Source organism: Galbibacter marinus (assembly GCF_000300875.1).
Taxonomy (GTDB): domain Bacteria; phylum Bacteroidota; class Bacteroidia; order Flavobacteriales; family Flavobacteriaceae; genus Galbibacter; species Galbibacter marinus.
This window is the reverse complement of sequence record NZ_AMSG01000002.1, coordinates 57,672-173,014: the sequence shown is the minus strand read 5'-3', so window position 1 is coordinate 173,014 and position 115,343 is coordinate 57,672. Positions and strand designations below refer to the sequence as shown.

Annotated in this window: 102 protein-coding genes (2 of these 102 cut by a window edge); 49 read left to right on the top strand and 53 right to left on the bottom strand. The window is 37.6% G+C overall.

Annotated elements, in window-relative coordinates; all coding sequences use genetic code 11:
* Positions 1 to 201, top strand: partial view of a phospho-sugar mutase gene (locus I215_RS02555; RefSeq protein ID WP_008990385.1) — the 3' end only. The gene continues 1,518 nt to the left of window position 1, outside the view; only the last 201 of its 1,719 coding nucleotides appear in the window; its start codon lies off the left edge, out of view; the stop codon is at positions 199 to 201.
* Positions 202 to 341: 140 nt separating this feature from the next.
* A complete protein-coding gene (locus I215_RS02550) occupies positions 342 to 2,165 on the top strand; it encodes an ABC transporter ATP-binding protein (RefSeq protein ID WP_008990384.1) in 1,824 nt (607 codons plus the stop codon).
* Positions 2,166 to 2,189: 24 nt separating this feature from the next.
* On the opposite strand, the gene I215_RS02545 is transcribed toward I215_RS02550, so the two are convergent.
* The gene (locus tag I215_RS02545; RefSeq protein ID WP_008990383.1) at positions 2,190 to 3,071 is read right to left on the bottom strand and encodes a DMT family transporter; all 882 of its coding nucleotides are present in this window, start codon (positions 3,069 to 3,071) and stop codon (positions 2,190 to 2,192) included.
* Position 3,072: 1 nt separating this feature from the next.
* Positions 3,073 to 4,617, bottom strand: a complete 1,545-nt coding sequence (locus tag I215_RS02540) for a hypothetical protein (RefSeq protein ID WP_008990382.1) — start codon at positions 4,615 to 4,617, stop codon at positions 3,073 to 3,075.
* A 154-nt stretch (positions 4,618 to 4,771) separates the two neighbouring features.
* Between I215_RS02540 and I215_RS02535 the strand changes: the two genes are divergently transcribed.
* From I215_RS02535 to leuB, 4 genes are read left to right on the top strand one after another with little or no spacing between them, the layout of a single operon-like run.
* Complete coding sequence (locus I215_RS02535) at positions 4,772 to 5,944, top strand: 2-isopropylmalate synthase (protein WP_008990381.1); 1,173 nt, start codon at positions 4,772 to 4,774, stop codon at positions 5,942 to 5,944.
* Positions 5,945 to 5,952: 8 nt separating this feature from the next.
* Positions 5,953 to 7,350 carry a 3-isopropylmalate dehydratase large subunit gene (gene leuC / locus I215_RS02530; protein ID WP_008990380.1) on the top strand — a complete coding sequence of 466 codons (1,398 nt, stop codon included), beginning with the start codon at positions 5,953 to 5,955 and terminating at the stop codon, positions 7,348 to 7,350.
* Positions 7,351 to 7,384: 34 nt separating this feature from the next.
* Positions 7,385 to 7,975 carry a 3-isopropylmalate dehydratase small subunit gene (gene leuD / locus I215_RS02525; RefSeq protein ID WP_008990379.1) on the top strand — a complete coding sequence of 197 codons (591 nt, stop codon included), beginning with the start codon at positions 7,385 to 7,387 and terminating at the stop codon, positions 7,973 to 7,975.
* Positions 7,976 to 7,985: 10 nt separating this feature from the next.
* The gene (leuB, locus tag I215_RS02520) at positions 7,986 to 9,104 is read left to right on the top strand and encodes a 3-isopropylmalate dehydrogenase (protein WP_008990378.1); all 1,119 of its coding nucleotides are present in this window, start codon (positions 7,986 to 7,988) and stop codon (positions 9,102 to 9,104) included.
* A gap of 78 nt (positions 9,105 to 9,182) precedes the next feature.
* Here leuB and I215_RS02515 read toward each other — a convergent pair whose 3' ends face one another.
* Both I215_RS02515 and I215_RS02510 read right to left on the bottom strand, forming a co-directional pair.
* Positions 9,183 to 9,554 (bottom strand): hypothetical protein, encoded by a 372-nt coding sequence (locus tag I215_RS02515; RefSeq protein WP_008990377.1) that lies wholly within the window; start codon positions 9,552 to 9,554, stop codon positions 9,183 to 9,185.
* 71 nt (positions 9,555 to 9,625) lie between these two features.
* Positions 9,626 to 10,312 (bottom strand): ArsR/SmtB family transcription factor, encoded by a 687-nt coding sequence (locus tag I215_RS02510; protein ID WP_008990376.1) that lies wholly within the window; start codon positions 10,310 to 10,312, stop codon positions 9,626 to 9,628.
* 71 nt (positions 10,313 to 10,383) lie between these two features.
* Between I215_RS02510 and I215_RS02505 the strand changes: the two genes are divergently transcribed.
* A complete protein-coding gene (locus tag I215_RS02505) occupies positions 10,384 to 10,797 on the top strand; it encodes an amino acid-binding ACT domain-containing protein (protein WP_008990375.1) in 414 nt (137 codons plus the stop codon).
* A gap of 20 nt (positions 10,798 to 10,817) precedes the next feature.
* Positions 10,818 to 11,291: an OsmC family protein gene (locus tag I215_RS02500; RefSeq protein WP_008990374.1), complete on the top strand. Its 474-nt coding sequence runs from the start codon at positions 10,818 to 10,820 to the stop codon at positions 11,289 to 11,291.
* 87 nt (positions 11,292 to 11,378) lie between these two features.
* Here I215_RS02500 and I215_RS02495 read toward each other — a convergent pair whose 3' ends face one another.
* Complete coding sequence (locus tag I215_RS02495) at positions 11,379 to 12,839, bottom strand: Gfo/Idh/MocA family protein (protein ID WP_008990373.1); 1,461 nt, start codon at positions 12,837 to 12,839, stop codon at positions 11,379 to 11,381.
* 312 nt (positions 12,840 to 13,151) lie between these two features.
* Positions 13,152 to 14,300 carry a cysteine desulfurase family protein gene (locus I215_RS02490; RefSeq protein ID WP_008990372.1) on the bottom strand — a complete coding sequence of 383 codons (1,149 nt, stop codon included), beginning with the start codon at positions 14,298 to 14,300 and terminating at the stop codon, positions 13,152 to 13,154.
* Positions 14,301 to 14,392: 92 nt separating this feature from the next.
* Here I215_RS02490 and I215_RS02485 point away from each other — a divergent pair, with 92 nt between their 5' ends.
* Complete coding sequence (locus I215_RS02485) at positions 14,393 to 15,307, top strand: hypothetical protein (RefSeq protein WP_008990371.1); 915 nt, start codon at positions 14,393 to 14,395, stop codon at positions 15,305 to 15,307.
* 90 nt (positions 15,308 to 15,397) lie between these two features.
* The gene (locus tag I215_RS02480) at positions 15,398 to 16,240 is read left to right on the top strand and encodes a bifunctional helix-turn-helix domain-containing protein/methylated-DNA--[protein]-cysteine S-methyltransferase (protein WP_008990370.1); all 843 of its coding nucleotides are present in this window, start codon (positions 15,398 to 15,400) and stop codon (positions 16,238 to 16,240) included.
* Between the two features lie 36 nt (positions 16,241 to 16,276).
* On the opposite strand, the gene I215_RS02475 is transcribed toward I215_RS02480, so the two are convergent.
* The gene (locus I215_RS02475; protein WP_008990369.1) at positions 16,277 to 16,825 is read right to left on the bottom strand and encodes a Smr/MutS family protein; all 549 of its coding nucleotides are present in this window, start codon (positions 16,823 to 16,825) and stop codon (positions 16,277 to 16,279) included.
* A 24-nt stretch (positions 16,826 to 16,849) separates the two neighbouring features.
* Positions 16,850 to 17,068: a hypothetical protein gene (locus I215_RS02470; protein WP_008990368.1), complete on the bottom strand. Its 219-nt coding sequence runs from the start codon at positions 17,066 to 17,068 to the stop codon at positions 16,850 to 16,852.
* A gap of 105 nt (positions 17,069 to 17,173) precedes the next feature.
* On the opposite strand from I215_RS02470, the gene I215_RS02465 reads away from it, so the two are divergent.
* Together I215_RS02465 and I215_RS02460 are read left to right on the top strand one after the other, a co-directional pair.
* Positions 17,174 to 17,470, top strand: a complete 297-nt coding sequence (locus tag I215_RS02465) for a DUF2752 domain-containing protein (RefSeq protein ID WP_008990367.1) — start codon at positions 17,174 to 17,176, stop codon at positions 17,468 to 17,470.
* 17 nt (positions 17,471 to 17,487) lie between these two features.
* Complete coding sequence (locus I215_RS02460) at positions 17,488 to 17,808, top strand: CCC motif membrane protein (RefSeq protein WP_008990366.1); 321 nt, start codon at positions 17,488 to 17,490, stop codon at positions 17,806 to 17,808.
* A gap of 112 nt (positions 17,809 to 17,920) precedes the next feature.
* Here I215_RS02460 and I215_RS02455 read toward each other — a convergent pair whose 3' ends face one another.
* The 9 genes from I215_RS02455 to I215_RS02420 all read right to left on the bottom strand — a co-directional run bounded on the left by I215_RS02455 (position 17,921) and on the right by I215_RS02420 (position 26,677).
* The gene (locus I215_RS02455) at positions 17,921 to 18,742 is read right to left on the bottom strand and encodes a siderophore-interacting protein (protein ID WP_008990365.1); all 822 of its coding nucleotides are present in this window, start codon (positions 18,740 to 18,742) and stop codon (positions 17,921 to 17,923) included.
* Between the two features lie 10 nt (positions 18,743 to 18,752).
* Positions 18,753 to 19,691, bottom strand: coding sequence for a siderophore ABC transporter substrate-binding protein (locus I215_RS02450; protein ID WP_008990364.1), 939 nt, complete (start codon positions 19,689 to 19,691; stop codon positions 18,753 to 18,755).
* A 69-nt stretch (positions 19,692 to 19,760) separates the two neighbouring features.
* Positions 19,761 to 20,519, bottom strand: coding sequence for an iron ABC transporter ATP-binding protein (locus I215_RS02445; RefSeq protein ID WP_008990363.1), 759 nt, complete (start codon positions 20,517 to 20,519; stop codon positions 19,761 to 19,763).
* Positions 20,516 to 21,463 (bottom strand): iron chelate uptake ABC transporter family permease subunit, encoded by a 948-nt coding sequence (locus I215_RS02440; protein WP_008990362.1) that lies wholly within the window; start codon positions 21,461 to 21,463, stop codon positions 20,516 to 20,518. The genes I215_RS02445 and I215_RS02440 overlap by 4 nt, the downstream gene beginning before the upstream one ends.
* The gene (locus tag I215_RS02435; RefSeq protein ID WP_008990361.1) at positions 21,460 to 22,404 is read right to left on the bottom strand and encodes an ABC transporter permease; all 945 of its coding nucleotides are present in this window, start codon (positions 22,402 to 22,404) and stop codon (positions 21,460 to 21,462) included. The genes I215_RS02440 and I215_RS02435 overlap by 4 nt, the downstream gene beginning before the upstream one ends.
* A gap of 191 nt (positions 22,405 to 22,595) precedes the next feature.
* Complete coding sequence (gene rocD, locus I215_RS02430; protein WP_008990360.1) at positions 22,596 to 23,840, bottom strand: ornithine--oxo-acid transaminase; 1,245 nt, start codon at positions 23,838 to 23,840, stop codon at positions 22,596 to 22,598.
* A gap of 184 nt (positions 23,841 to 24,024) precedes the next feature.
* Positions 24,025 to 24,156, bottom strand: a complete 132-nt coding sequence (locus I215_RS16565) for a hypothetical protein (protein WP_262486259.1) — start codon at positions 24,154 to 24,156, stop codon at positions 24,025 to 24,027.
* 129 nt (positions 24,157 to 24,285) lie between these two features.
* Entirely contained in the window at positions 24,286 to 25,365 is a 1,080-nt protein-coding gene (locus tag I215_RS02425; RefSeq protein ID WP_008990359.1) for a Gfo/Idh/MocA family protein, read from the bottom strand.
* 76 nt (positions 25,366 to 25,441) lie between these two features.
* Complete coding sequence (locus I215_RS02420) at positions 25,442 to 26,677, bottom strand: ABC transporter permease (RefSeq protein WP_008990358.1); 1,236 nt, start codon at positions 26,675 to 26,677, stop codon at positions 25,442 to 25,444.
* Between the two features lie 3 nt (positions 26,678 to 26,680).
* Here I215_RS02420 and I215_RS02415 point away from each other — a divergent pair, with 3 nt between their 5' ends.
* Complete coding sequence (locus I215_RS02415) at positions 26,681 to 27,916, top strand: exo-beta-N-acetylmuramidase NamZ family protein (RefSeq protein WP_008990357.1); 1,236 nt, start codon at positions 26,681 to 26,683, stop codon at positions 27,914 to 27,916.
* 15 nt (positions 27,917 to 27,931) lie between these two features.
* Here I215_RS02415 and I215_RS02410 read toward each other — a convergent pair whose 3' ends face one another.
* Positions 27,932 to 28,765, bottom strand: a complete 834-nt coding sequence (locus tag I215_RS02410) for a sterol desaturase family protein (protein WP_008990356.1) — start codon at positions 28,763 to 28,765, stop codon at positions 27,932 to 27,934.
* Between the two features lie 75 nt (positions 28,766 to 28,840).
* Positions 28,841 to 29,350, bottom strand: coding sequence for a YkgJ family cysteine cluster protein (locus tag I215_RS02405; protein ID WP_008990355.1), 510 nt, complete (start codon positions 29,348 to 29,350; stop codon positions 28,841 to 28,843).
* 231 nt (positions 29,351 to 29,581) lie between these two features.
* Here I215_RS02405 and I215_RS02400 point away from each other — a divergent pair, with 231 nt between their 5' ends.
* Positions 29,582 to 30,295: a class I SAM-dependent methyltransferase gene (locus tag I215_RS02400; RefSeq protein ID WP_008990354.1), complete on the top strand. Its 714-nt coding sequence runs from the start codon at positions 29,582 to 29,584 to the stop codon at positions 30,293 to 30,295.
* On the opposite strand, the gene I215_RS02395 is transcribed toward I215_RS02400, so the two are convergent.
* The 8 genes from I215_RS02395 to ruvX all read right to left on the bottom strand — a co-directional run bounded on the left by I215_RS02395 (position 30,292) and on the right by ruvX (position 35,772).
* Positions 30,292 to 30,861 carry a phosphatase PAP2 family protein gene (locus I215_RS02395; protein ID WP_008990353.1) on the bottom strand — a complete coding sequence of 190 codons (570 nt, stop codon included), beginning with the start codon at positions 30,859 to 30,861 and terminating at the stop codon, positions 30,292 to 30,294. The genes I215_RS02400 and I215_RS02395 overlap by 4 nt on opposite strands.
* 4 nt (positions 30,862 to 30,865) lie before the next feature.
* Positions 30,866 to 31,096 carry a hypothetical protein gene (locus tag I215_RS02390; RefSeq protein ID WP_008990352.1) on the bottom strand — a complete coding sequence of 77 codons (231 nt, stop codon included), beginning with the start codon at positions 31,094 to 31,096 and terminating at the stop codon, positions 30,866 to 30,868.
* A 41-nt stretch (positions 31,097 to 31,137) separates the two neighbouring features.
* Positions 31,138 to 32,514 (bottom strand): MATE family efflux transporter, encoded by a 1,377-nt coding sequence (locus tag I215_RS02385; RefSeq protein ID WP_008990351.1) that lies wholly within the window; start codon positions 32,512 to 32,514, stop codon positions 31,138 to 31,140.
* A 128-nt stretch (positions 32,515 to 32,642) separates the two neighbouring features.
* Positions 32,643 to 33,419: a nucleoside triphosphate pyrophosphohydrolase gene (gene mazG / locus I215_RS02380; RefSeq protein WP_008990350.1), complete on the bottom strand. Its 777-nt coding sequence runs from the start codon at positions 33,417 to 33,419 to the stop codon at positions 32,643 to 32,645.
* A gap of 124 nt (positions 33,420 to 33,543) precedes the next feature.
* On the bottom strand, positions 33,544 to 33,993 hold the full coding sequence (locus tag I215_RS02375; RefSeq protein WP_008990349.1) for a DUF5606 family protein: 450 nt from the start codon (positions 33,991 to 33,993) through the stop codon (positions 33,544 to 33,546).
* Between the two features lie 60 nt (positions 33,994 to 34,053).
* Entirely contained in the window at positions 34,054 to 34,644 is a 591-nt protein-coding gene (gene def / locus I215_RS02370; protein ID WP_008990348.1) for a peptide deformylase, read from the bottom strand.
* Positions 34,645 to 34,785: 141 nt separating this feature from the next.
* On the bottom strand, positions 34,786 to 35,193 hold the full coding sequence (locus I215_RS02365) for a T9SS type A sorting domain-containing protein (protein ID WP_008990347.1): 408 nt from the start codon (positions 35,191 to 35,193) through the stop codon (positions 34,786 to 34,788).
* 168 nt (positions 35,194 to 35,361) lie between these two features.
* A complete protein-coding gene (ruvX, locus tag I215_RS02360; protein ID WP_008990346.1) occupies positions 35,362 to 35,772 on the bottom strand; it encodes a Holliday junction resolvase RuvX in 411 nt (136 codons plus the stop codon).
* A gap of 283 nt (positions 35,773 to 36,055) precedes the next feature.
* Here ruvX and I215_RS02355 point away from each other — a divergent pair, with 283 nt between their 5' ends.
* Together I215_RS02355 and I215_RS02350 are read left to right on the top strand one after the other, a co-directional pair.
* The gene (locus I215_RS02355; protein WP_008990345.1) at positions 36,056 to 36,871 is read left to right on the top strand and encodes a 2,3,4,5-tetrahydropyridine-2,6-dicarboxylate N-succinyltransferase; all 816 of its coding nucleotides are present in this window, start codon (positions 36,056 to 36,058) and stop codon (positions 36,869 to 36,871) included.
* Between the two features lie 98 nt (positions 36,872 to 36,969).
* On the top strand, positions 36,970 to 37,740 hold the full coding sequence (locus tag I215_RS02350; protein ID WP_156800178.1) for a glycosyltransferase family 2 protein: 771 nt from the start codon (positions 36,970 to 36,972) through the stop codon (positions 37,738 to 37,740).
* Here I215_RS02350 and I215_RS02345 read toward each other — a convergent pair.
* Positions 37,737 to 38,678 carry an NAD-dependent epimerase/dehydratase family protein gene (locus I215_RS02345; RefSeq protein ID WP_008990343.1) on the bottom strand — a complete coding sequence of 314 codons (942 nt, stop codon included), beginning with the start codon at positions 38,676 to 38,678 and terminating at the stop codon, positions 37,737 to 37,739. The two genes, I215_RS02350 and I215_RS02345, sit on opposite strands and share 4 nt — an antisense overlap.
* A 48-nt stretch (positions 38,679 to 38,726) precedes the next feature.
* Positions 38,727 to 39,572: a glycosyltransferase family 2 protein gene (locus tag I215_RS02340; protein ID WP_008990342.1), complete on the bottom strand. Its 846-nt coding sequence runs from the start codon at positions 39,570 to 39,572 to the stop codon at positions 38,727 to 38,729.
* Between the two features lie 83 nt (positions 39,573 to 39,655).
* On the opposite strand from I215_RS02340, the gene I215_RS02335 reads away from it, so the two are divergent.
* The 7 genes from I215_RS02335 to I215_RS02305 all read left to right on the top strand — a co-directional run bounded on the left by I215_RS02335 (position 39,656) and on the right by I215_RS02305 (position 45,611).
* On the top strand, positions 39,656 to 40,411 hold the full coding sequence (locus I215_RS02335; protein ID WP_008990341.1) for a glycosyltransferase family 2 protein: 756 nt from the start codon (positions 39,656 to 39,658) through the stop codon (positions 40,409 to 40,411).
* Positions 40,412 to 40,435: 24 nt separating this feature from the next.
* Positions 40,436 to 41,002 (top strand): L-threonylcarbamoyladenylate synthase, encoded by a 567-nt coding sequence (locus I215_RS02330; protein WP_008990340.1) that lies wholly within the window; start codon positions 40,436 to 40,438, stop codon positions 41,000 to 41,002.
* A 27-nt stretch (positions 41,003 to 41,029) separates the two neighbouring features.
* Positions 41,030 to 42,463, top strand: a complete 1,434-nt coding sequence (locus I215_RS02325; protein WP_008990339.1) for a CCA tRNA nucleotidyltransferase — start codon at positions 41,030 to 41,032, stop codon at positions 42,461 to 42,463.
* A complete protein-coding gene (locus I215_RS02320; RefSeq protein WP_008990338.1) occupies positions 42,460 to 43,494 on the top strand; it encodes a COX15/CtaA family protein in 1,035 nt (344 codons plus the stop codon). Before I215_RS02325 ends, I215_RS02320 begins: the two co-directional genes overlap by 4 nt.
* Positions 43,495 to 43,521: 27 nt before the next feature.
* A complete protein-coding gene (locus I215_RS02315) occupies positions 43,522 to 44,034 on the top strand; it encodes an IS1096 element passenger TnpR family protein (RefSeq protein WP_008990337.1) in 513 nt (170 codons plus the stop codon).
* A 109-nt stretch (positions 44,035 to 44,143) separates the two neighbouring features.
* Positions 44,144 to 45,202, top strand: coding sequence for a nucleoid-associated protein (locus I215_RS02310; RefSeq protein WP_008990336.1), 1,059 nt, complete (start codon positions 44,144 to 44,146; stop codon positions 45,200 to 45,202).
* 61 nt (positions 45,203 to 45,263) lie between these two features.
* The gene (locus tag I215_RS02305) at positions 45,264 to 45,611 is read left to right on the top strand and encodes a DUF2200 domain-containing protein (protein WP_008990335.1); all 348 of its coding nucleotides are present in this window, start codon (positions 45,264 to 45,266) and stop codon (positions 45,609 to 45,611) included.
* A gap of 34 nt (positions 45,612 to 45,645) precedes the next feature.
* Here the strand turns inward: I215_RS02305 and I215_RS02300 are convergent, their stop codons facing one another.
* Entirely contained in the window at positions 45,646 to 46,725 is a 1,080-nt protein-coding gene (locus I215_RS02300) for a hypothetical protein (protein WP_040459730.1), read from the bottom strand.
* A gap of 216 nt (positions 46,726 to 46,941) precedes the next feature.
* Here I215_RS02300 and I215_RS02295 point away from each other — a divergent pair, with 216 nt between their 5' ends.
* The 4 genes from I215_RS02295 (at position 46,942) to I215_RS02280 (ending at position 51,391) form a co-directional block, all read left to right on the top strand.
* The gene (locus I215_RS02295; protein WP_008990333.1) at positions 46,942 to 47,844 is read left to right on the top strand and encodes an ABC transporter ATP-binding protein; all 903 of its coding nucleotides are present in this window, start codon (positions 46,942 to 46,944) and stop codon (positions 47,842 to 47,844) included.
* 231 nt (positions 47,845 to 48,075) lie between these two features.
* Entirely contained in the window at positions 48,076 to 48,906 is an 831-nt protein-coding gene (locus I215_RS02290; protein WP_008990332.1) for an ABC transporter permease, read from the top strand.
* Between the two features lie 93 nt (positions 48,907 to 48,999).
* Positions 49,000 to 50,991, top strand: coding sequence for an excinuclease ABC subunit UvrB (gene uvrB, locus I215_RS02285; protein ID WP_008990331.1), 1,992 nt, complete (start codon positions 49,000 to 49,002; stop codon positions 50,989 to 50,991).
* A gap of 1 nt (position 50,992) precedes the next feature.
* A complete protein-coding gene (locus I215_RS02280) occupies positions 50,993 to 51,391 on the top strand; it encodes a barnase inhibitor (RefSeq protein ID WP_008990330.1) in 399 nt (132 codons plus the stop codon).
* Between the two features lie 122 nt (positions 51,392 to 51,513).
* Here the strand turns inward: I215_RS02280 and I215_RS02275 are convergent, their stop codons facing one another.
* Entirely contained in the window at positions 51,514 to 51,942 is a 429-nt protein-coding gene (locus tag I215_RS02275; RefSeq protein ID WP_008990329.1) for an Hsp20/alpha crystallin family protein, read from the bottom strand.
* Positions 51,943 to 52,250: 308 nt separating this feature from the next.
* On the opposite strand from I215_RS02275, the gene I215_RS02270 reads away from it, so the two are divergent.
* The gene (locus tag I215_RS02270; protein ID WP_008990328.1) at positions 52,251 to 52,946 is read left to right on the top strand and encodes a phosphoadenylyl-sulfate reductase; all 696 of its coding nucleotides are present in this window, start codon (positions 52,251 to 52,253) and stop codon (positions 52,944 to 52,946) included.
* A gap of 86 nt (positions 52,947 to 53,032) precedes the next feature.
* On the opposite strand, the gene I215_RS02265 is transcribed toward I215_RS02270, so the two are convergent.
* Positions 53,033 to 53,365 (bottom strand): hypothetical protein, encoded by a 333-nt coding sequence (locus I215_RS02265; RefSeq protein WP_008990327.1) that lies wholly within the window; start codon positions 53,363 to 53,365, stop codon positions 53,033 to 53,035.
* A gap of 485 nt (positions 53,366 to 53,850) precedes the next feature.
* Positions 53,851 to 55,044: an ADP-forming succinate--CoA ligase subunit beta gene (sucC, locus tag I215_RS02260; protein WP_008990326.1), complete on the bottom strand. Its 1,194-nt coding sequence runs from the start codon at positions 55,042 to 55,044 to the stop codon at positions 53,851 to 53,853.
* Between the two features lie 267 nt (positions 55,045 to 55,311).
* Here sucC and lysA point away from each other — a divergent pair, with 267 nt between their 5' ends.
* From lysA to I215_RS02240, 4 genes are all read left to right on the top strand, one after another.
* Positions 55,312 to 56,553: a diaminopimelate decarboxylase gene (gene lysA / locus I215_RS02255; protein WP_008990325.1), complete on the top strand. Its 1,242-nt coding sequence runs from the start codon at positions 55,312 to 55,314 to the stop codon at positions 56,551 to 56,553.
* A gap of 247 nt (positions 56,554 to 56,800) precedes the next feature.
* A complete protein-coding gene (locus I215_RS02250) occupies positions 56,801 to 57,313 on the top strand; it encodes a thioredoxin family protein (protein ID WP_008990324.1) in 513 nt (170 codons plus the stop codon).
* A gap of 26 nt (positions 57,314 to 57,339) precedes the next feature.
* Positions 57,340 to 58,479: a serine hydrolase gene (locus I215_RS02245; protein WP_008990323.1), complete on the top strand. Its 1,140-nt coding sequence runs from the start codon at positions 57,340 to 57,342 to the stop codon at positions 58,477 to 58,479.
* Positions 58,480 to 58,547: 68 nt separating this feature from the next.
* Complete coding sequence (locus I215_RS02240; protein WP_237738913.1) at positions 58,548 to 58,952, top strand: VOC family protein; 405 nt, start codon at positions 58,548 to 58,550, stop codon at positions 58,950 to 58,952.
* 15 nt (positions 58,953 to 58,967) lie between these two features.
* On the opposite strand, the gene I215_RS02235 is transcribed toward I215_RS02240, so the two are convergent.
* Positions 58,968 to 60,770: a glycoside hydrolase family 15 protein gene (locus tag I215_RS02235; RefSeq protein WP_008990321.1), complete on the bottom strand. Its 1,803-nt coding sequence runs from the start codon at positions 60,768 to 60,770 to the stop codon at positions 58,968 to 58,970.
* Positions 60,771 to 60,947: 177 nt separating this feature from the next.
* Here I215_RS02235 and I215_RS02230 point away from each other — a divergent pair, with 177 nt between their 5' ends.
* Positions 60,948 to 63,164: a bifunctional alpha,alpha-trehalose-phosphate synthase (UDP-forming)/trehalose-phosphatase gene (locus I215_RS02230; protein WP_008990320.1), complete on the top strand. Its 2,217-nt coding sequence runs from the start codon at positions 60,948 to 60,950 to the stop codon at positions 63,162 to 63,164.
* A 6-nt stretch (positions 63,165 to 63,170) separates the two neighbouring features.
* Here the strand turns inward: I215_RS02230 and I215_RS02225 are convergent, their stop codons facing one another.
* The 6 genes from I215_RS02225 to I215_RS02200 form a co-directional block, all read right to left on the bottom strand.
* On the bottom strand, positions 63,171 to 64,943 hold the full coding sequence (locus tag I215_RS02225) for an alpha/beta hydrolase fold domain-containing protein (RefSeq protein WP_008990319.1): 1,773 nt from the start codon (positions 64,941 to 64,943) through the stop codon (positions 63,171 to 63,173).
* Between the two features lie 50 nt (positions 64,944 to 64,993).
* Positions 64,994 to 66,127, bottom strand: a complete 1,134-nt coding sequence (locus I215_RS02220; RefSeq protein WP_008990318.1) for a glycoside hydrolase family 88/105 protein — start codon at positions 66,125 to 66,127, stop codon at positions 64,994 to 64,996.
* A 54-nt stretch (positions 66,128 to 66,181) separates the two neighbouring features.
* The gene (locus I215_RS02215; RefSeq protein ID WP_008990317.1) at positions 66,182 to 68,893 is read right to left on the bottom strand and encodes a glycosyl hydrolase; all 2,712 of its coding nucleotides are present in this window, start codon (positions 68,891 to 68,893) and stop codon (positions 66,182 to 66,184) included.
* A gap of 2 nt (positions 68,894 to 68,895) precedes the next feature.
* The gene (locus I215_RS02210; RefSeq protein WP_008990316.1) at positions 68,896 to 70,221 is read right to left on the bottom strand and encodes a rhamnogalacturonidase; all 1,326 of its coding nucleotides are present in this window, start codon (positions 70,219 to 70,221) and stop codon (positions 68,896 to 68,898) included.
* A 256-nt stretch (positions 70,222 to 70,477) separates the two neighbouring features.
* Positions 70,478 to 70,705, bottom strand: coding sequence for a cation transporter (locus tag I215_RS02205; RefSeq protein WP_008990315.1), 228 nt, complete (start codon positions 70,703 to 70,705; stop codon positions 70,478 to 70,480).
* A gap of 189 nt (positions 70,706 to 70,894) precedes the next feature.
* A complete protein-coding gene (locus I215_RS02200; RefSeq protein WP_008990314.1) occupies positions 70,895 to 71,329 on the bottom strand; it encodes an RrF2 family transcriptional regulator in 435 nt (144 codons plus the stop codon).
* Positions 71,330 to 71,864: 535 nt separating this feature from the next.
* Between I215_RS02200 and nhaA the strand changes: the two genes are divergently transcribed.
* The 5 genes from nhaA (at position 71,865) to rhaM (ending at position 80,482) form a co-directional block, all read left to right on the top strand.
* Positions 71,865 to 73,022, top strand: a complete 1,158-nt coding sequence (nhaA, locus tag I215_RS02195; protein WP_008990313.1) for a Na+/H+ antiporter NhaA — start codon at positions 71,865 to 71,867, stop codon at positions 73,020 to 73,022.
* A 275-nt stretch (positions 73,023 to 73,297) separates the two neighbouring features.
* The gene (locus I215_RS02190; RefSeq protein WP_202802588.1) at positions 73,298 to 76,453 is read left to right on the top strand and encodes a SusC/RagA family TonB-linked outer membrane protein; all 3,156 of its coding nucleotides are present in this window, start codon (positions 73,298 to 73,300) and stop codon (positions 76,451 to 76,453) included.
* Positions 76,454 to 76,495: 42 nt separating this feature from the next.
* Positions 76,496 to 78,595 carry a RagB/SusD family nutrient uptake outer membrane protein gene (locus I215_RS02185; protein WP_008990311.1) on the top strand — a complete coding sequence of 700 codons (2,100 nt, stop codon included), beginning with the start codon at positions 76,496 to 76,498 and terminating at the stop codon, positions 78,593 to 78,595.
* 191 nt (positions 78,596 to 78,786) lie between these two features.
* The gene (locus I215_RS02180) at positions 78,787 to 80,151 is read left to right on the top strand and encodes a glycoside hydrolase family 28 protein (RefSeq protein ID WP_008990310.1); all 1,365 of its coding nucleotides are present in this window, start codon (positions 78,787 to 78,789) and stop codon (positions 80,149 to 80,151) included.
* Between the two features lie 16 nt (positions 80,152 to 80,167).
* Complete coding sequence (rhaM, locus tag I215_RS02175; protein ID WP_008990309.1) at positions 80,168 to 80,482, top strand: L-rhamnose mutarotase; 315 nt, start codon at positions 80,168 to 80,170, stop codon at positions 80,480 to 80,482.
* A 2-nt stretch (positions 80,483 to 80,484) separates the two neighbouring features.
* Here rhaM and I215_RS16625 read toward each other — a convergent pair whose 3' ends face one another.
* The 6 genes from I215_RS16625 to I215_RS02150 all read right to left on the bottom strand — a co-directional run bounded on the left by I215_RS16625 (position 80,485) and on the right by I215_RS02150 (position 88,149).
* Positions 80,485 to 80,538: a hypothetical protein gene (locus I215_RS16625; protein ID WP_083852479.1), complete on the bottom strand. Its 54-nt coding sequence runs from the start codon at positions 80,536 to 80,538 to the stop codon at positions 80,485 to 80,487.
* Between the two features lie 32 nt (positions 80,539 to 80,570).
* A complete protein-coding gene (locus I215_RS02170; RefSeq protein ID WP_008990308.1) occupies positions 80,571 to 81,077 on the bottom strand; it encodes a PH domain-containing protein in 507 nt (168 codons plus the stop codon).
* 174 nt (positions 81,078 to 81,251) lie between these two features.
* Positions 81,252 to 82,811, bottom strand: coding sequence for a rhamnogalacturonan acetylesterase (locus I215_RS02165; protein WP_008990307.1), 1,560 nt, complete (start codon positions 82,809 to 82,811; stop codon positions 81,252 to 81,254).
* A gap of 12 nt (positions 82,812 to 82,823) precedes the next feature.
* Positions 82,824 to 85,682, bottom strand: a complete 2,859-nt coding sequence (locus tag I215_RS02160) for a glycoside hydrolase family 2 protein (RefSeq protein WP_008990306.1) — start codon at positions 85,680 to 85,682, stop codon at positions 82,824 to 82,826.
* Between the two features lie 19 nt (positions 85,683 to 85,701).
* Positions 85,702 to 87,009, bottom strand: coding sequence for a rhamnogalacturonan acetylesterase (locus tag I215_RS02155; RefSeq protein WP_008990305.1), 1,308 nt, complete (start codon positions 87,007 to 87,009; stop codon positions 85,702 to 85,704).
* Between the two features lie 78 nt (positions 87,010 to 87,087).
* Positions 87,088 to 88,149 carry a GntR family transcriptional regulator gene (locus I215_RS02150; protein WP_008990304.1) on the bottom strand — a complete coding sequence of 354 codons (1,062 nt, stop codon included), beginning with the start codon at positions 88,147 to 88,149 and terminating at the stop codon, positions 87,088 to 87,090.
* Between the two features lie 178 nt (positions 88,150 to 88,327).
* Between I215_RS02150 and I215_RS02145 the strand changes: the two genes are divergently transcribed.
* From I215_RS02145 to I215_RS02115, 7 genes are all read left to right on the top strand, one after another.
* Entirely contained in the window at positions 88,328 to 90,424 is a 2,097-nt protein-coding gene (locus I215_RS02145; RefSeq protein WP_008990303.1) for a bifunctional rhamnulose-1-phosphate aldolase/short-chain dehydrogenase, read from the top strand.
* 107 nt (positions 90,425 to 90,531) lie between these two features.
* Entirely contained in the window at positions 90,532 to 91,809 is a 1,278-nt protein-coding gene (locus I215_RS02140) for a sugar isomerase (protein WP_008990302.1), read from the top strand.
* Positions 91,810 to 91,819: 10 nt separating this feature from the next.
* Positions 91,820 to 93,193, top strand: a complete 1,374-nt coding sequence (locus I215_RS02135) for an FGGY-family carbohydrate kinase (RefSeq protein ID WP_008990301.1) — start codon at positions 91,820 to 91,822, stop codon at positions 93,191 to 93,193.
* An 8-nt stretch (positions 93,194 to 93,201) separates the two neighbouring features.
* Complete coding sequence (locus I215_RS02130) at positions 93,202 to 94,347, top strand: alpha-hydroxy acid oxidase (RefSeq protein ID WP_008990300.1); 1,146 nt, start codon at positions 93,202 to 93,204, stop codon at positions 94,345 to 94,347.
* Between the two features lie 15 nt (positions 94,348 to 94,362).
* The gene (locus tag I215_RS02125; RefSeq protein WP_008990299.1) at positions 94,363 to 95,775 is read left to right on the top strand and encodes a purine-cytosine permease family protein; all 1,413 of its coding nucleotides are present in this window, start codon (positions 94,363 to 94,365) and stop codon (positions 95,773 to 95,775) included.
* A 146-nt stretch (positions 95,776 to 95,921) separates the two neighbouring features.
* Positions 95,922 to 99,548 (top strand): DUF4450 domain-containing protein, encoded by a 3,627-nt coding sequence (locus tag I215_RS02120; protein WP_040459728.1) that lies wholly within the window; start codon positions 95,922 to 95,924, stop codon positions 99,546 to 99,548.
* A gap of 6 nt (positions 99,549 to 99,554) precedes the next feature.
* Entirely contained in the window at positions 99,555 to 101,696 is a 2,142-nt protein-coding gene (locus tag I215_RS02115) for a hypothetical protein (protein WP_008990297.1), read from the top strand.
* A gap of 15 nt (positions 101,697 to 101,711) precedes the next feature.
* Here I215_RS02115 and I215_RS02110 read toward each other — a convergent pair whose 3' ends face one another.
* The gene (locus tag I215_RS02110) at positions 101,712 to 103,496 is read right to left on the bottom strand and encodes a rhamnogalacturonan lyase (RefSeq protein ID WP_008990296.1); all 1,785 of its coding nucleotides are present in this window, start codon (positions 103,494 to 103,496) and stop codon (positions 101,712 to 101,714) included.
* Positions 103,497 to 103,800: 304 nt separating this feature from the next.
* Between I215_RS02110 and I215_RS02105 the strand changes: the two genes are divergently transcribed.
* The 4 genes from I215_RS02105 to I215_RS02090 all read left to right on the top strand — a co-directional run bounded on the left by I215_RS02105 (position 103,801) and on the right by I215_RS02090 (position 108,712).
* The gene (locus tag I215_RS02105; RefSeq protein ID WP_008990295.1) at positions 103,801 to 104,622 is read left to right on the top strand and encodes a 3-keto-disaccharide hydrolase; all 822 of its coding nucleotides are present in this window, start codon (positions 103,801 to 103,803) and stop codon (positions 104,620 to 104,622) included.
* A 16-nt stretch (positions 104,623 to 104,638) separates the two neighbouring features.
* Positions 104,639 to 106,075, top strand: coding sequence for a Gfo/Idh/MocA family protein (locus tag I215_RS02100; protein WP_008990294.1), 1,437 nt, complete (start codon positions 104,639 to 104,641; stop codon positions 106,073 to 106,075).
* Positions 106,076 to 106,568: 493 nt separating this feature from the next.
* Entirely contained in the window at positions 106,569 to 106,730 is a 162-nt protein-coding gene (locus tag I215_RS02095) for a hypothetical protein (RefSeq protein WP_156800177.1), read from the top strand.
* A 26-nt stretch (positions 106,731 to 106,756) separates the two neighbouring features.
* Positions 106,757 to 108,712 (top strand): tetratricopeptide repeat-containing sensor histidine kinase, encoded by a 1,956-nt coding sequence (locus I215_RS02090; RefSeq protein WP_040459726.1) that lies wholly within the window; start codon positions 106,757 to 106,759, stop codon positions 108,710 to 108,712.
* Positions 108,713 to 108,748: 36 nt separating this feature from the next.
* On the opposite strand, the gene I215_RS02085 is transcribed toward I215_RS02090, so the two are convergent.
* The 6 genes from I215_RS02085 to I215_RS02060 all read right to left on the bottom strand — a co-directional run.
* The gene (locus tag I215_RS02085; RefSeq protein WP_008990291.1) at positions 108,749 to 111,709 is read right to left on the bottom strand and encodes a DNA polymerase III subunit alpha; all 2,961 of its coding nucleotides are present in this window, start codon (positions 111,707 to 111,709) and stop codon (positions 108,749 to 108,751) included.
* Positions 111,709 to 112,923, bottom strand: coding sequence for a DNA polymerase IV (gene dinB, locus I215_RS02080; RefSeq protein WP_008990290.1), 1,215 nt, complete (start codon positions 112,921 to 112,923; stop codon positions 111,709 to 111,711). Before dinB ends, I215_RS02085 begins: the two co-directional genes overlap by 1 nt.
* Before the next feature lie 114 nt (positions 112,924 to 113,037).
* A complete protein-coding gene (gene msrB / locus I215_RS02075; protein ID WP_008990289.1) occupies positions 113,038 to 113,565 on the bottom strand; it encodes a peptide-methionine (R)-S-oxide reductase MsrB in 528 nt (175 codons plus the stop codon).
* Positions 113,566 to 113,569: 4 nt separating this feature from the next.
* On the bottom strand, positions 113,570 to 114,217 hold the full coding sequence (gene msrA / locus I215_RS02070) for a peptide-methionine (S)-S-oxide reductase MsrA (RefSeq protein WP_008990288.1): 648 nt from the start codon (positions 114,215 to 114,217) through the stop codon (positions 113,570 to 113,572).
* A 184-nt stretch (positions 114,218 to 114,401) separates the two neighbouring features.
* Positions 114,402 to 114,911: a GNAT family N-acetyltransferase gene (locus I215_RS02065; protein WP_040459724.1), complete on the bottom strand. Its 510-nt coding sequence runs from the start codon at positions 114,909 to 114,911 to the stop codon at positions 114,402 to 114,404.
* 11 nt (positions 114,912 to 114,922) lie between these two features.
* On the bottom strand, positions 114,923 to 115,343 hold the 3' portion of the coding sequence (locus tag I215_RS02060) for a GNAT family N-acetyltransferase (RefSeq protein ID WP_008990286.1). 38 nt of this gene lie beyond the right edge of the window; only the last 421 of its 459 coding nucleotides appear in the window; its start codon lies beyond the right edge, outside the window; its stop codon occupies positions 114,923 to 114,925.

The following is a 115,343-nucleotide window of genomic DNA, read 5'->3' as shown; positions in this document are numbered from 1 at the left end:
GATATTCCTAAATCCAATGTACTGATCTATTATACAGAAGATGGTAGTAAGATTGCCGCAAGACCAAGTGGAACTGAACCAAAGATTAAGTTTTACTTCAGTGTCAAAGGACAATTAGAAAATGCTGAAAATTACGATCAAGCAATTGGTGCACTGAATCAAAAAATTGATCGCATTATTAAGGATCTACCACTTGATTAAAGCATTTGAATCATAGATGCAAAAAACAACAATAAAAAAATAGCCCGTTCTAAGCAACGGGCTTTGTTATAATAAAATGTAAATTTGCACCCTTACACCAAATACACAATAGTGTTAAATAATAGAATCGCTAAATATTTATGAACTACTTCAAAAAAATATTACGTTTTGCGTTACCGTATAAAAAATACGGGTTTCTCAACATTTTTTTTAATATCCTCTACGCGTTATTTAGCTCACTGTCTTTTTTGGCACTCATACCAATGTTAAATGTGTTGTTCGGACAAACAAAACCTGTTACTGTACCACCTAACTTGGATCGTATTGGCAATTTTAAAGACTACGTATTTAATTATTTAAATTATTGGACAACCCAGTACGCTGGTGATGATAAGATGAAAGCCTTGGTATTAGTGATTTCCTTGGTTATTTCATTATTCTTATTGAAAAATCTATTTAATTACCTGGCAATGTACTTTATCACCTTCTTAAGAAATGGTGTATTAAAGGACATTAGAAACAGCCTCTATAGTAAGGTTGTACAACTTCCAGTATCATATTATACAGAAAAAAGAAAAGGAGATGTAATTGCAAGAATCACGTCAGATGTCCTAGAGATACAGCACTCCTTCTTATCCATATTAGAATTAATAATCAGAGAACCTCTAACCATACTATTTACCATTGTAGTTATGTTTGGGATTAGTGTAGAGTTAACGCTCTTCGTGTTTATCTTTATACCTATTTCTGGCTTACTAATTTCTAGAATTGGTAAGTCACTTAAAAAGCAATCTGACAACGTTCAAAAAGAACAGGGTTACTTTTTATCTATCATTGAGGAGACTCTCGGTGGATTAAGAGTCATCAAGGCATTTAATGCCGAGAATAGATTTATAAACCACTTTAAAAACTCCACTGGTCGTTTTTACAAATTCTCCAATAGCCTTCTCAATCGTCAGAACCTCGCCTCCCCTACTAGTGAATTCTTAGGAATTTTGGTGATCGGTATCTTATTGTGGTTTGGAGGCCGTATGGTCCTTATCACCGAGACCTTAGATCCTTCCTCTTTCATAGCTTATATGGGGCTTGCTTATAATATCCTAACGCCTGCCAAAGCCATTAGTAAAGCGTCATACGGGGTTAAAAAAGGAAACGCTGCTGCTGAGCGTGTCCTAGAGGTACTAGAGACAGAAAACAGCATTAAAGACGCTGCAAATGCCATTGTTAAGACAGATTTTGAGGACCAAATTAATTTAAACCACATTTCCTTTAAGTATGAAGAGGATTATGTGTTAAAGGATTTTAATTTAACTATTCCTAAAGGTAAAACGGTAGCACTTGTAGGACAATCAGGAAGTGGAAAAAGTACTATCGCCAATTTGGTGACTCGTTTTTACGATGTCAATAGCGGTAGTATAGAAATCGATGGGCATAATATAAAAGAGCTTTCTTTAAAGAGTCTTCGAGGACTCATGGGTATTGTAACCCAAGACTCCATTCTCTTTAATGACACAATCGAGAACAATATTCGCATTGGTAAATTAGATGCTACTCCAGAAGAAGTAGAACACGCAGCAAAAATTGCCAACGCCCTTGAATTTATCAATGAATTGCCACATGGGTTTCAAACCTCGATCGGTGATGCAGGTGGTAAGTTAAGTGGTGGACAAAAGCAACGACTATCCATTGCTAGAGCTGTTCTTAAAAACCCACCAATAATGATTCTCGATGAGGCCACTTCTGCCTTAGATACAGAGAGCGAAAAACTAGTACAGGATGCACTTGAAAATATGATGAGAAATAGGACTTCCATCGTTATTGCACACCGACTCTCCACCATACAAAATGCAGACCTTATCGCGGTGATGCAAAAAGGCGTCATCGTAGAACAAGGAACTCACCAGGAATTAATGGACAAAAATGGCGTTTATCAAAAACTGGTAAACATGCAATCTTTTGGTTAAAAACACAAAACAAGAGTTTAGAATTTACCTCTTACTGCTAGAGGCTTTAAAGGTTCTAATATTTTCAATCCCTACAGCAGTAAGGATGAGTGCTCCTCCTATAAGGGTATGCCAAGCAGGAAATTCTCCTAAAAACAGCATGCCCATAATAATACCATATATAGGCTGAACACTACTCATAATACTAGCTGTTGTAGCGCTGAAGTATTTAAAGCTTTTCAATAATAAGGTATGTCCAAGAGTGGTAGTAATTAAAGCTAAGAACACAATACCTGGTAAAGCGGTATAAAGTTTGTCGTAATTTGTAAAATACAAAAGTGGAGCCATCAGTATGCTAATAACAAGTAATTGATACATCATCAGCACTGAGCCATTATAACGCGCCACCTTGGGTTTAATCATAATGTTTCTAATGGCATAAAAGAATGCAGAAATAATCCCTAAACACACCGCCACAAATTGTGAATTAGAAAAATCAATATCAGGAACCAAAAAATACACACCCGTTATCACAAGTACACCCAAAACAAGATGCGATTTCTCAAACGAAGTCTTTAACAATAGGGGTTCCAAAAAAGAAGTTATCACTGGATAGGTATAAATGGCAAGCATTCCAATGGCTACACTAGAAAGGCTTAAGGCATAAAAATAAGTCACCCAATGTATTCCAAAACACAATCCGCACCAAAAAACTGTGTAGGTATCTTTGCCTTTTGCAAGTTTTAAACTCTGGTTATTTACCCGACAAACCAAATACACAAAAACCAGTGACAAAAGAGCTCTATAAAATATAATTTGTTCTGGTTCAAGACTTATGTAACGCCCCCACACCCCCGAGGTACTAATGCAAATAATTGCAAAGTTTAATTGGGCTACCTGCTTGAGGTGATTTTTCTGTGCAGACAAATTAACGGTTTAGTTTTTTGGCCTTCTCTTTGATTATATCTCCTACCGATCGATTTTCAATTTTGCTCTCCAACCAGGAAATAATGTCTAGGTATAAAAAGGCTCTTTTTTCATAGGGGTGATCTTCGAACTTCTTAAGTCTAGCATGTAATTTTTTAAACTCATCCTTAAGTTCATGCGGATAAATCTCTCCGAGGTTTCTCAAGAATTTTATCATCTCCTTTTGAACCTCATGCAAATCGTTCATCTTCAGAAGGAACTTATATGTACTCTTTAATTGCACCTCTAGGTGATAATCCATCCCAGCTTCATAATGTGCCACTAGACTTAAAACCCTAGCAAAGCACATTAAGTCTTCACGCATAGTCAGCTGCTTGTTATTGATGATTTTTTTAAGGTATTGGATACACATTTTATTATCACCCATACCAAAATACATACAAGCCAATTTATAATACAACACCATTACATGATGCTCATCAATCTTATCTTCATAGCGTTTAATACCATTTAATATATCCTTTTCTAAATGCTGGGCATTCTCAAAGTCACCACTCATAAAGTAAAGATTGAGCTTATTACCATAGATACAAAAGAAAGAGAGTACCTCTAAGTTGTCGTTACGTGGAAACTTAGGGTCTGCAATGGTGTGCTGTAAGCGCTCTAAAGACTCTTCAAACTCAGATCGATATTTAATATAGAACATCGAATCTAGGAGATAATTAACACCTTTAAGATAAAATACTGGATTGAGATAAATCATGCTTTCATTGTCATAAAAAAGCGTTACCCATCTTAAGGCATATTTATAACACGATAGAAAGTCTTGAGTTAAAAAGCTATACCAAAGTTGCGCTTTATACAACCAAAGTTTCTCCCTAAAATCTAAATCAGAGAGTTTAAATTTTGGCATATGAGCCTTGTAATAATCAGTCACCCACTTGTATTCCTTGTCACTCTTGACATATCCAAATCGAAGCATAATTCCATATAGCTGCAACGATAAATTAGAAAGCTTACTAGTTAAAACATTTTGAAGACTAAGTTCTTTAGCCTGAACTGCTAACTCATCTGCCCTACCACTTATACTTCTTGTGATGTATTGCGTCTCAATTACCTTCTCGAGTTCGACAATCTCATAAGCGACAACCTTTTCTTGATAAGCGATGGCTTGGGCCTTGGCTTTATCTAAAATTTTTAAACTTTGCTTATATAAACCTTTGTGATAAAGAATGGTGGCAAAGTCCAATTGTTCCCTTATCTGCAATCGGACATTCTGATTTACAGGATTTAGACGTAAACTCACCAGAATTTGCTTGTAAAGATGCGCCTTAAGATTGGAAAGTTGTTGCTTTTTTACGATGCCACTTTTTAGAATTTCACCTTCCTTATAGTCCTGCATCTTATCTAATAAATTAAAAAGGGCAAGAAATTTAGCATCCGCATTAACTCCTAATCTATTTACGTATAACTTAAATTGTCGTTTTTCGGACTTTGACAAGGATTTAATCAGTATAAATAAAGTGTCTTTTTGGTGACTTGTCATTGTAATAAAAAAAATTCAATTAATTGATAATCAGATAATTTAACTCATAAAAGTTACCTTAAACATTGTAAAGAAATAGTTAAGGGAACAACAAATTACGTGAACAAGATATACATTCGTAATTCAAAATCTGAAATTACATTAAAAAATCAAGATGAGTAAAGAAAAAGTCCAAATCTTTGACACCACATTAAGAGACGGAGAACAGGTCCCTGGATGTAAGTTGAACACAGAACAAAAGCTTATCATTGCCAAGCGTCTTGATGAGTTGGGAGTCGATGTGATAGAAGCCGGGTTTCCGATTTCTAGTCCAGGTGATTTTAAATCAGTGGTTGAGATTTCAAAGGTTGTAAAAAATGCCACTGTATGTGGGTTAACACGTTCGGTTCGAAAAGACATTGAAGTGGCTGCTGAGGCCATTAAAGGAGCCGTAAGACCTCGTATTCACACGGGAATCGGAACCTCTGAATCGCACATAAAATACAAATTCAAAACCACTCCTGAAGATATTATAGAGCGAGCAGTTGCAGCGGTAAAATATGCTAAAAGTTTTGTGGAGGATGTTGAATTTTATGCAGAAGATGCTGGGCGCACAGACAATGAGTTCTTAGCGCGCGTATGTGAGGCAGTTATTAAGGCAGGAGCTACAGTTCTAAACATTCCTGATACTACAGGGTATTGTCTTCCAGAAGAATATGGAGCAAAGATAAAATATCTAAAAGAAAATGTTACTGGTATTGACAGGGCTATTTTATCTTGCCATTGTCATAATGACCTAGGGCTTGCAACAGCCAACTCCATTGCAGGTGTAATCAACGGTGCTCGTCAAATCGAATGTACGATAAACGGGATTGGAGAGAGAGCAGGAAACACCTCTTTAGAAGAAGTAGTTATGATCATGAGACAGCATCCGAATCTCGGCATTGATACAGGTATTAATTCAAAACTTTTATATGATACCAGTAGAATGGTCTCTGAACATATGGGAATGATGGTTCAACCAAACAAAGCAATTGTTGGAGCCAATGCATTTGCACACAGTTCAGGAATCCATCAAGATGGGGTGATTAAAAACAGAGAGACTTATGAGATCATTGACCCTGCAGAAGTCGGTGTGAATGAATCTTCCATCGTATTGACTGCAAGAAGTGGTAGAGCTGCTTTAGCTTACAGAGCTAAAAAAGTAGGTTATGAATTAACCAAGTTGCAATTAGATAAAGTATATGAAGAATTTTTAACCTTTGCAGATACCAAAAAAGAAGTACTTGATCAGGATATTCATCAGATCATTGAAATTAGTAAAATTGATATAAAAGTAATAGCGTAGGGAAGGTAATGGGAAAGACATTATTTGATAAAGTTTGGGACCAGCATGTGGTCCATCAGGTGGACAACGGACCACAAATATTATATATCGACAAACATTTAATACACGAGGTAACCAGTCCTCAGGCATTTGATGAACTCGAACAGCGCAACATTCCTCTTTTTAGAAAAGATCAAATAGTTGCTACCGCAGATCACAACGTGCCAACAAAGGATCAGCATCTACCAATACAAGACCTTTTGTCTAAAAAACAGGTAGAAATGCTTTCCAAGAATTGTCAAAAACACAATGTTACATTATACGGACTTGGACATCCTTATCAAGGGATTGTTCACGTTATAGCTCCTGAACTTGGAATCACGCAACCTGGAATGACAATGGTTTGTGGTGATAGCCACACCTCCACGCATGGGGCTTTTGGAACCATTGCCTTTGGTATTGGTACCAGCCAAGTTGCTCAGGTTTTTGCAAGCCAATGCCTTTTGATGTCAAAACCAAAAAGCATGCGAATTAGTGTAAATGGCAAATTAAAAAAAGGGGTACTTCCTAAAGATGTTATTCTTTATATCATCGCTCAGCTAGGCACCAATTCAGGGACTGGATATTTTGTAGAATACGCTGGTGATGTTTTTGAAAATATGAGTATGGAAGGCCGAATGACGGTTTGTAATATGAGTATTGAAATGGGCGCCCGTGGTGGAATGATTGCTCCTGATGAAACGACCTATGCATATGTAAAGGGTCGTGAATTTGCACCAAAAGGTGAAGAGTTTGACAAAAAAGTAGCCTACTGGAAAACCTTACCTACAGATCCAGATGCAAGTTTTGATAAAGAATACAATTTTGACGCCTCTGAAATAGAACCAATGGTTACCTATGGTACCAACCCAGGAATGGGAATGAAAATCACAGATTCTATTCCAGAGAAAAATGATGTTTCTTTTGAAAAATCATTGGACTATATGGGGCTTAAAAAAGGTGAAAAACTACTAGGAAAACCAATTAATTACGTATTTATAGGTAGTTGTACAAACTCTAGAATTGAAGATTTTCGTATAGCGGCTAATTATATAAAAGGAAAACAAAAGGCAGCAAATGTCAACGCCTTAATTGTTCCTGGTTCTCAACAAGTGGCCAAACAAATTAAAGACGAAGGTATACAAGAAGCCTTTGAAGCGGCAGGATTTGAAATTAGACAAAGTGGATGTTCTGCTTGTTTGGGTATGAATGAAGATAAGATCCCAGCTGGTGAATACTGCGTATCGACCTCCAATCGAAACTTTGAAGGTAGACAAGGCCAAGGTGCACGAACTATCCTAGCAAGCCCACTAGTTGCTGTGGCAACTGCGATTGCCGGAAAGATCGTAGATGTATCCCAGGAAAAAGAAGAATTGGAATTGGTATAACTTGAAAATTAGTACCGGATTTTAGGAAAATAAAATGGAGAAATTTAAAACACTTACCACAACGGCAGTACCTTTGCCGATAGAAAATATAGACACCGATCAAATTATACCGGCTCGTTTTTTAAAAGCCACAAGTAAACTTGGATTTGGTGAGAATCTCTTTAGAGACTGGCGATATAATAGTGATTCAAGTGTCAACAAAGATTTTGTATTAAACGATACGACATTTGGAGGTCAAATCCTAGTAGCAGGAGATAACTTCGGTTGTGGAAGTAGCCGAGAGCATGCCGCTTGGGCACTAGCAGATTATGGATTTAAGGTCATTGTATCTAGTTACTTTGCTGATATTTTTAAAGGCAATGCACTAAATAATGGTTTGGTTCCTATTCAGGTGAGTCCTGAGGTATTAAAAAACATGCTTACGCACATACAAAACGATCCAAGTGCTGAGTTAATCGTCAATCTGGAAGAACAATATATTGCACTTAAAGATACAGATATCAAAGAATCATTTGAGATTGACGCCTACAAGAAAATGTGTCTAATCAATGGGTATGATGACATCGATTTTTTAGTGAGCAACAAAGATAAAATTGAAGCCTTCGAAGCTTCAAGAACTATATAACACAAGATTTATGGATTTAAATATTGCAGTACTTGCTGGTGATGGTATTGGGCCTGAGGTTACGCAACAAGCGATTAAAACATTAAACGCTATAGGTGAGGTTTACAATCATAACTTCACATTTAAGGACGCAGTAGTCGGAGCTGCTGCCATTGATCAAACTGGGGATCCTCTACCGGAGAAAACCCTTAAGGTATGTTTAGAAACTGACGCAGTACTTTTTGGAGCGATCGGCGACCCTAAATACGACAATGACCCTTCTGCGAAGGTTCGACCAGAGCAAGGGCTTTTAAAACTTAGAAAGTCATTAGGGCTTTTTACTAACATACGTCCTATTAAGGCCTACCCTACCCTTATTGACAAGTCCCCTTTAAAGGAAGACCGTATTAATGGAACTGACCTTACCATCTATAGAGAACTCACTGGAGGTATTTATTTTGGTGAGAAGAAATTAAATGAGGAAGGTACTGTAGCATCAGATTTATGTGAGTACTCTGATTTTGAAATTGAAAGAATCGCACACTTGGCTTTTAAAGCTGCCCGTGCAAGAAAGAAAAAGTTAACATTAGTTGATAAAGCTAATGTACTTGAAACGTCTCGTTTATGGAGAAAGGTGGTAACCAAAATTGGGGAAAGTTATCCGGATATCACCCTAGATTTTCTATTTGTAGATAATGCAGCTATGCAGATGATTTTAAATCCAAATCAGTTTGATGTGATTCTTACAGAAAACATGTTTGGAGATATTATATCTGACGAAGGTAGTGTTATAGGAGGATCTATAGGATTGTTAGCCTCGGCATCAGTAGGGGAAGATCATTCCATGTTCGAACCAATACACGGTTCGTTCCCACAGGCTAAAGGAAAAGACATCGCCAATCCAATTGCTTCTATCCTATCGGCTGCAATGCTTTTAGAACACTTTAAACTTTATGAAGAAGCTAAGGCAATTCACAATGCGGTTGAAAAAGCGTTAGAGTTAAAGGTTGTAACCACAGACTTAGATCCTAGTAGCAAATACACCACTACCAAAGTAGGTGACTTCATAGCTGACTATATCGCTAACTCTGAAGAAATTACAAATTACAACCAAGAGAATATCGATTACGGTCAATCGACTATTATTTAAACAACCAAAGACCAGTTATTATTGTAAAACCCCGATTTAGGTCGGGGTTTTATATTTTTAAACTTATTTTGTCTTGTTTTAACTGTTTGGTAGTGGAGCTCCAACAGCAATATCACATCGATGACCAGCTTGCCCATGAGGTGGGTTTAGGTTAACAGATGTATCATTACCAAGCATACTATTTCCACCTAGTGGCGCTCCAACAGCAATATCACACCTATGTCCTGGTTGACCGTGTGGTGGATTCACACCTGCGGCACTTTGAATTGGTTGTTGCACAGGAGGAACTGCCGTATCAAAACTCTCCACTGGGGTTTTTTCTGCTGCAGCTTTGCTATCATAACCATCTAATGTTTCCGAGTCAGCCCAGCTTGTTTTTTCATTTATAAGGAAATATCCACCGATTCCAAGTACCAATACTCCTAAAATAGTAAGTCCAATCTTTTTCATCTCTATAGGGTTTAAAGGGTTAAATATACAGAAATTATAAGGAAATTCTATATTAAGTTTTAATTGGATTTCTATTGAAAATCCAAATCCAACAGCGCGTAAAGTTCTTGCCTCCCCTTAGAGGTTATAATAAGCTCTCTGGAAAACTTTACAGATTTAAACCAATGGTTTTCACGACCCTTTTCCAAGAAAACCGCTCCCAAATGTCCCGCTAAATGAGCTCGACGCTCTGACCAATCTAAGCATTGTCTGGCTAAAGGTCTACGACTGTTTAAGAAATAAGACTTCTCTATGCCAATTAAGGCTAACCACTCCCACCCCTGAGAACTCACTAAAAAATCCTTACCGCTGGGTTTTAAATATCCTCTTTTAACCATCGCTTGGGTGAGGGTAACTCCTACATATCCTGCCAAATGATCATAACAACTTCTACAGTAGGTAACCCCAGATTTGGAATCTTTTTTCCGCTTCTTATCCTGGGTGTCTTCTGGAACTAGGTTAGCCAAAGATTCGATGGCATAAGCCACTTGAGAATTTGCAAAACTATAATAACGATACCTACCAGAGGGTACTACTTTTAGAACCTCTGCTTTGAGTAATTTATTGAGATGATTGCTAATGGATGTTGGCGACACATCAACCCAATGAGCGAGTTCAGTAGCTGTATAGGCCTTTCCATCAAGTAGTTTCCACAATACTTTAGCCCTTACCGGTTCACATACTAAGGCAGTTAGTTGGACAAAATTAGATTCACTCATAGTTCATTCTTTAATGAAGTATAAAAGTAAAACCTATTTTATTTTTACCCAAAATTCAAATACATTAAAAAATGAAAGATTTAGAAATTTTACTTGAAAATAAGGTCGGTCAACTAGCTCGACTAGGTAAATTATTGGGCGAAAATAATATTAGTTTAGAAGGTGGAGGGGTATTTACTGTGGGCGATATTTGTATAGCTCATTTTTTGGTGGAAAATGCTAATAAAGCTAAATTTACACTCCAAAGTAATGGGATTAAAGTTCTTGGAATAAACGGAGTACTTATCCTAAAGCTTAGGCAAGACATCCCAGGACAATTAGGGCGATTTTGTTCGGAGTTAGCCGAGGCAAAGGTGCAGATACTACACCAATATAGTGATCATCAAAACCAGTTAATTCTAGTAGTAGATAAGCCTTTAGTTGGTAAGAAAATTGCAGATCAGTGGATGAAAACATGGTGGGGAGGTCAAGAATATAGTATATAAACAAAAACTATTTTTTAAATATGAGCAAACAGCACCATTACACCACCACCCTACGGTGGACTGGAAATCAAGGAACAGGCACCAGCAATTATAAGGCTTTTGAAAGAAGCCATACTATAGAAACCAATGGAAAACCAATAATTCACGGTTCATCGGACCCGTCCTTTAGAGGGGATCCTACTAAATACAATCCAGAGGAGCTATTTTTATCGTCTCTTTCTTCTTGTCACATGTTATGGTATTTGCATCTGTGTGCAGTAAATGGGGTTCAGGTAACTCGCTATACGGATCAAGCAATGGGTACTATGGAAGAAAGCAGCGATGGGAGTGGAAAATTCACCCAGGTAATGTTAAATCCAACGGTTGTGGTAAGTAAGAAATCTATGATAGACAAAGCGCATGAACTACACGGGCAAGCAAATCAAAAATGTTTCATCGCAAACTCAGTTAATTTTTCCGTTCAACACAATGCTATTTGTCAGGCAATACAGTAGGTGGATCAGTCAAACATAAAAGGTTAAAAAAAATGCGGAACTCCCAAAAACAAGGTTCCGCATTTTTTTATATAATATTGGAATGTTTTACATCTCCCATCCCTTACGATACTCTCTAGTTACAAACTGATTCGCCTGTTCTAGGTTAGTAATTTTCATATTATCACCATCCCACAGTAGTTTTTTACGACCATAATATTGAACCTTATTCCCGGTCTCTTTTCTAAGCATATAACTTCGGATGGCTAGGTTACCCATTAGAACAGTTTCAGTCATAGGGCCTGCGTAGTCAAATGAAGAGGTCAGACCTTTGTGTTCTTTAGAGTTAAATCCAGCCTTACAAGCATCCACCCATTTACGGTGGTGTCCGTACTCTGGCTCTTCCATTACATCTCCTTCTGGTCCAAATTCTGTTGTACCATCATTTAAGTAGAGCTTTGGCATCATAGGCGAACTATCATTAATATTGGTAGAAATGATCCCGTTTTCCCCGTGAATTAAAACACCGTTAGCACTTTCACTACCACCGATATCGCTATCCGCTGGTATAATATCCGGATGTGAAGGACGAATTCCTCCATCACTCCAGGTCATTACAATCGGAGAATTAGATTTCTCTGTAGCATCAAAATTTAAAGTAATAAACGATGAAGGTGGACATCCATCTGGGTGATAATCTGGAGTCCACATTTGAGAATATACAGAACTCACGCTACATTCTGCGGCCGTAGGATACATAAGACCAAGAGATCTAAAAGGTATGTCAATTAAATGACAACCAACATCACCAAGTGCTCCTGTTCCGTAATCCCACCAACCACGCCAATTAAAAGGATGGATATTTGGGATATAAGGAGTTTGCTTTGCAGGCCCTAACCACAAATCCCAATTCAAAGCATCGGGTTTCTGACTTGGATCTGGTTTAGGCATAGCTCCTCCTTGTGGCCATACTGGCCTGTTGGTCCATACCTCCACCTTGGAAATCTTACCCAATTTACCAGAGTCGATCCAACCTTGAACCATTTTATGCAGAGGATTCGAAGCTCCTTGGTTCCCCATCTGGGTCACTATCTTTTCTTCACGAGCCAATTGAGTAAGCATTCTTGCCTCCCGAATATTGTGGGTCATCGGTTTTTGAACATAAACATGTTTTCCTCGTTCCATGGCGTATTTAGCTGCTGGTCCGTGAACGTGATCAGGAGTCGAAATAGTTACGGCATCTAAATCCTTTTCCTTATCCAACATTTCTCTAAAGTCAGCATACAGTTTTGCTTTAGGAAACTTTTCAACGGTTTTGGCCGCAGATCCAGAAAAATCGACATCACATAGTGCTATCACACGTTCTCTTCCCCCCACCGAGGCATTTACAATATCAGAGTGTCCTTTACCCCCCGCACCGATCGCAGCGATGTTGAGTTGGTCGCTAGGAGCTACGAACCCTACTCCTCCTAAAACATGCCTAGGCACGATCATAAAGGAAGAAGCGAGGGCTGTGGTTTTAATAAATTTTCTCCTTGAACTAGAAGAATGAGAATTCTTTTGCTTCATAATTAATTACGATTAAAGTTGTATTTATAGTTCCCTAAAACGTTTTAGGAGATTATTCGAAAGAATAAAAAGTAAAATGTAAATTTATAATTACGCTTTAAAGATAGTAAAATAATATACTTCTTATAATTTTTAAGACAAAAATTAGGGAATAGCTTTAAAAATGAACACAGATGCTCTTTGATGCCTAATAGGCTAACAGTCACATTAAAGCAAAGGTTGGAAACCAAAAATTCTTGTTTACCTCTTTGACCCAAATTGATGATTACAAAAGGCAAACAAGAATTTATTTCTACAAGTTAGCTCTAAATATTACTTTTCAATGTATTCCATTAAACAAGCTATTACATAATCCAACTCCTCTTTGGTATTAAACTTGGAAAAGGAAAATCGGATCGATGGCTTATCTAAATCATCTTTACTTAAGATCTCGTTTAGGACATGAGAACCTGAATCACTTCCACTTTGACATGCACTTCCTTTAGAGCAACTTATTCCTTTAAGATCAAGTTGAAACAATAACAAGGCTCCTTGCTCTGGGCTAAGAGGCAAACATACATTGACCAGTGTATAAGTGCTTTTTGAGTTATCACCGCTATATCCATTAAATTTCACTCCAGGAATTTCCTTTTGTAAACGATCCATAAAGTAGGTCTTTAACTCCGTAACATAGTTCCGCTCCTCTTCAAGGTTTTCATAGGCCAAAATAAAGGCGGTCTCCAGACCTACTATATTGTGAAAAGGCTCAGTCCCAGCTCTAAAACCTCGCTCCTGCTCTCCACCATGAATCATAGGTTTTAAGGGTATATTCTTTCTGATAAAGGCAAATCCAACTCCTTTAGGCCCATGAAACTTGTGGGCCGCTGCGGTTAAAAAGTCAACTGGAGTTTTGGATAAGTCCCACTCCCAATGCCCAATGGATTGAACCGTGTCCGAATGAAAATATACTTGATACTCTTTACACAGGTGCGCAAATGCATCGATGTCAATCATATTCCCAATTTCATTGTTTACATGCATTAAACTCACCAATGTTTTCTCGGCGGTGGTTTGTAATATGGATTTTAGATCCTCTATATCTGGGGATCCAAATTCATCTAAGTTCACATAGGAAACCTTTATCCCATAAGTAACTTGCAAAGCCTCAACAGTATGTAAAACCGCGTGATGTTCAATTTTTGAAGTCACTATGTGTTTAACACCTAAATCAATGACAGCACTTGTTAAAATCATATTATCTGCCTCTGTTCCTCCAGAGGTGAAAATGATCTCAGATGGGCTAGCATTTAATTGCTTTGCAATGGTTTTTCGCGCTTTCTCAATTTGAGTTTTAGCCGCTCTACCAAAACTGTGGGTGGAAGAAGGGTTTCCGTAAAAATTCGCCAATGCATCTTGCATTTTAGCGATTACTTCTGGTCTAGGCTGCGTTGTTGCAGCGCTATCTAAATACACTTTTTGCATGCTAGCAAAATTACTTTTAATTAAAATTATTCACAATAAATTTCGTTATAAACTGAGTTGTGTTACATTTGCTAAAGCTTAAAATTCAGGTGATGAGGAATATTTTATTTTTAGTTCTAACGCTGCTTATCTTTAGTTGTGATGACGGTGATTTTATTATAGAAGAATTCAGCTTCGACAGTACTGAAATCGACAATGCATGCGGTCAGCTCACCTTGTATAAGATCTCTGAAACTGGAACTGAGGCATTGATCTTAGAACTAAATGGAAATGACGGAAGTTTTTTAAGTAATATCGAAAACCAAGTTGATACAACGCGATTCACCATCAACAATACATCCGTAAAGGTACTCTATCGCATCTTTGATGACAAGGTAAGTTCAGACTATTTTTGCCAGAATATCCCGCCTACAACACCACAAGTTACCGAAGAATGGTATGCCCGTAGCGGTACGATCCAGGTAGTGACCACTTTAATTGAAGATGATGAAGATGGCATTCCTTTTACCGATGAAGGTGCCGTAGTATTAGAGGATGGAACAATCGACAAGGCTAACTCACAAAACACCGATGGTGATGCTTTCCCTGATTACTTAGATCTGGATGATGACGGTGACAATGTGCCAACATCTGAAGAAATTGATATTGTCGATGGGGTACCCGTATTTAGAGATACCGATGGGGATGGTATTCCAAATCACTTAGATCCTGACGATGACAACGACGGAATTTTAACCATTGATGAAGATTTAAACGGAGATGGGAATCCAGCAAATGACACTACCATAATCGACGGGGTTGCCGTTCCAAATTATCTAACATCTGTTACTGCTGTTGCAGGAACCAATGAAATCATAAAGCGTAAAAACAGCTATAAACAAATCTACACCAATGTTATTAGCTTTGTTGACGGATTCCAGTTGGAAAACGGAAGTGAAGAAATTAAATATGATGTGGAAGAGTATATCTTTGGAACCTATATCATTGAGAACCCTGTGAATGAATAAAGTTAATTACTCGTTTTAAAAAAAACGCAAGAATCGTATTTTTTATTCCCTTGTGAGCTGTGATCTTTACAGTGTTAAATTCAAAAAAGAATGAACACACAACAAGAACTAGATTACAACCGCATAGCTCAAGTTATACGCTATGTAAATTCAAATTTTCAAAAGCAACCGAGTCTTGAGGAGCTCGCAGCCCTTGTACACCTTAGTCCCTTCCACTTTCAGCGACTCTTCAAACAATGGGCAGGTACAACACCAAAGAAATTTCTTCAGTATATAAGTCTAAACTATGCCAAACAGTTGCTGAAAGACCGACAGGCTACCCTATTTGACACCTCATTTGACACAGGATTCTCAGGTACAGCACGGCTGCATGACCTATTTGTGAACATACAAGGGATGACACCGGGAGAATTTAAAAATGGTGGTGCCAAACTGCATATTACCTATAATTTTCATTCAAGTCCATTTGGAGACCTGCTCGTGGCCAATACCTCTAAAGGAATTTGCCATATGGCCTTTAACCACCAGAAGACCAAAGCGCTTATAGAGCTAAAAGCAGAATTTCCTAAAGCAACCTATGAGTTAAAAACTAACAACCTTCAAAAAAATGCACTTCAATTCTTTAATCATAAGTTCGATTCCATCGAAGAGGTATCATTACATCTTAGGGGAACGGAATTCCAATTAAAGGTTTGGGAAGCTCTTTTAAAAATCCCCTTTGGTGAGCTATCCACCTATGGCAAATTAGCCAACCAAATTGGAAATCCAAAAGCATCGAGAGCTGTAGGTACTGCTATTGGAAGTAATCCCATCGCCTATTTAATTCCATGTCATCGTGTTATTCAATCAACTGGAGTCATTGGTGGATATAAATGGGAAAGCCCTCGAAAAACGGCTATAATTGGGTGGGAACAAGCCCAAGTAGATTTGTGATCTTATTTACCACATATCCTTTAAAGTAAAGTCTAATTATAGTGTGCTTTGTTGAATATACACCTCCGTTGCGCCTAGCCCGTACTCCCTGTAATTGGCATCGTAGTACCTAATTCCATCATATCTTGAAAAGAGAGTGTAGAGCTCTGATCTTAAGACCCCTTCGCCTACTCCATGAATAAAAACCACTCTTTGTATTCTCTTTGAAATAGCAAACTCCAGTTGCCTTCTTGCGGTATCCAACTGAAGGTTTAACATATCAAAATTTGCCATGCCCTTTGGTGTATTAGTGAGCTTCTCGATATGTAAGTCCACTTCCATTGCAGGGCTATATTTCTCCTTTTTCTTCTTGGCAAAAGAACGTTTTTTCTCCGTTGATTGCTTTTCAGACAAGGCATGATATACATCTATATTACTCACCTTAAGAGAATCATCTTTTATAACTAGTAACTCATCAAGAGGAAATTCCATATCAAAGCCATCAATAGTACGAATGGTAGCACTTAGTTGGTTAAGAGCAATGATATATCCCTTTATAGCTTCATCTAACACCTCTACTTTAGCTCCTATTTCAAACTTTTTCATGTTTGTTAAACGAATTTTAATGCCTTAGTTTTTACTTGCTAAATCTTGATGATCATCTGAATCATCTTCCTTTGCACCTTCTTGAGATGAGTCCTGAACCCAAAATTTTGTACATTTATAAAGTCCGAACATTAAAAATATAAAACCAATAATTTTTAAATATCCATCATAACTCGTGCGGCCGTCACTAATAAAAATAATCGCCGCTCCAATGACAATACAAATAATTGCGAACAATCTCATAATGTAAACTTTTTTGTTTCCAGTATACAAAAATACTACTTTGAAGTGGGTTAGATTCACAACTTTTTAATAAGTTTACATAAGATATTTAGGCATTAGAGTTAAATGATACAATTATTAAGCAGCAGTGTTGAGGACCTCATGCTTCCATGTTTAAACAAAACATTGTTTGGAATGGAGTGCCCTGGATGTGGATTACAACGTTCATTACTATTAATAGGTCAGGGTGAATTTGTAGCTGCCTTTAAGATGTATCCTGCTATCTACCCCTTACTGGGCTTTATAATCTTCATAGGACTTTCTACTTTTATGAGTTTTAAAAACTCAAATAAAATAAAAATGTATTTGGCAGTACTCACTATTGCCACAATCATCATAAGCTTTATCATTAAACTAATTTAACCCTTATAACAATCAATATGGAAAGACAAAAACTTAATCCGACGATTCAATATGTTTTATCAATAGTAGGCTTCCTTTGCTGCTGCCTTAGTGGGCTTGGATTTATTCCTGCTGGAATTGCCTTTTATATGGCAAACCAAAAACTAAAAGAAGCCGCTAATGATCCAGAAAATTACGACGGTGTTCAAGCTATGAAAACTGCAAAGACAGTTTCCTTAGTGGTCTTAATTTTAAACTTGCTGTACTTAGCATACACAATTTATTTAATCTCAACCATTGGTTGGACTGAGTTACAGGAGCAACAACAAGATTTAATCGAACAATGGGGTCTACAATAATCTAAACCCATATTGGATATAAATCACTTAGGTTAAAAACAGTTGAATAGCATAACTTTCAACTGTTTTTCTTTTGAAACCCTTTTTACAAATTACTTATTTAAACTACTTTTTAAGCAATAGACTTTTTTTCAGCCTGCCTATCGGCGGCTGATCTATCCTCTGCAACCCCATTCTTCCAGTAAGAATACGCGTAAAGCTCATTAGAAATCCATTTGAGTTCTTTGCGCAAGTAATTTCTGATTTGTTTCACCGCAGAAAACTCACAGGCTACATATCCAAATTTGGACACCGAAGGAATAGCGATACATTTCACTTGGTTTACAAGTCTAGACTCATCCTGGGTATTCTCCTCCACGATCCAATGAAATTCAATGGAAGCCTTGGTAGGGAGTTCTTGAATATCCTCACTTGAGCTAACTTGAATTACACAAACCCCTTTGGATGATGCCGAAAGATCCTCCAGGATAGCTCCCAATACTGGAATTGCAGTAGCATCTCCAACAAGTAAAAACCAATCGACATCACTTGGATACAATTCTTTAGGAGCCGTTCTCATGGCCACACCAAGTTTATCTCCTAACTCAGCATGTATTGCCCAAGAGGAAGCAGGTCCATTATCACCGTGATTCACAAAGTCTATGTAGAGTTCGTTTTTTGCTAAATTAACACCCTTATGGGTATATGTTCTTACAAAAGGAGCCGTATCCGTGTTTTGATAAACCATTTTTTTTGACTCTGGGTCCAATACCGGAAACTGTACCTCATTAACTCCTTTCGGTGGTATAAATATTTTATTATTATCTCCAACAGTGGAATGCTCAAAATCACTCACATCTCCATTTAGGGTAATCCTGAGATAGTGAGGGGTTATATACTGCTTTGATTTCAATTGAAATACCTTACGTGAAATTGTTGCTTTAGTTTGAGCCATTTCTTTAGGGTTATAAGTTCGTACTTACCTCTTCGATCATTTTATTTAAGGAATAGATACCTCCTCCAGACAGATACCACACCTCAGGATCTAAATACACTATATTGTCATTTTTATAGGCATTTGTCTGCTGTATAAGTTGATTCTCAATCTCCTCCTTATTAGTTGCACTCTTGTCCACTACCGCGCTTCGATCTATGATATACAGGTAATCAGGATTGGCATTTTGGATAAATTCATTCGATATGCTTTGACCATGACGACCCACTTCTAAATCTTGAACCGCCTGCTTAACACCAAATACATCGTGAATAATGCCAAATCGAGACCCCTTTCCATAGGCGCTAAATCGGCCTTTGTTGTGAAGGACAATCAATGCTCGTTTGTCTGATTGATTTACCTTTTCCTTTAAGGTATTAATCTTTTGTTCTAGTGCTTCCAAGGCCACGGTTGTGGTTTGAGGATCATTAAATATTGTGGCGTACATCTGTGTGATATCGCCTAAGGATTCCATGTAATTAGTATAATCAATTTCAGTATAAACAGCAGGAGCTATTTTTGAAATTTCATCATACGAGCTCTGTAGGCGACCTGATAAGAAAATCACATCTGGTTCAAGTTCATTAAGTTTCTCAAAATTAATTTCTTTGAGATTTCCCAAATCAACAACCGAGGCATCATCCTGGTACTTGGATAATTGTGCTGGCAGAGATGCCTTTGGAGCCCCCACGACTTTTACGCCTAATAAATCAAGCATTTCTAGGGAAGCAAAATCTAAGGCCACCACCCGCTTTGGGTCTTTAACGATTTCCACCGTCCCTAATTCATGCGTCACTTTAACTGTCTCGAGTTGTGTATCCACCTGTGCATCATTTTTATTTTTTTCATCCTTACAGCCTACCAAAACGATGGCCAAAAGCAGTGCGGCTATTTTAAAACTATTTTTCATAAAACTCATTTTTAATTTTTACAATTCATATTTATTATAAGTTCTTCTGCGGCTCCACCATAAAAAGCGTTAATAAAAGTAATTACATAGCTGTTTTCCCGATTTATGAATGATTTCAAAATCAATTTCAAACACCTCTGAGAGAACTTTTGGGTTCATAATATCCTGTGTTGCTCCAGAATGTATGATCTTCCCATTTTTCATCGCAACTATATAATCAGAGTAATGAGAAGCAAAGTTAATTTCATGTATAACTATGATGATAGTTTTTCCTTTCTCCTTGCACAGTTGCTCTAGACGCTTCATTATCTGAACAGAGTGTTTCATATCCAGATTGTTTAAGGGCTCGTCGAGCAATATGTAATCCGTATCCTGAGCCACAACTAAGGCTAGAAAGGCTCTTTGCTTTTGTCCCCCACTGAGTTGATCAATGTATTTATCCTGGATATCACCTAAATCTAAAAAGTCAATTGCTTCAGCTATTTTAACTTCATCCTGCTTTGTTAATTTTCCTTGTGAGTATGGAAAACGACCAAACCCAATGAGTTCGCGCACGGTTAATTTGAGCTCCAAATGATTGGACTGTTTTAATATGGACAGCTGCTTGGCTAATGCTCTACTTTTATAGGATTCTAAGTTTTTATCATTGATCATGATATTTCCATTGTTCTGTTTAAGAAGTCTGGATATGATGGATAACAATGTACTTTTCCCAGCGCCATTTGCACCGATAAGTGATGTAATCTTCCCTACTGGGAACTGCATCGAAACTTGGTCTACAACAGTGTTTTCCGAATACTTTTTAGTAATACTATCTACGCTAATCATACCTTTCTAACCTTTAGTAGAAGGAACATAAAGTATAGTCCCCCTATGAAATTAATAATGATACTTATGGTGGTATTGAAATTAAACACCTGCTCTACCAGAAACTGACCACCCAAAATCGCCACAGCGCTCACCAGGCAGCAACAAGGTATCAGAATGCTGTGTTTATATGTTTTAAATAATTCATACGTGAGGTTTGTCACCAGAATACCCAAGAAGGTTAAAGGTCCCACAAGGGCAGTTGAAACGGCGACTAAAACTGCAATGATAAACAAATAGAACTTGATCGATTTGTTATAATCCAATCCAAGATTAATGGCGTTTTCTCTTCCTAATGAAATAAGATCTAAGTGTTGTAATTTTCTAAATCCGATTATAAAACAAAGAATCATAAAGCCTAAGGCATACCAGAAAATATCTATGTTCATTCTGTTAAAAGAAGCAAACATTTTTTGCTCGACTATTAAGAATTCATTGGGGTCAATAACCAGTTGAAGGAATGAACTCATGGTGGTAAATATGGTCCCTAAGACAAGACCAATGAGCAGTAAAAAGTACATGTTGCTTTTTCCTTTTTTGAAAATCAATACAAACAATAACAAGGCAAAAACCATCATGAGGCCAACGGAGATAAAAAAGTTCCCAGAATTCTTAATAACCTGAAAAGTCTGATCTCCGTATATGAAAACAATTAAGGTTTGAAACAACATATAAACTGCCTCAAAGCCCATAATGGATGGCGTTAAAATTTTATTATTTGTCAAGGTCTGAAAAACCACCGATGAATAGGCAATACAGCATCCCACTACAATCATAGAGGCTACCTTAAAACCTCTTCTTTCCAAGGCATACTCCCAACTATTTGGAAGATTGTAAAACAAGAACAGTCCACTTAAAGAAAGGGTAAGGAAGACAAGTATCAGTATTTTTGTAGTGGTACTCATGATCTTTGTCTAATTAATAAGATTAAGAAAATAACACCACCAATAAGACCTACAGTCATCCCTATCGGAATTTCAAAAGGAAAGATAATTAACCTCCCAAGTATATCACATATCAGAAGGAAGATCGCTCCAAAGATGGCTGTAATTGGCAAAGTATTTTTTAAATTATCTCCAAAGAGTACACTCACAATATTTGGAACAACAAGTCCTAAAAAAGGGATGGTACCAATAGTTAGTACAACCACACTCACTGTTAAGGATACACAAAACAGACCAATATTCATCACTGCCCTATAATTCAACCCTAAGTTTTTAGAGAAGTCCTCTCCCATTCCAACAAGGGTAAATTTATTGGCATACAAATAGGTAATCACAACAGCAGGTACACTAAAATAAATCAACTCGTACTGGCCTTGAAGTACTCCAGAGAAATCGCCCATCATCCAAGCATTTACATTTTGAACAATGTCATTTTTATAGGCAAAAAAGGTCGTGATAGAATTTAAAATACCACCAAACATCAATCCCACAATGGGAATGAAAATAACATTTCTGTATCTAATGCGATCGGCAATTTTTAAAAAGATAATACTCGCTAAAAAGGTGAATCCAAAAGCGAAAAGCGACTTAAACCAAAGACCCGCTTGGGGAATAAATATTAATGAGGCCAAAATCCCCATCTTAGCAGCATCTAGGGAGCCAGCAGTAGTAGGAGAAACAAAGCGGTTTTGGGTCATCTGTTGCATAATAAGACCACAAACGCTCATCCCAACACCAGCTAGAATCAGAGCGGCTGTTCTGGGGATTCTACTAATCACCATTACAAGCCTTTGCTGCTCATCCCACTTTAAAAAATTCAATAGAGAAATATCGGATACCCCAACAAAAATTGATAGTATTACCAATAAGAATAGCAGTATAATGAGCTGAGATATCTTCAATTTATTTAAACTAATTCTAAATAGCGAAATTATAAAGATTATCCAGATAATAAAACCTAAAACTCTTAAGAGTTTGTTAGAATTTAAGGATTTAACATTCTATTTCAAGGAACAAATCAACTATTGGTAGAAAAAAAACCCGACACTTTCGTACCGGGAATTTTAAATTAATTTAAAAGAATTAAAAAGATTTAAACCTCAAACTCCTTTAAAGTTTTAATAATAATGGAAACACATTCGAGTAACTGTTCATGGGTAATCACCAAGGGAGGTGCAAACCGAATGATGTTTCCATGAGTTGGCTTGGCTAGAAGTCCATTCTCCTTTAGTTTTAAGCATACATTCCAAGCTGTATCACTTTGCTCGCTATCATTAATTACAATAGCATTTAACAATCCCATACCTCGAACCTCAATCACAATTGAACTCCCATCAATATACTCCTGTATCTTAGCTCTAAAGAGGATTCCTAATTCCTTGGCATTAGTAGCCAATTTTTCATCCTCCACCACAGATAGGGCTTCAATGGCCACAGATGCAGCAACTGGGTTTCCCCCAAAGGTACTCCCATGCTGGCCAGGTTTAATTACTTCCATAATATGATCATTAGCTAATACCGCACTAACTGGGTACACGCCTCCGCTAAGCGCCTTACCAAGAATTAACATATCTGGTTTCACCCCACAGTGATCAACCGCTAGTATCTCTCCTGTACGAGCTATTCCTGTTTGTATTTCATCTGCTATAAACAATACATCGTGCTTTTCACAAAGTTGTTTTGCCTGTTTTAAATACCCCTCAGATGGCACATAAACTCCAGCTTCACCCTGTATAGGTTCGACTAAAAATCCAGCTATGTGTTCTTCCTCTTTAAGCACTTTTTCAAGGGCTGTAAGATCATCATATGGTATTTTTACAAATCCAGGGGTATACGGCCCAAAATTCTTCCGAGCATCAGGATCATTAGAAAATGAAATGATTGTTGTTGTTCTACCGTGAAAGTTATTTTCACATACGATAATTTTTGCTTGCTGTTCAGGAATGTTCTTTTTCTCATAAGCCCATTTCCTACATATTTTTATAGCTGTTTCCACGGCTTCTGCCCCAGTATTCATAGGCAGTACCTTATCGAACCCAAAGAATGATGTCACATAGGACTCAAAACGCCCTAACATATCATTGTAAAATGCTCTTGAGGTAAGGTGGAGACTCTTGGATTGTTGGATCAAAGCATCCAAAATACGAGGATGACAATGGCCTTGGTTTACGGCCGAGTAGGCTGAGAGGAAATCGTAATATTTTTTTCCTTCAACATCCCACATATAAACCCCTTCGCCTTTGGTTAAAACAACTGGTAAAGGGTGATAGTTATGCGCACCATACTTTTCTTCGAGTGCAATAGCACCTTGAGAACTTAATTTTTCCAATACTGACATTGTGAAATTCTAATTTAAATGTGATACTTTACTATTCCTTCTTATTGGAGAGAAATCATCCAAGCAGTTTTGACAAATTTGAAACTATTTTATTTAGTCTCAAAAAAAAATTACAATTAAAGCAAAAAAGTCCTTAACCTACTAATAGATTAAGAACTTTTATGGATTCTATCCGTACAATAATCTAATTCAAAATGCCTAAAATAGCAAGCACTGTGGAGATTACAACTCCAGATAAAACTGCAATCAATAAAAAGACTAAAGCTTTAAGTGCATAGATTAATACAGGTGAATCATGATGTAATTCTTGCCCCATAATAACTGATTTAAAGATTAATAATTAATTTCTATTTGGGGTCTTTAATCTGATTCCTAAGTTAACGAATTATATAGTAAACCACAATTCTTTTAAGTATTATTTAACTCAAAATCAACATGTTCAGTATTATAAGGTGATCCATTCTCCGTTGTTGTTAGCAGACTTGTATATTTGCTCCACAATGGCAATATCTTTTAATCCTTCAATCCCAGGAACTAAAACTTCTTTGTTTTGCAAAATAGCTAACGCATCAGTATCCATTTGTTTGGCTTGTTGGTTTCCTTGAAAGGCATTAAGAACAGTTCCATCGCTTGAAGCTCCGGACACCCCCGTATAAGATTGGAATGGGCGCAAGTAATAATTTCCTGAATTGCAATCAGCTTCTAAATTATTAATATTCTCCCCAAAACTTGTTTTTCCACTTGCCGTGGAACCATCTTCAAATTTAAAATCAAACAAGGTTGTCTCGTCGACCTCATGATAAATTTCTGGTCTGGTGGTTTGATGTTTGGCGCGCACTGCAATTGGTTCCATTGCTTTGGTATATCTGATGGCATTGAGTGGATAAACCCCCATATCATACATTGCTCCTCCACCTAGTTCTTTGATTTGTTTCCAGTGGGAAATTCGGCTCTCAAAATATCCAGCCTCCGCATAGACATGGTTGATTTTCCCATAGGGAGTTGTCTTTGCCCAATGCATTAGCTTTTGTGTATTGGGCTCATGGTGCATGCGATAACCGATGGATAGCTTAACATTATTCTTTGCGCAAGCATCTATGATGGATTGGCATTTTTTTGCGCTTATTTCCATGGGTTTTTCACACCATACATGTTTACCAGCATTTGCAGCAATAATGCTGTATTTAGCATGCAATGCAGGAGGAAGAACAATATAAACCACATCGATGGCATCATTATCTGCCATAGTATGCATGTTTTGGTAATTGTATACGTTCTTGTCCTGAATACCATACTTGGTTTGCCAAATAGGGATCTTCTCTGGACTTCCTGTAACAATGGCTTTGAGCTCACAATGCTGGGTAAGTTGTAATGCTGGAGCTAATAGGTCAGTACTATAGTATCCTAAGCCGACTAATGCTACTCCTAATTTGCGCCTCTTTTTGGCAAATAAGTAACTGGGTGAGGCTAAAAACGCAGAAGCCGCGATCATTCCAGTGGACTGAATAAAATGTCTTCTTTTCATGGTGTTGGTTGAATTTAATGGAAGTTACTAAATAATCCAGAAAACACCTATTGGTTACAAAACAATACTGTGTTATTTACTCAAATTTAATGGAACGAGCTGGTGAAATTTTAGTGATAATATAGGATGGAAGTAGCAACATTAGTGAGCAAAGTACTAATACGCCAATATTTAACACTACTATATGCATTGGTTGAATATAAACAGGAGCCTGAGACACATAATAAGAGGCCGGATCTAAGGAAACCAAACCGAAGGTGTCTTGAAGCCAGAGAAGTCCTAAACCAATGAGGTTACCCCAAAAAAGCCCAATTGCAATTAAATAAACAGCATTGTAGAGGAATAGTTTTCTAATACTCCAATTGCTACACCCTAAAGCCTTTAAAATACCAATCATTTGAGTACGTTCGAGAATCAAAACAAGTAAGGCTGTTATCATATTAATCCCTCCAACGATAATCATAATACCGATAATGATAGCAATATTAAAGTCAAAAAGGGAAAGCCATTCAAAAATCGTAAAATACTTATCTGCAATACTTTGGGAGTCTAAAGTAGAGAGCGTAACACCATAAATGGCCCTACTCATTTCTCTGATCTTATCAAAGTCATCTATAAAAACCTCGAATGATCCAACTTGGTCTGCCGACCACCCGTTCATCCTTTGAATATGTCTGAGATCAGCAAATAAATAGTTAGCGTCAAAATCCTGAAAACCACTATCATAAATACCAACTATTGAAAACTTGATTTGATTAGGGATGTCATCGACATCATCTTTAAGAAAAAATGCCCAAAACTCCGTTCCAACTTCAAAGCCTAAACGATTGGCCAAATAGGACGATATGAGTACTTCTTCATTTCGTTTTTCTGAATAGTTAGGTAGTCTTCCTTGAACTAAAAATTCCTTAAAAGGCTCCCAGTTAAAATCCTTTCCTACACCTTTTGCTATAATCCCTTCAAAGGTACTTTCAGTTCGTATAATACCTCCTTTGGCAGCTACAGCCTGAACGTGGTTAATCCCGTCAATTGATTTAAACTCTGGATAGAAATCTTGATGTATTGAAACAGGGTTTACAGAAACCTCTGAATTGTTATTGTCATAGTTGTAAATTTGCACATGCCCGTTGAAGGCAGCAATTTTTTCTCTAATTTTATGCTGTAGACCCACACCAGTGGCAATAGCAATAAGCATCATCACCAAACCAAGTGCAATAGCGGAAATTGCAATTTTTATAATTGGTGCCGATATACTATTTTTATGTCCCCCTCCTTTTATGAGGCGTTTAGCAATAAAATATTCTAAATTCAAACTATGCGAAACTTTAAGATATTCAAAAGTACATTATTATTATCGTTTTTACTCATCATTTCGTGTGCAAATGGTAGCCAAAAACAAAAAACAAAGGCGGTGGAAAAGGACAATCGTACTACCCCAAAACAAATTATTGTAGGCGCCAACCAAACCGCCCAGTACCGTTCCCTGATAGGGAATAAAAAAGTAGGTGTGGTAGCCAATAATACTTCGGTAATTTTTAAAAATGATGAGACTTACACTCATTTGGTAGATTCTCTACTAGCGATGGATGTAAAGGTTCAAAAAATATATTCGCCCGAGCACGGATTTAGAGGAGAGGCTGATGCAGGAGAGCACGTGGTAGGGAACAAAGACACCAAAACGGGTCTTCCCATAGTATCACTTTATGGTGATTCAAGAAAGCCAAGTGCAGAGCAGTTAGAAGGAATTGAACTCATGATATTCGATATTCAAGATGTGGGAGTGCGCTTTTATACTTATACCTCAACCCTTCACCTGGTGATGGAAGCATGTGCTGAGAAAAATATTCCGGTAATTGTATTAGATCGACCAAATCCCAATGGATCCTTTGTCGATGGCCCAATATTAGAGCTTGAAAACAGTAGCTTTTTAGGTCTAGTTCCAATTCCCTTAGTCTACGGGCTAACCATTGGTGAATATGCCACAATGCTCAATGGAGAAAAGTGGCTTAAGGAAGGTGTACAATGTGATTTGACTGTGATTCCTTTAAAAAACTACACTCACCACTCTAGTTATAGCCTCCCTATTCGCCCTTCCCCTAACTTACCCAATGACCAATCCGTTGAGCTCTATCCAAGTCTCGGGCTATTTGAAGGGACACATGTTAATGCTGGAAGAGGAACTGAATATCAATTTCAACGCTTTGGAGCACCATTTTTAGACAAACAATTCTTTACCTTCACCTATACTCCTAAACCCAATTTTGGCTCAAAAGACCCGAAACACAACGGGGATTTATGCTTCGGAAAAGACTTAAGCCAAATCACTCCGCCAAAAAAGGTTGATCTAAGCTGGATCATAGAGGCCTATGAGCATAGCACTGATAAATCAAAGTTTTTCCGAACCTCATCCTTTACTAAACATGCTGGAACGGCACAGCTTCAAAAACAAATTGAAAATGGTCTAAGCGCTGGGGAAATAAGCATGAGTTGGAAACAAGATTTAGACCACTTTAAAGAAATTAGAAAAAAGTACCTTATCTACAAAGAGTAGTAACTCTTAAAATCTCTACTCAAATTTCCCGCCATCGGGTGCTCTGTATTTATTAAATGGAAGTTTTAGTAACCTGCCAACATGTGTGTTGGAGTCTACATCGGGATAGGTATCTATACCGTAGATAAGATCCTCATTTTTCATGGCAGAAAAGGTTCCTAATAAACGATCCCATATGGAAAAAATATTTCCGTAATTAGTGTCGGTATAAGGCAACTTATAGTGGTGATGAACCTTATGCATATCAGGAGAAACTAAGATCCAGCTAATGGCTGTATCTAATTTTTTGGGCAACCGTATATTGGCATGGGTAAGTTGGGCGAAAACAACTGAAAGGGATTGATAAAGCAAAACTATACCAATTGGCAACCCTCCCACAAGAACTCCTAAAAGGGTAAAAAAGAAACGAATCACGCTCTCCCCTGGATGGTGTCTGTTGGCTGTGGTGGTATCCACAAAATTATCGGTGTGATGAATCAAATGAAACATCCAAAGGGGTTTAATTTTATGTTGTACCCAATGCGCTAGCCATGCACCAACAAAGTCTAAAACCAATAAACCTATGAGAACACTAGCCCAAAGTGGTAGGGGAAATAAGTGGATAATCCCAAATTCATGTTCACTCACCCAATCACTGCTTTTTAAAAGTAAAAAAGCGAGCAAGAAATTAACCACAACAGTGGTCAGGGTAAAGAAAATATTGGGGATGGCATGCCGAACTTTTTTGTAGTTGAAATTAAAAAGTGGCACTCCATACTCCAAAACCCAAAAAAAAGTAATGCCCCCGACAAGAATCAAACTCCTCACCCAGGATGGTATGGTCTCAAAATAGTCAATCAACTGTTGCATACCACAATATACTATTTTTTCCCAAAAAATATAGGGTGATAAAGAGCCTTAGAAATTAAAGGGAAAAAGACTAATCTACATCGGTAAATTCTTTTTCATCTTTTCAACAATCTCATAGGCTGCAGGACAAATAGCGGTGTTTTTAATGGTAAGAGATGCGATTTGATGAAACTTTTTTCGATCCGTATGGGGGTATTCACGACATGCTTTTGGACGTACATCATATATCATACAGTAGTTCTGGTGGTCTAAAAAGGAACAAGGTAACTCTTTTAATACATAATCATTATCCTCATCAATTTGCAAATAAGTAGCTATAAATTGTTGCTCCTTCATTTTCAGATGTTTGGAAATCCGAGTAATATCAGCACTTGTAAATAAAGGCCCTGTCGTCTTACAACAATTGGCACACTCAAGACAATTGGTATGAGCAAAGGTCTGTTGGTGTAACTCCTGCATTTGGTAATCTAAGTCCTTAGGCGGCTTCTTTTTTAGCTTAGCAAAATACTTTTTATTTTCAGCATGCTTCTTCTTGGCAAGCAGAGGAAGTTGTTCTAAATGTTTTTGAAAATCTTCATTCTCCATACATATACTGCACATTAGCCATTATACCATACGACAATGGCAGGAAAGCCGCGATCCTTTAAGTTTGTAAATAATCTTTCCATAAAACCTAAAAGTTCACCATATTTGCCAAAAGAAATCATCCTTTAAAGTTATGCTTTTGACCGTGGATCAATAGGTTTATTTAAGAAACAAAAGTACAAAACAGCACCCGAGTATCATAGAACAACATTAAAACCATACTTCATTTCGATGAAAGACCTTTTCGGCAAAGCCCTATACAATTATTTTACAAAGCTATCAAAAGAAGATCTACTGACAGAGACTTCCATATCCGAGCAAGACATTTTACCCATGTCATACCTCTTTAGAACCTATGATCAAATGCCACCAATAGAGCAAAAAGCCTTAGAGCTAAGCAAGGGATCCGTACTAGATATTGGCGCTGGTAGCGGCAGTCATTCGTTATACCTTCAAGAGGTCCGAGGGATGGATGTTACTGCCCTAGATAGCTCCAAAGGAAGTATAGAAACTTGTCGCCTAAGGGGAATTAAAAAAGTTATAAATAACGATGTCTTTACTTTACAACAAGGTGCTTTCGACACTCTTCTTATGTTAATGAATGGAAGTGGAATCTTTCAAAAACATCAACAAGTCACAGGGAAACTAAACAAATTAAAAAGTCTATTAAATCCTAGTGGGCAAATCTTAATTGATTCCTCAGATATTATCTATATGTTTGACCAAGACGAAGATGGCGGACATTGGGTTAACACACCTTATGATTATTACGGGGAATTAGATTACACCCTAAAATATCAAGGGGAATCACAATCTACTACTTGGTTATATTTAGATTTCAATAGCCTATGTACTCTTAGCGAGGCAGCTGGATTTAAGTGTGAGTTAATTCTAGAGGGAGATCACTACGATTATCTTGCCCGACTCACCCTAGAATCCGTTTAAACTAACGAAAATCGTTTAGTTATCCATTGGTAAAGAGTGTAAAACACCAAGCCTATTAACATACCAAATGTAATACCAGTGATTACATCAAGTGGATAATGGACCCCAATATAGATTCTACTATAGGCTACAGTCATACCCCAAATGATCAGAAGAAATGGCAACCAATTAAAGATCCTTCTAAAAATCAAAGAAAAGAAGGTTACCACTACAAATGAGTTGGAAGCATGAGCAGAAAAATAACCAAATTCCCCCCCGCAATAGGACTTTACTAACCGCATCTGACTCTCGATTAACCCGTCGTGGCATGGACGCAAACGCTCTAAGCCATATTTAAATACATTAGACAACTGATCAGATACCGTAACCATTAGGGCTACTAAAACTAATATTAAGAGTGTCTTTTTCCATTTTAATTTAATAAAACAAAGAATCAATAAGAAAACATAAAGTGGAATAGAGGACCATTTGTTAGTCATAAACATCCAAAATCCATCCCAAGAAGAAGTCCCTAGGCCATTTAGAAAAAGAAATAATTCTTGATCAAGATTAATTAATGTCTCCATAAAACTAGGATTCGTTATAGCGATTTACTTCCCGATCATAAAAATCGTTGGCGGCTTGAATTAAATTTTCAGCCTCGGAGGACAACTCTTTTTCATCCTCTGCTGAGAAATCCTCTAGCCACTCCACTTGGTCGTCTTCAAGGTTTATAATGAACCTCGGATAATCGGTATGTATGATAAATATAGCCGTTGGATAGTCCGTATTATCACCCAACAAAAACTTAGGTAGTTCCATTTTATAGTTTAATTTAAACAATTGCGATCCAAAGTACTTACCTATGGATTGGTCAATATGAGTTTTCGAGATAAATAATTAAATCTAAAATACAAAAATATTGCGGCAATGGTGAGTCCCGATAATAAACCTATCCAAATTCCCATATTACCAAGGTCCGTTTTTAGTCCTAAAAAGTAAGAAATCGGAAATCCTACTAACCAATAAGCCACGAAGGTTATAGCAGTGGGCACCTTCACATCTTGGAGTCCTCTTAGAGCCCCTAAAAAAGCAATTTGTAAACCGTCAGATATTTGAAAAAAGGCAGCTACTAATAATAATTGAGAAGCAATTATTATCACTTGATTATTATCAGCAAGATTTACTAAATCATTTTGATCCAGATAGACCGTGGGTAGCCAATGCCTAAAAACAATAAAACATAAGGCAAACACCACTTCAATTAAAAAAGTAAGACAGAACACCGAGATCGCAATTCTACGAAGCTCCTTATAATCCTTGAGTCCCTTCTGGTTGCCTACCCTTATCATAGCCGCTACACTTAATCCAACTCCGACCATATAGGTCATACTAGATAAGTTAAGTGCAATTTGATTGGCAGCCTGAGGATTGGTTCCAAGAACACCGCTAAGCCATACTGCTGAGGTGAAAATACCCACCTCGAAAAACATTTGTAATGCAGAGGGAAGTCCTAAATTAGCCACCTTTTTTAACATCGTCCTCTCAATGGTTCGCCATTTAAAATTTACTAAATATGGTTTAATCTTATCATTTTTCATGAATAAGAACCATAGGTATGCAACCATCACAAAACGAGACACCAATGTTCCTATGGCGGCACCTATGATACCCAATTCTGGAAATCCAAACTTACCGTAGATCAAAAGGTAATTAAGGCTAATATTTATAACATTGGCTACCACAGTGGCATACATTGGATATTTGGTTTGTGATAGACCATCAGAAAATTGCTTCATAGCCTGAAAGATCACTAGAGGCACCAAAGACAAAGCCACCAGATCCAAATAAGGCATGGCCAAATCTACTACCTCAACAGGTTGATCCATGGAATACATAAGAGGTTTGGCAACTAAGAGCAAACCAAATAAAACAAGACCGATAAGTGTACACAACAACAGCCCGTGCTTAAAGGAGGAGCGCCCACCTTCAATATCTCGAGCACCGTCTGCCTCAGCAACTAGTGGGGTGATAGCAGTAGAAAACCCTATTCCTAAAGACATAGCTACAAAAATGAAACTATTGCCCAGCGATACAGCCGCTAGCTCCGTGGTTCCCAGTTGCCCCACCATTATATTATCAGCAAAGGCGACAAAGGTATGTCCTAACATCCCAAGTATAACTGGAAAAGCTAGTTTTAAATTATAAGAAAATTCTTTTGTGTACTGCGCTAAAACCATCCCAAAATTTTAAGACGGCAAAGATACATCTTACGCAAACGATGACCTAATGACTACGGAGGTATCAAAAGTTAAAAAATTGCAAAAGATTATTAGTATCAAAACTCAATGCTTATCTAGAAATAAATTTAGAGCCTCTTCGCCTCTTCCCAATAAACATCCATTTCAGCTAGGGTCATATCGGAGATCGATTTATCCAAAGCTTTGGCTTGTTGTTCTAGATACTGGAATCGTTTAATAAATTTCTTATTGGTTCTCTCTAAAGCATTTTCTGGGTTGATTTTTAGAAACCGTGCATAATTAATCATAGAAAATAGTACATCACCAAACTCAGATTCCATAGTATCCTTATCCCCTTTCTCAACTTCAAATTGCAATTCTGCCAATTCTTCTTTCACCTTCTCAAACACCTGTTTAGGCTCTTCCCAATCAAAGCCAACACCAGCTACCTTATCCTGTATTCGATTAGCCTTTACTAATGCAGGTAAACTTTTGGGAACACCTGATAAAACACTTTTATTTCCTTCCTTAAGCTTTAGACTTTCCCAGTTACGCTTCACATCCTCTTCATTCTCTACCTTTACATCACCATAAATATGTGGATGTCGGCTAATTAATTTCTCACAGATTTCATTAGCGACATCTGCCATATCAAAATCATTTGTCTCACTAGCTATTTTTGCATAGAAAACAATATGTAATAATACATCTCCTAACTCTTTCTTGATCTCAACTAAATCATTATCCAAAATAGCATCTCCTAATTCATAAGTCTCCTCGATTGTTAGATGTCTTAAGGATTGCATCGTTTGTTTCCTATCCCATGGACATTGCTCCCTTAACTCATCCATAATAGTTAAAAGTCTATCAAAGGCTTCAAGTTGGTCTTCTCTGGAATTACTCATTGTTCTATACTTAAGAATTAATCATGCAAAAGATTGCAATTTACAGTCTTTTTAAAAAGAAAAAGAGCCATCGTACTAAAAAGTATGACAGCTCTAAATATTATATTAAAATGTAAATAATACTTTACTCGGCCGATTTCTCATTTTGATCTTCCTGTTTTACATCAGATTCTTCCTGCTCTTGGGTATCAAAATCAGTGATTCCTTTGTCGTGTAAAAGGTTATACCATTGAATTATTTTTTTGATATCACTTGCATACACACGGTCCTCATCATAATCAGGTAGAACTTCGAAAAAATATTCTTCCAATTTAATTTTTGGATCCTTATGGCTAATCTCTGTTTTACCGCCATTTTCTTTTTCTTTAATCTTATTAAAGACCTCTTTCAAAGGAACTTCTTCTTCCAAGGTGTAAATAGCTATCTCAGAAAGTAGACTCACATTGTTTTTAAGCCCTACACTTAGCTTCTTTCCATCAATTAAAGATTCCGCAACAAATCCACTACGTGTTTGTGCCTTTAGTTCATATAGCCCTGGTTTCCCGGAAATCGATAATATTTTTTCTAAACCCATATATCACTATTAATTTTTGAGTGCGCAAATATCTGTGCTTTGTGCAAATAAACAAAATGATTATCTCCCTTTTTTAGCATCAGGAAATTTCATTCTGTAGTCAACATTTATTTTTCCTTTAGAAATGCTACCTAATTTCCCTTTTAGTAGCCTCTTTTTAAGACTGGACAATTTGTCTGTAAACAATATACCTTCTATATGATCGTATTCATGCTGAATCACTCGGGCTGCAAGACCATCATACTCTTCAATAACCTTATTAAACTCAGAGTCAAGGTATTCAATTTTAATGCGCTCACAGCGAGAAACATCCTCTCTAACATCTGGTATACTCAAACACCCTTCATTGAAAACCCACGGCTCACCTGTCTGCTGAACGATCTTAGGATTGATAAAAACCTTTTTAAGGCCTGCTAAAAACTCTCGCTGTTGCTCTGATAGATCTTCGTCCTCAGCAAAGGGACTCGTATCTATTACAAAAAGGCGTATAGGTAGTCCTATCTGGGGAGCGGCCAGACCAACTCCATAGGCATTGTACATGGTTTCAAACATATTTTCAATCAGATTATCCAAATTTGGATAATCCTTCGAAATGTCTTTGCCAACCCTTCTAAGAACAGGATCGCCATAGGCAGTAATCGGTAATATCATAATAATCCTTTTCGATTAAGAGTGCAAAAATACAAAGTAAATACTAAAAATAAAGCGCAAAGGATCAAAAGAAACGTTAAACCCTTACCTATTTCTACACTTTGGATCGCAAAAAGCTATGATTTTATGGAGTTGCCTTTGTTACTGAACTATTACCTTTTTTGCAGCTTGATAATTAGGGGTGGAAATGTTTAAAATATAAACTCCACTATCCAAATCCGATACACTAAAGGCAAAAGCAGTCCTATTAGTCTCTAGAATCTTCACCACCTTTCCCGTAATATCGTAAAAAGAAAGTTTCTTTGAACCGGTATCAGTGGTTGTGATATGCAGCATATCCTTACGTTTTACGGGGTTTGGAAATATCTTTAATGAATTCTCCACTGAAGAGGCGTAAAATGCCAACATTAAATCCAGATTCATTGGAGTTGAGGTGTTGAAATCAGAAGCTTCATGGGCTATTGCTTGGGGCACAGTCTCGACCTCTTCTCCTGCATTAGCAGGAAAGGCCAATTGAATAATTAAAAATACAAGTAGGGTAATTCTCATCTCATTCACTTTGTTTTTGGGTTAGACTTAATTTAAAACTACATTAATAAAGCTTGGGGGGAGGTATACTAACAAATTTAATAAAAAATCCTTTTTGTTTCCACTATATCTTTAAGATGTAGCTTTTTTTGGTTGAATTTAACGTTTTAAGCATCAACCGCTTATAATTTAACGATTGTACAAATACGATTGTAATATCACTGTTGCACTCACTTTGTCCAAAAGTTCTTTTTTCCGCCTATCCTTCTTCTTCACCCCACCATCCAACATACTTTGAAATGCAATCTTAGAGGTAAATCGTTCATCAACCCTAGTAACGGCAATCTGTGGAAGTTCTTTATTCAAAATATTTATAAAATGTTGAATCTTTTGTTCCACCTCAGAAAACTCGTTATTCATTCGTCTAGGCTGCCCTATGACAATAAGCTCCACTTCTTCTTTTGACACATAATCCCTTAAATATTCCAATAATTCCGTGGTACTTACCGTGGTAAGCCCAGATGCAATTATTTGTAAAGGATCGGTTACGGCGATTCCCGTTCTTTTTTCTCCAAAATCAATTGCCAGTATCCTTGCCATTATAAAATGCTTTACAACAAAAATACGTCGAAAATCAGGTCTTGGATTTTACAAAACAAGAACTTATCCATGAAGTTATTCACAATTCATCACTTAGTCCTGCCAACCTTGCTTATTACTAGAAACTTACAGCACGGCAATAGTAAGATTTTAAAACGATCTCCAAAACAATTAATATAACGAAATATGTTTTTGTAAACAATACAGCTATAAATGTTACAGCTGTCAAATCCTTTTAAAATTACAAACAACAAGCTTATATTTGTAACAAAATTTGATATTTATGAATGCACTACGTACAATCATTGAAGCAGCCTGGGAAGACAGGGAGCTGTTAAAGAATAACGATACTCAAGAAACTATTAGAGAGGTCGTTGATTTATTAGACAAAGGAAATCTTCGAGTAGCACAACCTTCTGAAGGGGACTGGCAAGTCAATGAATGGGTGAAAAAAGCTGTGGTTTTGTATTTCCCAATACAAAAAATGGAAACTATAGAAGCTGGTCCACTAGAGTTCCACGATAAAATTCCCTTAAAGAGAAACTATGCAGAAAAAGGTATTCGCGTGGTTCCACATGCTGTGGCTAGACACGGAGCCTATATTTCACCTGGCACCATCCTAATGCCAAGTTACGTAAATATTGGAGCTTATGTGGATGAAGGTACCATGGTTGATACTTGGGCAACAGTAGGTAGTTGTGCTCAAATTGGAAAGAACGTTCACCTTAGTGGTGGCGTTGGTATTGGAGGAGTTCTTGAACCATTACAAGCAGCACCAGTAATTATTGAGGACAATGCCTTTTTAGGGTCTAGAAGTATCGTGGTAGAAGGTGTTAGAGTTGAAAAAGAAGCAGTATTAGGAGCCAATGTTGTTTTGACTGCATCTACTAAAATTATAGATGTCACCTCAGAAAAGCCTGTTGAGATGAAAGGTCTAGTACCAGCTCGTTCAGTGGTAATTCCAGGAAGTTATACCAAAAAATTTCCAGCAGGAGAATATCAGGTTCCATGTGCACTGATTATTGGCCGTCGAAAAGAGAGCACCAACAAAAAGACCTCTTTAAACGATGCTTTAAGAGAATACAACGTAGCCGTATAGCCTACCATCTTAATTGATATTACTTAAAACCTAGCATTTGGCTAGGTTTTATTTTTTTATTGCTTCACTACCCAATATATTTGCAAAAAAGCACCAAGTTGAGCACAAGCACTAAATTATCCGTGGTAATTATTACCTATAATGAGATTGAGTATATTGAGGAATGCATAGACAGCGTAATTTTTGCACACGAAATCATAGTTGTTGACTCCTATAGCAACGATGGCACATGGGAATACTTACAAAGTAGACCAGAGGTTAAAGCCCAACAACATGCTTTTGAAAACTTTACCAAACAAAAATCTTATGCATTATCTCAGGCAACAAATGACTGGATATATTTTTTTGATGCTGATGAGCGAGTTACTCCAGAGCTTCAAAAAGAAATAATCCAGACCATTAATGATCCCAACAGTTTTGATGCTTATTGGAATTACCGCAGTTTTATGTTTAAAAACCAGCGCCTGTATTTTAGCGGATGGCAGACAGATAAGGTGTATCGCCTTTTTCGAAAGAGTCGCTGCGAGTTTGTAAACGATCGAATCGTACACGAGACTTTACAGGTGAACGGCAGCGAGGGTAAATTAAAAGAAAAGCTCCTGCACTACTCCTATAAAAACTATCAAGACTACAAAGGTAAAATGATACGTTACGGCCAATTAAAAGCTAAACAAGCACATTTAAAAGGAAAAAAATGGTCCATTTTTAAGCAGTATCTAAGACCCGCTTGGAAGTTTTTCAATCACTATTTGTTGCGAATGGGAATATTAGACGGCAAAAAAGGAGTAATTATTAGTTACCTAAATGCCTTAGGAGTTTATGAGCGTTTTCGTGAGCAACGCGCGTTAGAATTAAAGGCCAAGAGCTAAAGAAATTTAGCCTCGTACCAGTGTACCTGAGCTGTAAGACCTTCTTTAAAACTCGTATCTGGATTGTAATCAAGTAATTTACGTGCCTTATCAATAATAGCCGTAGTTCGCAGTTGATCCCCTGGTCTTAAAGGCTGAGTCTGAATCTTTGCTTTTATACCTATTATCTCTTCTATAAGTGCTATTCCTTGACCTGTAGTATAGGAAAGATCAGTGCCGATATTAATAATTTCCCCCTGAATACTGTCCTGTTTTCCAATTATTGAAGCCATTGCATTCACAATATCCCCCACATAAGTAAAACTTCGAGAATGCTTTTCACTACCTTCAAAGAGTGGAAATGATGTTTGTTCAAAAATCGATTTGATAAGTTTGGTATATAGTTTCTCAGGACGCTCTCTTGGTCCATATACCGAATAAAGGCGAAGTGAACAAGCAGGAAGCTTACCACTTCGGTGTGCTCCAAGAACTAACTGTTCAGCCGCCAATTTTGTCACCCCATAAAAGGAGACAGGTTTAGGCCCTGTGGTCTCGGGATAGGTAGCCAATCGCCCATAAATGGAGGAGGTTGCAATATTTATAAAAAGTTTTAATTTAGGGCTTGAACCATATACCCATTCTAACAGATTTTGAGTTGCGCAAATGTTGTTCGCAACAAATTGACTAAATCTAGTTTTAGAGGAAATTCCAGGTTGTGCAGCAAAATGGAAAACATAATCAAAATCTTTAGGTAGTTTGGCCTTTAGGTCCTCCAATAAATCTGCCTCAATAAAAAGAACCCCTGATTTCTCGATATCCTGTTGATTTATCTTTTTTAATGACACATCGTAATAGGGATCAAAATTATCTACCCCATACACTTGGTGACCTTGTTTGGCAAAGTATTCTGCACAATGTGAACCTATAAATCCGGCTGCACCGGTAACCAATATTTTCATCAGTTTTGTTTTTTCCCCTTTAAAAAGAAACCTCTTAAATTGTTTTGGCTATCCTTTATTTTTTTGTTCTCCTTTTATGATCCCATACTGAGTCCAAGTGGATTTATTAGACTTGGTTTGATTTCTTATATTTTTATTTCTTAACAGGGTCTCCTGATTTTTATATCCCCTGGAGTGATCCAAATGTACACTTGTAGTGCTATAACGTATTTGTTTTGGTTTAATACCATTATTGATCATACGCTCCCCCAATTCTCGATCCTGACCACCATACTGCATTCTTTCATCAAAACCGTTTACAGCAAGGATATCCTGCTTCCATCCCGAAGAATTATTTCCATTCCAACTAGGTGTGGTGGGTGTCAAAAGGTTTAAAAGTTTTGCTTTTAGACTGTTTTTGGTAAGCTTATTTAGTTTAAAAGATCTTTTTACTCCGTTGTTTATCAACCAATTGACCTTGAAACACTCACCAGAAACAATTTCTTTCTTACTTATTTTCTTAGATGTATCCATAGGTAATTTAAAATACCCCCCCGATAAGAAATACCCCGCTTGTTTTAATTCATTATGCACTTTTAAAAAATCCGGTCTAGGAATGCAGTCCCCATCACTCATAACAATGTAAGGGGTCTGGCAAGCGACTACAGCTTTATTTAATATTTTTGATTTTTGAAATCCATCATCTTCTTGCCAAACATGTCTAATGGTATAAAACACCTCCTGTTGCATCCTATTCAATAAGTCCTTGGTCTTCTGACCAGAGCCATCATCGGCGACTATGACCTCAAAATTCTTATACTGCTGTTGGTTGTAACCATGCAATACTTTTTCAAGCCACTGCTCTGAATTATAAGTACTTATAATGACTGTAATTTTGAGGTTATCCATAAACATAAAATCTAAATTACTAACAAAAATAAGAAGTCCATTTTATTTATCTTTGCTTTTTAATTATTTAATTACAGCTGTCGATTCCAATGAGAAAATTAACCATTATTATTCCTACTTTAAATGAAGAGTTTCACATAGATGAAGTCATTAAGAGCGCTAGCTTTGCTGATGAGATTTTAATAATTGATTCTTATAGCTCTGATAAAACTGTTGAAATTGCTCAAAGTCACAATGTAAAAATATTAAAAAGGGAATTTGATGGTTTTTCAAGTCAAAAAAACTATGCTATTGAGCGTGCTGCAAATGACTGGATATTTATTCTCGACGCTGACGAAAGGATTCCTCAACCACTTAAGGAAGAAATAATGAATGTTCTCAAAGATGGAGAATCTGAATTTGTAGCCTACGATGTGTTATGTTCTCACATTTTCATGAACCGAAGAATGGAACACAGCACTTTTAAAAACGAGTGGAAATTGCGGTTATTTAATCGACAATTCTGTATGCACGGAAAAAAGCTTGTCCATGAAGACATGATTATTAACGGCCCAAAAAGCCGTCTGAAAAACCATTTTGACCATTATACTTACAGGAGCTATGACCGTTTTATAGCCAAAAAAAATCACTACGCTAGACTACAAGCTGAGGAAAACTTTAAAAAGAATAAAAAGCCAAGCCTCTTCCATTTTATTATAAAACCACCTTTTCGATTTTTTAATCAATACATATTACGTGGCGGATTTTTAGATGGCTTCCCTGGATTCGCGAGCGCTTATATCAATTCATACGGTGTAATGACACGTTATATCAAGCTTTGGCTTCTTCACAATAAAATGAATTAACAATCTACCTTAGGCTATTTGCAAATGGACATCAACGATGAAATTCAAAAATCCATAGATATTCTCAACAAAGGAGGACTATTACTCTATCCCACTGATACCGTTTGGGGAATCGGGTGTGACGCAACCAATGAAGAGGCTGTAAAAAAAGTATATAAGCTTAAGCGTCGAGAGGATAGTAAAGCCCTTATTTGCCTAGTTTCTGATACAAGAATGCTTCAACGCTATGTTTATGATGTGCCAGAGGTCGCCTATGATATTATCGAGTATAGCACTAGACCAACAACCATCATCTACGACAAGCCTATTAATATGGCTAAAAATCTTATTGCCAAAGATGATACGGTGGGTATCCGTGTTGCCTCAGATGAATTTTGTCAAAAGCTCATTAGAAAATTTAAAAGACCTTTAGTTTCAACCTCGGCAAATTTAAGTGGAACACCAACACCAAAAAGCTTTAGAGAAATAGGCTCGGAAATTTTAAAAGGTGTAGACTATGTGGTAAATTTGCAGCTCGAAAAATCCAATTCACAACCTTCATCAATTATTAAAATAAGTAATGACGCTGTTGTGAAGATAATTCGAAAGTAATTCGACTATCAAGCTGATCCGAAAACAATGTCAAAACAATACATCCAAGCCGTACAAGATCCGGTATTTGAACTTATAGCCAATGCTTCTGTAAAATTAGGCATTCGTTCTTATGTTATAGGTGGTTTTGTGAGGGATTACATTTTACAGAGAAACGTACCAAAAGATATTGACATAGTTGCCCAAGGAAGCGGAATCGAACTTGCCAAAGAGGTCGCTGATTTAATACCTGGACATACCAAAATTTCTGTGTTTAAAAACTTTGGGACCGCCATGATCCGTCACAAAGATTTGGAAGTAGAATTTGTAGGTGCTAGAAAAGAAAGCTACTCTTCCAATAGCAGAAAACCTGTGGTGGAAAACGGTAGTTTAGAGGACGATCAAAACCGAAGAGATTTTACCATAAACGCCTTGGCTATTTCATTAAACCAAGGTGATTACGGAAGTTTACTCGATCCCTTTAACGGAATTTCAGATCTGAAAAATAAACTTATCCGGACTCCGTTAGATCCTGATATTACCTACTCTGACGATCCTTTAAGAATGATGCGAGCAATACGCTTTGCTTCCCAATTAAAATTTAAAATTGAAGAAGAATCTTTTCAGGCCATCAAAAGAAATGTAGATAGGATCGAAATTATTTCCAATGAACGGATCGTCGATGAGCTTCACAAAATTATATTAAGTGAAAAGCCCTCTGAAGGATTTAAACTTTTGTTTCAGACAGGATTACTTTCCAAAATACTTCCAGAGCTCACCAACCTTCAAGGAATTGAGGAAAAGGAAGGACAGACTCATAAAGACAATTTTTGGCATACCCTAGAGGTAGTGGACAATATAGCCAAAAACACGGACGATTTATGGCTGCGGTGGGCGGCTCTTTTACATGATATTGGAAAAGCTCCAACAAAGCGATTCGACAAAAAAATAGGCTGGACCTTCCATTCCCATGAATTTGTTGGTTCCAAAATGGTGTACGCGATCTTCAAAAGACTTCGCATGCCCCTTAATGATAAGATGAAATACGTCCAAAAGCTAGTGATGATGAGTTCTCGACCCATCGTATTGGCTCAAGATATCGTAACAGACTCAGCGGTAAGAAGACTGATTTTTGACGCTGGAGATTATATAGAAGATTTAATGACCCTATGTGAGGCGGACATTACCACCAAAAACCCTAGGCGTTTTAAAAAATACAATAACAATTTTAAAATTGTTCGTCAAAAAATTTCCGAAGTTGAACAGCGTGACCACGTTAGAAACTTCCAACCCCCGATTTCAGGTGAACAAATCATGGAAACTTTTAACATAAAGCCTTCCCGAGAAATTGGGATAATAAAAGAGGCGATAAAGGAAGCTATTTTGGAAGGAGAAATCCCAAACCAATACGAGGAGGCTTACCAGTTCATGCTTAAACGTGGTGAAAAATTAGGTCTAACCCCCGTCAATGATAAAAAGTGAAAAAAAGATTTAGAAAAATCGCTAAAATTACCCTTGTCCTTGTCTATTTGGTAATTATTGCTGGAGCAGTTGTACGAATGACAGGAAGTGGCATGGGTTGCCCTGATTGGCCAAAATGTTTTGGATATTACATCCCCCCAACTGAGGTTTCTCAGCTCGAGTGGCAAGCAGACAGATTTTTTAAAAAAGGTCAGGTAATTATCGTAGATAACACCTTAAAGGTTGCCAATGAAGATTTTACCACTGGTGACACCTATAACGAATCACATTGGGAAACCTACACCAAGCATGATTATGCTATATTTAATCCTACCCATACATGGACAGAATACATCAATCGTCTCTTTGGTGCTTTGGCAGGGTTTGCAACATTTATAATGGCCATAGCCTCATTATATTATCGAAAAGAGGATATATGGGTACCAATACTATCGTGGTTGGCGGTTATTGGAATGGGCTTCCAAGCTTGGCTTGGAGCAACTGTGGTTTACAGTGTGCTTGCACCAGCTCGAATCACGATTCACATGTTAATGGCCTTTGTAATTGTAGCTGTACTGCTTGTGATCATTTATAGAACTAGAGAACACCCTCCGATCACTAAACCAAATAAGACCTTTAAAAACTTGCTCATATTTGCGGTATTATTAACTACCGTCCAAGTGATATTTGGAACTCAAGTACGTCAATTTGTGGATGAACAAATTGATCTATTGGGTGATACTGCCAAAAATTTATGGCTAGCAAAACCGGAACTATCGTTTTACATACACCGTTCTATTTCTTCTTTAGTATTTTTGACCAATGCATGGATACTGTACTTGAATGTAAAGAACAATTTAGGTTTTGAAAAAGTACGCTGGGTATTCTATATAATAGTCTTAGAAATTGCATCTGGAATGGCTATGTATTATTTTGATTTTCCATTCACAACACAAACCATACACCTAGTACTTGCCACCTTGTTATTCGGGGTTCAGTTCTACCTAATTTTGGAAACAGGAAGAAGATTCAATAAAACAAAAACTTTGTAACTTGCAGTTGCAGTAAATCCTAATGAAATGATTTATAAATTTAGAATTATACTTGACGCGCAAGAGGACGTCTTTAGAGATATCGCCATTGAGTCGACCAACACTATGGAAGACCTTCACAACACCATTGCACAATCCTTTGGTTTTGACGGCACAGAAATGGCTTCCTTCTATGTTAGTGATCCAGAATGGAACCAAGGAGAAGAAATTGCCTTGTTCGATATGAGCGAAGCTGGCAATAATGTACGATTAATGAATGAGGTTCTCATTGAGGACCAACTAAATGAAGACAACCGCAATCTAATTTATGTATACGATTTTTTCAGCATGTGGACCTTTTATGTTGAACTCGCTGATACCACAATCGAAAAAGAAGAAGGAGTCTCCTACCCAAGCCTACTCTATGTGCATGGTCAACTTCCAGACTCTCCGCCACAAAAACAATTTGAGGCGGAAGATTTAGGAGATGATTTGGAAGATTCTGATGATTTTGACTTAGATAGTTACGACGATTTCGATTTTGAAGAGAATTGGAACTAACACTCCATGACTTTTAAAAGTGCAGTAAAATCCTTCCATTACAATAAGAAGGGTTCACCGAATGCGTTACATTTAACATTGAATAACAAACACGATTAACGAAAATTATATGATCAATCTGTATCTCACCCAAATTGAAAGCCTTTCCATTCACCGTATTGGAAATAAAAGCAAGAACGAAGGAACATTCCTCTCTGAGCAACCCTATCAGTTGAACGATGAATTGAATGAGCTTCTAAAAGAATTCTTCTTTAGACCCTTTAGAGAAAAAGAAGAAAACTACTTTAGATTTGATCACGAAGTGGACCTAGAGTACAACGAACTCTACAACATCGCTACTGAAGTGTTTGACAATCCAGACAATATTCATCAGCAATCACAACGTATCACCAAGCATTTATACGATCAGTCGAATCACCCTCATATTAAAAGCGGAGAGGTTTATATAGCCTATTTAAGTGATGTTGTGGTCGATAATGAAAAAATGAATGCCATTGGAATCTTCAAATCAGAGCTCAAGCACGATTACTTAGAGTTTGAAGAGAAAGATAGCAATATCGAAATCTTAATCAGGCATGGGATTAATATTAATAAATTGGACAAAGGGTGTCTTATTATTAACACCAATAAAGAAGAAGGCTTTAAGATCTTATCTATCGATAGCAACCGCTACGACACCAAGTATTGGCTGGAAAACTTCTTATCAGTGGACGCTCTAACAGACGAAACATTTTTCACTAAGAAATACTTAAAGTTCTGTCAAGATTTTGCAAAGGATGTGGTACTACCGGCTGAGGATAAAAAACAGGAGGTAATGTTTATGAATCGTGCGGTTAATCACTTTGCTAAGAATGATGAATTTGAAGAGACTAGCTTTTTAAACGAAGTGATGGACAATCCTGATCTGATTCCAGAATTCAAGCACTATAAGACCGAAAAAGGACCAAAATATAGCATTGAAGACGTATCGACATTCCCAATTGCAAACAAAGCAGTATCGGATGCGCGTAAAAAGATAAAAAACGTGATCAACCTAGATACAAACATCCAAATAAAAATGGATTTTATAAATCCTGATTCTGCCGAAAAATTTGTCGAAAAAGGATGGGACGAAGAAAAACAAATGTATTATTACCTTGTATACTTCAACAAAGAGGAAAAGAATTAATCAGATAATTTAGCATATAAAAGTAAAATACTATACCTGTTAACCAGTAAATAAAAACCCCATGGAGACACATAAAATGTACAATATGCCAGTGTCTAAAGTCTATCCACTATATGTCCAAAAGGCGCAAAGAAAAGATAGAACAAAACATGAGGTAGATACGATCATTTGCTGGTTGACAGGATTCACTCCCACTAAATTGCAGGACTTAATTGACCAACAGGTAGACTTCCAAACATTTTTTGAAAAAGCTAATCTGAATCCCAATTCCAAAAAAATAACAGGCGTGGTATGCGGTATAAGAGTTGAACAAATTGAGCAGCCTCTATTACAAAAGATTCGTTATTTAGATAAGCTCATCGACGAGCTAGCCAAAGGAAAAGCAATGGAAAAAATTTTAAGATCATAACACAAATCCCCCCTTCAAAAATATTGCTCAGACATTAATCGTTTCTACTGCTTTGCAGTAGTCTTTTCATATTCACATCTTCATAATTTCTTCTAACGAACTCTAAAGCAACCCTGAGGACCTGCCCCATGGATCTACAGCGTTTAAATTTCATATCTAAGGTATAGTTGTAGAGTTCCATTTTTAATTCTTCTAAGTTTTCCTTTGTGGTAATATGATCATTGACCATGCAGCGAAGTAATGCTTTGAGTCTTTTCCTAGAGGTGAGAATTCGCTTTGCCAACAGCGAACGTTCCTCTTTCTTATACTGCTCAATGGAAGCAGGTTTTAATCGCTTTTCTACCATTTGAACCATCTGGTAGTTTTCTTTAAAAAATTGAGGCTTATACACCTTAAAATTTCCCTCATAAGATTGCTGATCAAAATCAATGGCGCGGATTTTAAAGATGACATTATCAAAATCATGCACAGGAATGATCACGTAATTATAAGATCGCATATCTCCCAATAATCGAATCATACACCGCTCGTTAAATTTCACAAATTCTTTGGCGATTTGACTCTTTTGAATATCACTACATTGAGGAAGTGAATTCTTAATGAATTCATCCCCAGGAATTCCAGAGATATGCTCCTCAATCAAGGTGTCATCAAATACTGCAAAATTAATCCTATTGGGGGATAAAATATGCTCAAGCTCAAGGCCATAGACTCTAGAAGCATCTGCTTTTTTAACATAGAGATACGTATAATTATCATTGAGTACATTTCGGACCTTTATTCGAAACGGCTTTGAGTTTCCAAAGGTGCAAAAGTCAATGGCATCAACATTCAGATACTGAAAAATATCTTCATTTCCATCCGAGAAAATTAAGGTATAGACTTTCTTTAAATGATAATCTATCTCTGGACGCTCAAACTCTGAGTAATAAACGCGAATCCACAAAGTATCCTCATCATTCTCATCATATACTACCACCGAGCCCGAGAAACGAAGTAAATCATCATACGAAATGGCTATTTCCGTATTCCTATTATAACGCTCCAAGTATTCATGTAACCTGGGATAAATCGGGAAAGAAGGTTTCTTCCTAGACATTAATCGCTCACTCATTAGCTATTATTTTTTTTAGAATATAATCAAAAATACTTTAAATTCCATAATGGCTATTTTGATACTACAGTGATTTCCGATGCCCAAAACCGATTTTACAATCAATCCTCTTTAATATTAAGAGGAAGCTGCTTTTAAAAAATTCTACGTCTAACTGTAACAAAATATAATTAACTTCGTCAAGTACCTAGCTACCAATTTTAAAAACAAACGATTTTGGAGACCATACTCACTGTCAATCACCTTACAAAGAAATTTCATTTTCTCACCGCTGTTAACGATGTGTCATTTACTATAAAAAAAGGAAATGTCTACGGAATATTAGGCCCCAATGGCAGTGGTAAATCTACCACACTAGGAATGGTGCTCAATGTGGTTAACGAAACTTCTGGATCCTTTACTTGGTTTGAAGGAACCTCTACTACACATCAAGCACTCAAGAAGGTAGGAGCCATTATAGAGCGGCCAAACTTCTATCCCTATATGAGTGCAGAACAGAATCTTAAACTGGTTTGTAAAATAAAAGAAGTATCACCAGAGAAGATTCATGAGAAATTAGAACTGGTAGGTCTCTTGGATCGAAAGGATAGTAAATTTAAGGCTTATTCTTTAGGCATGAAGCAACGACTTGCAATTGCCTCCGCCTTGCTTAACGACCCTGAGATCCTCATACTTGATGAACCCACCAATGGATTAGATCCACAAGGGATACATCAAATTCGAAGCATTATAAAAAAGATCGCTGCCTCCGGCACAACTATTTTACTTGCCTCTCACCTATTAGACGAGGTTGAGAAGGTCTGTACACATGCTATTATTCTTAGGAAAGGGCATATGATTTACTCAGGGAGAGTGGATCAAATGACTGCTAGTCACGGTTTTTTTGAACTAAAAACTTCGCAAATGGACACTTTAATGGCCTACCTGAAGGACAACGATCAATTTAGTACAGTAAAGCTAGAGAATGGCCTAATCACCGCTTTTTTAAGTCAACCTATGGAGCCTGCGACCTTTAACCAATTGATGTTTGAGCAAAATATTGTCCTCTCCCATTTAATCTGGCGAAAAGAAAGCCTAGAAGAACAATTCCTTTCTCTAACCAATAACACAGCTAACTAATTATAAAACTACCCAACCACGCATAGCGATGGATTGGGTTTTAAACCTGAATGAACATGAGCAATAGTGCAACACATATCATTCGATTTTCCGACACGGTTTATGGCGCGTCCAAGGTTAGCAATATTAATAGATGCGTTCACATCAGCATAAAAAAAATAAGTTATTAACAAAGGGGATCACTGCTTTCCTCCCATCCACTACAGATCAATGGGTTTCCGCAGTATGTTTATGAAAAGATTACTATCTATTGAGTTTATCAAACTTTGGAATAATAAAAGCAGTAAGTTTCTAATCCTATCATACTTTATTTTACTCACCTTTATAGCGCTTTGTGCAGCAATACAATTTGATATAGGAGAATTTCACTTCAACTTAGCGGACCAAGGAATTTTTAACTTTCCTTATATATGGCATTTTACCACTTATTTGGTAGCATTCTTTAAGCTTTTCTTAGCCATTGTGATTGTATCGATGATGTCCAATGAATATAGCAACAAAACACTCAAGCAAAATCTAATAGATGGATTAAGTAAAAAAGAATTCATCCTCTCAAAGTTTTATACTGTAATTAGCTTTTCGATAATTTCAACAGTATTCATCTTTGTGGTGTCTCTAATCCTAGGACTTATTTATTCCGACTATGACGAACTCAGTATCATCTTCTCTGATTTAGAATTCTTACTAGCGTTTTTTGTCAAACTATTAGGCTTCTTCTCCTTCTGTTTGTTTCTGGGAATACTGGTTAAGCGATCAGCCTTTGCACTGGGTTTTTTAATCCTTTGGCAAATCGTAGAAGGGATACTCTTTGGGGTTTTCGCATGGAAAGCTAATTCTGAATTCGCATCCAATGTCATGCAATTTTTCCCTTTAAACAGCATGAGCAACCTGATTAAAGAACCCTTTAGTAGACTCAATGCAGTACAATCAGTAGCCAATCAGGTAGGTCAAGCCTTTAACAAGGACTATGGAGTTCACTGGTATGAAATACTCATCGTATTAATCTGGACATTCTTGTTTATTTATGGTTCATATGCCCTATTAAAGAAAAGAGACTTATAACCCTATTAGATTTTAATATTTTGATCAAGGTTTTTAGCTCAATAGTAGCGAATTAAGGCAAGTACTTTAATTTTAATACCTTAATTTTGTGAAATGCAATTTAAGATACGATCAGATTACAAACCTACAGGCGATCAACCCTCGGCCATTGCTCAACTCTCACAAGGAATTACGAGTGATGAGCGATATCAGACCTTATTAGGAGTTACTGGTTCAGGGAAAACCTTTACAGTGGCAAATGTTATTGAAAATGTTCAACGTCCGACTTTAGTGCTGGCTCACAACAAAACTCTTGCGGCTCAATTGTATTCAGAATTCAAACAATTCTTCCCTGACAACGCGGTAGAATATTTTGTTTCTTATTATGATTACTATCAGCCGGAGGCCTATATTCCAGTAACGGGGACTTATATTGAAAAGGATTTATCCATAAATGAAGAGATAGAGAAACTCCGACTCAGCACCACTTCCTCCCTATTATCAGGTCGAAGAGATGTACTGGTGGTCGCTTCGGTTTCATGTTTATACGGTATTGGAAATCCAGTGGAATTTCAAAAGAACGTCATCGCTATTGAAAGAGATCAGGTCATATCGCGGACCAAGTTTTTACATCGCCTAGTACAAAGCTTATATTCCCGAACAACGGCAGATTTTACCCATGGAAATTTTAGAGTTAAAGGTGATGTGATCGATGTATTTCCAAGTTACGCTGATGACGCCTACAGAATTCACTTTTTTGGAGATGAAGTGGAGGAAATCGAAGCATTTGATCCCAATACTAATAAGGTTATTGAAAAGCATGAACGATTAACGATTTATCCAGCGAACATGTTTGTGACCTCCCCAGATGTGCTACAAAATGCTATTAAATCGATACAGGACGATTTGGTAAAACAAATAGATTTTTTCAAAGAAACTGGAAAACACCTGGAGGCGAAACGTTTGGAAGAACGCACCAATTTTGATTTGGAAATGATTCGTGAATTAGGTTATTGCAGTGGTATTGAAAATTACTCTCGATACCTTGACGGCAGAGAACCTGGAACACGCCCATTTTGCCTTTTAGATTATTTCCCGGATGATTATTTGATGGTGGTCGATGAGAGTCACGTTACCATTCCACAGGTCCATGCAATGTACGGCGGTGACCGTAGTAGAAAAGAAAATTTGGTGGAATACGGTTTCCGATTACCAGCTGCTATGGACAATAGACCTCTAAAGTTCGAAGAGTTTGAAGCACTCCAAAATCAAGTGATATATGTCAGTGCTACTCCTGCGGATTACGAACTTCAGCTAAGTGAAGGAACCTATGTAGAACAGGTCATTCGCCCTACAGGACTTTTAGACCCTGTGATTGAGGTACGAGCAAGCGAAAATCAAATCGACGATTTAGTAGAAGAAATTCATCAGCGCATTGAGCGAGATGAACGAATCTTGGTTACTACCTTGACCAAACGAATGGCTGAAGAACTCACCAAATACCTCAGTCGCATACAAATTCGATGCCGATATATCCACAGTGATGTCGATACCCTTGAGCGCGTAGAAATCATGCAAGATCTCAGAAAGGGATTGTTCGATGTTCTTATAGGTGTCAATCTACTTAGAGAAGGATTGGATCTCCCTGAGGTTTCCTTAGTGGCTATTTTAGACGCTGATAAGGAAGGTTTTTTAAGATCAGCTCGTTCACTTACTCAAACCGTCGGTAGAGCAGCTAGGAACTTAAACGGCAAGGCAATTATGTACGCCGATAAGGTCACTGCCAGTATGCAACGCACTATTGATGAAACCAACTATAGAAGAGAAAAACAAATAAACTACAACAAAAAACATAACATCACCCCAAAGGCTTTAAATAAAAGTCTTGACAGCATGCTTGCTAAAAACTCGATTTCGACCAACCAATTAGAGAAAGAAGCTGCTCGCAAAGCTTCGGAACCAGAATTAGAGTTTTTACCCAAAGAAAAAATAGAAAAGCTGATCAGAGAAAAGCGGAAGGCTATGGAAAAAGCAGCCAAAGCACTAGACTTCTTAGAAGCTGCACAATTGAGAGATGAAATTGCCTCATTAAAACAGCACATCTAGGATGGAAAAAACCTTCTCCTTCACCATTAATGGCGACCACATTAACAATATTGGGGATTTCTACAAAGAAATCAATCGCCTGTTTATGCAGGATGAGGATTGGAAAATAGGACAAAGCCTAGATGCACTGGACGATCTGTTCTATGGAGGTTTCGGAGCCCATAAATCAATGGAGAAATTTGATTTAATCTGGACAAATATCAACAAAAGCAAAGAGGTACTCGGATTAGAGACCACTATTGCTTATTACCAAGACAAACTCTCAAAACCGGAACAATACAGCAGTGAATTTGCAAAATCCAAGCTCCTAGCTCTTGAACAAGGAATGGGACAAACCTATTTTGAAATTATCATGGAAATCATCCAAAGCCATAAGTCTATAAATTTTATACCAAACTAAAGAGAAACTACCATTTAAATGTGTTACCAATACATAAAAAAGCGCCCCTCTTTAAAAGAAAAGGAGCGCTCTTTAACTAACTAACTCTACTAACCAATTATGAAAAAACTATCTTTTTTAATTTATGCGATCTCAACCAGTCTTTTCGGAGCTGGAAGTGCAGCCTCTAACTTAGGTAGCGTTAAATTCAATACTCCGTCGGTATAACTGGCATTGATTTGATCTTTATCAATGGCCTTCGGAAGCGTAAATACACGTTTAAATGAAGCGTATTTGAATTCTCTACGGCTGTACTGTGCATCTTGCTCAGCTTTGGACTCATCTGAAACTTCAGCTGATACTGTCAGTACATCTTTGTCAAGTTCGATTTTAAAATCTTCTTTCTTCATTCCAGGTACTGCTAACTCTAAAGCAAAAGCTTTCTCTAATTCTTTAATATTTACCGCGGGTATGGTATCACTTAAACGCTCTAGACCTCCAAACCAATCTTCTCTGGCCATTGTATCCAAAAAACTTGGAAAAAAACCGCTATTTCTTCTTACTAAACTCATAACTTAAATTTTATATTAATGATCAATTTTTTGTTGTACACTTACCATTAGACAAATATGAGTCCAATTTAAAAACAATGCCATTATGGCTGATTCTGGATAGTTTAGCACGACAATTTGTCTTGTTTTTAAACAAAACCAATCTAATAACTGTAAATCATGTCTATTTGTTCCTTTAACATTCCTACCCTATTAGGTTAAAAATTTCTAATTTTTTAATAAGAATACCTTGTTGAGCCAAGATATTTTGAAAAAAAAACTATCTTAGCACCTTTAAAACTAATTCCCTATAGAATAAATAGATTAATATGCTAGAAAAAGAAGTCGTTGCAAAGAGAACCTATACGGATAAAGAGCTCCAAGAATTAAACGCCAAGTACAAACCCCTTTCAATTGAGCAGCGTATTGCTATGTTGTACGAAGATTTTTCGATGGATGAAATCATGTTAACAAGTTCCTTTGCTGCTACATCTGCTTTTTTACTTCATCTTTTTTCAAGGGTAAACAAAGAACAGAAAGTGTATTTTATAGATACAGGATTTCACTTTCCAGAAACCCTGGACTATAAACAAAAACTTACCGATTTATACGGGTTAAATGTAGAATCAATCAGTGCAATCAAAGAGGAGCACGAATTTACCGTACAAGACCAAACCTATCGTAAAAACCCAGAGTTCTGTTGCAGCATCAACAAAGTGAAGCCTTTGGATGTTATTAAAAAGAAATACTCCCTTTGGGTATCTGGACTTATGAGATGGCAAAGTGACCATAGATCTACTCTAGACATATTTGAGGAAAGAGGGAACATCATAAAATTTTATCCCCTACTCGATGTTACTAAAGAACAAAGAGAAGCCTTTATAGAAAAACACAAACTACCCTTCCACCCTTTGGTGTTTCAAGGATATAACTCAATCGGTTGTAAACACTGTACCGTGCCAGGAGATGATCGAAGCGGACGTTGGAACAACAGCCCTAAAACGGAATGTGGTTTACATCTATAAAGTGTTACCCTTATAAATACATAAAGGGCTGTCTACTTTGGACAACCCTTTAATTTTTTAGAAATATTCTTTCAAAAACATTGGACTTAACGCGAGAGGATACGAACATCCACCGTGTATTCTTTTCCCGCTATTAGTCCAGGGACATCCACTTTTTTGTAATTCATTCGTCCTTTAATATAGGATTCTACAAGCTCATTTTCGGATTTCACGGTAAGAACAACGATTTCAGATTCCGCATTTACTTTAAAACGAACATTAGCCACTAAGACATTTTCATTTAATTTAAAATTAGGCGTTCCAAGAATAGAAGATAACTGTTTTGAAATCTCTTTTGTAGATGGATTCGGATCTACATTGGCCATTAGAAGCGATGAGCTTAAGATGGCCAGTAACACAATTAATTTTGACTTTTTCATAACTATTGTTTTTTGAATGTTAAACAAGATAAAATTACACCGAAATCAAAATATATCATACTGACATATAGCTAGTTAATAAAAACTTAAACTAGTTAACGTTTCTCTAATCTCTAGTGATTTACCCTTTTAAACTACCTTAAAACACCTTAGCCCTTTGATAGCACTATACATTAATTATTACTGAAATTGATCTTACCTCTAAGTATATCATAAGGATTCGTTAGGCTTTTAATCATCCCGTTGATAATCCTACTTTATTCTTATAAATCTGTTGGAGTATTATTAAGTTCGGATTAAGATTTTTAACAAACCCTATGTACATAGGTTGAACAATTAGTAGTTAACCTTAAGCAAACATTAAAAAATGAAGATACGTTTGTGTTTGTTATGTTAGGAAAAACAAAAAACCCCGGGGTTATACCGAGGTTCTTAATCCAAAATGATAATTATAGCACTATTAAGTAAGATGCAATACTATATTGTTATTGCAATACTTCTTGTACTTTGTCAGCTGCTTCTTTAAATTCAATTGCTGAATGTACCGCTAGGCCAGAATTATCAATTAATTCTTTAGCAAGCTCCGCATTGGTTCCTTGTAATCTAACAATTATAGGAACATTAATTGCATCACCCATACTTCTATAAGCATCTACAATTCCTTGAGCTACACGATCACCACGAACAATTCCTCCGAATATGTTTACCAAAATCGCTTTCACGTTAGGATCCTTTAGGATGATTCTAAATGCAGTTTCAACACGTTGAGCATCCGCAGTCCCTCCTACATCTAGAAAGTTTGCAGGTTCTCCACCAGCCATTTTAATTAAATCCATGGTAGCCATTGCTAAACCAGCTCCATTAACCATGCATCCTACATTACCATCTAGATTCACAAAGTTTAATCCAGCAGCTCTTGCTTCTACTTCGATAGGATCTTCCTCTCTAACATCCCTCATTTCTTCATAGTCCTTATGACGGTACAAAGCATTATCATCGATAGTCACCTTTGCATCAACAGCCATGATCTTATCATCAGAAGTCTTAAGAACTGGGTTAATTTCAAATAAGGAAGAATCAGAAGATTCGTAAGCCTTATATAAAGAACTAACAAACTTCACCATTTCTTTAAACGCCTGTCCACTAAGTCCAAGATTAAAGGCGATCTGACGCGCCTGAAACGGTAGAAGACCAGTAGCAGGGTCAATCTCTTCATTAAAAATTAAATGCGGGGTCTTTTCAGCCACCTCTTCGATATCCATTCCACCCTCAGTAGAATACATAATCATATTTCTACCTGTACTCCTATTAAGCAGTACAGACATATAAAATTCTGATGTTTCACTATCACCTGGATAATAAACATCTTCTGCCACCAATACCTGATGAACCTTTTTACCTTCTTTACTCGTTTGAGGGGTTACTAGGTTCATACCGATAATAGCATCAGCTATTTCTTCTACCTCTTTAAGGTTTTTGGCAAGTTTAACACCACCACCTTTACCGCGACCACCTGCGTGAACCTGCGCTTTGATTACATGCCATCCGGTACCAGTTTCCTCAGTTAGTCGTTTGGCAGCAGCTACAGCCTCCGCTGCAGTTTGAGCTACAATTCCACGCTGTATGCGTACTCCAAAACTTGCAAGTATTTCTTTTCCTTGATATTCGTGTAAATTCATAACGATGCGTTGTATAATTTAAGCGGAACAAAAGTAACAAATGGAGATTAATAAACCCAATTAAGAATAAGAATTTTAAGGAATTCCAATATCTACATGCAACTGACCTTTCAAGAATTAAAATTAACAACATCGGTTCAAATACAGCATTTGTCACAATTAGACGGTTGTTACAAATATAACAATGTGTTTTATATTTATATATATCTACCAAATATCTGGATTGTATTCGAAGATTATTTAGCTTTGTAGTCTAATATGTAAAAAATGAACCATAGCGATTTAATTTCGATAACCAAACAGTATGGTGGCCCAGTCTACGTATATGATTCGGAAAAAATAATTTCACAGTACAAAAGGCTTACTACTGCCTTTAAAAATGTAAAGCACTTAAAACTGAATTACGCGGTCAAGGCGCTGTCTAATGTTGCGATCTTAAGAATCTTCAACTCCTTAGGAAGTGGCTTGGATACTGTATCTATTCAAGAAGTACAGCTTGGACTAATGGCTGGATTTAATCCAGAAGACATCATCTTTACACCCAATGGAGTTTCTTTAGAAGAAATTGAAGATGTAGCCAAACTAGGCGTTCAAATAAATATTGATAACCTATCGATTTTGGAACAATTTGGAGCGCGAAATCCAGACGTTCCAGTGTGTATTCGTATCAACCCTCATGTTATGGCTGGAGGAAATTCAAAAATCTCCGTGGGTCACATCGATTCAAAATTTGGAATAAGCATCCATCAGATTCCACATATTCTTCGCATTATAGACAACACAGGAATGCGGGTCAACGGAATTCACATGCATACAGGTAGTGATATTTTGGATGTTGAAGTCTTTTTATATGCCTCAGAAATTCTATTTGAAACAGCCAAACATTTCCAGGATCTAGAATTTATGGACTTTGGTAGTGGTTTTAAAGTACCTTATAAAGAAGCAGATATTGAAACCAATGTGGAGGAGCTTGGTAAAAAATTAACCAAACGATTCAATAACTTCTGTAAAGAAATCGGAAAAGACTTAACCTTGGCCTTTGAACCTGGTAAATTCTTAGTAAGTGAGGCAGGATATTTCCTATCCAAAGTAAATGTTGTCAAACAGACGACCTCAACGGTATTTGCAGGAATCGATTCTGGTTTTAATCACCTGATTCGTCCAATGTTTTACAATTCATACCATCAGATCGAGAACATATCAAATCCCAAAGGAAAAGAGCGCTTCTACTCTATTGTCGGGTACATCTGTGAAACAGATACCTTCGCAAGTAATAGACGTATCACAGAGATTTCAGAAGGTGATATCTTATGCTTTAAAAATGCAGGAGCCTATTGTTTTTCAATGGCTAGCAACTATAACTCTAGATATAGACCTGCAGAGGTCCTATGGCATAACGGTCAATCACATTTAATTCGAAAAAGAGAAACCATCCAAGATATCGTAGCAAATCTAGTAGATCCAAAAATCGAGGAGTTTGCAACAAAAGAACTGGTAAAAGAAGCCTGATTTAAGATACAATTATCTTTACTCTAATCCTGAAAAGAGCAGTTGATGTTCCTTTCAGGATTTTTTTATGATCCCAATCCATTAACATAGTCATTTAAAAAAATCACGGATTTAAATGAAATTAGTATCTTTATGCGTTAAAGCTTTAATACACAAAAGCACTATTAATAAAAGTTAATACAGTTCCCTTTGGCACTCAACGCCCCAATTGAACTGAACATAAATGCAAATTAAAAATCAGTGATCTATGAGAACCTACTTACTGAGTTTATTTATTATCTGTAGTATCCAAAGCATTAACTCTCAGGAAATACAATGGATGAGCTGGAGTGAAGCTGTGGAAAAGGCAAGTTCAGAGAAAAACCCTAAAAAGATATTTGTCGACGTGTATACCAACTGGTGTGGATGGTGTAAAAAGATGGACAAAAACACCTTTAATAATCCAAAGGTATTGGATTATATGAAGGATAAGTATTATATGGTAAAACTTGATGCCGAACAAAAAGAAGACATCCAATACAAAGGGAAAACCTTTAAATTTATAGAACAAGGACGAAATGGATATCACGAGCTAGCAGCCGCATTACTACAAGGCAAATTAAGTTTTCCAACGACTATTTTTCTAAATGCTAACCAGGAAATCTTATCTCCGGTACCAGGATATCAAGGTCCAGAAGATTTTTTAAAAATAGCAAAATACTTCGGAGATGACATCTATAAAGACAAAAGCTGGCAAGAATACGACACGCCAAAGAGCTGAGTCTTTCTAATATAAAACCACCGTTTATGCCAACCACTAAATTTATCATATTTTCTTTGCTTCTAAGTGTGGTCATTAGCTGCGCACCAAAAAAAAGCGACAACACAAGCCCACTTGAAAAAGCAACACTTTCCCAACACCCTAAAATAAAATCAATTATAGATAGTGCAGATCATTATCAATTACAGGTAATGCTCAGCACTATAGATAGAGAGAAAGATAGTGTCAAGTTCACTGATTATCAATTTGGAGTTAGTGATTCCAATTACTTCTACCCTGCAAGTACTGTAAAACTTCCTATTAGTCTACTGGCCTTAGAGAAATTAAACAGAGATCCTCGTTTTGATAGAAACACATTGTTTTATATCGATGGGGATACCGTAGAGACAACTTTTGCTAATGAAGTTAATAAAATATTTGCTGTAAGTGACAACCCAGCTTACAACCGTTTGTTCGAATATTTGGGTAAGGATTATATCAATCAAACCCTAGAAGATAAAGGGATTAATCCCGTTAGAATCAGTCATAGACTTTCAACCTCGGATGCTTATAACCCAGTAACAAAAGCTATTATTTTTCATCAAAATGACACTACCCTTACCCATCTACAACCCACCGTTAGTAGTCCAGTGGAAAGGTTACCTTTACAGTCAATGTACAAAGGAGCGGGATATATTGATAGCAATGACTCATTAGTTAGAGAGCCCATGGATTTTGCAACGAAGAATTATCTTCCAATTAGCAGCCTTCACTCTATTATGAAACGTGTTATTTTCCCTCAGGCTTTTAGCCAGAAAGATCGATTTCAACTAAGTGAGAACGATCGTGAATTCCTGCTTAAAGCTATGTCTTCAACCCCTAGAGAATTAGGCTTTAATCAAGAAGACTATTACGACAGTTTCGGAAAGTTCTTTATATATGGTGACACCAAGGAAAACATCCCTGAATCCATTAAAATATATAACAAAGTTGGTTATGCCTATGGTTACTTAACAGACTGCGCTTATATTTACGATATGGAAAGTGGCACAGAATTTATAGTAACAGCTAACCTTTTGGTGAATGAAAATCGTATTTTTAACGATGGAATTTATCAATATGATTCCGTGGGAATACCATTTCTTGCGCAGTTAGGCAGGGAACTATTAAAAAACCTTAACCATTAAATTTAGACAACCAATCTCTAAAAATGAAAAAAAACAATTGTTTCATCCTAGTTATTCTATTTACTTTTATGAGTATACAAACAAAGGGTCAAGATTTTAATTTAGGCTTCGATCACTTCGCCATTTTGGTGGAAAACTTAGAGGAAAGTTCTAATTTCTATCTTAACATCATGGGCTTAGAAGAAATCGAAAATAAGACAAAGCAACCTCATATACGTTGGTTTGCTATGGGTAGCAAATCCGCCTTACACGTCATTGAGGATAATCAACATAAAATAGCAGATATCAAAGGGGTGCACCTAGCATTATATACCGACAATTTAGATGGATTTATAACCCACTTACGCCAAAACAACATCTATTTTGAAAACTGGCCTGGGGAAGAGAACACCACTAATGATCGCCCTGATGGGGTCCGTCAGATATACCTAAAGGATCCAAACGGATACTGGATTGAGGTCAACGAAAATTAAGGGATTTAGGGCTTTTCAGCCAACATTCCCCCTCACTTCTTCATCTTCGGTTATATAATTGGACAGATTGATGGCCGTCTCAATTAATGCTAGATGCGAATATGCCTGAGGAAAATTACCCAGAAGCCTTTTAGTTTCAAAGTCCAAATCTTCACTAAATAATCCTAGGTGATTACTATAAGACAAAAGTTTTTCAAAATGGATGGTGGCTTTTTCATGTTCTCCTATTTTGTTTAAGGCATTTATATACCAAAAGCTACAAATAGTAAAGGAGGAAGTCGGCAGTCCAAAATCATCCTGATTTTTATAGCGATACATCAACCCGTCGTTGGACAATTCACGACCAGTTGCTTGAACTGTGGCGATATATTTAGGATCCCTAGCATCGATAAAGCCATAAGTCTCCATTAGTAGCACCGAAGCGTCCAAATGAGTTGAATCATAGGACTGGGTAAAACTCTGCACTTCTTCATTCCACGCATTATCATGTATGCTTTTTCGTATTTGTTGTTCTATGATGGTCCATTTTTCAACTTTTCGATTTTTATGTAATAATTTAGCCACCCGAAGTGCGCGATCCACTGCCACCCAACACAATACCTTTGAGAAAGTAAAATGGCGCTCCTCTGTTCTAAATTCCCAAATACCTTTATCGGGTTCTTCCCAGTGTTTATTTACCACCCACACAATACCCTTAGTTATTGTCCACAGATCTTCGATATTCTCAATCTCTGTTTTAAACTTCATGAACTGTTCATATATCACATCCATTAGAATTCCATAGATATCGTTTTGCTTTTGCACATAGGCTGCATTTCCGATTCTAACTGGTTTACTTCCCATATAACCACTCAAGTGATCTAGGGTATATTCGGTAAGCTTTTTCTCTTTATTTATACCGTACATGATTTGGAGTTTTTCATCCTTGTCTGGTATAAGGTCAATAATAAATTTCAAAAACTGCTTGGCCATGTTTTTATGGCCTAATTCTGAAATCACTTTGATAACCATCGAGGCATCCCTTATCCAACAAAACCTATAATCCCAATTCCTTACCTCTCCTATGGTTTCTGGCAACGAAGTGGTAGCAGCGGCTAAAACAGCACCTGTTTTTTCATAACAAAGCATTTTAAGTACCACTGAACTCCTTCTGATTTGTTCATTGTATTTTTTGTATTCCGGTGTTTTTTCATTCCAATTCAGCCAATAGACCTGAGTTCTAGTAAGTTCCAAAAAGGCCTTTTCAACATTAGGAGCAAATATCTTTTCATTGTAACACAGTTGAAAAAAACCATCCGCTTCTAAAGTAATTTCATCTCCTTGAAATACTCTTTGCTTATCAAAACTAGTATAGAGAAATATGGTGTCAAATTTATCGTGATGGGTTAAACTCACAATAAATTCCTCTTTCACATAGGTATTCGTTTCACCCTCTGCATACTCAAGCTTTGGCTGATAATCGATCTTAAACTTTGGTTTTCCTTTAATATATTCGAAATACCGGATAATATCAGGTGGAGAATGAAACTCATTAGAGACCATTCTATATCTAGGCATAAAATCCCAAATAGTAAAAGCATCAATACCGTTGTCAAAAATAGTAAGGAGTATGCCTGTGTTTTTATAGTACTTTTGATCTATCTGATAGCCCTTATCCACCTTAATGGCAAAATGCCCACCGATGTCGTCATCAAGGATCTTAGCAAATACGGAAGGAGAGTCAAATTCTGGCAAACAGCACCAATCAATTGACCCATTTTTGGAAATTAATGCAGCGCTTCGACAATTTCCAATGATTCCGTATGCTAAATTATCCATCTATTAAGTTTTTTCTAACGTTATTTACTGATTTATTCCTTAAATTAACGAAAATATGACTGCTTTATCAAGCAAAGCAGCATAAATCTGGGTAATAATCTACTCAGAAACATATCAAACGTACTTTTTAAAATAAGTGGAGCCTATGAATTTAAAGTCAACTAAAATTAAGAGTTCATGGACAACAAAACAATAATCGTTTCGAATCGGTTACCCCTACAACTGCACCTTAGCGATGGACAATTAAAAATGACTCCCAGCGTAGGAGGACTAGCTACTGGGATGGAATCAGTTCATAAAGACGAAGAAGGTCTTTGGATAGGTTGGTCAGGACTTGTAGAGGAAGATCTTGACCAAGATACTCACAAAGAAATAGACCAACTGGTAGCTAAGGAGAATTGCGCCACAGTAAGTTTGACCCAAGACGATGTCAATAATTTCTATTACGGATTAAGCAACAGAACACTTTGGCCGTTATTTCACTACTTTATGGAATACACGGAGTTTGAAATTCAGTATTGGGAATCCTATAAAGCCGTTAATCAAAAATTTGCTAATGTGGTATTGCAGCATATTGAGGATGGCGATCAGATTTGGGTTCATGATTATCAGCTGCTGTTGCTTCCAGCCCTAATACGACAAAGCAAACCTAATGTTTCTATTGGTTTCTTTTTACATATCCCTTTTCCGTCTTATGAGATTTTTAGATGTTTCCCTTGGCGAGAGGAACTCTTACACGGAGTTTTAGGAGCAGATTTAATAGGGTTTCACACCTATGACTACGAGCGTCATTTTCTGAGTTCAATTAAAAGGATTTTAAGACTTGATGTAAACTTCAATGAAATAGATTATCACGAGCGCATTGTAAAGGTGGATTCCTTTCCCATGGGAATTGATTACAACAAGTTTCACGATGCTGCGAAATCCCATAGAAAACTGTGCTCCGAGGAGCGTTCAGAACTTCAACAAAAACTCGATGAACATTTTGAATCTACCAAAGACACTAAATTAATTCTTTCCATTGATCGACTAGACTATACCAAAGGAATTCCAAATCGCATTAGAGCCTTTGAATATTTTTTAAATAAATACCCTGAATTTAAGGAGAAAGTTCGATTGATCATGCTTTCTGTCCCATCGAGATCCGATGTACCACAGTACCAACTCTTAAAAAAAGAAACTGACGAATTAGTCGGACGAATTAACGGTGAATTCTCAACGGTCAATTGGACACCTATATGGTATTTTTATCGCTCGTTACCTTTTGACAATTTGATTGATCTTTATAGTTCGGCCGATATCGCCTTGATCACCCCTATTCGTGACGGTATGAATTTGGTTGCAAAAGAGTATGTCGCCACCCGTACGCGAAAAGACGGTGTTCTTATTTTAAGTGAAATGGCAGGGGCTTCCAAAGAAATGAATGAAGCCATCTTGATAAACCCAAATAACTTTGAGCAAATAGCTGATTCCATAAAATCAGCTATAGAAATGCCACTAGAACAACAGATCTCCAGAAATCATTTACTTCAAAAAAGGCTCAAGCGATATAGTGTTGAGAAATGGGCTCAAGAGTTTATGAAATCTTTAAATGCCACAAAAGATATTGAAAAAGTCATCGCATTAAAGCCTCTAGATGAGCAAGAGAGTAAAACGATGTTTGAAAAATTTAAATCAGCCAAAAGAAGACTGCTCCTACTGGATTACGACGGGACACTTACGGGGTTTCAGGACAATCCACAAAATGCAGGACCAGATGATGAGCTCTTAACATTACTCGATAAAATAAATAACCAAAAACAAACCAACATGGTTATTATAAGTGGACGAGACAGAGAAACCCTTGAGCGCTGGTTTGGAGAAAAGGACTATGCGATGATTACAGATCATGGGGTATGGGCCAAGGAAAAAAATAAATCTTGGAAGCCCTTAGAACGTCTTCGAACCGAGTGGATGGAAAACATACGTCCAGTCTTAGAGACCTTTGTAGACCGTACTCCAGGAACCTTTATTGAAGAAAAGAAGTATTCACTCGCTTGGCATTACAGAAAAGCTGACCCAGAATTAGCCCAGGTAAGAACCATTGAGCTTAATACGGTAATAACTAGTTTGATCTCAAACAATGAATTAACGGTACTCAATGGAAATAAAGTCATTGAAGTTAAAAATAGTAGTGTAAATAAGGGGCGTGCTGCAGGCTATTTATTATCAAGGAAGGACTATGACTTTGTGCTAGCCATAGGTGATGATTGGACTGATGAATACATGTTCAAAGAAGTCCCAGAAGGCGGCTATTCCATAAAGGTAGGGTTTCAAAAGTCCAAAGCAAAGTATTATGTCAAAAACACTCAAGAGGTTCGCAAGCTCCTGGAAGGATTTGCAAACAGCCAATAAGCACCTTTAATTGGAACTAATAAAGGGTTTAAAGTTTTTGAGAAATTCTTGTGAGGATAACTCTAAAACACTTCCATGGCGCATTCCCTTTGGAAAGACCAGCATATTTGAGATATCATTCCAATTCTTAAGGTCAGTAGACTGAACCCCTCCATATTGCTTGTCAATGTACTTGTCAAAATACACCAGTCTAGTACTGTCTATTTTTAGTGACGTAGGACCTTCAGCCCAATAATCACCAGTTATTGGAGCTGAAGCTTCACTATATGGTCCCGTCAACTTTTCACTATAGGCGATACGGATATTTTTAGCCGCTGGAACCCGCGTCTCATCTTTTAAGAACATCACATATTGTCCATTGTCATATAAGATACTAGCATCGATTACATTAAAACCAGGCTCATATAACAAGGCAGTTTTAGAAAAGGTTTTAAAGTCTTTGGTTGTGGTATAGTAAATGCGATGGTTGTATGAATTATCCTCACTTGATTGCGTTTCTGGATATGCGCCCTTAATTGTTGTCGCCCAATAGATCATATATGTCTTAGCTTTTTGGTCATAGGTAATCTCAGGGGCCCAACTATTCCTAGCATTTTCTTCGTGCTGCATAACAGGGATATACTGCTGGTCGGACCAGTGAATCAGGTCAGTAGAACTGGCGTATCCAATACCTTTTTCACTCCACCCACAGGTCCACACCATATGGTATTTATCATCTCCTCCCTTAATAATACAAGGGTCTCTCATGAGCTTTTCTTTTCCAACATGAGGTGTTAAAAACGAAGTGTCTCCTTTTAAAGCCTTCCAAGTAAAACCATCCAAACTATAAGCATAATGAAGCCCATCTTCTCCATTTGATTTAAAATACGAAAACAGGTATACCTTTGTGCTTTGAAGCACACCACTTGCCTTTAACCAACTTTTAAGAGTTCTAGGCCATTGCTTATTTGCCGTGGTATTGCCCATGCCAAAGCCATGACCACCATCTTTGTAAATATGCATTTCGACAGAAACATCATTTTCCTTTAACGCCCTGTAATACAGCAGACTATTATCCACTACAACGGCTTTATCATCTGTGGCATGAACCAAAAATGTCGGTGGCGTTTGTGCATCAACTAACGAATTAGAAGAGAAGGATCGTTTTAAAGATTTTGAAGCCTTTTTTCCTAATAGATTTTCTTGTGATCCTTTATGAGTAAAGGAATCCTCCATTGAAATCACAGGATATATCAATATTGAGAAATCTGGTCTAGCGCTCAGTGAGGAGAGTTCGTTTTTATAGGTGGATTTGTCATACATGGTTGATAAACTCGCCGCTAAATGCCCTCCAGCAGAAAATCCCATCACACCTACTTTTTCTGGATCAACATTCCAATTCTTTGCATTGGATCGAATAAATCGGATGGCATGTTGCGCATCTTGTAAAGGCCCTATTTTTTTATCAGCCATTCCCTGATTTGGCAATCTATATTTAAGTACCATTGCCGCTATTCCAATAGAATTAAACCACTTAGCAAGATTGTACCCTTCCTTATCGATAGCTAAATGCGAATACCCCCCACCAGGGCAAATTAATACTGCAGCACTCGGGTTATCATAAATACCCTTAGGCAGAAAAACCTCCAGGGTAGGCTCTGAAACATTTGATACGCGTTGTAGCTGACCAAAATCGTTTAACTCGCTTATCTCTTTGCCAATATTGACATTTAATGTGTTTGGAATCGTATTCCAAATTTTATAAGTAGTTATTTTTTGTGCTGTCGCTAAAAGCGTCATAAAACACAAAGAAATTATTAGTACAAACGCACGGTTTTTCATAAGTAAAGCTAATATTTTAGATCCATTCTGTAGATTTCCGTACCCGCTAACAAAAAGCAACCAAGTCCGTAATCTTCAAAATCAGGCTGTTTAGTATAAGAAAGCGGCTGACCATCTTTAGGTTCTTTCCCAGTAGACTGCATATAGCCCAAAAATCCATTTTTGTGCAAGCTTTCCTCAACCAGCGCCTTCCATCCCTTTTTAATCACGGGAATATAGGTATCTTTATCGAGAATATCATGATTTACCCCATAGGCCATTGCATAAATAAAAAGAGCTGTCCCAGAGGACTCCTTCCCCCCATAGTGATTTTTATCATGTAAACTTACATTCCAAAAGCCATCCTTGCGTTGAATAGGCGCCAAGGCCTTTGCCATAGCTTGAAGATCTTCAACATACTGCTGACGATGGGGTGCATCCTGCGGAATAATAGACAACACCCTAGCAAGTGCTGCAATCACCCAACCGTTACCACGACTCCAATAAGAGTCTTCTCCGTTCGGTTCAGTATAGGGAGGATCAAAGTCAGCATCTCTCCACCAAAGACCATCTTCTGGATTATAAAGACCGTTCTCCCCTTCTGAATCTCTGGTATACATATACATTTGGTACATTTTTTCAAAAAACAATGGATTATCATCCAAAACACCCATTTTTGCTAACACTGGCATACCCATTTGAATGGCATCAATCCAATCCCAATCCCCGAGTTGAGGGGTAGAAAGCAGCATGGTAGTCTGTGCCCGGGTATTTTTAAGCTTAGACGACTTCGGCTCAAGGTTGTATAAATCGATATAGGTTTGAGCCGCACAATAGTTATCTGCATTTCTGGTAGTGTTTCCACCGTTAAATCCCCATTTATGACTTTCAGCCCAATCTAAAGCATATTGATAAAACTCATCCTTAGGGTAAATTTCATGCAAGGCCATTAAACCTTCGTAATAAACTGCTCTTGTCCATATATTACTAGGTCGCTCTTTATTAGTTATAATGGTTTTTCCGGTATCTGGCCATTTATCCATAAAGTAGGCGTTTGCCAGGATCATACTTTTTAAGATCTCATCCTTCTCAAAGGTATTTTGCGAATAGCCTTGCAGGGTAAAAATAATTGCAATAAGCAACAATAAATTAGTTTTAAGCATTGGTTTATAAATTAAAGTTGGTACTGTTATTTGTTGTTTTATAGATCGATCCCCTTAAATGGGTTTATATTCTTTTAAAGCAGTGAGTTTCACCGGCCCTAATAATCCAGAGGGGGTAATATCCCATTTAGTAGCATCAAATTTCTTATAATCCTTATCTACCATGTTGATTTCGTGAAAAATCTTCCACTCTTTCCCAGTTTGTTCCAAATTTTTAATGCGATTGGCTGAAAGATTGGTCACTTGGATCTTCAAAGTATTTACTCCTTTTTTAAATAAATTAGTTTTCAATTCAAAAGGAAGGGCCCATAGGATACCTGCGTATTGTCCGTTAATCCATACTTTGGCGCTTTCTCTAAGATCGCCAAGTTCTAATTTCCAATACTCAGCCTCTTGATTATCAAGGACAAATTCTGTTTGATAAACTGCTGTCCCTGAAAAAGCTTTAGTCTTGGGATCACTTAAAGTGGACCAATCTTGTAACTTTGACAACTTTTTTGATTCAGGTAGCTCTGGTCCACCCTTTAAAAAGCTCAAATTCCAGTCCGTCGTAATTTCAGTGGGTTGCCCAATAGCTGTGGTATATACTAAATCAGCCACACCTTCCATCTTTCCTGTTTTTAAAATAAAAGCCATCCCTGGCTCTATCTCAAGCTTTACGATCGTTTTATCATTTTGCTGTTGGACATTAGCCTTTCTTACCTCCCCATTTAATGGATTAAAAACAGTTATGTGTGTGGTTGTAAAGTTTAATGGAACTTCTGTTATTCTCTTAGCACTATGGTTGACTATATAGTAGATCTTTTCTCCATTGATTTGTCTTCGAATATACTTTAGACCCTTACCGACTAAGGACTCATTTTTAACTCCAGCGTTAACCAAATCCTGTAATAAGTCTTGGGTTGGCATAAGTCTCTGGGTTAACTTGTGGAGCTTTTTGGCTCGCTCTTGATACGCTTTAAAACCAGGCACCTCATCAGGGACTCCCATAAAAATTATATTTGCTCCTTGGTCTTTTAATTTCAATAGTTTTTCCAGAGTTGGTAGCGGAACGATATTGCTCTGTGGCACTACCAATGCTTTATAGCGTCCCCCTGGAAGAATTAATTCTCCTTGATCAAACTTTATTCGACTTATAAAGTCATCAGAAATATAATCACTTGCAAAACCATTTTCGGTTAATTGCTTATGTGTATTGTAAAAAGGCGTACCCAATAGCCACTCTTGAAGCGAATGAATTTTAAATTGAAAAAATAAACTTCCACCCAAATAACGATTCCAAATATCATGTATCGGAAAATAAAGCAGGGTTTCATTATCTGGGCTTCCTTTTTGCAAAAAAGATTGACATCTTCCTATATAAGAGAATAGTCCAGAGGCATCTTCCCAGATACTATTATTTTCATTAAAATTCACCGAGGCGTAAAACTTCCAACCAGGCCAATCGGCCCTCTGCGGAGAATAGGTGGAACCGTGAAGAACCGTATGGTTAATTCCGCTCAAAAGTAAATCTTCAACCTCAGGTTTACACTGAGATAAGGCCGTTTTAAAATGTTCTCTTAGCCAAGTAAAGGTTTCAGAAGATACTAAAGGCTTCCCTGAAATATGAGCTGCTGAGGCGGAAAACTTCAACATTGCTGGGTCTGCATCTCCAGGACGAATGTTTTGGTCTAATCTTCGAAACCCTGGAATATCATAAGGCATAGACCCGAAGGTTTCACATTCAGGTATATCCGCTGCTGCATAGAGGTCGATTAGATTCCCTGGAGATCCATGAGCCTGTAACCTAGTAAGAAAACCCTTTTTATTTGCCCACTTCGTCCAAGGATCAATAAAGGACTCAAGTAACAGTTCTGAAATAGTTTCTCTGTAATCCAAGCGGATTTTATTTGTTATCGAATCGTCTCGCTTTTCAAACAAACGATTCAAATACGGGCGGATATCATAACCTCTTTTCTTTTCAAAAGCCTTAAAAAAGTTAGGTGTAAAGTCTGTTCCATAAACTTCGTAACTATCGTTAAAAACAGCCCTTAATCCAGAAGAATTACTTGAGAATACTTGATTAAAGGGCTGGGTATAATCCTCAAAGGCTTCTTTTGAATAATGATCAACAGTATACCCTTGTCCTCCAGGTGCTGCTCTTTTCACCTGTTGCCCTGTTAGCGCCTGATAAACAAAATAGAGGGTGAAATCATCCCTTTTGGCCTTCCATCGAAGTTGTCCTTTATTAATTTTATCGGTTAGATCAATAAATGTATCATCGCTGCCATAAGCATAGACACCCAAGAATTTCATAGGATTTCCCTTAACTATACTATCGCCAACTCTTTGATAAATCATCTCATTTTTAGCGAGCAACTTCTTGTTACTTACTATTTTTTTTGCCGCATGTTGCTGCTCTACCTGAGGTCCACCATAAGGCCATCCAGTACCAAGAGACATATCAACTCCCATACTTAGACTATCAGCAATTTTAATGGTATAATTCAACATGTTCATCCATCTTAAAGAAAGGTAATCAATACTATTTTCTTCCTCTCCCATTACGCCGTAAATAGGAGTAATTTCTACACCTCCAATACCAGCCTTACTAAGGGATACCAAATTGTGATGAATCCCTGCGCTATCAACCGCACTACCCATCCACCACCAACGAGTCCAAGGTTTTTGAGATTCAGAAACCTCAGGCCACTCGCTGTTCTTCTGTCCAAAGGCAGTGCTGAGGAAAAGCAACCATACCACTACAATTAAATATCGTAACTTCATCACTATAACTCTTTTATCTTGACATTATTTAGTTGAAGATTATTTATAAATTCTGTACTCTTCTTATTGCCATTCTTTGTGGTAAGATTTAAATTGTCAAAGACAAAATTTGACAGTTCATATTGATCGGACTCCTGAATATTAAAGACTATATCACACTTTAAATCAATATTTTTCATCGTTATGTTTGAAGCCTTCGATTTTCGAATATCCTTTTCACCTTTAAGATTGAAAAATTGGGTCCATGGCTTTATGTAGATCATACTTTTAGCGGTACCTACAATGTCTTCAACTTTAATAAATTCATAATTCTGTTTGGTATCCGGTCGCATTTTAAGCCATAAAATTCGAGAGGCATCCTCTACCTTACTCCTTCTAAAAAGAATATTGTAATTGTGGATAGACTCGCTACCACAAGTCAAGGTACTGTGACAGAACCCATAGGTATTGTCCTCTATTAGTATGTTTCTATTCTCACCATTATTTTTGTCTTGATGAGCAAAGGGTCCTTTTCCTCCCTTTAATGCTACCGCATCATCATTGACCGACATATAACAATTCTTAATTAGAAAATTGGTGCATACATCAATATCAACAGCATCTGTACTTGGCGCTTTCACAGGCTCGGAAGGTGAAGTTATTTTTAAATTTAAAAGTTTTACGTTTTCACATTTATAAAAATGAGTAGTCCAAAAAGGAGAATCCTTTAAATGAACACCAGAGATTTGTATGTTTTTACTGTTGGAAACATATAAAAGTCGAGGTCTCATTTCATCTTTATTTGTACAGTCGGGATTCCATTGTCTGCGAAGCCAAAATGCCTTCCAATAACGCAGTCCATTTCCATTAATAGTACCTTCTCCAGTTAAGGTAAATCCATCTACCCCATCCACGTTGATGATAGCTGGAAAGTATTTCACTGACTCTCCCTCTATCCGGGTCATCACCACTGGGAAATTACTGATATCATCACTTCCTTTAAGAACTGCCCCTTTCTCCAAATACAGGTGGGTACTTTGTCTAAAAAATAATGATCCTGTTAAAAACACCCCTTTTGGAATAACAACTACACCTCCTCCTTTACTAGCGGTTAAGTCAATTACAGCTTGTAAAGCCTTTGTCTGAACTTGAGTACTATCGCTGACAACTCCATGATCGGTGATTTTGTATACCTTCCCCAACTCTGATAAAGGGGTTTGGGTTGTTTCTCGGAACCAGTCTGGTATAGGGGTTCCATCAGGAAAGAGGTCTTGTGCAAAGGTGCTAAGTTGTCCAAAACTTAAAAAAAAGAATACTATGAACAAGTGTTTTAGATGGTTCGGCTTCATGATTAATCGTCTTTGGTTAATTAACGACCTAAATATAATAGTTTAAACTACAATACTTCATCCTCTACCATCCTGTATCACAAAACAGAGCTTGTACATCAACTTCACCTAATAAAATGGAAACACCTGATTTACAGAGCATGCTTAAGTATCTTCTGCGTAAATTAATCCCAGATAATCAACTTTAAAACCAACTTTAACTCTACAACCCACTCTTTAGGAAAGCATAAAATCCTCTAATAAGGAAGCCCCTAATTTAAATGGCCACCTTTTCCTGTTCCAAAACCCTATAACCCATTCTTTGGATTACATCCTTTAGATGATCCTTGGTGGTTTGTTTGCTATCATATTCCACTTTAACAGCACTTGAGTAAAATAATACCTGTGCAAAATCCACTCCTGGTTGTTTAGTGAGTGTCCTTCTAATTTTCCTAATAGCACTAGAGTGCCTTAGAGTATCCAATTGTATTTTCATTTTTTTCATAATAAATCACATTGTATATACCAATAATTACCTGCGTGTACAAATTAGTAATAAGAACACTGAGCATTATTGATTAATCATTATATACTCGCTCGGTTCTAAATTGCAGTGTAAAGATACAATTACATTTATTAAAAGACAACATTGTCTTTTATGATTATTATTAAAACATTTTGTTATTAATAGAACTTAATTATTTGTCAAGTACGAATTCCCGTCGATAAGCTTATCAGCTAAACTACCAATGGTGGTTTCACTAAAGGATTTCATCAAAGCTTCTTTGGTTTTGGAGTATTCGAAGTGCATAGGACAGGGGTGCTGATCAGAACATTGATGTAATCCCATAACACATTCTTTAAATACCGCCAACCCATCAATTGCATTCACGATTTCCAAAATAGGAGTCTCTAATTGATATTTTTCGCAATAAAAGCCCCCATATGGCCCTTTTAAAGAAGTAATAATGCGCCGTTTGTTAAGCATCTGTAATATTTTACCCGTAAAAGCTACAGGTGCCTCTATTTCATTGGCTATTTCTTTCATACTCACCTTTACATCATCATTTACTTTTGAGGCAACAAAAACACATGCCCTAATGGCGTACTTACAAGACTTTGATATCATCGTCCAACAATTTTACCTACAAATATATAACATAAGAAGACAATTTTATCCTTTTTAAGGTTTTAAAATATTACACAATAAAAATCACTGTATCTCCAAAATATTAGATAATCTTTTTTTAAGTCATGTAGCAAAAATAGTTTTATACCTAATTACCTAATTATCAATTCGAAATAAATAAAATCAAATATACCATTAAGCAAAAAAAATGATTAAAAATTTAAACCTTGCTAAGCCCCTTTAGTAGGCTGTGTAAAGGATTATTGTATATTTAACGTTAATTATACATGAGGAAATCTATTTTTTTATATTTTTACCACAATTGAAAATGTATTTGCTATAAGTAAAACACATCTCAGTAGACTTTGATGAGTTCTTGTTAAAGTTTTACAATTTTCACAAGGGTATTAAACCAAAATGAAAGGTCTTAAGAATGCAAGGGTAAAAATAAAAGTTTTCTTTTTTACCCACGGGGCGGTATATTGTGGTTATCTAAAATTTATAGCATAGCAACCAAAAAAATCGACATATATTAATGAAGCTAACTAAATTATTTAAAGAATTTTTTGAAAGCGAAAAATCAACAGGCATCTTATTAATTGGGTGTACAATAATTTCCCTATTACTTGCTAATTCAGCCATAAGCCCAGATTATACAGAAATTTGGGAAACACAATTTGCTTCGCATAGTATTGAATACTGGATTAATGACGGTTTAATGGCCATTTTCTTCTTATTGATTGGTCTTGAATTAAAACGTGAGGTATTTATTGGTGAGCTTTCAAAAGTAAAAAATGCCATGTTGCCAATATTTGCAGCTCTTGGTGGTATTTTAATACCGGCAACAATTTATACTTTTTTTAATTATGGAACACCAGAGCAATCTGGATCTGGAATTCCAATGGCAACGGATATCGCTTTTGCTCTTGGTATTTTATCCATATTAGGGAAAAGAGTCCCAAATGGCTTGAAAGTTTTTTTGGCTGCTTTAGCTATAATTGATGACTTAGGAGCCATCATTATTATTGCAGTCTTTTACACCGAAACCCTGATGTTTTCTAACTTAATGTATGCTATAGGAATATTTGTTCTTCTATTGGCTCTGAACCGCTTAAAGGTTAGAAACCTCTTAATCTATTTAATCGGCGGTGTAATTATGTGGTACTTTATGCTGGTTTCTGGAGTACATGCTACCGTTGCAGGTGTGTTATTGGCCTTTACTATTCCATTTGGAAATGGTGATGAAAATTCCATTTCATATAGGCTACAACATTTTTTACATCATCCAGTAAACTTTATCATCCTACCAGTTTTTGCGCTAGCCAATACCGCAATTGTACTCAGCGGGGATCTTGGGGATATACTATCCCACAATTACAGCATTGGAATCTTAACTGGTCTAGTAGTTGGAAAACCATTGGGAATATTTTTTGGAACCTTTATAGCCTTTAAATTAGGGCTTGGTAAGCTACCGACTCAGGTAAATTGGACTCATATTTTTGGAGTGGGACTACTGGGAGGAATCGGATTTACTATGTCCATATTTATAGCCCTACTAGCATTTGATAATGCAACCATTATCAACAACGCTAAATTGGTTATTTTGATATCCTCACTAATAGCAGGTTCATTAGGATACCTTATCTTACACCTTTCATTAAGAGATCATAAAAAACAAGCTATTAAAGCTTAAAAATAAGTTTAAAATTCAACAGCCTAGCCTAAACAATTGATAAAAATGTTTAGGCTAGGTTTTTTATTCTACAAGCACCAAAAGAATTAAGAAAATCGAATTCTTTTAACAAAATTTTTACATTCAACTTAACTCTCAGCGCAATGACACATAGGCTTTGCTAAAAAATCACCCAGCAGTACACCCTGCTAATTAGTTGTTTACAGTACACCACAGGATAGTTTCATAATGACCTTTAGATAAATTTGATGGTATTAACCAAACCATTATATTTTATGAAACAAAAATTTTTTCTCTGGCTTGGCACTGTGTTGCTAATTTTCGTATCAGGTACAGTATACGGACAAAACAACACAATTACAGGTACAGTGACCGATGCCACAGGGATTCCGATGCCTGGAGTCAATGTGATTGTGAAAGGCACCCAAAGGGGTGTGAGTACGGACTTTGATGGACTTTATTCTATTGATGCATCACCTGGTGAGGTTTTAGTATTTACCTATATAGGCTCTATAACCGTAGAAAAGACCGTGGGGGAACAGAATACCATCAATACTACCATGGAATTGGATAGTAATGAATTGGATGAAGTAGTTGTTATTGGTTATGGTACAGCAAAGAAGAGTGATGTCACAGGGGCTTTGGTCAGTGTGAGCTCCGAGGAGCTGTTACAACAGCCCGTGAATAATGCCTTCGAAGCACTTCAAGGTAAAGCTGCTGGGGTAGATATTACCAGTAGTCAACGTCCTGGAACAATAGGAGCAGTTCGCATAAGAGGAAATCGATCTTTAACGGCAAGCAATTCCCCTTTATATGTGGTGGATGGTGTCCCACTAATGTCACCAACTGCTATTGAAACCCTAAACCCTAGAGACATACAATCTATTGAGGTTTTAAAAGATGCCTCTGCGACGGCCATTTACGGTTCCAGAGGTGCTAATGGTGTTATTATTGTATCTACTAAAAAAGGGAGAGCGGGTCGATTACAACTCAATTATTCAACTGTAGTTACCACCTCCACTATTGAAGATAGAGCACCATCTATGAACGCTAGCGAATTCATTAATTTTAGACGTTGGGCTGCATATAATTTAGATCCAGAAGTCTATGCCCATCCTAATAATCCTACTTATGAGAATGATGAATTAATATTCGACAGTGCGATGGACAACCAAACCTCAAGAGACAATGTCCTAAGAGGTTGGCACGGTGGCTCATGGGATCCATCAAGGGTAATTAATACTGATTGGACGGACATCGTTACTCAAACTGCTTTAACCACCGAACACAACATCAGTGCTAGTGGAGGAACTGAAGACATGAGCGCCTATGCATCCTTTGGTTATCTAGATAATGAAGGTACCCAAAAGGGGCAATTTTACGAACGTTACACTGCCAAACTTAGCGCAGAACTTAAACCAACAAGTTGGTTTACGTTAAGCAGTAGTTTGAACGCAAGTTGGAGTGAACAGGACTACGGAATGTCTCGATTAGGAGCACGAAGTAGCACAGGACCTGATGCTATTTATGGCAACGCAAAAGCCATATACAATATGGCCGTACCTTATGACGCCGAGGGTAACATTGTAATTAATCCAGGAGGCGAAACAGGTATTTATACAATACAAGATGAATGGGAAAAAAGTACCCAGCAATCAGAGTCCATGCGTATTTTAGGTAGTTTTTCTGCCACCATAGATCTAGGTGAGATCATCAGCCCTCTAGAAGGACTTCAGTTCAAGATGAACTATGGACCCGATTACAGAAATTGGAGGGAAGGATCTTATATTGATGGAACATCCGCTTATAAAATTAACTCCGATGGTTCCACAGGCACTAATTACGCCAGACTTCGAAATCGCAGGGATTTTTCCTGGACCCTCGATAATATGATCATGTATAACAAAACCATTGCAGAGAAACATAACCTAGGAGTGACGCTTTTACAAACTGCATCTTCTTGGAATACTGAAGAATCCGCAATGAGCGCCAACAATATACCAAAGGAGTCCTATTTATGGAATGCTTTTGGAAGTATCGATATAACCAACTCGGACAACAATGCATCTATGAGTTCTGGTTTAGTTGAAAGGCAATTGAGCTCCTATATGGCACGTGCGAATTACGGTTTTGATGATCGCTACCTGATTACCCTTTCAGGACGATGGGATGGAGCTTCTCAGCTAGGAGAAGGTAACAAATGGGACTTCTTCCCTTCTGCTGCTTTTGCTTGGAGAATCAAACAAGAAAACTTCATGAGTGAAGCCACTTGGATCAATGACTTAAAATTGCGTCTTGGATTTGGTACAACTGGTAACTCAGCTGTAAGCCCTTATGCAACCAAAGGTGATATTACACAAATTTACCTTCCTTTTAATGGTATTGGAAATCTTATTGGATATACTACAAATGAGCCGTATTATAGTGCCAACCAACTTACCATGGCTAATCCAAACTTAGGCTGGGAAAAGACAACCCAATACAATATTGGGCTTGATTTTGCACTTTTTAACAACCGCGTTAGTGGTAGTTTAGATATGTATAAATCCTATACTGAGGATTTATTGATGTCCGTAAATATCCCAACTCTTACTGGGTATCCTAACATCATTTCAAATATTGGAAAAACCAATAACCGCGGTGTGGAACTTACCCTAAATGCAACTCCTATTCAGACAAGTGGTGGTTTTGCCTGGGATACAAATATTAATGTTGCATGGCAGAAAGATGAAATCGAGGAATTGGCCTATGGAGAAAATGACATGGTGGATAACCGCTGGTTTATCGGACAATCGATTGCCATGGAATATGGATATGACAATCAAGGTATATGGCAAGATACAGCAGAAGATCTTGCGGAAATGGAACAATGGAACGCAAATGGTTATGATTTTAGTCCTGGAAATGTGCGTCCAAAGGATCAAAACGGTGATTATATGATGACCGAAGAAGACCGGGTGGTCCTAGGAAACAGTACACCTAGGTGGGTACTTGGATGGAACAATGCCTTTAGTTATAAAGGGGTGGAATTGAGCATGAATATCTACTCTCGTTTAGGCTATACTGATGATATTGGAGGGCAAGCCATGACGGCGCATTCGAATCAAATAAAGATCGATTATTGGACTCCAGAGAACCCAGATGCAGAGTTCCAAAAACCAATCTTAGGACAAGCAACTTCAGGTTCACAAGACGATTTTTCTGGAGTACTTGGATTTAAGGATGCTGGTTTTGTTAAAATTAGAAACATTTCCTTAGGTTATAATTTTTCGCGTGATTTCTGTACTAAAAATGGCTTTAACAACCTGAAGATTTACTTCCAAGCCATTAATCCTGGAAGTATTTATCAGGCGGTAGATTGGTATGATTTTGATGTCAACTCCACCTACTTCAACAGAAGTTTTGCCTTAGGAATCGACATTGGAATTTAACTAGGCTAAAGATAGATAAACAACACAAAAAACTTAGAAGATATGAAACTCAAAAATAAAATAGGAATTTATCTTTTCTCATTGCTAGGACTCCTTATAGTCTCCTGTAATAAAGATTTCCTCGATGAAGAGTTGACAACACAATACTCCACAGATTACCTCGATACACCAGAGGGTATTGAAGAACTCACCCGCTCACTTTACGGGAATATCAGATGGCATTTTGGATACGAATGGGCTTATGGAATGACCCTATATGGCACCGACGAATTTACCAATGCTAACGACCTAACCAATGAGATGTGGAATACCTACGACAATCGATTAGGGCCACTAGGAGCAACACCAGAAACTGGCGCGGCTAATAAAAACGCAACGTCACCTGCCCAGCTTTGGGATCAGTTATATTATGGAATATCATCAGCAAATACCATCATCGCTAAGGCACCTGAGGTTATGACCGATGAGGTCACTAGGAATCGTTCCCTAGCACACGCTTACTTTTTAAGAGGCTATAATTATTACCGATTAACTGCTCAGTATGGAAGTGTGGTTTTACAAACGGAGCCAGCAGAAGGGGTTGTTAGAAATTTCACAAGACCAACTGCTGAAGAATGTTGGGAACAAGTCATCTCTGACTTTAGAAAAGCCTATGAACTGTTTGAAGGAGAAGTATTCACCTATGGAAAAGGAATCACATGGACCAAAGCAACTGCCGCTCATTTCTTGGCAAAAGCATTGCTTTTCAGAGCATCAGAACGAAACCAAGATTGGAACAGTTCTTATATTGACGCTGATTTAAAAGAAGCCATTGAGGTCTCTACCTATGCTATTAACGCTAGAGGTCCACTCACACCTGATTACAATGACCTATATTCTAATTGGACAGGGGTTGATTGTGAGATCGAACAACTCGATGAAATTCTAATGGCCGCCGGCCACAATGCAGATGGTTCTACCAATGGCCGTTTTGGAAATAGAACCTATAATTACTTCAACCCACAGTTTAGCAGTTTCTCTGGAGGTTGGGTACGAAGAGGGGTTTGGATTGGAGGAATGGATTTTCAGCGTTGTAGACCAACTGAATACAGTTATGCAGTATTTGATCACGTGAATGATTCCCGCATGTGGAAGACCTTTAAAACAGTCTATGGGGCTAATAATGTTGCAGAGGAAGGCCATGATGTACAGCCTGGAGATCCCGGGATTGTAATGATTCTTAACACCAAAGATGATCGCACGTATGACAATTACACCTTTGGGGCATTTGTTCAAAATCCAGATTGGACCGATGACCAAGGACGACTAGCAGAATGGAAAATAGGAGAACGGCAAACCCCAACCTCAGGAGGATTGACAAGTGAGACAGGTCAATGGGTTCCCAACTCCTTGGTATTGTATCAAAATGGAGAATATGTGGCACCCACCTTTAAAAATCAACCAATCTGTAACTTTTTTGCTGGCATCAATAAAACTGATGACGGATCTCGACAAGCAGAAAAAGGTGATGCGCACCGTGATGTTACTATGGCAAGGCTAGCAGAAACCTATTTGGTCCGTGCCGAATGTTACATACGATTAAATCAATTTGGACAAGCCATGAATGACATCAATGAGGTCCGAAGAAGGGCTCAGTGGAAATCAGGAGAAAACAGGTCTTATTATACCGACGGTGGGATGGCTTTTGAAAACAATGCCCTTAACACTGGAACAGCTGCGGAGAATTACATCAATTCTAACTTGAACATGAACACCTATTATCTCTCTAATCCAGATATAGCCGTAACTACAGAGGCCTCTAGCTTAGAATTAACCTCTTTCCCAAATGATCTGCCAGAGGAAGATGAAGATGTCTTAGCCCGTGTAGGTGCTTCAAGTCAATATGAACGTGCTTTGCATTTTATATTAAATGAGAGAACAAGAGAATTACTTGGGGAGTGGCAACGCTGGGAAACCCTTTCAAGAACAGGAACTCTTGTTCGAAGAGCTCAAGCATTTAACCCTGAGGCGGCTGCGGGAATTACAGCCAACAAACATGAATTACGTCCAATTCCTCAAGCTTTCATAGACGGGCTGCTTAATGATGACGGAACTAATCTTTCAGCCTCAGATAAAGCTGCATGGCAAAACCAAGGGTACTAAATTAAGGACATTATAATAGAAGTTAATTTACTTTCTTTTTAGTAAACCAAAATAAGTTCTTAATCAAAATGCATCGCTAATAAAAAATTATCGATGCATTTTGTTTTTTTACCCTTTGATTTTTATACAGGTAGGTAGAGGATTAAAATTTGGAATTCCTCCCCTACCTTTATTTAAAAACAAATACCATCATGATTATACGTTTTACTTCTATACTTTTTTGTAGCCTGATAATACTTTCGTGCCAAGCTCAAAGTACTGGTATCCCTATTAAAACCATTACCTCATCGACTCCATTTGGAGCAGTCACGGTAAAGGTGCCTGATTTTAGTCAAAGTAATCGCTATTACATTACTGATTATGGTGCTCTACCAAATGATCAAAAGGCGACATCCAGGGCCATTATGGATGCTATTAAAGAGGCACATGCCCAGGGAGGTGGTCGTGTTGTTATTCCTAAAGGAGAATGGCTTACAGGTAAAATACATCTTAAAAGTAATATCAATCTACACTTAGAACAAGGGGCTGTCCTGCTATTTTCGGACAACCCACAAGATTATTTACCAGCAGTTCACAGTAGTTGGGAGGGGCTTGAATGTTTTAATTATTCTCCTCTTATTTATGCTTATAAGTGTAAAAATATAGCCATCACAGGGCAAGGAGAATTAAAAGCAAAAATGGATACTTGGAGATCTTGGTTTGATCGCCCACCCGGGCACATGAATAGCCTAAAGGAACTATATCATATGGCGGCAAATAACGTACCAGTAGAGCAGCGACAAATGGTTAACGACTCAGCGAATTTAAGGCCTCAATTTATACAGTTTAACCGATCTGAAAATATTTTATTACAAGGAGTAACCATTACTAACAGTCCATTTTGGGTGATTCATCCTTACTTATCCAAAAATGTCAGCATTAAGGAAGTAACAGTATTTGCGCATGGTCATAACAATGATGGCGTGGATCCAGAGATGAGCCAAAACATCATCATTGAAAATTGCACATTTGATCAGGGCGATGATGCTATTGCGGTAAAATCGGGCAGAAATCAAGATGCATGGCGTTTAGCAACTCCTGCAAAGAATATCGTTATTAAAAATTGTAAAATTATTAACGGTCATCAATTAATGGCTATTGGAAGTGAACTCTCAGGCGGAATTGAAAATATCTATATGTCAAATTGTCAAGTAGAACAGGGTGCAAAACTCAACCATTTACTTTTTATAAAAACCAACGAACGTAGAGGGGGCATAGTAAGCAATATCTATATGGATAGTATCCAAGCTGGAGAAATCGCAGAAGGAATTTTAGGTATCGATACCGATGTACTCTATCAGTGGCGAAATTTAGTTCCTACCTACCAAAGAGAATTAACGGTAATTAAGGATGTATATTTAAGCGACATTCACGCCGAGAATGTAGCCTTTATATCAAAAATTAGTGGACAAGAACAAGTCCCTGTAAAGAACGTGGTGCTTAATCGGGTCACGGCCGATAGTATCAGAGATCAGTCCATTATAAATCAAAATGTATTAGATTTCAATTACCAATAACTTTAAAATTAACCCTATGACTACAAACGCTTTTACCATGAAATTAAAACCTGGTTATGAGGAAGAATACAAAAAAAGGCATGATGAAATTTGGCCTGAACTCAAAACCTTATTGTCAAACCAAGGCATCAGTGACTATGCCATCTATCTTGATAAAAGTACTTTGACACTTTTTGCCATACAGCATTTAGCAGATGATTTTAACCCAAAAGAACTTCCACAACACCCACTGGTGAAAAAATGGTGGGCATATATGGCAGACATTATGGAGACCCACCCTGATAATTCTCCTATAGAAAACCCGTTATCTCAGGTGTTTTACATGAAGTAACCTTACAGAGATTTTAAAATATCGGCTTTTTTTTGATCGTATTCATGTTGGCTTATTAGCTTTTTATCATGTAATTCTTTAAGTGTTTTTAACCCTCAGGGTTTGTGGTGGTGGCAGTATGTTCTTTATTATTAATCTCTGAGGTGTTAACCACAAAGCCACCAGATGCCCCCTGGGCATTTTCCAAGTGTTGTTCTCTTCGGTAATCGATCATGCGTTCTTCCTGCTCTTGGGCATAGCGATATAACATTCTAGCTTGAGTCTTTGGCAAGTAATCAATAGTAAAAAGAGTTTTATTTACCGTTAGCACTTCAAATCTCGACCCTATTACCCCTTCTATTAAATGACATTTCGCTACCTGTTTCCATGGAAAATCATCAAATTTCATGGTGAGTCCCAGTTTTTTAGGTCGACATATTATGATACGTTTATTGGTAAGGGCAATAGCGTCAGGGGAAATATTAATTAGCTTTTTCTGAACAACAATACCGCTAATAGATTCATCTGTGGTGAGTAACTGATTAATATTTTGAAGTGTTTTTTCAAGCCTTGTTGGGTTCTGGTCCTCATTAATAAATCGCTTTAAATTTTCCATAGTTGTACAGTAATTTTGTTCGTTTACTAGGGCTATATTTGATATTATAAAGGGTAACAAGGTAATTCTACCCCCCTATATAATAACAAACGTGGATAGCTAACAAGATACAAAAATGTTTGCTTTTAATCTACAACTTGCTTGCCACTACACTTAAAAATCCTATAAGTTGTTTTACTGTTTAACTTCAGTTTGAGATTGTAAAACATTCGAGAGATGTTCTTTAATGGTCTGCTTACTCACAAGAAAATCTTTTAAACCTAGCTTCTTGCTTCGACGTAGACTTTGGGTTAGAATAGCAGCATTAAATATGGCCCCATCTCGGTTAGTATGTGTGTGGTCCTTTGGAAAAAACAAACTGACTTTATCTGGCCCAATGTTCTGGTAAGCCCGAGCAATACTGTCATTTAAATCGATAAAGGTGACCTTATTTTTATTTGCAATTTCTTTGGCCCAAAGTCCATAACTCTCCTTATTTCCGATGACCTTATCTCCCTTCCAACGATTTCTAGGAATTGGACTTAAGACCACTGCAATAGCACCTTTATCCAAGGTCTGTTTTACAAAGTGATCCATATACCAACCATAACTATGCACCTTTTCATCTGGATGATCTTCCCTCTTTACAACTATGGTAGAATCACTAATTCCAGGGATGGAACCTCGGTATTTCGGTTGATCGATATGCCCCCCATCGTTATGCCCAAACTGCATCAGCACATAATCTCCCTTTTGTAAAGAATCATATACTTTCTCCCAGAGCTTTTCACTGTAAAAAGTTCGGCTGCTACGCCCTCCCCTAGCCGCATTAACTATACGTACCCTAGTGGTGTCCACAAACTCCGCCAAGACAGCTCCCCAGCCTACTGCTTCATCAAGACCGTTATTCGCCACAGTCGAATCACCTATTAAATACAATTGTTTTTTTGGGGGTAATTTAATTTTGGGATCTTCCAATACGTATTTCACGAATTCCTTGTTGATACTTTTTAGTTCTGTAACAACAATAATAGCAGCTAGAGCAGCTCCATCTGCAGTGGGGTGCGTGTGATCTTTTTTGTAGAATATGTGATCGTAGATTTTTTCTTCACCAATTAATTCCATGACCAGCGCCATTCTACGATTCAAATCAATAAATGTAACACCTTCCTGCTGGGCTACTTGTTTGGACCACAAACCATAGGTTGTAAAGTTCCGTTCCACCGTTCCATTTTTCCATTTATTTCTAGGTATTGGAGAGATTACAATAGGGATTCCACCCTTTTCTTTAGTTTGCTGAACCATTTTTCGAATATACCAACCATAGGTATGCACAACCTCATCCTCATTAGTGAGCATATTGTGAATTTCTTCCTTTTGATCTCCTATGCCTTTAATGGTTCCTCTTGCTCTAAAGTCATCATTAATGGGCCCTGAATCATTATGTCCAAATTGAATTAGAACATAATCTCCTTTTTCAATTTCTTGATACACCTGCTGCCACAACCCTTTTTGAATATAAGTTCGACTACTTGTTCCTCCTAAAGCCCTGTTTTTCACTGTGATCTGAGTAGTATCTAGGTACTGGTTGATGAAATCTCCCCATCCCCATAGGCCTCCAGCTCCATCCCCTTGTCCGTTTTTTACTGTTGAATCTCCAACTGTATAGAGCACTGGTTTTTTTGTGGTATTACTTGGTTGGCATTGAGAAAAAAGAATTCCTAAAACGGCTACTACGTATATTTTAAATCGCATAATTAAGTGTTTTTAGTTTCTAAAATCCAGCCAAAGTATCATTGAAATCCCATCGTCGCCACTTTTAATTCGAATGTTTGTCGGCTGACTATTGGGCCCGTGTTGTGATACAGGTTTAAAAGAATGCATTGCTGGTATCTCATACAAAAATGAAATATCTCCTTCTGGAAAATCAGGATACCCCTTAGAACCCTTAAATCCATTTTTTGGCTCCTCTGGGGTAAAAAGCCTTAAAAACACCTTTTCAGATTCGCTAAAAACTTTAAAACTGTTTTTATTAGCCTCAAGGCTTGCTGCTACTAAATTAGCATGGTAGCCTTTAAACTCAGGATAGATAAGGTTTTCAAAGCTTTCTCCTGTAATTGTGTTATTGTACCTCTTTACCCAAAAACCGAAATTTGTACCTTTTATTCTATTTTTCCAAACCCTATATGGTCCACTTCCCAACCACTTCATGCCTTCAACCCCCTGTTCTGGAAAGGAAAAGGTAATCCCAAAAACATCGATATCAGGTTGAAAAAATGCTCCGTCAAAACCGCTACTTCTTCCTGCATTTTTAAGTGCAACCATATGCATTTTCAATCGCCCATCGGGATACATAGTCCATTTGATATGATCAATACCACCATTATAATCCACATGGCACACGGCCGTATTGCCTTGTATCGAAATGCTTACTTTATCAACTGTTGCTTTAAACCCAACAGGTATAGGGCCAGTATTAAAGGGGATGGTACCGAGGTGGTTACTAACATTTTTAATCAAACCATCCTGTTTTCCAATTTGCACCTTGATGTTTGCCGCTTTTAATTCCACGGTATGTTCATCTTCTGAGATTCTTGACTTGGTAGTTGGATTGTCTGTTGTCTTTATTAATTTTTGACTGTAATAGCTTGGGGTATGAATTGGCCAAGTCCAGGTATTTATTTCTCTGCCATATGGATCCGTGGCTTTAATTTTTAGCCAGTCACCCTTAAAGAAATTATCTGGCAGATCCAACGTTAACTTCCTTTTCTCTCCAGGCAAAATACTGGGTAAATTAATTGACCCCTCGGCTATAGTGAGAAGGTTTTCATCCTGATAAAGCATGGTATTTGGAAGCTGAACAACGCTGTATTCCATCTTTGTTTTATTTAAAGTGGAAAACAAGTAATGATTCGAGATAAAAATATCGCCTGTAAATTTTTGCGTAATTCTAAGTGGATCAAATTCAATAGGGCTCCATAGCTCTTTAACGGTATAGAAACTACCTTCCTTTTCCCGATGCGGCCCTAGAATTCCATCAGCTGCTAAAGAGCCTTTGGAGTCATACTTCTGTGGTCCACTCCAATCGGACCGTAAAACCGCCCCATCGGCAAACGCCCATAAAAAGCCACCAGCGAAAAGCGGACTTTCACTATAGCGTTTCCAAAAATCTTTCAATCCTGCACCATGCCCATTATCGTAGGTGCCATGCATGAATTCGGTAGGAAAAAATACATTCTCTCCATTTAAAAATCTATGAACACCCGTTAAATATGTAGGATAATGATGAGTATCCCATCCCTTGTAATCAGCCCAAGGGTGAATGACCAATCGCTTTTGGGGATCACGCTGGTGAAAAACACTATCCAATTCATCGATCCACCCACCTTCATTACCTTGGTCCCAAATTGTCACGGAAGGATGGTTCACATCCCTATCCACCATTTCTTTTATCAATTTGGCTCCAGTTTTCAGATCATAATGCCCATGCCAACCAGCTAATTCATCAAGAACAAAAAGACCTAGGGAATCACAAACATCTAAAAAATGATCATCAGGTGGATAGTGCATTCGAACCGCATTCATGTTCATGTCCTTTATCAGATTCACGTCCATAATACTGATTTCTTTATCCGTACTGCGGCCCGATTCAGGCCATAGAGAATGACGATTGATACCTTTGAAAATAATCTTAGTTCCATTTAAATAAATACCATCTTTAACTATAAACTCTAAGGTTCTAAACCCAAAACGTTCTTCCACTTGATGTAGCACCTTATCTCCAAGTTTAAGTTGTAATCTAAGTAAGTAAAGATTGGGACTCTCAGGGGTCCATAGATCAATATCATCCCACTTAAAGGTGAGGGTTTCATTAGAATCATCCAAGTTACTCCTTTGGGTGGAAAATTCTTTCTTTTGTGCAGTAACTGGAAAAATATCAGCAACCACAGAGGCATTCTTTGGTATGTTTTTCGTCTCTAGGTGTAGATTAATTGTACCATCCATTTGGGCATCTAAGGCTAGATGATCAATATGAGATTGTGGTTTAATTTCTAACCATACTGGTCGGTAAATCCCTCCAAATAGCCACCAATCTGCCTTGCGTTCAGCATTATTTACAGAAGGATTATCAGAATGTTTTTTAACATGTACCTCTAGAAGATTTTCAGTGTCATTTACTAACAAATCAGAAATATCATAACTAAACTGATAAAACCCTCCTTGGTGAACCTGTCCAGCTAATTCGCCATTTATCTTCACTTGGGCATCTGTCATAACACCACCAAAAACAATTCTTACCTGTTGATTTTCAAACAACTCTGGAACTTTGAACCGATGTCTGTAAAAACCTTCTTCCTTACTTGGTTGGTCTTGCTGTAATTCTTTATACCACCGACCATAGGTATAGGTGCCAAACCCTTCTAATTCCCAGTTCGAAGGTACATTAATAGTGGTCCATTGTTTACTATTATTCCCATCGCTACAAAGAAATTCCCATGCAACTGGATGCTTGTAATCTTTTCCAGATAGGTATATTTTTTTAGTCTGCTGTCCAAAACAAACTACGCAACTTAGAGCTAGTATTAAAAGCGCAGTCAGGGATTTTAAGGTAAAAGAATTTATCATTTTTACAACGGGTTGGTTATTAATTGCCTTCGGGTTTTATCACTTCAAATCTCGCACTCATTGGAAGGGTCCAATTTTTAATACTACCGGGACTTTTAGGATTATATCGCGGTAAAGGTTTTAAATGCCTTTTTAAAACAAGATCTAATTCTTTTACTCCTTGTATTACACAAAGAGCAATTTCATGTGCCCCAAAATCATTGAAATGTGTATTGTCCGCTAATGCTTTTTTTTGACCTGGAAAACTGTTTTCAGGGTAATGCACAAAAGCGTTCTTAGAGTCATCTACCCCCCAAGATTCATAGAGCGCGGTAGATATCTCAGTCAGATCAATTAAGGGTACTGAAAGGGAGTTTGCCACGGCCCTTACAGCTGCAGGATAATCTCCATGTGTTGGTTTTATACCCTTAGTTTTATTAAATACTCTGCGCTGCAATGGGGTTAAAAGAATGGGAATTCCTCCTTTGGCTCGTGCAGATTCTACATAATAGGTTAACAAATCAGAATATGAAGACCAAGGTCCCGAACCTTCGTTTTTTATTTTTTGATCATTATGACCAAACTCAATCATCACGTAATCTCCTTGTTTGATTAAATGCAAAATTTTATCCCAACGCTTTCTTGCCTTAAAAGAAGAAAGTGACGCCCCCGAGGCCGCATAATTAGCTACTACAATTGAGGGTTGCATATATTGGGTTATGAACTGTCCCCATGAAGCCCACGGGGATAAATCCTGGTCAGCAACAGTTGAATCCCCAGCTAGAAAAAGCGTTGGCACCTCATTGAGTTCATGAATTAAAAGATGCGTTACAGCGGTACCTTTTAAAAATTCAAAACTGAGTTTTGTATCCCAATTCAGTGCATTTTCATCACGTGGTTTTAAGTTAATATTATGTGTGGAATCGATCTTTTTAGTTTGAAGATGAACAACAAACTCACTCGTTTTATACTGACCCTTTTTAAGTCTGAGCTGATTAACCATCAGCCGCTTTGATTCTGCCTTTACCGAGTTAACGCTGGGAGAATATTCACTTCCGAAAACCATGGACACAAGATAATTTCCAGCAGGAAGCGACACTGAAAAATAGATGGAAGAATCGGCTATCATCCCTTTTTTATGCATTTGAACAGCATCAATGCTATTAAAATCAAATCCATATCCTTGCTCCCTGTATTGCTCAGTACTGCTCACTGAGGTATAATGCTCTTGTTTTAAGGGCTGAGTTCCAAATTGAAACGCCCACTCAATAGGCTTTTGGTGTTGTCCAAATACAGAACAACAGAAAATAAAAGCCAAGCCAAGAAAGCCTTTGTTTTTTGCGTACATAGGTCGGTTGTATAGCTAGACAAATTACTTCGCTTAAACTAAAAAGCTATCCTGTACTGTACTGTACTGAGATGTTTTTTAAAGAGAATTTCGTTCGATATACTTAAATACGTTTTTAACTTTTTCTTTTTTATTTTTTAGGACCATATAAGCGGCACTCTCCCCCATAGCCTTAAAATCAGTACTAATTACGGTGATGCCTAGCAATTCTTTTAGCGGAGTTTCATTATAAGAAATAATCCCAATATCTTTTCCGAGTTTTAATCCTTTTTTTCGTATTTGTCGCATAAGATTCACTAGATCCATCTCCTCTATGGTGATAAAAATATCCTTACTTTGAAGCTCCATATCATCATAAATCTGATCTAAAATCTCAAAGTCAAAATCGTATTCAACGCAAAATTGTCTAAATCCGAGCATGATCCTTTTCGGGTAAGGGTGAACAGCTTTGTTGGGATAGACTAAAATAATTTTGTCATACTTTTGAAGTCGGTCTAATCCTTCTTTGAGTGCTTGGTAGATATCATTTTGAAAGTCCTGATAAATTGATCCATAATTCCCCTGAATACAAGGTTTGGCATTATCCATGATAATCAATTTATCCTTGGGAATCTGTTCAATGACATCCAATACGGCCTCTGAATAACTCACATGACTCAAGTCTTCTAGTTTAAAATGAGGCATGATGATGTAGTAATCAAATGCTCCTAAATTCTTCTCTAAGGTTCTAATAAAAAGAGATTCCTCACAGTGGTAAATAAACAAGTTAACATGAGCGTTTACTCCTATGGCATCTACAAAAGAATTGTAAATCATCATCTTATAAGAACTCGGTTTATTAATCATAAAGAATACGTTGACCTTAGAAATCAAATCCGTCTTGGCCGTATAATACCCTTTTCCTTTAACTGAAACAATTACCTTGCGTTCTTTAAGTAATTTATACGCTTTTTCTACTGTATTTCTAGAGAGATAGCAACTCTCGCTAAGCTCATTAATGGAAGGAATTTTTTGTCCAAAGGACAATCTACCCTTGCTTATATCTTCAATAATGGAATCAACGATTTGCTTGTATTTTGGCACTCTGGAATTTTCATCAATCGTTTTATTAATTTCCGAATGCATAATAGAGGAACTCATGATTATTTAATTTTTATGCGTAATTCTACAAATAATTAATGTAATATTAAATATTAATAGTAATTATTATATTATTTAACATTTTAATACTTTTTTCTTCCTTGCAGTACAGCACAGGACACACAGGTATTATTTAAAAGTTACATTTGAATCAACAAACATCAATTAGTACAAACAAATGGACAAAACCTTTAAATATGTAAATTATCTTTGGGATAAACAAAAAGCCGCAGCTATAGAAGGTAATGAAGTCGAACTTTTTTTATATAGATCAAATATCTTAGGCGCTGACCTAAGGATTACCAATTACGGAGGAGGCAATACTAGTTGTAAAACTATAGAGAAAGATCCACTCACTAACCAAAGTGTTGAAGTAATGTGGATAAAGGGATCTGGAGGCGATATAGGCACCTTAACTCGTGCAGGCATTGCAGGTCTTTACACCGAGAGATTACGAAATCTAAAAAATGTGTATAAAGGACTCTCCGATGAAGATAGGATGGTTGGATTATTCAATCACTGTATCTACGATTTAGATAGTAGAGCACCTTCGATAGACACACCATTACACGGATTACTTCCATTTAAACATATCGATCACCTCCACCCAGATGCACTTATTGCAGTTGCCGCCGCAAAGGACAGTGAAAAGATCACCAAAGAAATTTGGGGTGATACCATGGGGTGGGTACCTTGGCAACGTCCAGGTTTTGATCTTGGATTACAATTAGAAAAATGCTTAAATGACAATCCAGGTATACGTGGTATTGTTCTAGGAAGTCACGGCTTATTTACCTGGGGCGATACTTCATATGAATGCTATATGAATAGCCTAGAAGTCATTGAAACTGCATCGGCCTATATCGAAGATAAAATAAAAGAAAAAGGCAGTGTCTTTGGAGGTGAAAAAGTTCAAAGTCACTCACAGGAACTTCGAAAAGTTAAGGCATCACAACTCATGCCACTACTCAGAGGATTGTGCTCTTCTGAAAAGCCAATGATTGGTCATTTTACGGATAGTGAAACGGTGATGCAATACATCAACAGCCACGAATTACAAAGGCTTGCCCCTATGGGGACTTCCTGCCCTGATCATTTTCTAAGAACAAAAATCCAACCTTTGGTATTGGATCTGGATAAAGATGAAGATTTGTTAGACGCCGAAGTTTTACTTGAAAAACTAACCCCATCTTTCGAGGCCTATCGCGAGCAATACAGTGAATACTACAATAATTGTAAACACCCGAATAGTCCTGCAATGCGGGATCCAAACCCAGTGATTATCATTTATCCTGGGATAGGAATGTTTTCCTTTGCTAAAAACAAACAAACCGCAAGGGTGGCTAGTGAATTTTATGTCAATGCCATCAATGTGATGCGTGGTGCTGAGGCAATCTCACAATACACAGCTCTTCCACGACAAGAGGCCTTCGATATTGAATATTGGTTATTAGAAGAGGCAAAATTACAACGCATGCCAGCTGAACAGCCCCTTTCGAGAAAAGTTGCTATTGTAACTGGTGCTGGTGGAGGAATCGGTAAAGCTATAGCTGATAAATTAGTAGCCGAAGGAGCCAATGTAGTACTTACCGATATAAGCGAAGAATCCTTAGAAGAGGCCAAAAAAACCTTTAAAAACGATCAGGTCAGTACCGTAGTGTGTGATGTGACCGATGAAAATTCTATTAAAACAGCCTTTGACAAGGCATGCTTATCCTTCGGAGGAATAGACATAATCATACACTCTGCTGGATTGGCTATTTCTAAATCATTAGAAGATACTACTTTAAAGGATTGGGAAATCTTACAAAATATTCTTGTAAAAGGTCAGTTTTTAATGGCTCAACACGGCGTAAAAATCCTTAAAAAACAGGGACTCGGTGGAAATATTGTAAATATTGCAAGTAAAAATGGCCTAGTTGCTGGACCAAACAATGTTGGTTATGGAACAGCAAAAGCTGCCCAATTACATATGACACGCCTGTTGGCTGCGGAACTTGGATCTGATAAAATCAGAGTCAACACCGTTAATCCAGATGGAGTCATTGTTGGAAGTAAAATATGGCAGGGCGCTTGGGCAGAAGGCAGAGCAAAAGCATATGGTATCTCGGTTGATGAGCTTCCTTCACACTACGCCAAAAGAAATTTATTAAACGAAATTATATATCCAGAGGACATTGCTAATGCGGCTTTTGCGCTGATTGCAAATTTGGATAAATCAACCGGAAACATCATCAATGTTGACGGAGGAATGGCAAATGCATTTGTTCGATAAATGTATAGTTGTTAGTTAGCTAAAGGAATCTCTCATAGGTCTTGATAGCCTATGAGGGTTTCTTTTTAAATTAAAGAATTACAAATTTAGAAAACATACAAAAAAAAATGATCATTAACCCAAACAAGCTAAGTTCAGATTCAAAACAAATTGCTAACCATAATGAACAATTTGACCATTTAGCTAGTAGATTGTCAAAACAAAATATTGAAGTTCCCTCGCTAGTAGACAAACTTGCGGCCTTTCAGGTAGCTATACCGAGCTGGGCACTTGGAGCTGGAGGGACGCGATTTGGACGATATTCATACTTTGGCGAACCCGCTTCATTAGAGCAAAAACTTGAAGATATTGGCGTACTTCACAGTCTTACTCGAAGCGCTGGAGCGGTTTCTCTACACATTCCATGGGATATTCCAACGGATTACAAGGCTGTGAAAGAACTTGCCTTTGAGCTAGATCTGAGGTTTGATGCCGTTAACTCGAACACCTTTCAAGATTCTGTAGGGGCAAAACATTCTTATAAGTTTGGATCCTTGAGTAATACAAGTATAGGTGCACGGCAACAAGCCATCGCTCACAACAAAGAAGTTATTAAAATTGGTGAAAAGCTAGGATCTAAAAGCATGACCGTTTGGCTTGCAGATGGGAGTTCTTTTCCAGGGCAACACAACTTTCAAACAGCGCTTTCAAACACCCAAGATAGTCTGAAAGAAATATATAAATCACTAGCTGATGATTGGAAACTTTTTATTGAATACAAACCTTATGAACCCTACTTCTACAGTACGGTAATACAAGACTGGGGTACTTCTTTTATGCTGGCTAACCAGTGTGGTGAGAAAGCCTACACCTTAGTGGATCTAGGCCATCACCTTCCTAATACAAACATTGAGCAGATCGTTTCTACACTAATGTTTAAAGGGAAATTAGGAGGTTTTCATTTTAATGATAGTAAATACGGGGATGATGACATCACAGTAGGCTCCATTAAACCCTATGCGCTGTTTTTAATTTTTAATGAATTGGTTTATGGAATGGCTAACAATCCTCAGAACCCTGAACTTTCTTGGATGATAGATGCTAGCCATAACCTAAAAGACCCATTAGAAGATTTAATTCAGTCTTTAGAAGCCATACAAATTACCTATGCAAAAGCTCTACTTGTAGACCAAGACCTCTTAAAACAGGCGCAAAAAGAACATGATGTCAGTCTATGCCAAGAAATATTACAGGAAGCCTATTTGACCGATGTTAGGCCTCTTGTCCGGCAAGCTCGCCTAAAATTAAATGCTCCATTAGCTCCTTTACAAACATATAGAAATTTAGGGGTTAGAGAACAATTAATCAAAGAGCGAGGTAAAAACACTGTAGCTACAGGCCTATAATTAAGTGGTGATGAAAAAGAAAGTAACAGCGGTATTCGATATCGGAAAAACTAACAAAAAATTCTTCCTTTTTGACCAGGACTTCAAAGAAGTTTTTCGAGAATACACCAAATTTGATCAGATCGTGGATCAAGACGGATACCCCACAGAAGATCTCCATAAATTACAGATATGGCTAAAGGCAGTATTTAACCGAATTCTAGCTAGCGAACAATACGACATTAAAGCGATCAATTTTTCCTCATATGGCGCCTCATTAGTCCATCTCGATGAAAATGGAGAAGCCATTAGTCCTTTGTATAATTATACCAAACCTATATCAGAAGAGATTGTCAATAGATTCTATCAAAGCTATGGTCCTGCCTTGACCTTTATACAGCAAACAGGATCTTCTAAAGAAGGGCTTTTAAACTCAGGCATGCAGTTGTACTGGTTAAAGTATACCAAGCCAGAAGTCTTTAAAAAAATAAAGTATTCCCTTCACCTTCCGCAGTATCTAAGTTATATTTTTACAGGAATCCCACTGAGTGAATACACCAGTATTGGTTGCCATACTAGCCTTTGGGACTACAACAAAAAAGACTATCACAACTGGGTTTACCAAGAAGAGTTACACAAAATCCTCCCTCCAATTGTCTCTACTGAGACCAGTATTAACATGAATTACAATGGCAAACGTATTAAAATCGGAGTGGGGATACATGATAGTTCTGCCGCCTTGTTACCGTATGTGAGAAGTCTAAAAGATCCCTTTATTTTGGTTTCCACAGGAACTTGGAGCATCGCCTTAAATCCATTTACCTCTACCCCCTTAAGCGCAGAAGAGGTGTCAAAGAACTGTATCAATTACATGAGAATTAACGGAAAACAAGTCAAGGCTTCCAGATTATTCTTAGGAAATGAATATAAGATCCAAGTTCAAAAGTTAGCACAGCTTTATGGAGTTGCACCTGATTATCACAAATCTGTAAGCTTTAATGAACAGGCCTATTATGAAATCACTAAGGAGTTTGAACACCTTTTTAAATGGGAAAGTATTGAGAACACCCCAAAGGTGTGTAAAACAGAACTTCCTTATGATACCTTTGAGGATGCCTATCACCATCTTATGATAGAACTTGTAAAATTACAGGTAAACAGCATCCAAATAGCAAAAGGTTCGGAAGAAATCTCCAAATTATATGTCGATGGGGGCTTTAGTAATAATGATGTTTATATTAAGCTCTTATCACATTATATGAGAAATATGGAATTAAGAACCACTGATGCCTCCTTAGGCTCAGCCTTAGGTGCGGCAATTAGTATTGCTGATACAAAACTAAATTCTAAGTTTCTCAAAAAAAATTATGCACTAAAAAAACATGTTCCTCTGATTATTAAATAACTCCTAAAATGGCATTATCCTTTAATTACAAATATCCATCGGTCGATGATTTAAGAGACAAAGCAAAGAAACGAATACCTAATTTTGCTTTTGAATACCTCGATGGTGGCTGTAATGAGGATGTCAATATTATCAGAAACACCTCCGAGATAAGAGACGTACAATTGGAACCTCGATACTTAAACAATTACCAGGATTCCAGCTTGAAGACTACCCTTTTTGGCCGTCAATACGATGCTCCTTTTGGCATTGCTCCAGTAGGATTGCAAGGCCTGATGTGGCCTAATTCTCCAGAAATTCTTGCCAAAGCTGCTTTAAAGCACAACATCCCTTTTATTTTAAGTACCGTAAGCACAAGTAGTATTGAGAGAATCAGTGAACTTACTCAAGGCAATGCGTGGTTTCAACTCTACAATCCTGTAGAGGATTCTATAAGAAAAGATATTATTAATAGAGCAGACGCTGCTCAATGTCCAGTACTGGTATTACTTTGTGATGTACCCACCTTTGGTTATCGACCCAAAGACTTTAGGAATGGATTAGCCCTGCCTCCGAAAATGAGTATGAGTAATATTTTACAAATACTCCAAAGACCAAGATGGGCATATGAAACTCTAAAACACGGCCAACCTAATTTTGAAAACCTCAAGCCTTATATGCCAGAAGGACTAAACTTAACTCAGTTAGGGAAGTTCATGGATCAAACCTTTAGTGGAAGACTTAATGAAGAGCGAATTGCTCCAATTAGAGAACAATGGAAAGGTAAATTAGTGCTCAAAGGGGTTAGTTCTGAGGCAGACACTCTTGAGGCCATTCGATTAGGATTTGATGGAATCATTGTTTCTAATCATGGAGGACGGCAATTAGACCCCGGAGAATCTACCATAAAACCACTAACCAATATTGCATCAAAGTACGGCGATCAAATCGAAGTTATGATGGATAGCGGAATTCGCTCAGGCCCTGATATAGCAAGAAGTTTAGCCAGTGGTGCTAAGTTCACTTTTATGGGTAGATCATTTATGTATGGCGCGGCCGCCCTTGGAGAAAAAGGTGGTGATCATACCATTTCCATGTTAAAAGTTCAATTAAAACAAGTTTTGGATCAATTATGCTGTAAAAAGGTAAGCAATCTTCCTAAACATTTAATATAAAATACGAATTAACCAATGACAACACCACATACCGCAATTGAGAATATGAAGCAAATCGAATCAGGAGAATACGAAAGACAACGTGTTCCTGATTCCAAGTTAAAAGGTTGGAAAAGCTTTTTAGGCATGTATGCTGGCGAGCACGCCGCTGGAACTGAATTTGTCATAGGACCACTCTTTTTAACCACTGGAGTTTCTGCATTTGACCTTATTGTTGGCCTCTTACTAGGAAACCTGATGGCGGTTTTGAGCTGGCGATTTTTAACCGCAGAAATCGGAACAAAGTTCCGATACACCCTCTATTTTCATTTGGAGAAAATCTGTGGTAAAAAATTAGTGACTTATTATAATGTAGCCAATGGAGTATTGTTTTGCTTTTTAGCTGGAGCAATGATCACAGTTTCTGCTACAGCTGTGGGGATTCCCTTTAATATGGAAATGCCACAGCTCACCGACACCCTTCCCAATGGGATGACGTGGATTATTATAGTTCTAGTGTTAGGAGTACTTATTTCAGTTATCGCAGCAAAGGGGTATTCAACAGTGGCAAAGGCTGCGAATTGGATGTCTCCATTTATAGTTTTAGCCTTTATCGCAAGTGGAATTGTTGCACTTTATCAATTAGAGATCAGCAGTTTTTCAGAATTTTGGAATCTTTGGGGAGAAGGGAGCGATCCATTTCCTGGGCAAATAAAATACACCTTTTGGCATGTGTTCCTATGGTCTTGGTTTGCCAATGCTGCCATGCATATTGGAATGTCTGACTTAACTGTATTTAGGTTTGCAAAGTCACCAAAGCTAGGCTGGACTACAGCTGGTGGTATATATCTTGGTCATTATATAGCTTGGATTGCTGCGGCACTTTTGTATGCTGTGTATTTAAAATCACCAGAGGCACAAGGGTTTTTATCAAATGGTCTAGCACCAACTGTTGCACCTGGTCCCTTGGCCTATAACGCCTTGGGTGTCTTTGGAATCCTCGCAGTTATACTCGCCGGTTGGTCCACTGCAAATCCAACAATTTACAGAGCAGGATTGGCTTTTCAAGCTGTGTTGCCTAAACTATCCACCTTCTGGGTGACCATATTAGCGGGAAGTGTTGCTACCATTGCCGGTTTATTCCCAGCATTTGCAATGAAACTATTAGATTTTGTTGCCCTTTATGGATTTATTTTAGCACCCATAGGAGCCATTATTGTGTTTGATTATTTCTTTTCTAAAAAGGCAGGAATCCAAGCCTTTTATGCCGAAAAATATAACACAAACTTCAACCCAGCTGTATTATGGGCATGGCTTATAAGTTTCGGTGTCTTTTATTTTATTTCCGTTCAATTCGATATCTTTTTATCATTTGTAACACTACCCACGTGGCTCTTTTGTGGGGTATTATTCCTGCTATTTAGCAAGTATTACCAAAACAAAAAGTAACTACTTTAAACTAATTTTTAACTGCCCCTGTTCAAGGGGCAGTTTTTCTAGGTGCAAGTACAGGATGCATCTTTGCTAAATATTTTAAATATTCACCGCACATAAGTAATACCATAGCAAAACCAACCCTTTACACCCATGTTCAGATGAGACTCTACAAACACCTTCTTACAATGCTCTGCCTAGGATTTATGTGTGTTTCTATCGCACAAAATAATGGTTTTTGGCATGACAGCATACGATCAGTTCATTACCTTCCCAAAGATGATGGTTTTGAGCTAGTTAAAGGTCAACGAAGATTCAATAGAGCACTTTATGGGACAAACACTGGATTTAGAGTCGAGGCTGGTGATTTACCAGAATTTGCTATGTATATGCCAGGTATGGGTGGAAATTTTAAACTGGGAATTGCTAGTGAAAATGGTCAGAGTAAATGGATCACTGCAGCTGATAAGATTCATACCTTCTACCGCTCAGGTGTGATGAGCTATACTATTAAAGATCCAATACTAAAGGGAGGAGAGCTTAAACTTAACCTTGTCGCCTTAGCAGAATCTGAAGGATTTATACTTAAACTAGAAGCGCAAAATATTCCTACTAAGGTATCACTATTATGGGTCTATGGAGGTGCGAGTGGAAAAAAATTCTGGCGAAGTGGTGATATTGGAGCAGATCCAGAATCTGTGTTCTATTTGCATCCTGAATACTGTCTGGACAATAATTACCAAATAAATAAGGCTACCTTTAAAGTTAGCTATGGTTCCCAGAATAACAAACAAAAAACTGGAAACAACAGGAGCATATATGGAGTCTTTCCTAAGTCAAAAGCTAAAATTGCCTCTGCAAGCAATCAAGAAAACCCATTAGTGGTTTACAGCTCAGAAAAGGACAATTACCCCCTTATCACTGGGGTGTTAGACACCATAAAAAAAGTACAATACTGGAAATTTGAAAATAGTGAAAAGTTTCCAAATCAAAGTCAGAAGCTCCTACAAAATGAATTTATTTTAGCACTACAAGCAGCTGAAGATAAAGGCTCTGTAGTAAAAGTCACCACACCTGATCCGTTTATCAATACTCTCGGAGGAGCCCTTTCAACCGCAGCAGACGCTATTTGGGAATATCCTGCATTTTTGCACGGATCTATTGCATGGCGTATGCATTTAAATGCATGGAGAGGAGCCTCAGTGGCTGATCCATTGGGTTGGAAAGACCGTGCTCAGGCTCATTTTTACAGTTATGCTAACTCCCAAGTGTTGCATCCAGCAACTGGACCGGTAGTACCTGATACCACTAGAAATTTTGCAAGACAAAAGGAAGAGATAGGGACCTCCATGTTCAGTAGTGGATACATCAGTAGGCACCCCAACAAAAACACCGTTGCCCATCATTACGATATGAATTCCGTGTTTTTTAACCAAGTACTTCGACATTACCTATGGTCTGCAGATAGTGATTTTATGGAAAAGATGTGGCCCTATCTTAAGCGGCACCTAGCTTGGGAGAAAAGAAATTTTGATACCGATAACAATTACCTATACGATGCCTATGCCTGTATATGGGCAAGTGATGCCCTACAATACAGTGGAGGTTCAGTTAGCTATTCGAGCGCCTATAACCTTAATGCCAACAAATTAGCCTATGCCATTGGTAAAAAACTAAATAAACCACCTCAAGAAATTGCACCATATAAGCTAGAGGCTAAAAAAATTCAAAAGGCAATGAATGATCAATTATGGATTCCAAACAAGGGTATATTCGCTGAATATAAAGACATTCTAGGAAACCAATTATTACATGATCAGCCAGGAGTATGGTCTATTTATCATCCCATTGATGAAGGCGCCGCAAATCCATTTCAAGCCTATCAGATGTTACGCTATGTTGACACTCAAATCCCTCATATTCCTGTAAAAGCAATAGGATTACCTTTAGAAGATTTAGCTTTAATTTCCACTACCAACTGGCAACCCTATACCTGGTCAGTTAACAATGTAGCACTAGCTGAAGTTTTACATACTTCCCTGGCATACTGGCAAGGTAATCGACCCGAAGATGCTTTTAAACTCTGGCAAAGCGCCATCGTAGAAAGCATGTATCTTGGAGCTTCTCCAGGAGGTTTTCAACAACTTTCTTTCTACGACGCCATGCGTGGAGAACTTTACCGTGACTTTGCTGATCCGATCGCCATGGCAGCTCGCAGTTTAGCTGAAGGCCTATTTGGTATCCAACCCGATGCACTATCAGATACCCTGAACATTAAACCTGGCTTTCCTTCACAGTGGAAACATGCAGCAATTACACTACCTGATCTAAGCTACAATTACAAATTCCAGGATAATACCAGTGAGTACACCATTACCCCTACTATGGAAAATCCCATGGCGCTTAAATTGACCATACAGGCTAAAAAACAACAGGTAGAATACATTAAAATAAACCAAAAAATTACTACAAATTGGCATATTGATACCGCTGCTCTAGTTACTCCAAAATTGATTATCAAGGCACCGCAAAAGCCTGAGTATACCATTGAAATTAAATGGAAAGGAGAAGAAATCAAAAAACTTCAATACCAGAATAATCTCACCATAGGGGAACACTTCGAGCTATCAAATAATCAATTGAGATTTATCGACATATACGACCCTCAAAGCGTATTTAAATCAACACAACTTAAGGAGCATCACCTCCAAGGAGACCCTCAAAGTGACCCAGGATATAAGACATTCTTTATAAAACTCCAGCAAGGGGACTTTAAGTGGTGGGAGCCCGTTGATATTCAAATCAACCCAATTATAGCAATAACAAAAACAACCTCATCACCTAAGGGATCACAAATTTATTTCCAAAGCGACCAACAGGCTCTTAACCAACATGAGTATATGTTAAATTACCAAAGCCTTAGTACCAACAACACATCCTTAGAAGAAGGTAACTTATACTTGAAAGCTGAGCAGCTGGTTCCTGGAACTAATAGAATAGCAATCAAAGGAACATCAATACCGTATTTTACGGTGCAAAATTGGGATATTCAAGCTAAGGCTAATGAAGAATTTGTAACCGTTGATCTTAGCCCGTATTACAATCAAAAGGTAAGTGATATATTTAAACAACAATACAGTTCTCCAAGAGTGGACTCCCCTACACTGCAGCTCCCATTACAAGGAATCGGGAATTGGTGCTACCCAAATATACTGCCTGAAATCCAAGATAAGGGGCTTAAGAATCTTGCAGCTAAAACCAAGGGGAATATTTATTATCATAACATACCATTTGCCATTGCGGCTAAGGGAAGAAATGATATTGCCTTTACTTCCATGTGGGATAATTATCCAGAGTCTATAAAAATTCCACTCAAGGGAAAGGCTAGACATTTATACCTATTGATGGCTGGCACTACAAATCCAATGCAATCTCAATTAACAAATGGGCAGGTCATCATTCACTATAAAGACGGAAGCACCTCAGAGTTGCTACTTAAAAATCCAGAGAACTGGTGGCCCATTGAACAGGATTATTACACTGACGATTATGCCTTTAAAATTTCGGCTCCCACTCCTTTGAGACTTCATTTGAAAACGGGCGAATTCCATCGCCAATTTAATAATTACAGCAGTATAAAAGGTTTTACAGATTATGCCATAGACGGTGGTGCGGCCACGGTTTTGGACTTAAGTATTGATCCAAATAAAGAATTAGACCACTTAGAATTAACCACCATAGCAAACGAAGTGATTATAGGTCTTATGAGTCTCACTTTACTAAAATAAAAATTCATGAAAACAAACTCTTTATTCACCACCAAAATAACCCTTATCCTTTTAATGGTAAGCTCCTTTATCTATGCTCAAAAGATTGATCGAAAAGCATTGGTGGATCGACACCAAGTAAAGGTCACCTCAGTGGATACCTTAGCTTCACTTAGTATTGGTAATGGTCAGTTTGCCTTTACCGTAGATGCCACAGGTCTTCAAAGTTTTCCAGAGCATTACCAAGGTGGAATCGCTCTGGGAACACAATCCTCATGGGGGTGGGATCGCTTTAAAAACCCAAATAATTACACCTTTAATTTAACTAATAAAGAGTACGATCAGTATGGAAGGAAAGTGCCTTATTCTGTACAAATTAAAACTCCAGAGCGTCAAAAAAATGCAGTGAATTGGTTTCGGGAGAACCCACATCGGTTGCAACTCGGAAATCTTGGTTTTGAGATTACCAAAGAAAATGGTCAACTTGCAAGACCAGAAGATATACAAGAAATTGACCAACATTTGGATTTATGGACTGGAATAATCCATAGCAAGTTCAAAGTAGAAGGATCCTTAGTCAAAGTACAAACCATTGCCCATCAAAACCAGGATGTGGTTTCTTTTAAAGTTACATCAGATTTAATTTCAAAAAATAGGCTTCAAATTCGATTTCGCATCCCTTACCCAACTGGAGAGTGGAAAGACACCGGTGTACGCTGGGAAGGGGACTTTAATTATAAGTCAACTTTGAAGAAAGATGGAAAAAACAAGGCGCTTGTAACCCATCAAATGGATTCACTTACTTACCACGTTGATTTTAAGTGGGATGATCCGAGAACTAAAATATCGAAAAAACAGGCCCATTATTACAGTATAACACCTGAGAACACTAGTTTTTCTATGAGCATTGGTTTTAGCACTAAAACTACTAAGAAGAATCTTCCTAGTTTTAGCCAAACTCTTCAAAGCAGTACTGAAAATTGGAAGGCTTTTTGGGAAAGCGGCGCGGCGGTCGATTTTTCAAAATGCAGTGATCCTAGAGCTTTTGAACTTGAACGTCGGGTGGTATTATCCCAATACTTAACTAAAATACAATGTACCTCCAATGAGCCTCCACAGGAAACAGGGCTTACGTACAACAGCTGGTATGGAAAGCCTCACCTAGAAATGCATTGGTGGCATGGGGTACATTTCAGTTTATGGGATCGTAGCGATTTACTTAAAAAATCCATGCAGTGGTATGAAAAAGCAAAACACAAAGCTTTTACCCTGGCAAAAAGACAAGGATTTAGCGGACTTCGCTGGCAAAAAATGACAGATCCATTTGGTAATGAAAGTCCTTCTTCGGTTGGTTCTTTCCTAATTTGGCAACAGCCACATTATATTACTTATGCAGAGTTGTTATACCAAGAAAATCCTTCAAAGGCCACTCTAGACCAATATAAGGATAAGGTATTTGCAACGGCAGAATTTATGGCCTCCTTTGCACATTACAATAAAGCTTTAGATCGTTATGAACTCGGGCCAGGTGTCATTCCAGCACAGGAACGGTTCAAAGCTATTGAAACTTATAACCCTACCTATGAATTAAACTACTGGCATTGGGGATTACAAACAGCTATAAAATGGAAGAAAAGACTTGGAGAAACACCACCAGCAAAATGGATTGAGGTAATTGACAAACTTTCTCAGCTTCCTGTTTTACAAGAGGTTTATTTGGCCACCGAGAGTGCACAAGACTCCTATACCAATGCGGAGTTCAAAACTGATCACCCATCAGTACTCGGTACCCTTGGAATGCTACCGCTAACGCAAAAGGTCGATCTGCAGATTATGAGAAACACCTTTGATCTGGTATGGGAAAAGTGGAGCTGGGAAGAGACATGGGGTTGGGATTTCCCAATGACAGCCATGACAGCTACCAGATTACATCTACCAGAGAAAGCTATTCAAGCACTTCTAATGGATGTTCAAACCAACACGTATCTAGTAAATGGTCATAATTATCAAGATCAGCGACTAACACTCTATCTACCTGGCAATGGAGGATTGTTAACTGCTATAGCGCTTATGTGCGCTGGCTGGGAAGGCAATACCATAGAAAACCCAGGATTCCCTAAGGACGGTGGTTGGGATGTTCAATGGGAAGGCTTTCGTGAAATGTTTTAGGTAACTCCAATTATATTACCATTTCTGTAGCATCCCAGAACCTATGTAGAATGACGGCCAAGGCGGTTGATTATATCCAGAATTCTGCCATACCACAGCCATCCGGTATTGAAGATCCTGCATTAGAGTAGGAATGCGAAAAGAAGTTATTTCAGGGTTTGTAAAAATACGAAGTGCGTTATTATCCTTGGTCCGAAAAATAACTTCCTCTCTCCAGTCACCAAACAAATCTGCCTGAAGACACGGGGTCGCTTTGGTCCCATTATTGGAGCTACATTGATCTGCAGTAAAAATTGTTCCAATCCCATATTTTGTAATTTGATTACCATCAAGTAGTTCTCTTTGCAAATCACCATCCCACCAAATGGCAAAATTTATAGAGGGAATCTCACTGAAAACCTCCTCTCCACTGATATTATACACCCCCATATTACCTTGTGCCCAGAACTCAGCACCGATACGACTTGGATCTATATCAGCAGCTAATGCACGTCCTACATCAATGTTATTCTTATGTTGCCATATAATCTCTCCTGTTTTTGCCTTTCGAAAAGTAATCCCGTCACGTTTATTTTCATGTGGAGCAAAGACCTCGAGTCCAGGGATGTTGGGATCAAAATCAGAAACATGTAAGGCATCACCATGTCCTAGTCCCGTTGTGTATAAGCCTTGTCCATTATCATCAATGGTCATGGAACCATAGACAATTTCTTGTTTGGAATCCTGATCTACATCAGCAATACTCAGACTGTGATTACCTTGCCCTGCATATGCCTCATTCCCTGGAGTGTCGGAATCGAACACCCAGCGTTGTTTTAACTCACCATTTACCAGATCCCATGCAGCAATTACGCTTCTAGTATAATAACCCCTACACATTATTAAACTTGGATGTTTCCCATCTAAATAAGCTGCCGCAGCTAAAAATCGATCAGACCTATTGGCATAATTGTCACCCCAAGATCCTACATCACCCCTTCGTGGAACATATTTTACCGAAGACACTAACCCGCCTGTTTGTCCATCAAAAACACTTAAATATTCAGGACCTTCAAGGATTCTACCCGATTCATTTCGATAATCTGCACTTGATTCACCCAAGATATTCCCCAAACCATCGATGGTGCCATCAGCAGTTTTGCATGCCACTTCAGCTTTTCCATCACCATCCAAATCATAAACAACAAACTGAGTATAATGCGCGCCAGATCGAATATTAACCCCCAAATCAATACGCCATTTTCGAACTCCTGAAAAACTATAGGCATCTAAGAAAACATTTCCTGTATGTCCATTATGAGAATTGTCTTTAGAATTTGAGGGCACCCACTTCAAAACAATTTCATACTCCCCGTCCCCATCTAAATCTCCTACACTGCAATCATTGGCACTATAGGTATAACTCACACCATCAGGAGTTGTTCCCCCTTGTGGCCTATCAATTGGAATTTCCAAAAAATTCTGCTCCCAAACCTTTGCTTTTGCAATTGTTTTAGGAATTTTAGTCATGATACTATCCTGAGCGATTTCCAAACTATATACGCCATTTACAGCTATGTCATCAGTATAATTGGTAGAGTTTACAATAGGAGAATCATTAAGTAATAACCCATCTCTATATAAATTAAACCCAATACCTTTAGGGTCATCTATTAATAGTCTCCAACCTATATACACTTGGGAATCACTCGTACGAATAGCCACAAGTGCTCTATTTAGATTTTCTTTCTGAGCCTGTGAACTTGCCACAGACAATCCTATAATTAAGAATAAGTAGATTAACAGACTACGTTTTTTCATTACATTTTTTTTAATTAACAGTTAGGCCAATAGTATTTTAAACATTAATAATAGAATGTTCCTATGATATATACATCCCCTTCTATCCCCGAGCTCAATAAAATATTCAGGGGATTTATTACTACTACTCCAAGCGAATATTTTTTTGCCTTTGAAACCCCCTCAAAACCATGATTATTCTTAAAAGAAAGGAAGTGAAACTTATTTAATTGTGAAATAATTCAGAAAAAAATTTCAAACCTTATAATTGATGACTATATTAGTTCGCTTCTTATAAAGAATCAAACTATAAACAATTATTTCAATGAAACTAAACATTAAATTATGGCATCAAACCTTGGTAATTCTCCTAGGTGCTGCCATGTTTTTTTCCTGTAAAAACAACCAAGAAAAAAAAGAAACAGTTCCAGCTGATGAGCCTGTTGCTGCGGCAGCCGAAAAGTCTGAAGAGTGGATCTATCTATTTGACGGAACCACCACTGAGGGGTGGAGAGGGTACAATATGGACTCACTTCCTCCAGGATGGATTGTTAAAGACAGTACACTTACCTTCGACACAGAACTCGGTTTGGAACAAGATTACACTGGAGGAAAGGATATTATATATGCCAAGGAAGAATTCGATAATTTCGAACTGTACTTGGAGTGGAAAATTCCTGCTGGTGGAAACAGTGGTGTATTCTATCACGTGAAAGAAGGATACGATGGACCTCCTGTGGTGTCGCCAGAATATCAGTTAATCGATGATGAAAATTATGAAAACATCCACGATTTGACAGAGTACAACCTGTCACTTGGTTATACTGAAAATCCAGAACAATTAAAACCATTACAATCTACCGCTGCAGATTACGCCATGCACCCACCAAAGGCAGACAAAATTTTAAATCCTGCAGGAGAGTGGAATACAACAAAGATTGTCTTTACTCCAGAGCGAGTTGAACATTGGCTCAATGGGGAAATGGTACTTTCATTTGTTCCTTGGGATGAGGCTTGGATTGAAAAGAAAAATTCAGACAAATGGAAGAACAGCCCTGATTACGGAAAGTATAAAACAGGATTTATTGGGCTTCAAGATCATTCGAGTCCAATATGGTTTAAAAATATAAAAATTAAAAAATTATAATCAAATTTCTCTCATCATGAACAAAAGAGAATTTCTCAAAAAATCAAGTTTAGGTACTTTAGGGCTAATGTTAGTCCCAGCACTAGCAGAGGCAGCTCTAAAGGGTAAAACTATCAGGACAGCACATATCGGATTAGGCGTTATGGGTAAGGAAGATTTAAAAGCAATCGCCTCCCATAAATCTGTAGAAGTGGTGGCGCTTTGCGATGTGGATTCCAATTTACTAGCCCAAGCCAAAGCATTATATCCCAATGCAAAAACATATTCAGATTACCGAACCATGCTATCAGAGATGGAAAAACAAATAGATGCCGTGGTGGTATCCACTCCAGATCACACCCACGCACCAGCCTCTATGTTAGCAATGGAATTAGATAAGGCAGTCTATTGTCAAAAACCATTAACTCATTATGTCTCTGAATCCAGAGCGATGAATAAATTGGCCGCGGACAAAAAACTGGTGACCCAAATGGGAATTCAAGTACATTCGTTTTACGATTATAAACTTGCCACGCTGCTAATTCAGTCAGGAATCATAGGAAAGGTACATACTGTCAGAGCCTGGTCTCCTAAGAACTGGGGATATGACGGTAATGCTCCAGAGGGACAAGATCCTGTACCAGCAAATTTAGACTGGAACCTTTGGCTAGGAACCTCTAAAGATAGACCTTATAAAGAAGGCGTTTATCATCCAGGTAACTGGCGAAAACTAGTCGATTATGGATGTGGAACGCTTGGAGATATGGGTGTCCATATTTTCGACACACCCTACAATGCACTTCAACTAGATGTACCGCGAACTATCACCACGCAATGCAGGCCATCAAATGGTTTTAGTTTCCCAGAGAACAATACAGTGACCTATGATTTTCCTGGAACAAAATATACTACTGATTCTTTAAAATGGGTTTGGTATGACGGGCCAGGAGCTCCTGAAGACCATCAGGACCTTGTGCTACCGCTAGTGGAAACAACTCCAGAGCAAACAGCGGTTAAACAAGATAGTGCACAAAGTGTAGAAGACAAAACATCCTTGGATGTCGTAGAGGCTGAAAATGGCACACTTCCAGAACAAGGTGCTATGTTTATAGGAGAAAAAGGAAGGTTATTACTTCCACACTTTATGCAATTACCACAAAAGATTGTCGATGGTGAGTATGTTGATATCTCTAAAGAGATTAAAAAAATTAGCAGAAAGCACAACTTAGGAGCTCCCATTAGAAACTACAACTCCGAAGGGCCTAAACACTACCATCAATTTATAGATGCTTGCCTTGGAAAAGATGAGTGTACAGCACCTTTCTCCTATTCAGCTCGACTGACAGAGACCATTCTTTTGGGAACCATCGCTGGAAGATTCCCTGGAGAAACCCTTAATTGGGATGCAGAAAATGCTCGATTCAAAGAAGACAAAGCCAATAAATATTTATCTGGTGAGTACAGAGATTTTTAATGGATTTTAGCTTTTTTAAAAATAACTCAAAGATGATTTAGATTTTCATCTTTTTAACTGAATTGGACCAACATGTATTAATTTATGTGTTGGTCTTTTTTTTCCTTCATTTCTACCATACAAAACACTTATCCAAAAAGCATCGCAGAGCGTCACACCACTACACCGATAGCCTATGGACAAATCTTGGACAAAAACAGCAAGGTTTTTTGACAGAAATGGCAAGGGTTTGTCAAGAATCAAATAAACATTCTCCCTTTAATTTGCCCATAAGAAAATGATTCGAGAGATGTCAAGCTAACATCATCGATGCGCAAATTCATTTTTTAAAAATTCTCAGCGCGATTCTTTAGAGTTATTGGGAAGTGGCTCAAAATAATCGCAGAGGATTTTTTCTTCCCACAGAGAAATTAGCGGTGAACCCACGGCCATGAAATATTCTTTCATTCTCGCCACCGGGAATCCATTTGTCCAATTTTTAATAAAGAAAAAAATGAAAAAATTCGTTTTAGGAGTCCTACTCCTGTCTATAACTCTCGGGATCTATTCTTGTAGTAATGATGCTGTATCTGACACAGAATCCTTATATCAACATCAAGCCAACGATGATCTAGGTAGCAATGGTGGAGATCCAGATGATCCCGAAGGAGATTAATAGAAATTAATTCATAAATTTGAGGAATGCGAAATACCCTATTCACATTCCTCTTTTTACTTTTAGTGATGAGCCTACAGATCTCCTGTGAGAAAGAAATTAAACAAGTAGAAGCACCGGTCTCCACCAGCTATGTTGATTCTCTATACCGGCAGGCAGAACAACTCAAGGATGCCTCCAAAATTGATGCGGCTATTCATACTAACTATAGAGCCATTCGGCTTATTAAAAATCGCACCGATTCAACTTATAGTAAAATCCTAAGACAAAGGATTATACTTTTTGGAAGGAAAAGACCCTTAGATAGTGCTCTTGATTATTCCAATAAGCTGCTTTCGGTTTATCAAAAATCAAAAGACACCTTTGGTATAGCAGATGCGATGTATTTAAAAGGTTTTTATTTTAATAAGAGCAATCAGAAAGACTCTGCCTTATTTAATGCCTATCAGAGTGTCGAATTATATAAACAATTAAAAGACAGCTCCAAAGTTTACAGCCGCTCAAGATTACTTACTTTAATTCTACAAACAATCGGTAATTATGAAGAAGCCGAATTAACCGCTATTGAAAGTCTTAATTATTTAAAAGATAAACCAGAAAATGCAGAAGAATTCTCTGGTATCTATAACGACATTGGTAATTTCTCCAAAACAAGAGGAAATTTCAATGAAGCTTTGTACTGGTATAATAAGGCCTTAGAATTAACTGATATTAAGCAGTACCAAAACAACGTTAAAAACAATATTGCTTTGGTACAAATGGAGCTCAACAATTTTAATATAGCTTTTGATATATTTACCGAGCTTAGGGAAGATTCCATATATAACTTTTCTAATGACCTTCGATATAAATCCCGAATCCTCAGCAATTGGGCATTTGCTAAAAGTAAGCTCAATCACCCTGATGCCGAGTCTTATCTATTGGAAGCTCTAGAGATGCGCAAACAAAAAAACATTGCCTATAGACTCAATGGGAGTTATATTCGTCTGGCCGAGCATTATGCGGATCGATCAGATCCTAAGGCAAGCAATATGGCTAAGCTTGCATATGAAACTGCTAAAACTTATAACAATCCCGATGATCAGCTAGATGCCCTTTCTGTTTTAATAGAAACGGCAGAAAAGCCCAGAGAATATGCCATTTTATACAGAGATCTTAGTGATAGTATTTATAGCGTTAGAGAGCGAAGTAAAAATCATTATGCCAAAATTAAATACGACGTCGAACGTAACAGACAAGAAAATAAAAACCTCAAAGCAAACGCTATTATACAGGAGCTTCAAGTATCAAAGATAAAGTCGCGTATTATTATTTTACTTTTAATTTTCATGATCACCATAGGTGGTTTTTATCTACTGTATAGATACCAAAAAAGAAGACACCTACAGGAAAAAGAGATTGCTACCTATCAGGCAGAACTCTATATCTCAAAAAAGGTTCACGATGAAATAGCAAATGATGTGTTTAATCTTTTGACTCGCACACAAAATGACGACTTTGATCCAGAGTTTAAACCTTTTCTTCTAAGTGCCATAGATAAGCTTTATCGAAAAACCCGAAACATTGCTAGGGATTTCAGTGATATTCCAGTGGGAATAGAGTTTGAGGATACCCTGAAAGATCTCCTTACCAATTATAGTAATAAAGATACCCAAATAATCAATAAAGGTGTTCAAGGAATTCAGTGGGAAACAATCAGTGAAAATAAACAAAGAGCATTGTATCGCACCCTTCAAGAATTACTCATCAACATGAAAAAACACAGCCAAGCAAGTTTAATAATGATCAATTTTAAAATGGAAGGTTCTCGACTGGTTGTCAGTTATTCTGATAATGGAATTGGAGCCTCGAAGGAGAATCTGGCCAATGGTCATGGCATTAAAAACATGGAACAGCGTCTAAAGACCGTTAGGGGTAAAATTATTTATGAAGATCATTTGGACAGACCGGGAACTAAAGCAACAATCACTATACCTTCTTGATATAATGATTATCACCCATTTCATTTCGATCTCTGATCAACTTGAGAATCTCGGATCCTGAACATAGGGCTCCTTTCTCATTTTAATTACCTCAAGGGTAAAACATCCAAACTCTTCTACTACTTTGGCGTATAAACGGTAAACCCCTTTTCCCCTAAAGCTATATTTTCGAGCAATTTGAGGAAACAAAACAGCATCAAAAACACTCCCCTGTTGGTCTAAGAATGTCGCGAAGTACATTATATCCCCCTTAACCGTACGTGAAGGTTTAATGGTAACCAAATAACCATAGATATCCACACGTCGATATGCCTGGGTTTCAAAATCCATCGCTACACGTTTGTTTTCAACGGGATTCAAAAGGAGTGTAAAGGGAGAATCTAAACAAAAACCTAAAAGTTCTATCTGGTCAAAGGCAGCCTCTAAGGCAGTAGTTTTTAGCTCTGGAATAGTATGGGAAGACTGATTGACTGCAAAGAGACGCTGCTGCGCTTCGAAACGCTGTAAATGTCCCAGAGCAAAATGAGCCTTCCATAACAACTCATATTTGTCAACGCCAGTAAAAGCAAAAGATCCAATACGAATTAAAACTGAAAGTGATTCTATAGAAATTGTTACTCTATCAAGGAAATCTTCCAGAGACAAAAAATCTCCTCCACGATCCCGTTCGTTTAAAATCCGTAGGCCTACTCTATTTTCAAGGTCCTTAAGATTCTCCAGACCCAAATAAAGATCTTTCCCATAAATCACATTCTCAATGCGACTTCGATTAATACATGGTAAGTGAATACGAGCACCCTGCATCCGTGTCTCATGAATATAGATTTCTCTTTGATAGAATCCTCCTGCGTTATTTAGAACAGCAACCATATATTCCAAAGGAAAATAGGCCTTTAAATATAAGCTTTGATAACTTTCCACAGCGTAAGAAGCTGAATGTCCCTTAGCAAAACTGTAACCCGCAAAACTTTCAATTTGATTCCACACCTCTAAAATAACTTTATCTTCATATCCTTTTTCCCGACAATTCGACATAAACTTTTGTTGTACACTTACAAATTCCTTACGACTTCGGTACTTTCCACTCATCCCTCTACGGAAGACATCAGCCTCGGCAAGACTTAAACCCGCAAAATAATGAGCCACCTTAATCACGTCCTCCTGATAAACCATAATTCCATAAGTCTCTGGCATTAATTTCAACAACACAGGATGTGCTTCCTTAGCCCGAGACGGATCACGATGTCTAAGGATGTATTCTCGCATCATTCCACTTTGAGCTACACCAGGACGAATCACTGAACTAGCTGCTACAAGTGTCAAATAATTATCCACCTTGAGCTTCTTCATCAAAAGACGCATCGCAGGGGACTCGATATAAAAACACCCCATACACTCTCCAGATTCTAGCAACCCCTTAATCCGATCATCTTTTTTCAATATAGAGATATCATGAATATCCAATACCTCCGCCTCAGGCTGGTTGTATCGAATCACATCTAGGGTTTCTCGTATTTTAGAAAGACCCCGCTGTCCAAGGATATCAAATTTATAGAGCCCCACATCCTCAGCAATGTGCATATCAAATTGCACAGTCGAAAAGCCTTTGGGTGGCAGAAAAGTTGCTGAAAAGCACTGAAGTGGTTGTTCACTAATCAGTATACCAGAGGAATGCACGCTCACATAATTTGGAAATCCTTCAATGAGACTTCCGTATTTTAGCACCAACTGCGAAGTAGTATCGAGTTCAGAGGCATTAAAGTTGCCCTTGCTCAACCTATCTATGTCCTGCTTAGGCAATCCGAATACCTTTCCTAGTTCACGTACCACTCCCCTGTAATTAAAAGTGACATAAGCTCCCATTAGAGCAACATTTTGAAAACGGTTAAAGATATAATTAGTAACATCCTGCCTGTCCCTCCAAGAAAAATCAATATCGAAATCGGGAGGACTGCTACGGAAAAGATTTAAAAAACGCTCAAAGTACAAATCCAGCTCCAAGGGATCCACATCAGTAATCCCCAATAAGTAAGCCACAATACTATTTGCTCCACTCCCCCTACCGACGTGGAAATACCCTTGAGATTTCGCATAGGTGACAATATCCCAGTTGATCAAAAAATAAGCGACAAAGTCCATTTTATAAATCAAATCCAACTCTTTTTCTACCCGCTTTAAAGCCAAAGAGCTATTCTGGGGATATCTGTATGAAAGATTTTCAAAACACAGTGCACGTAATTTATCACGATCCTCTTGCTTTGTATTAAAGTAGGTGGCTTGATTCTGCATTTTAGCCCTAGGACTAAAGTCAAAATGAATGTGGCAATCTTGAAGTAGCCGCTGGGTGTTATTTAAAATAAAATCATACTGCTCAAAGGCTAAGGAAAGATCTGAAACAGACAGCATCTGGTGATCCATAGAAGCAACCTGCGAAGGAGAGAGTTTACTAAGTAAGGTGTTATTATCAATAGCACGAAGCAATCGATGCGCATTAAAATCCCGTTTATTCCTAAAGGTAACTGGTTGCAGAACAATTAGTTTATCCCTATAATGAAGATACCCTGAGAAAGGAAGCTTTCGCAGATCGCTTACAGAAATCCCTATATACTCGTGCTCCGCAAAATCAGTAAGTCCCATCAATAATACCTTCTCAAAGGGGTACACGAAATAGGTCTCTTTTAAATCAGGAGCCCGATCTGGAAAATCCTTCTTTTGGTGTAAATACAGGGATAAAAAATCATTTAACTGCTTATATCCATAATTGTTTTTTGCAATGCCTACATAATGTTGTTCCACTTGGTTTCTAAAATCAATCCCCACAATAGGTCGAACTCCAAATTCTGGGGCCTTTCTAATAAAATTAAGACAAGCGGAAGTATTGTTAATATCTGTCAGGACCAATTCTTGAATCGCATTTTCCCGAGCCAAGTCAAGTAAATCCAATTCAGAAAAAGTCCCAAACCGAAGACTGTAATAAGTGTGACAATTCAAATACATTATTGCTTGCGATGTGCTAAAATAATAGGTGGATCACCATTGAACGGATTGGTCATCCTCCCGATGGTCCTTACGCCCATAGAAGTCGCTCTGATAACACTTCGGTCTCCATAACGCTCCCGTATCTTATCCAAGGCTTGATAAAGACGTATGCTTTGTTGGGTGTCTTCAAAAAGGTTAATCTGGTAATGTCCATGAACCAAATGTGTAAAACGCACCCCAATAAGACGAACAAGTAACCTTCTATTGTACAATTGATTAAAAAGATCCTGAATCGCAGGAATCAAAATATGATCTGCACTAGTATAGGGAATCTTCATTTGCTTAGAACATGTCTGAAAATCGGAATAGCGAAGTTTGACACTCACGCAAGCAGTCAGCTTTTCACCTCTTCGAAGCTGAAATGCCAGGTTTTCGGTCATCGCTGTAAGAATAGATCTCAGGCGGTAAACATCTATGGTATCACGATCAAAGGTTCGCTCGGTAGATATGGATTTACGTTCCGAATAGGGAGTAATAGGAGTATTATCCACTCCATTGGCTCGATTCCAAATGGTCAATCCGTTTTTTCCCAGAACAGTAGACATCATATCCCTGGGCATTTCCTGCAGGGTTCTTATCTGTTTAATCCCAAGGTTTCGAAGGGTGAGATAGGTCTTATCACCAACCATAGGGATTTTCCTAATAGACAAAGGAGCCAAAAAAGGTTTTTCTAAACCAAAGCCGATTTTCAATTGATTGTTCGGCTTAGCTTCTCCAGTGGCTACCTTAGATACTACCTTATTTACAGAAAGTCCAAAAGATATGGGCAGACCAGTCTCATTAATGATTCGCTTTCGAAGTTCAGAGGCATATTTATAAGAACCAAAAAACTTATCCATTCCAGAGAGGTCTGCATAAAATTCATCAATCGAAGCCTTTTCAAAAAGAGGCACCCCTTCTTTAATAATTTCAGTGACAAGCTCTGATTGCTTGGTATAGGTACCCGCATTACCCTTAATCACAACAGCTTCAGGACATAAGTTTCTAGCCATTTTCATAGGCATTCCACTGTGTACTCCAAAAGCTCGAGCTTCATAACTACAAGCAGCTACCACACCCCTATCAGAAATCCCTCCCACTAATATAGGGCGCCCATTTAAGCGAGAATCTAATAAACGCTCTACAGAAACAAAAAAAGTGTCCAAATCAAGATGCAGAATCGTTCTATTCATAAAATTGGAATATTTCCAACAAAATTATGGAATATTTCCAAACTCAGCTATTCTAAGCTGTTAAATTTATACATCAAATACCTAGGGAGAAAACTAAATTAAAAGCGGCATTATTTAACGCAAAAGAGCCATTTGAGGTTCAAAGTCAAGACTGATAGAGTTCATACAAAATCGTTTATAGGTCGGGGGTGGACCATCATTGAAGATATGACCAAGATGAGCATCACAACGTCCACAAAGCACCTCAATACGATGCATTCCAATAGAGTTATCCTCTTTATAGGTGACGCTATTTTTTCTAATGGGTTCATAGAAACTAGGCCAACCACAATTACTTGCAAATTTAGCATCTGATTTAAAAAGTGCATTTCCACAAGCCGCACAATAATAACTTCCTTTAGTATCGCTATTCCAATACTTTCCCGTAAATGGACGTTCTGTATCCTGCTCTCTTGCCACGGCGTAAAGATCCTCAGGTAATATTTTTTTCCATTCGGCATCCGACACATCTATCTTAGTGGTATCGGTAGTTGAATAATAAGGATTGTTTTCATGTCCCTTATCTGAGCGTATATTTTGGCCATAACTTCCCGCGCATATCAGTGCAAATAAAATACCTAAAATTATTGTTCTCACTCCCATTGCCTTATTTTTTTAGTTTGTCTTTAAAAATTTCTTTAAACCTTTCCAGCTCTGGCTGAATTACATATTGACAATAACTTTGATTCGGATTATTCTCATAGTATTGCTGATGGTAATCCTCGGCGATGTAAAATTTTGTAAATGGATTTACTTGAGTAACAATCGGTTTATTGTATATCAATTGCTGGGTTAAGGTATTTATATAATATTCTGCCTTTTCTTTTTGAGAGTTATTGTGATAGAAAATTGCTGAGCGATACTGAGTTCCCACATCATTACCCTGACGATTCAGTTGTGTGGGATCGTGAGATAAGAAGAAAGCCTCCAATAATTCATCATAAGAGATAACACTAGGATCAAACACAATATTACAAGCTTCGGCATGACCAGTGGACCCCGTCAACACCTGTTTGTAGGTTGGATTCTTAAGATGTCCTCCTGTATAGCCTGAGGTTACCTTTAAAACCCCCTCCAATTGTGAAAATTTAGCCTCAACACACCAAAAGCAGCCCGAGGCAAATGTCGCAGTATCTTTTTGTTGTATTACAGCATTTAAAGAAGGTAAATCAACCTGCTTTGGATAGGGATTTGGAATCGCCCCAGAGATACTGTAGAAAAGTAATGCACCCAATAAAAGTAATTGATTTCTCATGGTTTAAGTTTTAAGAATTCTTCGATAAGGATCCCCAAGTTTAAAAATACTAACTAAAACACCCCTTAAGTAGAAGCACCAACTATCGTACCAATCTTTTAATGTTAACACCTGTTAACAAGATCAAAAACAATCAAGTAAACCCTTTTTAAAAAACCAATGAATTATCGCATTTAATGTTGCCTTACATTTTGATTTCAAACAAACAAACTGGTACATTGCTGTAGTGGTCAGGCAGTCCCTTGGTATCTGAAAGCTCCACAATACCTAAAAAATCAAAGCCCGAATGCTTATAGTGCTGTATGAGTTTTTTATTATTACCAGTGGTATCAAGTCTTACAAAATCCTTTCCGTGTTGCTTTGCATATTCCTTACTCCATTCTACAATTTTTGTCACAAAATTATTCCCTCTAAAATTCGGGTTTGTTGCAATTCTATGGATGTATACGGCCGCATCTTTGCCGCTATTTTCCCAGATTTGATCATCAGAAAATGTGATAGCCCAAACACAAGCAACTTCCCCATCCATGCTTATTTTCCACTGTCTGTTATCGCGAATCTCACTCTCTATAAGTGCTCGATCAAACTCGGGCCAGATGGTAACCTCCTTTTTGGCTTTCTGAAAATCAGAAGCAATTTTGTACAGGCGAAAAATTTCATCGATATCCTGCATTGAACAATTACTTATTCTCATCTTTAAATTAGTTAAATTCTGCTTTGCTTTGCTTTTCTAAGGGTTATCTTCATATGATTATGTGCAATACCAGCCTCTTCGAAGGAGTCCCCATATACCTCAAAACCTAGTTTAGAATAAAAATCCACAGCATAATCTCTTGAATGACAACTGATTTCTGAAAGACCATTTCTTTTGGCAAATGAAATCATTTCTTCGACAATGAGCTTACCTATCCCCCTTCCCTGAAGGTTGGTGTCAACGGCCATTTGCATTAATTGCGCGCGTTCTGGTTCCTCATTTAAAGGGACTAAAATAGCGCATCCAACAACTCGGTCATCTTCAAGAGCAACAAAATGCCAAGATTTATGGTCATGCATCTCCCAAGCTCCATCTTTCAGACCAATAGGACGTAACAAAATTCTATTTCTCAGTTCCCTCATCGATTGGTAA

What these genes read in the sequence shown, in the direction of transcription:
- I215_RS02550 (WP_008990384.1), top strand. Translation starts at nt 342, where the DNA reads ATGAACTACTTCAAAAAAATATTACGTTTTGCGTTACCGTATAAAAAA.
- I215_RS02540 (WP_008990382.1), bottom strand. Translation starts at nt 4,617, where the DNA reads ATGACAAGTCACCAAAAAGACACTTTATTTATACTGATTAAATCCTTG.
- I215_RS02535 (WP_008990381.1), top strand. Translation starts at nt 4,772, where the DNA reads ATGAGTAAAGAAAAAGTCCAAATCTTTGACACCACATTAAGAGACGGA.
- leuC (WP_008990380.1), top strand. Translation starts at nt 5,953, where the DNA reads ATGGGAAAGACATTATTTGATAAAGTTTGGGACCAGCATGTGGTCCAT.
- leuD (WP_008990379.1), top strand. Translation starts at nt 7,385, where the DNA reads ATGGAGAAATTTAAAACACTTACCACAACGGCAGTACCTTTGCCGATA.
- leuB (WP_008990378.1), top strand. Translation starts at nt 7,986, where the DNA reads ATGGATTTAAATATTGCAGTACTTGCTGGTGATGGTATTGGGCCTGAG.
- I215_RS02515 (WP_008990377.1), bottom strand. Translation starts at nt 9,554, where the DNA reads ATGAAAAAGATTGGACTTACTATTTTAGGAGTATTGGTACTTGGAATC.
- I215_RS02510 (WP_008990376.1), bottom strand. Translation starts at nt 10,312, where the DNA reads ATGAGTGAATCTAATTTTGTCCAACTAACTGCCTTAGTATGTGAACCG.
- I215_RS02505 (WP_008990375.1), top strand. Translation starts at nt 10,384, where the DNA reads ATGAAAGATTTAGAAATTTTACTTGAAAATAAGGTCGGTCAACTAGCT.
- I215_RS02500 (WP_008990374.1), top strand. Translation starts at nt 10,818, where the DNA reads ATGAGCAAACAGCACCATTACACCACCACCCTACGGTGGACTGGAAAT.
- I215_RS02495 (WP_008990373.1), bottom strand. Translation starts at nt 12,839, where the DNA reads ATGAAGCAAAAGAATTCTCATTCTTCTAGTTCAAGGAGAAAATTTATT.
- I215_RS02490 (WP_008990372.1), bottom strand. Translation starts at nt 14,300, where the DNA reads ATGCAAAAAGTGTATTTAGATAGCGCTGCAACAACGCAGCCTAGACCA.
- I215_RS02485 (WP_008990371.1), top strand. Translation starts at nt 14,393, where the DNA reads ATGAGGAATATTTTATTTTTAGTTCTAACGCTGCTTATCTTTAGTTGT.
- I215_RS02480 (WP_008990370.1), top strand. Translation starts at nt 15,398, where the DNA reads ATGAACACACAACAAGAACTAGATTACAACCGCATAGCTCAAGTTATA.
- I215_RS02475 (WP_008990369.1), bottom strand. Translation starts at nt 16,825, where the DNA reads ATGAAAAAGTTTGAAATAGGAGCTAAAGTAGAGGTGTTAGATGAAGCT.
- I215_RS02470 (WP_008990368.1), bottom strand. Translation starts at nt 17,068, where the DNA reads ATGAGATTGTTCGCAATTATTTGTATTGTCATTGGAGCGGCGATTATT.
- I215_RS02465 (WP_008990367.1), top strand. Translation starts at nt 17,174, where the DNA reads ATGATACAATTATTAAGCAGCAGTGTTGAGGACCTCATGCTTCCATGT.
- I215_RS02460 (WP_008990366.1), top strand. Translation starts at nt 17,488, where the DNA reads ATGGAAAGACAAAAACTTAATCCGACGATTCAATATGTTTTATCAATA.
- I215_RS02455 (WP_008990365.1), bottom strand. Translation starts at nt 18,742, where the DNA reads ATGGCTCAAACTAAAGCAACAATTTCACGTAAGGTATTTCAATTGAAA.
- I215_RS02450 (WP_008990364.1), bottom strand. Translation starts at nt 19,691, where the DNA reads ATGAAAAATAGTTTTAAAATAGCCGCACTGCTTTTGGCCATCGTTTTG.
- I215_RS02445 (WP_008990363.1), bottom strand. Translation starts at nt 20,519, where the DNA reads ATGATTAGCGTAGATAGTATTACTAAAAAGTATTCGGAAAACACTGTT.
- I215_RS02440 (WP_008990362.1), bottom strand. Translation starts at nt 21,463, where the DNA reads ATGAGTACCACTACAAAAATACTGATACTTGTCTTCCTTACCCTTTCT.
- rocD (WP_008990360.1), bottom strand. Translation starts at nt 23,840, where the DNA reads ATGTCAGTATTGGAAAAATTAAGTTCTCAAGGTGCTATTGCACTCGAA.
- I215_RS16565 (WP_262486259.1), bottom strand. Translation starts at nt 24,156, where the DNA reads ATGGGGCAAGAATTACATCATGATTCACCTGTATTAATCTATGCACTT.
- I215_RS02425 (WP_008990359.1), bottom strand. Translation starts at nt 25,365, where the DNA reads ATGAAAAGAAGACATTTTATTCAGTCCACTGGAATGATCGCGGCTTCT.
- I215_RS02415 (WP_008990357.1), top strand. Translation starts at nt 26,681, where the DNA reads ATGCGAAACTTTAAGATATTCAAAAGTACATTATTATTATCGTTTTTA.
- I215_RS02410 (WP_008990356.1), bottom strand. Translation starts at nt 28,765, where the DNA reads ATGCAACAGTTGATTGACTATTTTGAGACCATACCATCCTGGGTGAGG.
- I215_RS02405 (WP_008990355.1), bottom strand. Translation starts at nt 29,350, where the DNA reads ATGGAGAATGAAGATTTTCAAAAACATTTAGAACAACTTCCTCTGCTT.
- I215_RS02400 (WP_008990354.1), top strand. Translation starts at nt 29,582, where the DNA reads ATGAAAGACCTTTTCGGCAAAGCCCTATACAATTATTTTACAAAGCTA.
- I215_RS02395 (WP_008990353.1), bottom strand. Translation starts at nt 30,861, where the DNA reads ATGGAGACATTAATTAATCTTGATCAAGAATTATTTCTTTTTCTAAAT.
- I215_RS02390 (WP_008990352.1), bottom strand. Translation starts at nt 31,096, where the DNA reads ATGGAACTACCTAAGTTTTTGTTGGGTGATAATACGGACTATCCAACG.
- I215_RS02385 (WP_008990351.1), bottom strand. Translation starts at nt 32,514, where the DNA reads ATGGTTTTAGCGCAGTACACAAAAGAATTTTCTTATAATTTAAAACTA.
- mazG (WP_008990350.1), bottom strand. Translation starts at nt 33,419, where the DNA reads ATGAGTAATTCCAGAGAAGACCAACTTGAAGCCTTTGATAGACTTTTA.
- I215_RS02375 (WP_008990349.1), bottom strand. Translation starts at nt 33,993, where the DNA reads ATGGGTTTAGAAAAAATATTATCGATTTCCGGGAAACCAGGGCTATAT.
- def (WP_008990348.1), bottom strand. Translation starts at nt 34,644, where the DNA reads ATGATATTACCGATTACTGCCTATGGCGATCCTGTTCTTAGAAGGGTT.
- I215_RS02365 (WP_008990347.1), bottom strand. Translation starts at nt 35,193, where the DNA reads ATGAGAATTACCCTACTTGTATTTTTAATTATTCAATTGGCCTTTCCT.
- ruvX (WP_008990346.1), bottom strand. Translation starts at nt 35,772, where the DNA reads ATGGCAAGGATACTGGCAATTGATTTTGGAGAAAAAAGAACGGGAATC.
- I215_RS02355 (WP_008990345.1), top strand. Translation starts at nt 36,056, where the DNA reads ATGAATGCACTACGTACAATCATTGAAGCAGCCTGGGAAGACAGGGAG.
- I215_RS02345 (WP_008990343.1), bottom strand. Translation starts at nt 38,678, where the DNA reads ATGAAAATATTGGTTACCGGTGCAGCCGGATTTATAGGTTCACATTGT.
- I215_RS02340 (WP_008990342.1), bottom strand. Translation starts at nt 39,572, where the DNA reads ATGTTTATGGATAACCTCAAAATTACAGTCATTATAAGTACTTATAAT.
- I215_RS02335 (WP_008990341.1), top strand. Translation starts at nt 39,656, where the DNA reads ATGAGAAAATTAACCATTATTATTCCTACTTTAAATGAAGAGTTTCAC.
- I215_RS02330 (WP_008990340.1), top strand. Translation starts at nt 40,436, where the DNA reads ATGGACATCAACGATGAAATTCAAAAATCCATAGATATTCTCAACAAA.
- I215_RS02325 (WP_008990339.1), top strand. Translation starts at nt 41,030, where the DNA reads ATGTCAAAACAATACATCCAAGCCGTACAAGATCCGGTATTTGAACTT.
- I215_RS02315 (WP_008990337.1), top strand. Translation starts at nt 43,522, where the DNA reads ATGATTTATAAATTTAGAATTATACTTGACGCGCAAGAGGACGTCTTT.
- I215_RS02310 (WP_008990336.1), top strand. Translation starts at nt 44,144, where the DNA reads ATGATCAATCTGTATCTCACCCAAATTGAAAGCCTTTCCATTCACCGT.
- I215_RS02305 (WP_008990335.1), top strand. Translation starts at nt 45,264, where the DNA reads ATGGAGACACATAAAATGTACAATATGCCAGTGTCTAAAGTCTATCCA.
- I215_RS02300 (WP_040459730.1), bottom strand. Translation starts at nt 46,725, where the DNA reads ATGAGTGAGCGATTAATGTCTAGGAAGAAACCTTCTTTCCCGATTTAT.
- I215_RS02290 (WP_008990332.1), top strand. Translation starts at nt 48,076, where the DNA reads ATGAAAAGATTACTATCTATTGAGTTTATCAAACTTTGGAATAATAAA.
- uvrB (WP_008990331.1), top strand. Translation starts at nt 49,000, where the DNA reads ATGCAATTTAAGATACGATCAGATTACAAACCTACAGGCGATCAACCC.
- I215_RS02280 (WP_008990330.1), top strand. Translation starts at nt 50,993, where the DNA reads ATGGAAAAAACCTTCTCCTTCACCATTAATGGCGACCACATTAACAAT.
- I215_RS02275 (WP_008990329.1), bottom strand. Translation starts at nt 51,942, where the DNA reads ATGAGTTTAGTAAGAAGAAATAGCGGTTTTTTTCCAAGTTTTTTGGAT.
- I215_RS02270 (WP_008990328.1), top strand. Translation starts at nt 52,251, where the DNA reads ATGCTAGAAAAAGAAGTCGTTGCAAAGAGAACCTATACGGATAAAGAG.
- I215_RS02265 (WP_008990327.1), bottom strand. Translation starts at nt 53,365, where the DNA reads ATGAAAAAGTCAAAATTAATTGTGTTACTGGCCATCTTAAGCTCATCG.
- sucC (WP_008990326.1), bottom strand. Translation starts at nt 55,044, where the DNA reads ATGAATTTACACGAATATCAAGGAAAAGAAATACTTGCAAGTTTTGGA.
- lysA (WP_008990325.1), top strand. Translation starts at nt 55,312, where the DNA reads ATGAACCATAGCGATTTAATTTCGATAACCAAACAGTATGGTGGCCCA.
- I215_RS02250 (WP_008990324.1), top strand. Translation starts at nt 56,801, where the DNA reads ATGAGAACCTACTTACTGAGTTTATTTATTATCTGTAGTATCCAAAGC.
- I215_RS02245 (WP_008990323.1), top strand. Translation starts at nt 57,340, where the DNA reads ATGCCAACCACTAAATTTATCATATTTTCTTTGCTTCTAAGTGTGGTC.
- I215_RS02240 (WP_237738913.1), top strand. Translation starts at nt 58,548, where the DNA reads ATGAGTATACAAACAAAGGGTCAAGATTTTAATTTAGGCTTCGATCAC.
- I215_RS02235 (WP_008990321.1), bottom strand. Translation starts at nt 60,770, where the DNA reads ATGGATAATTTAGCATACGGAATCATTGGAAATTGTCGAAGCGCTGCA.
- I215_RS02230 (WP_008990320.1), top strand. Translation starts at nt 60,948, where the DNA reads ATGGACAACAAAACAATAATCGTTTCGAATCGGTTACCCCTACAACTG.
- I215_RS02225 (WP_008990319.1), bottom strand. Translation starts at nt 64,943, where the DNA reads ATGACGCTTTTAGCGACAGCACAAAAAATAACTACTTATAAAATTTGG.
- I215_RS02220 (WP_008990318.1), bottom strand. Translation starts at nt 66,127, where the DNA reads ATGCTTAAAACTAATTTATTGTTGCTTATTGCAATTATTTTTACCCTG.
- I215_RS02215 (WP_008990317.1), bottom strand. Translation starts at nt 68,893, where the DNA reads ATGAAGTTACGATATTTAATTGTAGTGGTATGGTTGCTTTTCCTCAGC.
- I215_RS02210 (WP_008990316.1), bottom strand. Translation starts at nt 70,221, where the DNA reads ATGAAGCCGAACCATCTAAAACACTTGTTCATAGTATTCTTTTTTTTA.
- I215_RS02205 (WP_008990315.1), bottom strand. Translation starts at nt 70,705, where the DNA reads ATGAAAAAAATGAAAATACAATTGGATACTCTAAGGCACTCTAGTGCT.
- I215_RS02200 (WP_008990314.1), bottom strand. Translation starts at nt 71,329, where the DNA reads ATGATATCAAAGTCTTGTAAGTACGCCATTAGGGCATGTGTTTTTGTT.
- nhaA (WP_008990313.1), top strand. Translation starts at nt 71,865, where the DNA reads ATGAAGCTAACTAAATTATTTAAAGAATTTTTTGAAAGCGAAAAATCA.
- I215_RS02190 (WP_202802588.1), top strand. Translation starts at nt 73,298, where the DNA reads ATGAAACAAAAATTTTTTCTCTGGCTTGGCACTGTGTTGCTAATTTTC.
- I215_RS02185 (WP_008990311.1), top strand. Translation starts at nt 76,496, where the DNA reads ATGAAACTCAAAAATAAAATAGGAATTTATCTTTTCTCATTGCTAGGA.
- I215_RS02180 (WP_008990310.1), top strand. Translation starts at nt 78,787, where the DNA reads ATGATTATACGTTTTACTTCTATACTTTTTTGTAGCCTGATAATACTT.
- rhaM (WP_008990309.1), top strand. Translation starts at nt 80,168, where the DNA reads ATGACTACAAACGCTTTTACCATGAAATTAAAACCTGGTTATGAGGAA.
- I215_RS02170 (WP_008990308.1), bottom strand. Translation starts at nt 81,077, where the DNA reads ATGGAAAATTTAAAGCGATTTATTAATGAGGACCAGAACCCAACAAGG.
- I215_RS02165 (WP_008990307.1), bottom strand. Translation starts at nt 82,811, where the DNA reads ATGCGATTTAAAATATACGTAGTAGCCGTTTTAGGAATTCTTTTTTCT.
- I215_RS02160 (WP_008990306.1), bottom strand. Translation starts at nt 85,682, where the DNA reads ATGATAAATTCTTTTACCTTAAAATCCCTGACTGCGCTTTTAATACTA.
- I215_RS02155 (WP_008990305.1), bottom strand. Translation starts at nt 87,009, where the DNA reads ATGTACGCAAAAAACAAAGGCTTTCTTGGCTTGGCTTTTATTTTCTGT.
- I215_RS02150 (WP_008990304.1), bottom strand. Translation starts at nt 88,149, where the DNA reads ATGAGTTCCTCTATTATGCATTCGGAAATTAATAAAACGATTGATGAA.
- I215_RS02145 (WP_008990303.1), top strand. Translation starts at nt 88,328, where the DNA reads ATGGACAAAACCTTTAAATATGTAAATTATCTTTGGGATAAACAAAAA.
- I215_RS02140 (WP_008990302.1), top strand. Translation starts at nt 90,532, where the DNA reads ATGATCATTAACCCAAACAAGCTAAGTTCAGATTCAAAACAAATTGCT.
- I215_RS02135 (WP_008990301.1), top strand. Translation starts at nt 91,820, where the DNA reads ATGAAAAAGAAAGTAACAGCGGTATTCGATATCGGAAAAACTAACAAA.
- I215_RS02130 (WP_008990300.1), top strand. Translation starts at nt 93,202, where the DNA reads ATGGCATTATCCTTTAATTACAAATATCCATCGGTCGATGATTTAAGA.
- I215_RS02125 (WP_008990299.1), top strand. Translation starts at nt 94,363, where the DNA reads ATGACAACACCACATACCGCAATTGAGAATATGAAGCAAATCGAATCA.
- I215_RS02120 (WP_040459728.1), top strand. Translation starts at nt 95,922, where the DNA reads ATGAGACTCTACAAACACCTTCTTACAATGCTCTGCCTAGGATTTATG.
- I215_RS02115 (WP_008990297.1), top strand. Translation starts at nt 99,555, where the DNA reads ATGAAAACAAACTCTTTATTCACCACCAAAATAACCCTTATCCTTTTA.
- I215_RS02110 (WP_008990296.1), bottom strand. Translation starts at nt 103,496, where the DNA reads ATGAAAAAACGTAGTCTGTTAATCTACTTATTCTTAATTATAGGATTG.
- I215_RS02105 (WP_008990295.1), top strand. Translation starts at nt 103,801, where the DNA reads ATGAAACTAAACATTAAATTATGGCATCAAACCTTGGTAATTCTCCTA.
- I215_RS02100 (WP_008990294.1), top strand. Translation starts at nt 104,639, where the DNA reads ATGAACAAAAGAGAATTTCTCAAAAAATCAAGTTTAGGTACTTTAGGG.
- I215_RS02095 (WP_156800177.1), top strand. Translation starts at nt 106,569, where the DNA reads ATGAAAAAATTCGTTTTAGGAGTCCTACTCCTGTCTATAACTCTCGGG.
- I215_RS02090 (WP_040459726.1), top strand. Translation starts at nt 106,757, where the DNA reads ATGCGAAATACCCTATTCACATTCCTCTTTTTACTTTTAGTGATGAGC.
- I215_RS02085 (WP_008990291.1), bottom strand. Translation starts at nt 111,709, where the DNA reads ATGTATTTGAATTGTCACACTTATTACAGTCTTCGGTTTGGGACTTTT.
- dinB (WP_008990290.1), bottom strand. Translation starts at nt 112,923, where the DNA reads ATGAATAGAACGATTCTGCATCTTGATTTGGACACTTTTTTTGTTTCT.
- msrB (WP_008990289.1), bottom strand. Translation starts at nt 113,565, where the DNA reads ATGGGAGTGAGAACAATAATTTTAGGTATTTTATTTGCACTGATATGC.
- msrA (WP_008990288.1), bottom strand. Translation starts at nt 114,217, where the DNA reads ATGAGAAATCAATTACTTTTATTGGGTGCATTACTTTTCTACAGTATC.
- I215_RS02065 (WP_040459724.1), bottom strand. Translation starts at nt 114,911, where the DNA reads ATGAGAATAAGTAATTGTTCAATGCAGGATATCGATGAAATTTTTCGC.